Genomic DNA, 81,352 nt, shown 5'->3' on the forward strand with positions numbered 1-81,352 from the left:
GATGTAGGACGGATTTTGCGGACATTCAAAATAAAAAAGAATGTGGAGGTAACAGACAATGGCAAAATCATTATTTGAGGAACTGGGCGGCAAATACGAAAGGCAAGGGGATTATTTGATACCGTGCTTAACTGTACCCGCCGAAGAAGAACAGGCAATAGGCATCTGGGGGCAACGGCATTTAGATTATCTAAAACAGTACCGTAAAGTTACATACACCAATCTTCTTACAAGCGGCAGGCTAAACGCCTACCTTGCCGACATCAACAGACAGGCACAGGAACGCTTTGAAAGGCTCATAGAGGGTATGAAACAGGCACAGGGCATAACGGAACAGCTAAAGGCAGAAAACGCCTTAGAATGGACAGGATGCCTCAATAACATAAGGGCTTGTGCGAGGGAGATTGTGGAAAAGGAAATTATTTTTGCATAAACAGATGATTAGTGGCAGGGGGAAATCCTGCCGCTTTTTCTGCTTTAGTTTGTCAGCTTGACAAATAAAGGGTTAAGGAATATAATTAGATTCAGTATTATACAAGGAGTTAATAAATATGCGGCAAGGTATTCTTAAATAAACTGTCAATTTGATAGTGGGAACAAAAAGTAGCAGTCCCGTTTCACTTTTAATATGGGGCTTAGTTTTTTGTACCCAGTTTAAGAATACTTTTATCATGTAATTTTATATGCCCGAAAACATATAAGTGTTTTGGGGCTATTGGAGTTATTTACCCAGTGATAGGAGTATTTATCACTGGGTATTTTTATGCCCTTTTTTGGGTGTTGATAGGAGGAAAATCACATGAAAATAATTAACTTAGGCATTCTGGCTCACGTTGACGCAGGAAAGACAACATTAACGGAAAGTTTATTGTATACCAGTGGTGCAATTGCAGAACTAGGGAGCGTAGATGAAGGCACAACAAGGACAGATACAATGAATTTGGAGCGTCAAAGGGGAATCACTATCCAGACAGCAGTGACATCTTTTCAGTGGGAGGATGTAAAAGTCAACATTATAGATACGCCAGGCCATATGGATTTTTTGGCGGAAGTATACCGTTCTTTATCCGTATTAGACGGAGCAGTATTATTAGTTTCTGCAAAGGATGGCATACAGGCACAGACCCGTATACTGTTTCATGCACTACAGATAATGAAGATTCCGACAATTTTTTTCATCAATAAAATTGACCAAGAGGGGATTGATTTGCCAATGGTATATCGGGAAATGAAAGCAAAGCTTTCTTCGGAAATTATAGTGAAGCAAAAGGTTGGGCAGCATCCCCATATAAATGTAACGGACAATGACGATATGGAACAGTGGGATGCGGTAATTATGGGAAACGATGAACTATTAGAGAAATATATGTCAGGGAAACCGTTTAAAATGTCAGAACTGGAACAGGAAGAAAACAGGAGATTCCAAAACGGAACGTTATTTCCCGTTTATCACGGAAGCGCTAAAAACAATCTGGGGATTCGGCAGCTTATAGAAGTAATTGCCAGTAAATTTTATTCATCAACGCCTGAAGGTCAATCTGAACTATGCGGGCAGGTTTTTAAGATTGAATATTCAGAGAAAAGGCGGCGTTTTGTTTATGTGCGTATATATAGCGGAACATTGCATTTGAGGGATGTTATTAGAATATCTGAAAAAGAGAAAATAAAAATCACAGAGATGTGTGTTCCGACAAACGGTGAATTATATTCATCCGATACAGCCTGCTCTGGTGATATTGTAATTTTACCAAATGATGTTTTGCAGCTAAACAGTATTTTGGGGAACGAAATACTGTTGCCGCAGAGAAAATTTATTGAAAATCCTCTCCCTATGCTCCAAACAACGATTGCAGTAAAGAAATCTGAACAGCGGGAAATATTGCTTGGGGCACTTACAGAAATTTCAGATGGCGACCCTCTTTTAAAATATTATGTGGATACTACAACGCATGAGATTATACTTTCTTTTTTGGGGAATGTGCAGATGGAAGTCATTTGTGCCATCCTTGAGGAAAAATATCATGTGGAGGCAGAAATAAAAGAGCCTACTGTTATATATATGGAAAGACCGCTTAGAAAAGCAGAATATACCATCCACATAGAAGTCCCGCCAAATCCTTTCTGGGCTTCTGTCGGGTTGTCCATAGAGCCGCTCCCTATTGGAAGCGGAGTGCAGTATGAAAGCAGAGTTTCACTTGGATATTTAAATCAATCGTTCCAAAATGCGGTTATGGAGGGGGTTCTTTATGGCTGCGAGCAGGGGCTGTATGGATGGAAAGTGACAGACTGTAAAATCTGTTTTGAATATGGATTGTATTATAGTCCTGTAAGTACCCCCGCAGACTTTCGGCTGCTTTCCCCTATCGTATTGGAGCAGGCTTTAAAAAAAGCAGGGACAGAACTATTAGAGCCATATCTCCACTTTGAAATTTATGCACCGCAGGAATATCTCTCACGGGCGTATCATGATGCTCCAAGGTATTGTGCAGATATTGTAAGTACTCAGATAAAGAATGACGAGGTCATTCTGAAAGGAGAAATCCCTGCTAGATGTATTCAAGAATACAGGAACGATTTAACTTATTTCACAAATGGGCAGGGAGTCTGCTTGACAGAGTTAAAAGGATACCAGCCAGCTATTGGTAAATTTATTTGCCAACCCCGCCGCCCGAATAGCCGTATAGATAAGGTTCGGCATATGTTCCACAAGTTAGCTTAACAGCTTGCAAAAGTCATATAAAATGAGATTTGAAAGGATTAGAGACTAATTATGATGAAATGCGAATGGATATTGTGTCCTGTTTGTGGGAGCAAAACCCGTAATAAAATTAGGAAGGACACTGTTTTGGAGAATTATCCCCTTTATTGTCCAAAATGCAGACAAGAAAGATTGATTAAAGTTGACAACTTGAAGATAACTGTCATCAAAGAGCCAGACGCTTAAGACGCAGAGCCGATGAAATTGTGGAACAATTCACGAATCATCGGCTCTTTTTGTTTCGTATTTGAAAGAACAAACTCACCAAATAAAAAAAACGATATTCGGGTGGGTTATTTTGTTATACCCTAAATTACCCTCTGAATTTGTTTTTAAATTTGGAGGGATTTTTTTATGTCCTTTTTTCGGGCAGTTATCTATCTGCTCATACGAAGCAAAATTTATCAATACATAGCATATCAGAGAACGGCAGGAAACCAGTTAAAAAAATTTCTGCCAGTGCAACGGTACTTCTCACCTTGAAAGTAGAAGTACAATCTCCATACAATAGAATTACTATTTCCTATAACCGTAAAGGTCACAGAGCCTTTGCGGTTTTTCTTTTGTCGATTTTTGTTGGAAAGTGCCGTAGGGCTGTTTCTGATATGCGGTGTCGTTCTCCGCCTCTCCATCTGGATTTTTTACATTTCAAAAATTCAGATGGGAGGTATTTATGGTGAAATATGCACCAAGAAAGGTATATATCAGAGAAAGTGGCGGCTATGTGGAATTATCCTACACGGAGTTCTGCCGTTGCAGGGAATCCGACCAGACCTATATGGACAAGCTGTTTATCCCCATTCAAGGCTGTCTGCTTGAAGTCGTGAGGGAGCAATACACAGACTTCTACCGTGACAAGGAACGGTGGCGTTATCTGCAAAAATTAGATACAAAGAATAGACTGCTATCTCTCGACGGATTTACGGACAGCGAGGGGAATCCTCTGGACTTTATCACTGATGAAGCGGTGGACATTGCAGAAACCGTTGTCAATGCGGTCATGGTGGACAGGCTGAAAGCCGCCCTGCCTTTGCTGTCGGATAGTGAACAGGAGCTGATACAGGCAATCTTTTTTGACGGACTTTCCGAGCGTGAAGTCGGGGCGAGGTTGGGCATAACCCAGAGCGTTGTAAACAAACGCAAAGCCAGAATCCTAATAAAACTAAGAAAGATAATAGAAAATTAAAATTTAAAGCGTTCAGCCCCCTTGTTTTTTCCTTTGGGAAGATGAGGGGGCTTTTCTCTGCCCTCTCAATCAATTCTGATTGGAGGAAGTAAGAATGGCATACAACCACGGACGGGAGGACAGGAAATGGCGTATCTGGAAAGAAGCGGAGGAAAAGCTGCTGCGTGAGTGCGGCGTTGATGAAGCGACCATTGAGCAGATACGCATGGCGGACAGGGCAGACTTCAATTCCAACAGGCGGTTTTACCGATGGACGAATGACGTTGCGGAATATCTTGAGGACATGGCAGGCAGGGAGCGGCAGGCGGAAGTGGGTACGGTTGCGGAGTTACTGGAAGAGATTGAGAGCGAAAATCTCTATCAAGTATTAGTCACGGTGGACGGGCGTACCTTGAAAATCGTCCTGCTGAAAATGCAGGGGTATTCCACAAAGGAGATTGCCCCGCTTGTGCATTTGACGACTGGTGCCATCTATGCGAGGTTAGACCATCTGCGGAAGAAGCTGCGGAAAATTTTATAGCTTCTAAAACAGCCTGCCATCCTGCGGGCTACTGGGTGAGGGATGGAAATCCCCTCACTCATTTTTTGCAGGAGGACAACAGGATGGCATACAGGGTTAAGGCATACACGCTTCGGGAGGAATCCACGGAAAGCGGCACAAGGTATTTTATCAGCTTTAAGGACGGGCAGGGCAAATCCCACGAGTTGGAAGTGTCGGAACAGTTCTTTATGGAGTTTCGGCAGATGGAGCGCAGGAACAGGAATCTTTTCTAATGGGACGAGCGGCACAGGGAGTTTAACGAGGTATGGGACGAAACCCTTTACAGACGGGCGTTGCGTGTGCCTAAGAGCCTTGATGAACGCATGGTTGAGGAAGAACGGAATGAAACGCTCTATAAGGCGGTTGGGAGCCTTCCAGAGATACAAAGGCGGCGTTTCCTGCTCTACTACGAGTATGAGTTCAATTTTTACCAAATCGCCGCTATGGAGCATTGCACCGCTTCGGCAATACAGAAATCTGTTGCGATTGCAAAGGAGAAAGTAAAGGCGGAAATTGAAGAAATATCTCCAACCGTGACCGACACCGCCCGAAAAAGAAATCTGTTTTTTATTTGTGTGGGATTGGCGGCATTACATACTCTCACTTTTTTCCGTGGGAGTAAATCTATTTTTAAGGAGGTCAACGCCTATGTGCAACGAAAACAAAGACACCGCCCGAAAGGAGGAAAGCCATGCAGAAGTTACAGACAGTCAACGCCGAAACGCTCCTTTATGAACCGCTTGAGAAACCATCCTTTGTGGTGGACAGCCTTATCCCGACAGGCTTATCGCTGTTCTGCGGCTCACAGAAGATAGGCAAAAGCTGGCTCATGCTGAAGCTATGCTTATGCGTGTCGCAGGGAATCCCTTTATGGGATATGCCGACAATGGAGGGCGATGTGCTTTACCTCTGCCTTGAGGACACGTTCTGCCGCATACAGGACAGGTTATTTCGTTTGACGGACGAAGCAAGCGGGCGGCTCCACTTTGCCGTGGCAAGCTGCAAGCTGTCAGACGGTCTTATCGTGCAGCTTGAAGATTATCTGAAAGATTACCCAGACAGCAGGCTCATTGTCATTGATACCTTGCAGAAAGTCCGTACAGCTTCAAAAGACAATGCCTATGCAAGCGACTATGGGGACATCTCCCTCATCAAAGACTTTGCCGACAGGCACTCTCTGGCGGTCATTGTCGTACACCACATCCGAAAGCAGAATGACAGCGACGTGTTCAACAAGGTGTCTGGGACGACAGGATTAACGGGGAGTGCGGACGCTACCTTTGTTCTGGAAAAGGAGAAACGTGCGTCTGACACCGCCAAGCTGTATGTGACGGGCAGGGACACGCCTTATCAGGAATACACGCTGCGTTTCCGTGATTGCCGTTGGGAGCTTGTGGAGCGGAAAACGCAGGAGCAGCTTGCGAAAGAAACGATACCAGATGTCCTTTTTCGGTTGGTGGATTTTATGAGGGATAAGGAAGAATGGATAGGCACGGCAACGGAACTGTTAGCCGCTATGGGGGAAACGGAAACCATACCCACGGTGATTACGAAATGGCTGAATGAATACCGCACCACATTTTTAAGCGAGAACCGTATCTGCTACCAGTACAGCCGCAGGAAAGACGGCAGGCGGATTGCCCTTGCAAGGAGGGCGGGTGACAGCGGTGATGGTGGTGACAGCGATATTAGGATACCCCCCTGTTACTGTCATTGACGCTTAAAGCCATGTAAAGCTGGCGGCTCTGCCCTGCGGGTGACAGCAGTGACGGTGGTGACAGTGATTTTAGGATACCCTGCCGCTGTCATCCCTACGGGAGAACACCCCGTAAACGCAAAATGCAGGCGTGAGATTTACTCGCCCTTTTCGGTCGTGTAAAACCACCCCTGCGGTCAGAAAAATCATTCCGATTTTTCCGACTGCGTTTACAGGGTGTAACACACTACACTTTGCCCTGCAAAGTCGTGTGCCAGACGTTCCCTCTGGACTCCCTTAAGGCAGGGCTGTGCCCTGCTATCCTACGCCTTACGGCTTCGGATAAAAGAATGGCGGCATGACGGTGACGGCTCTTGCGAGGGGGGTATCCCAAAAACACCGTCATCATCGACATGACCGTCATGCAGGGGGTGAGGGTGACAGTTGCGGCAGTCGGCAGGGGGTATCCCAAAACTGCTGTCACCACCGTCACCGCTGTCACCCCAAAGGACGGTCACCCGCCGAAAGAAAGGAGGAATCCGCCTATGCCTTATGCAATCCTGCGTTTCCAGAAACGAAAAGCGGGCGGCGTTGCGGCTTGTGAACGCCACAACGAGCGGAAGAAAGAAGCCTACAAAAGCAACCCAGATATAGATATGGAACGCTCTAAAAACAATTACCATCTCATAGCACCACCAAAGTACACCTACAAGAAAGAGATTAACCGCATGGTAGCCGAAGCGGGGTGCAGGACAAGGAAAGACAGCGTGATGATGGTGGAAACGCTCATCACAGCTTCACCAGAATTTATGAACCAGTTACCGCCCGAAGAACAAAAAGCGTATTTCCAGACGGCTCTTGACTTCATTTCGGAGCGTGTTGGAAAGCAGAATATCCTCTCCGCTGTCGTCCATATGGACGAGAGAACGCCCCATATGCACCTCTGCTTTGTGCCGATTACGCCAGACAATAAGCTGTCAGCGAAAGCTATCTTAGGCAACCAGAAATCATTATCCGAGTGGCAGACCGCCTACCATGAGCGGATGTCCTCACGGTGGAATCAGCTTGAACGGGGGCAGTCCTCAATGGAAACCAAGCGGAAACACGTCCCCACATGGCTCTATAAATTAGGCGGCAGGCTTGATAAACAGTATGAAGAAATCGTGTCTGCCCTATCCGACATCAACGCCTTTAACGCAGGGAAGAAAAGGGATAAAGCGTTAGATTTACTCTCTGCATGGCTGCCAGACGTGGAGAAATTCTCTAAGGAAATCGGGAAACAGCAGGCGTATATCGACAGTTTGAAAGAGAGAATTGGGCAGGAATCAGACTATGCGGGGCGTATGCGTGATGAAAAGTACGAGCAGGAACTAAAGGTGCAGAAAGCGAATCAGAAGATATTTGAATTGCAGAGAACCAACGAGCAGATGGGGCGGCTGCTGTCAAAAATACCGCCCGAAGTGTTGGAAGAATTGCAGAAAAATCATAGAAGCAGAGCGAAAGAAAGGTAGATATGTGAATGAAGAAACAGGATTTTAAGGTGTTAAAGACCAAAGACTTGTACCCGTTCCCCGACAATCCGTTTCATGTGGCAGAAGATGAAACACTGTCAGAGTTAGCGGAAAGCATCAAGGAATTTGGCATTGTCACGCCGATAATCACACGCCCGAAAGAGGACGGGGACGGTTATGAAGTGATTGCAGGACAGCGGCGTGTCCGTGCTTCTGAACTTGCAGGGATAAATACCGTGCCTGCGTTTGTCCTGCCCTTAGACCGTGACCGAGCCATCATCACCCTTGTAGACAGCAATTTGCAGCGTGAGAATATCCTGCCATCGGAGCGGGCGTTTGCTTACAAGATGAAATCCGAAGCCATGAAGCGGCAGGGTTTCCGCACAGACTTAACCTCGTCACAAGTTGTGACGAAGTTGCGGACGGACGACAAGGTGGCACAGGGCTTCGGCGTGGGCAGGATGACCGTGCAGCGTTTTATCCGCCTGACGGAACTGATACCGCCGATTTTGCAGATGGTGGACGAGGGGAAAATCGCCCTCACGCCTGCGGTGGAACTGTCCTTCTTGAAGAAAGACGAGCAGGAAAACCTCTTTGCCACGATGGAGAGCGAAGAAGCAACGCCCTCACTCTCACAGGCACAGCGGATGAAACAGTTAAGCCAGAGCGGGCGGCTTGACATGGATACGATATTTGCGATTATGACGGAGGAAAAGGGCAACCAGAAAGAAACCTTGAAAATCAACACAAGCAAGCTGAAAAAATACTTTCCGAAGAACACAACGCCGAAGCAGATGGAGGAAACCATCATCAAACTTTTGGAGCGTGAGTTGCAGAGGAAACGCAACCGTGACAGCCGCTAATCTTCTTTTTTCGGGAAGTAAATACAGAGAGTTGAGGTATGGAGAATGAGAGAAATCCAGTATGAAATCGTAAAGGAAATCGCAGTATTGTCTACGGGCGACAGTGGCTACACAAAGGAAATCAATCTCATTTCATGGAATGGGAAAGAGCCGAAGTATGACATCCGCAGCTTTTCCCCGAACCGTGAAAAGTGCGGCAAGGGAATCACGCTGAACGCTGATGAAGCGGCGGCACTCCTTAAAGCATTACAGAAAGAATTAAACAGCGAGGATTAATGGTATCTGATTGGCAGGGCGGGGACATTTCCAAACTCTTCCCTGCCCTGTCTGGAAAGGAAGATTTAAGTATGGGCGAGGATAAGAAAGCAGATAAAAAGAGAAAGCGTATCGTGCCAAAAGCACCAGTGCAGATGATAATCAGCCGTGAATATGTCGGCACACAGACCGTTACAGAAGCGTTTGTCCCGATTATCTCCGAGGATATTCGGAAGAAGATTGCCGAGGGCGACACCTTCGACAATGAGGGGCTGTCCGCTTAGAATGTACGCAATGGGACATGAAAACAGATAGGACAGATACGGAGGTTTTACAGTATGGCAGGAATCAAAGAAGAAAAGAAAATCTATTTAGTCGGCATTTATTGCCGCTTATCTAAAGACGATGGTACGGATAACGAGAGTGCGAGCATTGCGACACAGAAATCCATCCTCACGGATTATGTGAAAAAGCAGGGATGGCACATAGCAAAAACGTATGTGGACGATGGTTATTCTGGTACAAATTTCCAAAGACCAAGTTTCCAGAATATGATAAAAGACATTGAAAGCGGTCTGATAAACTGCGTGATTACGAAAGATTTATCCCGTCTGGGGAGAAACTATCTTGATTGTGGGTTATATCTGGAAGTTTTCTTCCCAGAGCATAACGTGAGGTATATAGCGGTCAATGACGGCGTAGATACCTTGAATAAATCTGCTATGGACATCACGCCTTTCCGCAACATTTTAAACGAAATGTATGCCGCTGACATATCTGTTAAGATAAAATCGGCATATCGGGCGAGGTTTCAACAGGGGAAATTCATGGGAACTACCGCCCCTTATGGCTATATCAAAGACCCTGCCGACCACAACCATCTGCTGATAGATGATAAAGTGGCACATGTTGTAAAAGAGATATTCGACCTTGCATTAAAAGGGAATGGAGTTGCCAAAATTTGCAGACATCTTAATAAACAGCATATCCTACGCCCTGCCGCTTATGCGGCGGAGCGTGGCGAAACAGGCTTTGAACGTCATTTTGAGGGGAACGAGGACAAACGCTATATTTGGAGTGGGAACAGCGTGAGGAGCATTTTAAGAAGCCCGATATATGCGGGAAATCTTGTAGGCTACAAACGGATTGCCGCCAATATGAAAAGCAAGAAACGCCCCTCTAAGCTGCCCGAAGAATGGGAAGTGATACCCAATACCCATGAGGGAATAGTCACGCAGGAGGAATTTGATATTGTCCAACAGCTTATTACAAGTCGTAGGCTTCCACAGAACAAGGGAGGATTTGTAAATATTTTTGCAGGCGTTATCAAGTGTGTGGACTGCGGATGTGCTCTGCGGGCAATGAACGTACACAGGAGGAAACGCCCAGAGATTATCGACTGTGTACAGTATTCATGTAATAATTATGCAAGAAACGGAAGAAGCGAGTGTAGTGCCCACAATATAGAAGCAAGGGATTTATTCAATGCCGTTCTTGCCGACATCAACTGTTTTGCGGATATGGCAGTGAATGATGAAAAGGCGGTCAGGGCCATAGAAAAGCGGCTCACGGAAACAGACCAGAGCAGGGCGAAAGCATTAGAGAAAGAACGTAAGAAGCTGAACAAACGCCTTGCGGAACTGGACAGGCTGTTTTCCTCTCTCTACGAGGATAAGGTCATGGAGCGTATTACCGAGCGGAATTTTGAGATGATGTCGGGGAAATACCAGAAAGAGCAGCTTGAAATTGAAGCAAGGCTGAAAGAGGTGACGGAAACTCTTAATGAAAGCTACGAGAAATCACGGGGAATCCGTGACTTCCTCGCCCTTATCCGAAATTATCAAGGCTTAAAAGAACTGGATGCAACAGTTATAAACGCACTCATAGACAAGATACTTGTTTCGGAGCGTGAGAAGATGGCAGACGGAACAGTGAAGCAGGAAATCAAGATTTACTATAAATTCATCGGCTTTGTCGATGAATTACATATCATACCTACAAAACGGTGGGCAGCAATGCCCGCTAAAAATTGTACGGTGTGCGGCGTTGAATATGTCCCGGGCTCTGGTGCATCAAGGTATTGTCCTGCTTGTGCCAAGAAGATACGGAGGGAGAAATCAAACGAGAGCAAACGCAGGAGCAGAGAACAGAAAAGGATAGCATGTATGAACTGTCCGCAAAAAATGACCGACTGATTTGGAGCAGCGTTCCGGTAGAATTGTCCGTCAGGGCAATGAAAATCCGCAGGTAGATATTTACCGCTATGTAACAGAGCAGACCTTTGACGCATACCTCTATCAGCTTGTAGAAGGTAAGCAGAAGTTCGCAAGTCAGATTATGACGAGCAAATCTCCGGTCAGGTCGGCAGAGGATATTGATGAAACCGCATTGTCCTATGCAGAGATAAAAATGCTTGCAACAGGCAATCCGTATATCAAAGAGAAGATGGACTTAGACATTCAGGTGCAGAAGCTGAAGATGTTAAAATCCAATTTCTTATCAGAGAAATACGGACTGGAGGATAAGGTCATCAAGTTCTACCCACAACAGATTGCTTACTTAAAATCCCGTATGGAGGGACTTACAAAAGATGTTGAAACAGCAAAATTACACCCGAAACCGATAGACGAGCAGCCGCTTGGAATGATGGTATCGGGTGTTTCTTATTCCGAAAAAGCCGAAGCAGGTCAGGCAATCATCAATGCCTGCAAGTCAATGAACAGTCCTGATGCGATACCACTTGGCGAGTACCGTGGCTTTCAAATGGAACTGTATTTTGATACGGTGCAGCGTAATTATGTTGTGAAGCTGAAAGGCGAAACGAGCAGAGATGTACCGCTTGGTGATGACGCTCACGGTAATATCGTGAGAATAGATAACGGCATTGAACGCTTTGAGGAAACACTTGCTGATACGAAAAACAGTCTTGAAAATACGGAGAAGCAGTTTGAAACAGCGAAGCAGGAAATTGAAAAGCCGTTTGCGAAAGAGGAAGAACTGAGGGCAAAAACTGCCCGACTTGATGAGCTGAATATCCTGCTCAATATGGATAAAAAAGAAAATGAGATTGTCAGCGGAGAGCCTGACGAGGGCGAAGCAGTCGGCGGTAGAAAGGAGAAATCGTATGAGAGATAAACAGGAAGGCGGTGGTCGATATGCCTTTTATCGCACCTGAGTTAATCATTCAGGCGAAGCAGATGGACTTATTAACCTACCTGAAAAACTATGAACCGTATGAGTTGGTTAAGTTTTCGGGTAACACTTATTGTACCAGAACCCACGACAGTTTGAAGATTTCAAACGGGAAATGGATATGGTGGTCGAGAGGTATCGGCGGAAGGAGTGCCTTAGATTATCTCATCAAGGTCAAAGGTTACAGCTTCCTTGAAGCAGTGGAAACCATTATCGGACACACAGCAATTCAGGCTCCGGTCTATGAAAAGCCACAGCCAAAAGAGGAAAACAAACCGCTTCTTCTCCCTGAAAAATGTGCTTCCAACAGAGTGATTACAGAGTACCTTTTCGGGAGAGGAATAGATTTTGAAATCATCAATTACTGTATTGCCAATGACCTTATCTTTGAGAGTCTGCCATATCACAATGTTGTGTTCGTAGGCTATGACGAGAAGAAAGAACCGAAATATGCAGCCTACCGTTCCACGAATAAGCGTAGGATTATGGGCGATTGTAGTGGCAGTAAAAAAGATTATTCTTTTCGGCTTGGTAAGGAAAACTTGGAGGAAGTACACCTCTTTGAGTGTGCCATTGACTTGTTATCCTATGCCACCCTTGCGAAGTTGAACGGGCAGGACTGGAAAGAAATGAGCTTTGTTTCGCTGTCCGGTGTATATTCTCCGGCAAAGAAAATAGAGGACAGCAAAGTACCGATTGCACTGGAAAAATATCTTGGCAGCAACCCGTCTGTCAGGAAAATCCGTATCCATTTTGATAATGACATAGCGGGCAGAAAGGCAGCACAGACCTTAAAAATCATTCTGCCGGACAAGTATGAAATCGTTGATGAGCCACCCAAAGCAGGTAAGGACTTCAACGATTTTCTTTGTATGCAGATGGGAATTTACAATAAGAAAACATACGAAAGGAATGAAGAACGATGAATGATTCTAAGATTAAAGTTCTCTTGGTAGAACCGGAAAAGTATCCAAAAGAAATTGAAATTGACGACAGTCTGGAAGCAATGCAGGAGGTTGTCGGCGGGGATATTGAGGAATATATGCCCTTTGATGATGACGTTGCAATCATCTGTAATGAGGAAGGAAAGGTAAGAGGACTTCCGCTTAATCGTGCTGTTTATGTGCAGGACAACGATAAGAAAGAGATGGTTGATATTATCTGCGGCAAGTTCTTTATCTGTTATGCACCGCCTGAGAGTGAGAGCTTTCAGAGCTTGCCGGACGATATGATAAAGAAGTATAAGGAACAGTTCAAGTATCCTGAACGCTTTTCTAAGGAAGTGGGCGGCAATATCGTGGCTGAACCTTTTAAGCCGAAATCAAAGGATTATGAGAGATAGTAGCCTGAGAACGGGGCAACCCGGAGGAGATGTTTATTCTTAGCGAGCAGACCATTTGGATAAACACAGTTTCCCAAACGGTAAAAGGCTCGTTAGGGGTTGCCCCTAATACCCCGTGAGAAAGGAGAACTTGATTTGAGAGAGTTATTACTTATCGCCGCCGGAACACTGCTCGGCAGTTGTCTTGGCGTTACGATGATGTGCTTATTCCAGATTAACAAAGATTGCAGAGTAAAGAGAAAGGAAGATACCGATTATGAGAAAGAGAAACATTCAGAAGATTGTACGCTTTAACCGCAAGGAAGCACAGGACTTGGCAGCAAAGGCAAAGAAGGCTTGTCTTTCCGAAGCAGGACTTATCCGTTTGCTTATCAGAGGTTACGAACCGAAAGAGAAACCCGATGACCGCTTCTATGATGTGATGAGGGAACTTTCCTCTATCGGTAATAACATCAATCAGCTTGCGGCTAAAGCTAATACGCTTGGTTTCATTGACGCACCTATGCTGAAGAATGAAGCTGTGAAGTGGAATAAGTTCCAGTCAGAGATTGAGAGGACATATCTTCGTCCAAATCAGAGCGAAATGAAATGGCAGTAACAAAGTTGTGGTCGGTAACAGAAAGGCTCGGTCAGGTCATTGACTATGCGACCAATCCCGAAAAGACTTCTGCAAAAATCAAAAGGGAGTTTTCGCCGGAACAGTATCAGGCTCTTGCAGATGTTATTGCTTATGCAAAGGACGAAGAAAAAACAGAGCGAGAATTTTATGTTGAGGGTATCAACTGTAATGTGGCGATTGCCCGTGACCAGTTCATAACGGTTAAGGAACAGTACCAAAAGACAGACGGTATCCAAGCCTATCACGGATATTTGAGTTTCAAGGAAATAGATATATCTCCTGAGATGGCACAGAAAATCGGAATGGAGTTTGCAAATGAAGTGTGGGGCAAAAGATTTCAGGTCGTTGTGACAACCCACCTGAACACAAAGCACCTGCACTGTCATTTTGTCATCAATTCTATTTCTTTTGTCGATGGCAAACATTTGTGGGGAGAGGAAAAAGCGTGGTTCAAATTCCGAAAAGTTGCAGACAGGATTTGTGAGAAGTATGGACTTTACTATGACCCGAATCCGAACCGCAGTAAGCAGTCGGATTATCTGACGATGAAAGAAAAGGCAGGTATGCCGACACGTTACTCGGTTGCAAAAGAAGCGATTGATTATGCTATCGATCACAGCAAGACCCTGAAAGAATTTCAGTTTGCACTCAAGGAAATGGGATATGCCTATAACCTGAGTCCAAGCCGAAAATACTGGACGGTCATTCCAAAGGGATACGATAAGCCGATACGACTGAAAAATCTCGGAGCAGATTATACCAATGACCGGATTGTAGAGCGTATCAAAGAAAATCGTAACAGATGGGCAGAGATTGAGCCGTTCCAGAGGGCAACTTATAAACCAAGACAGTACCGTATGCAGACCAGAGGGCAGAAGCTGAAAAAGAAAGGCGGACTTTATGGGCTGTATCTGTATTACTGTTATAGACTCGGTTATCTGCCAAAGTATAAGAAACAGAATAACGCAAGGCTTCATTATCTCTTGAAAGATGATTTGATGAAGCTCGATAAGATTACTGATGAAGTAAGGCTGCTCGGACGAGAAAATATTTCCACGGACGAACAGCTTTTTTCATATAAGACTTCCTTAGAGGAGCAGATGAAAAATCTGATTGCCGGAAGAACACATCTCCGAAAAAAGATAAGAACAAATATTGATGATGGTCAGCTTCAGGCGGCAAAAGATGAAATCGCTTCTATCAATGGAGAATTGAAAAAACTCCGACGGGAAGTAAAACTCTGCGAGGATATTGCGGAGAGGTCAAAGGTTATGGAAGAAAACCTTGAGCATATCGAAACAGAGGAACAAAAACAGCAGAGAAAGGAGAAATCACGCTATGAACAACGGTGGTGACGCAGCAGAGCAGGTCGTCAGGCTTTCGCTTGAAGGATTTGAAGTTGCTGCAAGATTAAGCGGTTCGGCGGCGAAGAATATCGCATTGCTTTTGGTATCGGTTCTGAAGCAGGAGCAAAAGACGAAGGGCAAAGCAAGGCTTACCAATATGATTAAGTCAGGCAAGGAGCTGAAAGTCTTTTCCATTCCGCAAAAGGATTTGAAGAAGTTTACCGAACAGGCAAAACGCTATGGCGTTCTTTATTGTGTCCTCAGAGATAAGAACACAAAGGGAGAGAATGCTCCGGTAGATATTATCGCAAGAGCAGAGGACGCTTCTAAAATTCAGCGTATCGTTGAAAGATTTGAACTTGGCAAGGTGGATAAGGCTTCGATTGTCAGTGAAGCAGAGAAAGCTATCGCAGACCGTGAAGCGGTTGAAAAAGAAAAGCCGACTAAATCCAAGAGTGAAATCATTATGGAAGAAGCGGTCAGAAATCCAATGCAGAAAGAGGAGCGAGCAAACGCAAACCCCTCAGTCGCCAAAACAGACAAAAGCCCTCTGTCAAGGCAAAACTCAGAGCCGGTAGAAACGCAATCTGATAAGGGTGTTGCAAAGCCAGTGGAAAAGCCATCGGTCAAAGAGAAACTTGACCGCTACAAGGCACAGGCAAAACAGCAAAAAGAAGCAGAGCGTAAAGAGCCGGAGGTTAAGAAAGACGGCAAGAAGCCGCAGCAGAAAAACGGTCAGACGGTACACCGTCAGCCGAAGAAGAAAACCAAAACAAAAGAGAGGTAATTCACTATGACAAATGATTTCAAACCCGCAAAGGCTGGCGGTAATCAGCCGAGATTATCCAAAGAGGAGTATGCGGAAAAGAAGCGAGCAGAAAAAGAAAAGGTCTATCAGATGATTGACGACGCTGCCCGTGAGATTGTGAGTGACCCTGAGAAATTCAAGAGTTTTCTTGATACGCAGAGTCGAATGGACAGATATTCCGCAGCAAATGCTCTCCTTATTTACAGTCAGTATCCGCAGGCGACACAGCTTAAAGATTTTGATGATTGGGGTAAGGACAATGTGAAGATTACCAAAGGGGCAAAGAGTATTTCTATCCTTGAACCAGTGGAATACACAAGAGCAGATGGTTCTCCGGGTATTTCCTACAATGTCAAAAAGGTATTTGATGTTACGCAGACAAATGGAAGAAAAGCTCCGGCGGTATCAGCAAACCGTGACCCGAAAGCACTTATCACGACAATGCTTGATGTATCTCCGGTGGAGGTTGCGTCAACCGATGAACTTCCGTATCCGAATATGGCAGCTTTCTATAATAATGAAAAGCAGACCTTGTATGTGAAGCGTAATGTGGGCGACAGCGTAGCAGTTGCTCAGTGTGTGGCTCAGGAACTTGGACACGCACAGCTTTCCATCAACAGCGAAAGTTACAGCCGCAGGGATATGGGCTTTCAGGCAGTGTGTATCGGATATATGCTTTGCAAGAAGTATGGAGTAGATACACAGAATTTTGCAATTAACCGCATTCCGGAGGGATTGGCTTCCAAAGAGCCGAAAGAAATCCGTGCGGAGCTTTCCAAGACCCGAAATGCAATGGCAGAAATTCACAGTCATATCTCTGATGAAATGTTCCGCAAGAAGCAGGAGCGTTCAAAGGACTATGAGAGATAATGGAGGGCAGATATGGAAAAAGAAAAACTCTACCACATTGCTTTGGACGATTACGAACACGGTGTTGTCATTCGCTCCTTAAACGATGAGAAAACAAAGTTGATGGAGGAAGGCAAGTCCGCAGATGCAGTAGACGACCTGCTTGTAAAAGTCGGAAATGCCCCATTGAAAAAGTTCAAAGTAATTGAAAGGAAACGTTCAGATGAAGCGAGATAATGACAGGCAGACTGCCATTATTTTATCCATTGTCGGTATCGTTCCGGTCATATGGCTGGCACTTCTGATTGCACCTTCCATAAGCGGAGGGTTGCCGGAGATAGCAGCCAATCTTGCGACACTCTTTGATAATCCATTTTCCATAAAATTATGTGAGGACAGTCTGAAAACTGTCCTCATTTTGCTTTTGTGCTATGGAATGGGTATCGGGATTTACTTTTCGACAAGAAAGAATTACCGCAGGCGAGAGGAACACGGTTCTGCCAAATGGGGCAATGTCAGAGCCATTGATAAGAAATACCGACAAAAGCCGCTGTCAGAAAATAAGCTGATGACTCAGAATGTGTGCATTGGGCTTAATGCCAAGAAGCACAGACGAAATCTGAATACGCTTGTGTGCGGCGGCTCCGGTGCAGGTAAGACAAGATTTTATGCAAAGCCTAATATTATGAACGCTGCCAGAAACAGTTATGTGATATTAGACCCGAAAGGGGAAATCCTGCGAGATACGGGACATCTTCTTGAGAAGAAGGGTTACGAAGTGCGTGTGCTTGATTTGATTTCAATGGAGAAAAGCCATTGTTACAATCCGTTTGTCTATTTGCAGAATGACAATGATGTGCAGAAACTTGTGACAAATCTTTTCAAGAGTACCACTCCGAAAGGTTCACAGAGCAATGACCCGTTTTGGGATACGGCAGCGTCAATGCTTCTGCTTGCACTTGTATTTTATCTGCACTATGAAGCACCGCCAGAAGAACAGAATTTTGCAATGGTAATGGAAATGTTAAGAGCCGGGGCGATTGAGGACGAGGACGACCCAAGTCCTTCTCCGCTTGACAATCTGTTTTCGGATTTGATGATAGATAATCCTGACCACATTGCTTTGAAGTATTACCACTCTTATCATTCCGGTTCTTCCAAAACATTAAAATCCATACAGATAACCCTTGCAGCAAGGCTTGAAAAGTTTAACTTGGAAAGTCTTGCTGCTCTTACTTCTGCTGATGAACTGGATTTGCAGTCACTCGGAGAGAAAAAAGTGGCACTGTTTGCACTGATACCGGATAACGACTCCAGTTTCAACTTCTTGGTATCCATTCTTTACACACAGCTCTTTCAGCAGTTGTTTTATGCAGCCGACCATATCCACGGCGGTTGTCTGCCGATGCCCGTTCATTTTATGATGGACGAATTTGCCAATGTTTCACTGCCGGACGATTTCGACAAGATACTGTCGGTTATGCGTTCCCGTGGGGTATCGGTAAGTATCATCTTACAGAACTTGGCACAGCTTAAAGCCTTGTTTGAAAAACAGTGGGAGAGCATTGTGGGTAACTGCGATGAATTTCTTTACCTCGGTGGAAATGAGCAGTCAACCCATAAATATGTGTCGGAGCTGTTGGGTAAGGAAACCATAGATACTAATACGTTCGGAAAGAGTACCGGAAGAAGCGGTAACTATTCCACCAATTATCAGATTAGCGGCAGAGAGTTACTTACCCCTGATGAGGTGCGTATGCTTGATAATCAGTACGCTATTTTATTTATCCGTGGGGAAAGACCCATTATGGATTTCAAATATGACATTATGAAACACCCGAATGTGGCACTTACCACAGACGGAAAGGCAAGTCCTTATATGCACGGAGAAGTCACAAAAGATATTGCTTCGATTGCTATTTGGGACATTGACCCTGCAACACTTCCTGAAAAGGAAATGGAAGAAACGAACTGGGAACTTCTTTCCGATGAGGAGATGGAAGCTCTGTTCATAAACAATCAAACGAATTAAATTTTGGAGGTATTCAACTATGACTATTTTTAAGAAAAAAGCAACTGATACTCAGGAAACAAAGAAACTGCCTATGACCGGAAAGGTTAAGAAAGGCTTCCGTGCTTATTGCACAATGGTCATTGTCGGTGCGTTGGCACTTGGAATGACAACCACTGCATTTGCAGCAAATGACCCGCTTACCGTAGTCAACAATCTGTCCGACTTTATCTTCGGACTTATCCGTGCCATCGGTATGATTTTGCTTGGCTTTGGTATCGTGCAGGTCGGTCTTTCACTCAAATCTCACGACCCTTCTCAGAGAGCCAATGGTTTCCTGACTCTTGCGGGTGGTGTCATTATCACTTTTGCGAAAGAAATCCTTACTCTTATCACAGGCTAAGATAAGAGTTACACAGTTATCGAGGGGTGTGCCAAGTTAAGGTACACCCCTTAATTGTAAGGAGGTGCTTTGAATGAGTGATAACTGGGTAGTTCAAAATCTTGAAAATGCCCTTGAAACTTGGAATGAAAAACTGTCGGAAATATGGACGCTCATCACAACTACACCGCAGAACTTTAAGGGAGGGAATATCTGGAAGGTTATCGTTGACATCAACGGTGCAGTTCAGGCTATCGGGCTTGCATTGCTTGTATTGTTTTTTGTGATAGGTATGGTAAAGACCTGCGGAAGTTTTACAGATGTGAAGAAACCGGAACACGCTTTAAAGCTCTTTGTTCGTTTTGCACTGGCGAAAGGTGTTATCACATACGGAATGGAACTTATGCTTGCACTATTTAATATCGTGCAGGGTACGATTTCAACCATTATGAATGCTGCCGGATTTGGAACTCCGGAACAGACGACCTTGCCCGCAGAGATGGTAACGACCATAGAGGACTGCGGATTTTTCGAGAGCATTCCATTGTGGGCGGTAACGCTTATCGGAGGATTATTTATCACAGTGCTTTCGTTCATTTTGATAATGACGGTGTACGGACGATTTTTCAAACTGTATATGTACACAGCACTTGCACCGATACCACTTTCCACATTTGCAGGAGAACCGACACAGAATGTAGGGAAAAGTTTTATCAAGAGCTATTGTGCAGTTCTGCTTGAAGGAGCAGTCATCGTACTTGCTTGTATTATTTTCTCCGTATTTGCTTCATCGCCGCCAGTAGTGAATCCTGACGCAGCAGCAGTTACGCAAGTGTGGGCATATATCGGGGAACTGGTATTTAATATGCTTGTTCTTGTCGGTGCAGTGAAAATGTCTGACCGTATTATCCGAGAGATGATGGGACTTTAAGGAGAGATTTTGAGATGAACCAAAGAAATTGTAAGAAATGTGTTTACTATGGCGGTAAACGGAAAGGCAAAGTCTTTTGCCTGAATGATAAATGCGTGAGGGAGAAAGACCGAAACCGCAGGAAAGGAAACAGATATGGAAGTAAAAATTAACCGAGAAATCAGAAATTATACAGAGTCAATGTTTTTTGGACTGTCGCTCAGACAGTTTATTTTTTCTGTTCTCGCTTGTGGCGTTGCGGTAGGACTGTATTTCTTGCTTAGACCGTATGTTGGCACGGAAACCGTATCGTGGGTGTGCATTTTGGGTGCTGCCCCGTTTGCGGCACTTGGCTTTGTGAAGTACAACGGTATGACCGCAGAAAAAGCAATCTATGCGTGGATAAAATCGGAGTTTTTAATGCCGAAGAAGTTGGTATTTCATTCCACCAATGTGTATTACGAACTGATGAAGCCAAGCATTGAACAGAAGCAGAAGGAGGTATTGAAGTCAAATGATTAAGACTCTTATGAACCTGTTTAAGCAGGATAAAGAAAAATTTGTTGTACCGAAAGGTGTGCAGGACGTGATTCCCGTAGCAGCTATCTTTGATGATGGCATTTTCAAAGTGGGAAAGGATAAATATTCAAAGACTTATCGTTTTACAGATATTAACTATGCGGTGGCAAGCCGTGAGGATAAGGAAGCGATGTTCCTTGAATATTCCGAACTTCTGAACTCCCTTGACAGTGGTGCAACGACAAAAATTACAATCAATAACCGTCGGCTCAACAGACTGGATTTTGAGCAGACAATCCTTATTCCGACAACCGGAGATAATCTGGACGAGTATCGAGAGGAATACAACAAAATGCTTCTTGATAAGGCAACGGGTGCAAACTCCATTGTTCAGGATAAGTATATTACCATTTCCATCAACAAAAAGAGTGTGGAGGACGCAAGAACTTATTTTGCCCGTGTCGGTGCAGATTTGATTGCTCATTTTGGCAGGCTCGGAAGTAAATGCGTGGAACTGGAAACAGACGAAAGACTTCGTATTTTCCATGACTTTTATCGTGTGGGAGAGGAAAGTTCTTTTCATTTTGATATTAAGGAAACAAGAAAAAAAGGACACGATTTTAAGGATTATATCTGCCCTGACACAATGGAATTTGAAAAGGACTATTTCAAGATGGGAAACCGTTATGGAAGAGTCCTTTTTCTTCGTGAATATGCGTCCTATATCAAGGACAGTATGGTAGCGGAACTTACGGATATGAACAGAAATCTGATGATGTCCATTGATATTGTTCCCGTTCCGACTGATGAAGCAGTAAAGGAAGCAGAGAACCGTCTGCTTGGTGTGGAAACCAATATCACGAACTGGCAGCGTAGGCAGAATGCCAATAATAACTTCTCTGCAACTGTTCCGTATGATATGGAGCAGCAGAAGAAAGAAATGAAAGAGTTCCTCGATGACCTTACAACCCGTGACCAGAGAATGATGTTCGCTGTTATCACGATGGTTATTACAGCAGACAGCAAAGAACAGCTTGAGAATGATACGGAAGCATTGCTTACCACGGCAAGAAAACATCTTTGCCAGTTTGCAACACTGAGATTTCAGCAGGTAGATGGACTCAATACGGTAATGCCGTTTGGAACAAGAAAGATTGATGCGTTCAGAACACTTACAACAGAGAGCCTTTCAGTATTTATCCCATTCAGGGTGCAGGATATTTTCCACGAAAACGGTATCTATTACGGTCAGAATGTTATCAGCAAAAATATGATTATCGCAGACCGTAAGCAGCTTTTGAATGGTAATTCCTTTATTCTCGGTGTATCCGGTGGCGGTAAGTCATTTGCAGCAAAGGGAGAAATCATCAATCAGGTTCTTTCTTCGGATGCAGATGTTATCATCATCGACCCTGAACGAGAGTATTCACGACTTGTCAATGCGATGGGCGGAGAGGTCATCAATATTTCTGCTACTTCCGATAATCATATCAATGCAATGGATATGAATAAGGATTACGGCGACGGTGCAAACCCTGTCATTCTGAAATCTGAGTTCATTATGTCCCTTTGTGAACAGCTTATCGGAGGAACAAATCTTGGAGCAAAGCAGAAGTCTATCATTGACCGCTGTACGGCAAGCGTGTACCGCAGTTATCAGCAGAATGATTATCAGGGACATATACCGACCTTGCAGGATTTCAGGGCAGAACTTTTGCAGCAGGACGAACCGGAAGCAAAGGAACTGGCACTTGCTATTGAGCTTTTTACACACGGTTCTCTGAACACCTTTGCAAAGCAGACGAATGTGGATACTAACAATCGCCTTATCTGCTATGACATTCTTGATTTGGGTAAACAGCTTATGCCGATAGGTATGCTTGTTGTCCTTGACTCTATTTTGAATCGTATCACACAGAACCGTGCAAAGGGTAAGAATACCTTTATCTTTATTGATGAGATTTATCTTCTGTTCCAGCACGAATACTCTGCAAATTTCCTCTTTACCTTGTGGAAGCGTGTGAGGAAATACTCTGCATACGCAAGCGGAATTACCCAGAATGTCGATGACCTTTTGCAGAGTCACACAGCAAGAACAATGCTTGCAAACTCAGAGTTTATCATTATGCTGAATCAGGCTTCCACAGACAGGCTTGAGCTTGCAAAACTTCTGAATATTTCCGACCTTCAGATGTCCTATATCACGAATGTGGAAGCAGGACACGGACTTATCAAGGTGGGAAGTTCGCTTGTACCGTTTGCAAACAAATTCCCTAAGAACACGAAACTTTATAAACTGATGACGACCAAGCCGGGCGAAGCATAAGGAGGGATTTACAATGTCTAAGATTCAATTTCGCAATGCTGCACACAGAGATTTTGTTTTGGAAAATCTGGATAAGTGCAAAGTCAACGACTGCTATCACAGAGCATTTTTCTATGTGATGGGTATTTCAGAAGAAACGAGAATGAACATCGGAAAGATGTTTGATTTTAAGAGGGATTGCATCATACCGGAAGGTATGCACGGCGGTTGGCAGACAAGTGGAACAGTCAAGGTCTGCCACCTTGCCTTTAATCTCTGGAATGGATTTACGGAAGAAGGCAGGGAAAACCTCTATACACCGGAGGAACTGTTCTGTTGCGGATATGCTCCGTATTTTATGGAGGGTATCAAGTTGAGGTATCCGGAGTATTGCAGGGATTTGACCCCGCCTAAGAGAAACGATATGGAAAGGTAAGAGAAAATGAGCAGAAAAATCTATATTATTATTGCGGTGGTGCTTACGGTAGTGTTGTCTGTAAGCACCTTCTTTATTATCCGCAATCATATTGATTCTGCCAAGCAGAATGAAGTCTATGATAACCTTGCGGAGATTGTGGAGGACGAGCCGCCAAAGGAAAATGAGGGCGTGACGTTTTCGGAAGATAAGGATTATATTGCCGAATATCTTGAACTCTATCGGCAGAATGAGGATATGGTGGGGTGGATAAAGGTTGAGGATACCAATATCAACTATCCGGTCGTGCAGTCTGTAAATGAGCCGAACTTCTACCTGAAGCATAAGTTTGATAAAACCTATTCTGCTTATGGCTGTCCGTATGTGCAGGAAAATTGTGATGTGCAGAAACCTTCAGACAACATCATTATTTACGGACACCATATGAATGACGGTTCTATGTTTACGGGACTGATGAAGTACAGAAACAAGAGCTTTTGGGAAGGTCATAAGACTATTACCTTTGATACACTGACGGACAGACACCAGTATGAAGTGATTGCAGTCTTTAAGACGGTTGTTTATACAAACAGCTCCGACAGCTTTAAGTATTATGAGTTTACGGACGCAGAAAATGCGGCAGAGTTTGATGCGTATGTTGCTAAGTGCAAGGAACTTTCTCTGTATGATACCGGAGTATCGACAGAGTATGGCGACAAGCTGATTTCTCTTTCTACTTGTGAATATTCAAGAAACAATGGCAGGCTTGTTGTTGTCGCTAAGAGAGTGGATTAAACCCCACTCTCTATTATTTTTCGAGAAAGGAGGAAACCGATGGCTGATATAAAAACAAGAGATACAAGCAAAGGTACAATCAAGACCATAAATAAGGCAGCAGTTGCCACGGAGCGAATGAAGAAAGCCTATGTGATGACGAAAGATAAGGCAGAACATTCCACCAATGCTTCGGAAAATTCCGCAGAGGAATATGCTTCCGATAAAATCGAAGCGGCAACGGATAGGACTGTTCACGAAACAGCATACCGTGCGGATAAAGTCGGCAGATGGGGTGTGCGTGAAACAAGACAGAATTATCAGAAAGCTAAAACGGGAATTGAGAATTTCAAGACCAAGCGTGCAGAGAAGCAGCTTCAAAAACAATCGGTCAATCCTGTCGGAAAACAGAGCATCCGAACTCTGGAGCGTACAGAGAAAACAATTAAACAGTCTGCAAGGTCGGCAGGAAATACGACAGTCAAGACCGTATCGAAAGGTGCAACCAATACTGTTCAGAGGTCGGTCAAGACCGCAGAACAAACGGCAAAGACTTCTATTAAGACCACAAAAGAAGCTGCCATTATAGCACAGAAAACAGCAAAAACAACAGCCAAAGCAACACAGAAAGCGGCTCAGACGGCAAAGAAAGCGGCGAAAGCCACAGCAGATACCGTCAAAGCGACAGCGAAAGCTACTGTTGCGACAGTCAAAGCGATTATTGCAGGGACAAAAGCACTTGTAGCAGCAATCGCCGCAGGAGGTTGGATAGCGGTGTTGATTATTATGATTGTCGTGTTGTTCGGTGCTGCCGTAGCAATGTTCGGTGGAGGAAGTGACAGTAACTCCTATACTCCGGTAAGTGCAGAGGTAGAAGCCTATGAACCCATCATACAGAAGTATGCAAAAGAGTACGGCATTCCTGAGTATGTAGAACTTATCAAGGCGGTTATGATGCAGGAAAGCGGCGGCAGAGGACTTGACCCTATGCAGGCAGCAGAAGGAAGTTTCAATACGAAGTATCCGCACGAACCTAATGGAATTAAAGACCCTGAATATTCTATCCAGTGTGGTGTTCAGGAATTGAAAGCGGCTCTTACCTCGGCAGAGGTGGAAAGCCCGATAGATATGGAGCATATCAAACTTGCCCTGCAAGGCTACAACTTTGGTAATGGGTATATTTCTTGGGCAAAAACCAATTATGGTGGATATTCCTATGCCAATGCAGTAGAATTTTCGACAATGCAGGCTTCCAGACTTGGGTGGAGCAGTTATGGAGATACGCAGTATGTCGCTCACGTTCTGAGGTACTATCCGTATGGGCGAGCCTTTACTGCCGGAGGTAATCAGGCGATTGTTGAGGTTGCCTTGACGCAGGTAGGCAATCAGGGCGGACAACCTTACTGGAGCTGGTATGGCTTTAACAGCCGAGTGGAATGGTGTGCCTGCTTCGTATCTTGGTGTGCTGACCAATGCGGATATATTGAAAGTGGACTTGTTCCGAAATTTGCAGGTTGTGTGGACGGTGCAAACTGGTTTAAGTCAAATGGAAAATGGCAAGACCGCACTTATGAACCAAAGGCAGGAGATATTATCTTCTTCGATTGGGAAGGCGACGGTACAACAGACCACGTTGGTATCGTAGAGAAGTGTGAGAACGGCACAGTTTATACCGTAGAGGGTAACTCAGGCGACGCCTGCAAGCAAAGACAGTACGCAGTCGGAAGCAGCAATATCTATGGATACGGTATTCCGGCGTATTAAAAATTCCAGACGGTGTCTGGAAAATCGAAAAGATGGCTGCTCAGTTGAGTAGCCATCAGGTACATTATGAGAAATCGGTTGTTTCTCTGTTATTCAGGAAAATATGGTGTGTATGATAAGTGAAGCTGAAAAGCATATCGGCATTTTCTTTACTGCCGCCTAAAAAGGAAATATCATCGGCGAGGATAAAAAGAATTGCTAACAGCTTCTTGATATATCCAGTGTAGCAGGCATAATCTACATAGATGTTGGCGATATATCCCTCGGCAAATTCTATCAGGTCAGCATCAATTTCAAAGCTATTGGATAACTCGTAAACGGTCTTGATGAATTTGTCCTTGTCAGCAATTCGTTCTTTACTTGGAACACTTCTGCGGTTCTTCTGTATGAATTTCAAAAAATCATCAGCTTCCGTAAAGTCGGGAGTGATTGCGTTGCCAGTTCCCAAATCTGTTTTGTAATCCTCAAATTTCTCTTTTTCAAACCGATTACTGAATATTATCTTTTGTTCGTCCATTCCTTTTTACCCCTAAGTTTATTCTATGGAGATTGTTTAACTTGGCTCTTGGGTTGTGATTTGTCTTTCGCCATTAACAATCGTGAATTACTACTTTTATAGTATAACATAAAAATAGTTGGGAATCATCACTAATAGTTGGTTTGACTTCCTTTGGGTGCGTGTGATTTGAAATCAACTTAACCTATACTATTAGTTATGGAAACACACTAAGGGAGGTGATGTGATGAAGCTCGATACAATCGGCAAGAATATAAGAAAGTTCCGACTTGCGAGGAAATTACGCCAAGAAGATTTGGCTGAGAAAACAGATTTGACAACAAATTATATTGGTATGGTTGAGCGTGGAGAGAAAATTCCGTCACTCGAAACTTTCATAAAGATAGTAAATGCTTTAGGTGTATCATCGGATATGGTTCTTACAGATGTTCTGGAAACGGGATACACAGTCAAGAACTCTATGCTGAATGAGAAGCTTGAAAAACTTGCTCCTGAAGATAGAAACAGAATTTATGAAGTCATAGATACACTTGTAAAGCAATCAAAGCAAATACTTCCATAAAACACAGAAGTTCGTCCTAATCGGCGAGCTTTCTTTTTTTCAGCATAAAAAATTTCTGCTATCGACAAATTTTTCGGGACTTCGACAGAGAAAATATGCTATAACAACAACTGTCAGTGATAGACACATACTAATAGATATAGGAGGAAGTAGAAGTGAACGACATTTTCAGACAAATAGCAAAGGAAAATGGAACAACCGAAAAAGTAGTAAAAGAGGAAATGCAGTTTGCCATTCGGGAAGCAATGAAAAGTGCTGAACCGGAAGCAATAGCTTTTTGGAAAGCAGTTGCACCGGACGGAAAAGAGCCGCCGATAGAAAAAGTCATAGCAATGATTGCATTGAATGTTAATAATAGAATGTATAATTGAGGTGCTTCGGCATCTCTTTTTTATTATTCTTTAAAAGAGTCGTATTAGGTGTTTGTAAAAAGTGACACCTTGCTGGATAGGAGCTGCGAATAAACCCCTATATCTTGAAAAAATAGATTATTCATAGTATAATGTCAAATGAGTAACTGTAACCAAAAGGAACGGAGAATACGAAGGAGCGTTACAGATGAGAATAAGCTACAACAAACTTCAAAAACTTATGATTGATAATCAAATGAAAAGACAAGATTTAATGCGTGCTGCGGAGATTTCATCGTCTGTTGCAACAAAATTAAATAAGAATGAAACAGTATCCCTTGATGTGCTTATGAGAATTTGCAAAGTATTTCATTGTGATATTGGCGATGTATGTGAAGTCATATTAGACGAATGATATGAGGAGGTCTGAAGATGGCGGCAAGTGGTAAGAAAAATATGTTTAACGAAGCTACCCGTGTTCAAATGCCAGCAATGGTTCATTTGACACGCCTTGGTTATACCTATTTCGGGAAAATAACTGAAGATATGGCAGGCACAGTATATGACCCTGATACCAATATCTTAATTAACGTTTTCAAGGAGCAGTTCGCACGGCTTAATCCTACCCACGCAGGAGAAGCGGAACAGACATTGAAAACTATTAGGCAGGAATTAGATAATGATGATATAGGACGCAGTTTTTACGAGCGTTTATCGTCTGTTTCGCCTGTTAGATTGGTGGATTTTGAAAATCCAAAGAATAATACATATCATTTTACCGCCGAGTTCACTTGTAAGCGTGACCAAGATGAATTTAGACCTGATATTACATTGTTTGTAAATGGACTTCCACTTGTATTTGTTGAAGTAAAGAAGCCGAATAATCACGGCGGTATGGTTGCAGAAAGCAAGAGAATGAACCAAAAGAGATTTCCTAATAAAAAATTTAGGAGATTTTTGAATATTACACAGTTGATGATTTTCTCTAATAATATGGAATATGACACTATGGGTGGTATTGTTCCGGTTCAGGGGGCATTCTATTGTACGACGGCAAAACAGTCTGCACCGTTCAACTGTTTCAGAGAAGAAAATCCTACAAATTTGGATATTGCACCTTATAATGCAGATTTCCCATATAAGGATATTGACCCGATTGTTGAAAAGAAGATATTGACTGACTTTAATTGTCAGGTTATTCATACTTCTCCGGAATATCAAACAAATTTAGATACCTATACACCGACCAATCGAGTACTGACATCTATGTGCAGTCCTGAAAGATTGTTATTTATATTAAAATATGGAATTGCCTATGTTCGTTTTCATAAAGAAATAAATGGCAAGATAGAGTTTATTGAGCAGAAACATATAATGCGTTATCAACAGATGTTTGCTGCCTTAACAGTAAGAAGTAAGATTGATGAAGGTGTTAATTCAGGTGTTATATGGCATACTCAAGGTAGTGGAAAGACCGCCCTTTCGTATTATCTTACTTATGTTCTTTCTGACTATTTCAGCAAACAAAATAAAGTTGCAAAGTTTTATTTCATTGTTGACCGCCTTGATTTGCTGAAACAGGCTTCAGAAGAATTTGAAGCTCGTGGATTGGTTGTGAAAACGGCAAGTTCCCGTGCTGAACTTATGGAGCAGTTCCGTAACAATCAAGCACAAGAGGGAAATACGGGAAAACCTGAAATTACAGTAGTAAATATACAGCGTTTTGCTGAAGATAGGTCAAAAGTTGACCTTCCTGCGTATGCAACGAATTTGCAGAGGGTGTTTATTATTGATGAAGCACATAGAGGGTATAAACCAGAAGGCTCATTCTTGGCTAATCTTCTTGATGCAGATAAAAATGCAATAAAGATTGCGTTGACAGGAACACCGCTTTTGAAAGAAGAAAGAGAATCTTGGAGAGTTTTTGGTAATTATATTCATACATACTATTATGACAAATCAATTTTAGATGGATATACGCTGAAAATTATCCGTGAGGACATAGAAACTCAGTATAAAGAGCGACTTTCTGAGATTTACGAAAAACTTGAAACTTTGGTAGAAAAGAAAGACGTAAAGAAAAGTCAGATTGTTGAACACGATAACTATGTCAAAGAGTTGCTTAGATATATTATTTCTGACCTAAAGAGATTTAGACAAATTCAGGGAGATAATACGCTCGGCGGTATGGTCATTTGTGAAACAAGTGAGCAGGCAAGGAAGCTGTTTGCGTATTTTGATGAAATTCAAGCAGAACTTAATAAAGACGCTTCTATGAAAAGTCATTTGCGAGCAGGACTTATACTTCACGATAGTGATGACAAAGATACAAGAGATAAGATTATTGATGACTTCAAAAATAATATGACAGTTGATATTCTTATCGTTTTCAATATGCTTCTTACCGGATTTGATGCACCAAGATTGAAACGCCTGTATTTTGGTCGAAAATTGAAAGACCATAATTTGTTGCAGGCAATTACAAGAGTCAACAGACCGTATAAAGAAAACCATTATGGTTATGTCATTGATTTTGCAAATATAAAAAGGAATTTTGAGGAAACAAATGAAGCATACCTCAAAGAGCTGAACCGTTTTAATGACCCGAATGAAGTTGGTGCGGGAAATGAAACAGATACATTCAAACAGGTTATTGAAGACCCGGCAGAACTCATTAAACAAATGCAGGAAGTGCAGCAGGTTCTTTTTAACTACACCACAGATAATGCAGAAGAATTTAGTTCGGAAATATCTACGATTGAGGATAAGCAGGAATTGCTTAAACTTAAAAAAATTCTTATTGCTGCTCGTGACTGTTGTAATTTGGTAAGAACCTTTGGCGATGATGAATTGAAGGAAACATTTGCAAAAATGGAATTAACAAAGTTGCCTTCATTGATTTCAGAGGTGCAACATCATATTGATAACATAAATCAGAAAGAACTTTTTGCAAGTGATGATACCACGAAATTGCTTGTCAATGAAGCAATGGAGGATATTACATTTAATTTCAGCAAAATCAGTGAAGAAGAATTAAAAATCATCGGTGGTAAAGACGCAGTAACAGAAAAGTATAAAAAGACTGTTCGTGCCTTTACTCAGAATATCGACCCTGATGATCCTGAGTTTATTACTTTGCAGGAAGCATTTTTGCTTCGCTTCAAGCAACATGGTTTTGAACCTAAGAGTGTATCTGAGATTGAGGAGCAAGGAAAGGAATTGGAAGATATTCTGAAAAAGCTTGATGAATTGCAGAAGAAAAACACGGTTCTGCTGAGAAAATATAATGGCGATGCGAAATTCGCAAGGGTTCATAAAAGAATCAGGGAAGAAAATCTTGCTCGAAAAGCAGCAAATAAACAGCCGATTGTTTCAGAATATGATATGTCTATTATGAATGTTTTGCTTTCTATTAAGTCTGATATTGACCAGAAAGTGTATGACAGAAATGATATATTGAAGAAAGACGCATATTTTGAGAGAACGGTTATGACACAAATAAAAGCAGGCATTGATAAGTTGGGAATAGCGAGTGCTCGTGAGGATAGAGTATTTATACAGAGCAGGATTACAAAACAGTATCTTGACCAGTATAACCAGACTTATTCAGTGGCATAAAGGAGAACACAATGGAAGAAATAAAGACGATAAAAGAAAAAACCATAGAGTTGATAGATGCCTTAAAAGCAACTTGTCAGACCTATGGTATGGGAAACGATGGTAACGAATATAAAATTATCACACAGGTTTTCCTTTATAAGTTCCTTAATGATAAATTCGGATATGAAGTAAAAAAAGTAAGTCCGGTTCTTAAAAATGCTGAAAAATGGGAACTTGCTTATGCAGAAATGTCAGAAGATGACCGCTTGGATATTTTTGATAGTTTACCGTCAGATATTCCATTACTTAATCCGGAACATCTTATTGCCAACTTATGGAATCAGCAGGCAAAAGGCGATTTTGATTTAATCTTTGACAGCACTATGACAGATATAGCAGATAAGAATATTGATATATTTTCAACTCAGACTGCTCAGAATACAAAAATACCGCTTTTTGAAAAGCTGACACAGTATGTGACGGACGATACAGCAAGAGCACCTTTTGCTCGTGCGTTGGTTGACAAGTTAGTAAATTTCTCTTTTGAAGAAGCATTTGAAAAGCACTATGATTTCTTTGCGGATATATTTGAATATCTGATAAAAGATTACAATACCGCAGGCGGTGGTAAGTATGCAGAATATTATACTCCTCACGCTATTGCAACGATTATGGCAAGATTGCTTGTTGGTAATGCAACTGATTTACATAGCATTGAGTGTTATGACCCATCTGCTGGAACAGGAACACTTTTGATGGCTCTTGCTCACAAAATTGGAGAAGATAAGTGTACGATTTTTGCTCAGGATATTTCACAGCGAAGTAATAAAATGTTAAAACTTAATCTTATCCTAAACAGCTTGGTATCTTCTCTTGACCACGCAATTCAAGGAGATACGCTGATTGCTCCATATCATAAGAGTGATAATGGACAGGAATTAAGAACTTTTGATTATGTAGTTTCAAATCCGCCTTTTAAGATGGATTTCTCAGATACAAGAGAACGTATAGCAGCAATGCCTGTTCGTTTTTGGGCGGGAGTTCCGAAAGTACCAGCCAAGAAGAAAGAGAGTATGGCAATTTATACGTTGTTCATTCAGCACGTTCTTAATTCATTGAAATCAACCGGAAAAGGTGCGATTGTAGTTCCTACCGGATTTATAACTGCAAAATCGGGTGTAGAAAAGAAAATACTACAACATATTGTAGACGAACATATTGTTTATGGCTGTATTAGTATGCCGTCAAATGTATTTGCTAATACCGGAACTAATGTATCAGTATTATTTTTTGATAATTCAAGAAAAACAGACAAGGTTGTACTGATAGATGCTTCAAAACTGGGAGAAGAATATAAGGACGGTAATAATCAGAAACGCAGACTTCGTGATTTTGAGATTGATAAAATTGTTGATACATTCCTTAATAAAGAAGCCGTTGATGATTTTTCAGTTGCTGTTACATATGATGAAATCAAAGAAAAGAAGTATTCACTTGCGGCTGGACAATATTTTGATGTAAAAATCGAATATGTTGAATTGTCACAGGACGAGTTTAATGCTCGTATGAGTGCCTATGCAGAGAAACTGCAAGAATATTTTGCAGAGGGCGACAAACTGAAAACGGAAATCATGGAACAGTTAAAGAAGGTAAAGTATGAATAGAATGAAACTTGGAGAAATACTATCAGTAAAGCATGGGTGGGCTTTTAAGGGAGAGTATTTTGCGGAAGATGGAGAACAAAGTATTTTAACTCCGGGGAATTTTTTTGAAAAAGGGGGATTCAAGCCTAATAATGGGAAAGAACGTTACTATACAGGAACTTATCCAAAGGAATATTTGTGTCATAAAGGCGATTTGATAGTTGCCATGACACAACAGGCAGAGGGACTTTTAGGAAGTACAGCGTTAGTTCCTGAAAATAATAAATACTTGCATAATCAGCGAATAGGACTGATTACTTGTGATGAAAAACGTTTGAACAAATTATTTGCATATTATCTTTTTATGACAAAAAGTGTAAGAGAGCAGTTAGAACGAAGTTCATCAGGTACGAAGGTAAAGCATACATCGCCTGAAAAAATTTATGATGTTGAGGTTGAAATCCCCGATGTAATTTCTCAACAAAAAATTGCAAATTTGTTATGGGCTATTGATGAAAAAATTGCCAATAATAAAGCGATAAACGATAATTTATCAGCAATGGCTTATGACATTTATATGCATACTTTTTTCTCAAAAAAGCCTAATGCTAAACTGAAAGATATTTTGACCGAAGCAGAAAAGTCAGCCATTCAGGTCGGAGAAGCCAAAACATCAAATGGCGAATATCCATTCTTTACAAGTGGTGCAACTATTTTGAAATGGAACGAACCATTTGTTGATGGTAGAAATTGCTTTTTAAATACTGGTGGTAACGCTGATGTTAAATTTTATGTTGGTAAAGCAGCTTATTCAACAGATACTTGGAGCATTTCTGCAAAATCCGAAATGTCAGACTATCTCTACTTAATGTTATTTTCAATTAAGCCCGAACTTGACCAAAAATTCTTCCAAGGAACAGGGCTGAAGCATTTGCAAAAGCCTTTACTTAAAGACAGACCTATCTATATTCCTGAAAAAATGGAATTAGAAGGATTTAACCGTCAAGTAATGCCGATGTTTGATATTATTTCTGAAAATACAAGAGAAAATCAACAGCTAACATCTCTTAGAGATTGGCTTTTACCTATGTTAATGAACGGTCAGGCTACCATCAGTGATTGATACGGTAAATTATCGTTTAATATATCCCGTAACTCTTGTGAGTGGCAGGAGTTAAATCAGGGGACTACCGCTCCATAGTTGTTCTCTAAGTTAAATAAAAGGAGAATTGACTATGAAACAGAACTTAATCACAGATGTTATTCAAGGAATGTTACCTTTCTTGAATAACGCACAGACAGAAAGATTGCAAGAGGTGTTGCAACATACACTTTTTGATTATGAGGTAACAAAGGCAGAAAAAGATAAGGAACTTTCAGAACAGAATTTAGTAGAGTCTTTCTTATCGGCAAAGCGTATTGAAGGCTGTTCTGAGAAAACCTTGAAATACTATAATGCAACGATACGGGCAATGCTTGATGGCATTGGAAAAGGTATCAAATATATTGTGACCGACGATATTCGTTGTTATTTGACAGAGTATCAAGCTAAGAAAAAATCCAGTAAAGTTACGATAGATAATATAAGACGAATACTTTCCAGTTTTTTCTCTTGGCTTGAGGACGAGGATTATATTTTGAAAAGTCCGGTCAGGCGAATACATAAGGTTAAGACCGGAACGAACATTAAGGAAACCTATTCAGATGAAGCACTTGAATTGATGAGAGATAATTGCACAGAACTCAGGGACTTGGCAATGATTGATATGCTTGCTTCAACGGGTATGCGTGTCGGAGAAATGGTGTTACTAAATCGTGAGGATATAGATTTTAATGAAAGAGAATGTGTTGTTTTCGGCAAAGGCGATAAGGAGCGAATAGTATATTTTGATGCAAGAACAAAAATACATTTGCAGAATTACTTGAACAGTCGCAAGGACGATAATCCGGCATTGTTTGTGTCATTAAAAGTCCCTTATGAGAGATTAAAAATCGGTGGTATTGAAGTGCGATTGCGAAATTTTGGAAAACAATTAGGTCTTAGTAAGGTACATCCACATAAATTTAGGCGTACTCTTGCGACTATGGCAATAGATAAAGGAATGCCCATTGAACAGTTACAGCAGCTTTTGGGACATAGAAAAATAGATACGACTTTACAGTATGCAATGGTTAAACAGAGCAATGTTAAATTGGCTCATAGAAAATATATTGGATAATGGAGATTGTTTATGAAATATAGAATGGACGAGATTACCGAATCGTGTTTGGGGAAAATGCTTGATAGTAAAAAAAATAAAGGGGAGTATCAGCCATATCTTGCAAACATAAATGTTAGATGGGGGTCATTTGATTTGAACAATTTATCTTTGATGAGATTTGAGCCAAATGAAAATGACAGATATGGCATAAAATATGGCGACTTAATTATGTGTGAAGGTGGCGAGCCGGGTAGATGTGCTATTTGGAGAGATGAACTTCCAAATATGAAAATTCAAAAGGCATTGCACAGAATAAGACCTAATACAAATTTGGTAGATGTTGAATATTTATACTATTGGTTTTTATTATCTGGGAAAAATGATTTACTTAGAAGACACTTCACAGAAACAACAATCAAACACTTGCCGGGGGAAACATTAAAACAGTTAGTTATTGATTTACCAGATATGAAAATACAAAAAAATATATCCACGGTTTTAAGAAGCATAGATAAAAAAATAACTGTAAATGAAAAGATAAACGATAATTTACCACATCAATCACTGATGGTAGCCTGACCGTTCATTAACATAGGCAGCAACCAGTCACGAAGTTTAACAAGTTCTTGATTTTCGCAAATATTTTTACTTATTTGTGCATATATAGCCTGAGTAGCTTCGTGATAAGCACGTAAAACTGTATCTTCAGGAATAATAATGTGAACGCCTGCCAAATCATCATTGTTTACAGCTTCTTGAGTCGCTCCGTGAGCAAGCATATCTTTATGAATTTCAAAATATGCATTTGAAACATAAGAAGCAATATATTCAAAACTGATTTCGTTGCATTGTAATCCGCAAAATCCTGTTGAAAGAATACAACTTGAAATAATAGGTTGCATTTCTTTGTTTAGGTAAAGATGTTTAATACTATTTTTCATTTTAGCAAACCATACAGAATTTATACTTGGTTGCATATTAGCACGACTTTCTCTACCGTCGTAATCAACAATAGTTCCTGTTGAGATAGAAGTACCTTTAACATCGGCTGTTGCTAGGTATGTTTTTGTATTAAAGATTTCGACTCCGGGTTTTATTATGGAAGATAAACAGTTTGAAATTACAGATTGAACTTTCCAATTTTCAGGAATATTACGTTTCAAAGTATCATTCCAAACCATTTTTCCACCGGAAGTCTGATAAGGATTGCCGTCGTTATCAGGAAAATCAAATTGGGTAAACCAATAATCATATAAAAGCATAAGTTGCTGCTCTAAATTATCGTTTAGCATAAGGAGAAATATATTGAAATTATTTTTTGATGAGTCTGGATATTCCGGTTGTATTATGCCAAACAAAAATGGACAATTGTTTAATGATGGACAACGACATTTTGTATTGGGAAGTGTTTTTGTTGCTGATAAAGAAGATGAAATAGAGATACTGAACAAGTATAGACAGTTTAAGAATCGTTTCGGATTTACAGGAGAAATAAAAGGTTCTGAGCTTATGACTCAGCGTAATAATGAAGCCCTAAAATATTTTATAACAAATGTGCTTGATGATAAGCATTTCTTTATTTGTAATTATGATAAGATATTTTACTTGGCAACATTGATTTCAGTATATATTTTTGGAGTGCCATTTCAACAGCAAGAAACATTAACTTTTTATATGATGGCAAGTGCTTTGGCGGGAGAAAAAGAAGAACTGTTTTTACATTATTGTTCCGCAGTATGTGAAAACACCGATAATTCTAAAAAAGAATTTTTGGAATATCTTATTTCCTTTTCTTATGAAAAACTGGATAGAAATGATTATAATTTGTATATAGCATTTGCTAAGCTTATGTTAGAAAATAAGGATTATGGAGAATTCCCGTTGACTTACGAAGCGTATAGCTGCAAAAATACTGTAAATTTTGTGAATATGACGGCATTAGGAGAAACGCTTTTGAGCTTAAAACATCTACACGGAGTTGATATGAGCAAGACAGAAATATATCACGATAACTTAATGGGGTACGAAGAAGAATATAATCAGTCGTTTGAAGATAATAAAATACATATCAATTTTGTTGATAGCAAAGAAAATGAATTGGTTCAGTTAGCAGATAATATAAGCAGTATTTATCGTAAGTGTTTTGAAAAGTCGTTTGAAGCATTTAGATGCAATAAGCAATGGACAGAGAATATTTGGTTTACTGAAAATTATTCGAGAATTATAAATACTATTGGAATGGAACATATAAAAATGGATACCCAGATTTCAGATTATGTGTTACCTTTTGTAATTCGTGATATTTTTGGAAATGAATATGGACAATTTGAGAAAAACAAGGAAAAATTTTGGGGACTATTTTATTTCTACAAAGAAAAAATTATGGAAGATATAGATGCAATGAAAGTGGATTTACCACTTTGATTAAAATGAGAATGGTTATATTTCATATAAAGTATTGTGAAAATTTAGAAAGGACGGGCTATGGAAACAAAGCCAAGAATTTTATATTTACAAAAGATTTTACTGGAAAGAACCGATGAAGAAAATCCTCTTTCCACAACACAGTTAATCAATATATTGAATGAGGAATACGGAATATCTGCACATAGAACGACGGTCACAAAAGACATTGCAGCACTTCAGGAGTTTGGAATGGACATTGTTACTATCCATTCTACTCAGAGCAAATACTTTGTAGCCAGTCGTAAGTTTGAATTGCCGGAACTGAAATTGCTGATAGACGCAGTAGAGTCATCAAAGTTCATTACAAAGAAGAAAAGCGAAACTTTGATTGAGAAGATACATACGATGACCAGTCCAGGGCAGGCATCGAAGCTGAAGCGTAATAACTATGTGGTCAATCGTATTAAGCCGGATAATGAACAGATATATTATATCATCGACGCTATAAATGACGCCATCAATGCAGGTAAGCAGATTTCTTTTCAGTATTATGATTATACCGGATTAAAGAAAAAGGTTCTGAAGAATAAGGGCGAAGTGTATAAGTTCAGTCCGTATAAACTTCTCTGGTGTGGGGACTATTATTATGTTCTCGGATATTCTGAGAAGAAAAGCAAGGTTATCAATTTCAGGGTAGACCGTATTGCTTCTAAGCCGGAGATACTGGATAAGGACACTATTCCTATGCCTGATGATTTTGATATTGAGAATTACACAAAGGAAGTTTTCTTTATGTTCTCAGGCGAGAAAGTTTTGGTGGATTTACGGTGTGATAACAGCCTGATGAAAACAATGGTTGACCGCTTCGGAGAAGATGTGACAACCCTTGCGTATGATATGACGTCTTTCAGAGTACAGACCGAAGTATCAGCCAGTCCTACCTTTTTCGGTTGGGTGTTTGGCTTTAATGGCAAGGTACAGATACTTGCACCGGAAAGTGTGAAGGAACAGTACAGACAGATGATTGCAAAATCTGATGAGGATATGCAGGAAAGCGAATAATTTGAAAATGAAATCCAAAGGAGCGATGGCTATGGAGAATAAATTAGAAAAAATCGGTCAAAATAATTTTATGGATAATTTTGTTAAAACCGATGACATCTTAAAGGATATGTGTGAGATTATTGAATCTTCACAAAAGGCTGCATATCGGGCGGTCAATACAACGCTGATACAGAGAAATTGGCTCCTTGGTTATAGAATTGCAAGTGAAGAATTGCAGGGCGAGGATAGGGCAAAATATGGAGCTGAAATTATAAAAAAGTTAGCAAAAGAATTATCGGCTGAATATGGAAAAGGTTATACAAAGTCGAATCTATATAGCTTTTATTCTTTCTATAAGACCTATCCTGAAATTTTCCAGACACCGTCTGGAAAATCTGTTGGACTATTGTCTTGGTCACATTATGCAGCGTTATTACAGGTTAAAGATGAGGAAGCTCGTGACTGGTATGAGAAAGAAGCCGTAGAACAAACTTGGAGTGTCCGTACTTTGCAGAGGAACATTTCTTCTCAGTATTATTACCGTATGCTGGGGACTCAGAAAAAAGAGCTTGTAGAAAGTGAAATGAAAGAACTGACAGCACCGTATCAGAATGATAAGTTGGAGTTCATCAAAAATCCGGTAGTTGCAGAGTTCTTAGGTTTTTCTCAGAATACAGATTTTACAGAGAGTGACCTTGAGAAAAGTATTCTTTCCAATTTGCAGAAATTTTTGATGGAGCTTGGAAAGGGATATGCTTTTGTGGCAAGGCAACAGCACATTCATACGGAGAAGCAGGATTATTATATCGACCTTGTATTTTACAATTACATACTGAAATGCTTTGTCCTCATTGACCTAAAAACTGAGAAGATAACACATCAAGATGTAGGACAGATGGATATGTATATCCGTATGTATGATGAACTGAAACGCAGCGAGGGCGATAACCCAACAATCGGTATTGTTCTTTGCTCCGATACAGACGATGATATTGCCCGTTATTCTGTTATGCACGGCAATGAACAATTATTTGCTTCCAAGTACAAATTATACCTGCCGACAAAAGAAGAACTGAAAGCGGAGATTGAAACTCAAAAGGCAATGTTTTATCTTCAGCAGCAGGATAATGAAGACAGAAACAAAAACTATACTTTTAACATTGAATGAGTTAAAAAGAAATAAAATAAGAGCATTTGATCAGAATGAATTCCTTCATGATGGGAATCGATTCCGAGGGTATGCTGATCTCAGCAGTACCTGAGGAAGATGGTCATGAAGGACTGAACCTTCTGATGGTAGATGACAGAATCCCGGCAGGTGCAAAGCTGTACTAAAATTAGATATAAAACAAGAGCACTTCTCAGAGTTAATAATCAGAAAACCGAGAGGTGCTTTTTTCGTGCTAAAAAATATATCCTGGCAGTCAACTACTGCAAAACAGTATATAACAGTTGACAACAGTATTACACTGTTATATACTGTTTACAACAGGAGGGAACATATGAAGATTATAATCAATAATACATCGATGGTACCAATTTATGAACAGATTATGGAGCAGATCAAGGCGCAGATCATCTCCGGAGAATTAAAAGAAAATGATATATTGCCGTCCGTGAGAACAATGGCAAAGGAACTGAAGATCAGTGCACTTACTGTGAAGAAAGCATATGACAATCTGGAAGCAGAGGGCATGACAGTCACAGTTCATGGGAAAGGAACGTATGTAGCGGCTTCGAATACACAGCTGATGGAAGAAGAGCGCAGGAAAGAGGTTGAGGCGGATCTGGAAGCAGCAATTCAGAAGGGAAGGCGCTGCGGAATGAAGGAGGAAGAGATCCGTTCGTTGTTTGAACTCATCATGGAGGATGAATGATTATGTTGGAGATTAAAGGAGTAAAGAAAAGCTACGGTGAATTTCAGTTAGACTGTTCGTTAAATGTAGAAAAAGGAAGAATCACCGGTCTGGTTGGAGAGAACGGAGCCGGTAAGAGTACTTTGTTCAAGGCAGTGCTCGGACTCATTTCTTATGATGCCGGTGAGATAAAGATCCTGGGAAAAATACCGGAAGAGTTAAGTGAAAAAGAGAAAGAAGAGCTGGGAGTTGTCCTGGCAGAAGCCGGATTCAGTGTATACTTGAAAGGGAAAGATGTTGAGGCAGTCCTTGCCAAATTGTATCCAAAGTTTGAAGCAGAAAAATTTCATCAGATGTGTGAAGAATATCAGATTCCGTTGGATAAATTTATAAAAGAGTACTCAACAGGAATGAAAGCAAAGCTGAATCTGATCATTGCATTGACACATCAGGCAGAATTCCTGATGCTGGATGAGCCGACAGCAGGGCTTGATGTCGGAGCGAGAGAAAGGATGCTGGATATTTTAAGAGAGTATATGGAAGAAGAACCGGAGAGAAGTATCCTGATCAGTTCACATATTTCTTCGGACTTAGAACATCTGTGTGATGACATTTATGTGATACATAAAGGAAAGATTGTACTTCATGAAGCGATGGATACGATTCTTGAAAAATATGCAGTGTTGAAGGTCAGTGAGGAACAATATCAGGCAGTGGATAAAAGGTATCTTTTGAAAGAGAAAAAAGAGTTTTTTGGAGTTGCCTGTCTGACGAACGAGAAGCAGTATTATATAGAAAATTATCCGGAAATCGTAGTAGAGAGCGGATCACTCGATCAGGTGATCCTGATGTTGACAGGGGGCGAAAGATGATGAAAGGAATCAGAGGGCTTTTGGAAAAGGATTTTCGATTGTTTTTTCGACAGGGTGGTAATCTTTTTTTGGTGTTAGTGTTTGTAGCATTGTTTTTTATACTTACAGGAAAAACGGCAGCTGCTTTCATTGCAATGTATATCCCATCTGTTCTGGCGATATATTCAGGTAATACGATCAGTTATGATGAAAATGGCCATGGTTACACATATTTATTTTCTTTACCCGTAAATAAAAAAATATATGTCAGAGAAAAATATATTTTTTCCTTTATCATGACAGCATGTGGATGGTGCATTGGAATGATCTGTGCAGGAATTATGGTACTCATAAATCCTGAAGAGGTGTTTGATCTGGAAATGCTGGCAATGGAGTTGATCACATTTTTTGTGTTTCAGGCAATTGCGGGAATTATGATCGCGATCAGGATAAGGTTCGAAGGAGAGAAAGGGCGAATTGTGCTGCCAATCGCAATTTTAATTATTTTTGCGATTTGTTATACAATTAGATCTTTTGTGAAGACTAACTTGGGATTAAAAGAAAGTATTCTGCATATGATAGGGGGAATAGGGGATTTTGAAATCGGGATTGCCCTTATTGTGCTAAGTCTGCTTATATGGTTTGCTTCGTATAAGTATAGTATGAGCGCCATGAAGAAGAAAGAGTTTTAATATAGGCGTGGCAAAAATGATCCATTAAAAATAATGATCATAAAGATGTAATAGCTACCAAAAATATGAGAAAAACTTTGTGAAAAAATAGTCTTGTGTTTCGTAAGAGTCCCTTGTAAAATAACGGACAAGGATGAAAAGAAAAGGAGATTCTTATGGGAACTAATGAAAAAGATATGACTGCCGGATCTCCCGGAAAACTGATCATAACTTTTGCCATACCAATGATGCTTGGAAATATTTTTCAGCAGTTTTATACAATGGCAGACACCATGATTGTCGGACAAGTGGTAGGAGTTAAAGCACTGGCGGCAGTAGGTGCCGGAGATTGGCTGGTATGGCTGGTGTTGGGGATCATGACAGGTATCACACAGGGTTTTTCTATTCTTGTATCTCAGTATTATGGAGCAAGGGAAAAGGAAAATCTGAAATGTGCAGTAGCGAAAAGCTATATCATGACAGCATTACTGTCTGTGGTCGTACTCGCAGTAAGTGAAGGTACAGTTTATCATGTTCTTTTATTTTTACAGACACCGGATAATGTCATTAATCTGACAATGCTATATTTGCGGCTGATCTTTGCGGGAATCCCGATCATAGCTGCTTATAATATATTTGCAGCGATCCTTCGGGCACTTGGAAACAGCAGATCTCCGTTGATCGCAATGACAGTGGCAGCAGTGATCAATGTGGGACTGGATCTGTTATTTGTGGCGGTTTTTGGCTGGGGTATTGCCGGAGCAGCAGTGGCAACCGTTATCGCACAGGGATTTTCAGCCTTGTACTGTTTGATCGTATTACGTAAAATCCCGGATATCCGCCTGGAAAAGAAGGACTTTTACAGGCAGCCCTCTATGAGCCTGCGGCTTTTGGAACTGGCGGTTCCTCTTGCGATACAGAATGTGATCATCTCCGTGGGAGGACTTGTGGTACAGTATGTGATCAATGGATTTGGTTTTCTGTTTGTGGCGGGATTTACGGCATCGAACAAGCTGTATGGGGTTTTGGAGATGGCTGCCATTTCATATGGATATGCTATTACAACCTATGTGGGCCAGAATCTTGGTGCAAAAAAATACCAGAGGATTCGAAAAGGCGTGCGCAGCGGCACTTATATGGCAGTGCTCACTTCGGCTTTCATTTCCGGCATGATGGTACTGTTTGGACGTAATGTACTGTCCCTGTTTGTATCCGGTGAACCGGATCAGACCCGACAGGTATTGGATATAGCATATAAGTATTTGTTTATTATGGCTGTCTTTTTGTGGGTGCTGTATCTGCTGTATGTGTATCGTTCCGCTATCCAGGGCCTGGGTAATACTTTGATTCCGCTTGCCAGCGGCATTGCAGAATTTATAATGCGTGTCAGTGTTGCGCTGCTGCTGCCAAAACTGATCGGTGAAGATGGAATATACTATGCAGAGATCTGTGCATGGAGCAGCGCAGCTGTTTTATTATTCGTAAGTTATATGATCATTATACGGAAATATAAAGAAGTCACCGTTCATACATAATGTTATTTACTTAAGAGATTTATAATAATACAGGCAGAAAATATCCGGGTTTCACTATGAAATGTTCAGATATTTTATATTTGACAAAAAACTATTTATATAAAAAGAAAAGTATGATATTATAATATTTATTCATTGCAACTATGAAAATTGAATAGTCAGAAGGGTGTACAAAGTACTTAATAAGGAATCTGGTGAAATGCCAGAACAGCCACCGCTACTGTGACAGGGACGAAAACCAAAATATCACTGGAGAGATCCGGGAAGATGGTAAGTAGGAAGAACTGGAGTCAGGAGACTTGCCTTTTTGACAGAAGAATTCTGATTCGGATGGGATACAGAAGGAATAAGCTCTGCCTGAGGTAGAGGTTTGTTTTTTGTGCTGATATGATGCTGGATCATATCAGCTTTTTTTATTTTAACCGAATAAACAGATGAAAAATGAGGAGAGATGAAGATGGGAAAAGTAATTGCAAAGCGTTTTATATTTATGATTCCGGTAGTGCTGGCGGTTACATTTATTATTTTTATGCTGAGTTTTATATCGGCAGGTGATGCTGCCAGAGTGCTGGCGGAGAAAAAATATGAGCATCCGTCACCGGAGCAGGTAGAAGAAGTACGGCATGAGGAAGGACTGGATCAGCCGGTGCTGGTACAATACGGGAAATGGCTGGATCAGGCACTTCATGGCGATTTTGGAAAATCATATTCTACCAGAAAACCGGCTTTTGAGGAATTAAAAAGATATTTTCCACAGACATTTAAACTGGCAGTTACTTCGTTTTTATTGTTGATGATCGTATCAGTCCCTCTTGGAATTTTGTCGGCAATTTATGAAAACAGAGTTCTGGATAAAGTCATTCGCATTTTGTCGTCCCTCAGTGTATCTATGCCGTCTTTCTGGATCGGTCTGATGCTGCTCTATATATTTGGAGTAAAGCTAAAAGTGATTTCCGTGATCGGAGGAGATGCCGGAGGCATCCCGATTCTTGCGGCATTTGCCATGGATATCAGTTTCTTTGGAATTATGACGAGATTGATCCGTACCAATATGATACAGGTGCTGAAGCAGGATTACATACGTGCCAGCAGAGCTAAGGGATTGTCATCTGTAAATGTAATTTTGCGTCATGGTCTGAAAAATATCCTGATTCCTGTGCTGACACGTCTGGTATCAATTGTGATCGGTTTTTTCTGTGGCTCAGCTGTGATAGAAAGTATTTTTTCAATTCAGGGAATCGGAAATCTGGCATTGAAATCCGTGATCTCAAAAGACACTCCGGTGCTGCAATGTTTTATCTTTATTCTGGCTGTTGGCATTGTAGTATTAAATTTTCTTGTGGATATCGCCTATTCTGCGATTGACCGGCGAATCCAGTTAAAGTAAAGGAGAGATCATAGAATGGGAAGCAGAAGAAAGCAGAAAACAGAAAAAAGCATGATCCAGAATCTGTACTGGAAACAGGTATTCCGGTCACCGAAAACAAAAATAGGATTGATGGTGGTCATAATTTTTGCATTGGCAGCTATTTTTGCACCTGTACTGGCGCCGCATGATCCGCTGCTTGTGGATGTTTCGATAAAATTAAAGAATCCGTCGGCGGCATATCCTTTAGGTACTGATCAGCTGGGACGATGTATTTTATCAAGACTTCTCTGGGGCAGCCGATATTCACTGAGCTACAGCTTTACGGTGCTTCTGATCACCGTATGTGTCGGGGTGCCAATCGGACTGTTTGCCGGATATGTAGGTGGAAAAATCGATTCCATAATTATGAGGATCATTGATGTATTTATGGCTATGCCGGTCTTTATTGTGGCACTTGCCATTGCAGGAACCGTAGGAGCCAGCGGCGCTCATCTGATTCTGTCCTTATCGGTCGTATCCTGGGCAGAATATGCAAGGCTTGCCCGAGCATTGACACTTCAGGAAAAAAATAAAAATTATATGACCGCACTAAAAGCCGGCGGCTGCGGCCACGCAAGGATCATATTTAGGCATGTATTGAGAAATATCCTGCCATCTGTGATCGCACTGGCAACAATGGAAATCGGTTCGATCATTCTGTCAATTGCCGGTTTTTCCTTTATCGGACTTGGTGTGCAGGCACCGACACCGGAATGGGGGATCATGCTCAGTGACAGTAGAAGTTATATCCAGACTTATCCAAGACTGATGTTTTATCCGGGCATACTGATCATGATCATTGTTCTGGCATTTAATTATCTGGGGGAGGGAATACAGAATGGAACAGCCCAAAAATGATGTTCTAAAGGTAAAAAGACTACATGTGGAGTTTCAGACATCTCACGGAATGGTTCATGCAGTAAAAGATGTCAGCCTGGAAGTAAAACGCGGAAGGATCCATGCTCTGGTGGGAGAAAGTGGAAGCGGCAAGTCAGTTACCTCTCTGACGATCATGAATCTGCTTGCAGGAAATGGAAAGGTGATATCCGGAGATGTGACACTGAACGAAAAGAGTCTTCTGAAGTTATCAGGAAAAGAAAAACGACAGTTATACGGAGACAGGATCGGAATGATCTTTCAGGATCCGACTGCTGCTCTTGATCCGCTTTTTACAGTTGAACAACTGCTTCTGGAAGGACTGAGAAAACATCGCAAAATGAGCAAAAAACAGGCAAGGGAAGTAGCGTTGGAAAGTCTGCGGATGATGAATCTGCGTGATCCGGAAGAACTGATGAAGAAAAAACCTTACGAATTGTCTGGTGGTATGTGCCAACGTGTTATGATCGCCATTGCCATGTCCATGAAACCGGATTATCTGATCGCAGATGAGCCGACGACAGCCTTGGATGTAACCGTACAGAAGCAGATCCTGGAAGAAATCTATCAGCTATCCAGGAAAGAAAATCTGGGCGTGTTATTTATTACGCATGATCTGGGTGTGGTGGCAGAGATCGCAGATGATGTTTCGATCATGAAAGACGGCGAAATAGTGGAAAACGGAACGGTTGAAGAGATCTTTTATCATCCGCAGCATTCATATACAAAAAAACTGTTGGATGCAGTTTTATAGGGGAAAAGTATGAGTACGTTACTAAAGACAGAACATTTAAAAAAATATTATGGCAAGAAAAAAATTGTGAAGGCAGTGGATGATGTAAGTCTGGAAATCCATGCAGGATCATCCATGGCCCTGATCGGTGAAAGTGGAAGTGGTAAAACTACATTCGGAAAGCTGATCGCCGGCCTGGAGAAACCTACAGATGGAAAATTCTGGTTTCAGGGACAGGAAATGCAGGATTTGTCTGAAAAGCAGTTTCGTCCATATCGCAAGAATCTTCAGATGGTCTTTCAAAGCAGCAGCGGGGTATTTGATCCCGGTTATACCATTGGAGAAAATATTCTGGAAATTTTGAAATTACATGAAAAACTGCAAGAGGGTGAGTATGAAGAGCGAGTAAAGGAGGCTTTGATCCAGACGGGGCTTGATCCGGATATCCGCAACCGTTATGTTGGACAGATTTCAGGAGGTCAGTGTCAGAGAGCTAATATTGCGAGAGCATTGGTATTAAGACCGGAACTTGTGATCTGTGATGAACCGGTATCCAGTCTGGATTATTCCATACGAAAGCAGATCCTGCATCTGTTAAATGAGCTGCAGGAAAAATATGAGATGACCTATTTACTGATCACTCACGATCTGTCCAACGTTCCATATCTCTGCAAAGAGGTGGCTATTATGTATCAGGGACGCGTGGTCGAGTTTATTGATCATACGGACAGCTTAAAGGAGACTGCCGTACATCCTTATACAAAAGATCTGTTTGATTCTATTCCGGTAAAAGAACCGAAAATGCGAAGAATCGGATCGCAGGAAAAGAAAATATTTTCAGATACCATTCCGGAACAGGGCTGCCCATATCAGAACCGGTGCAGAAGATGTACAAATATATGCAGAGAGCATATACCGGAATTGACAGAAATTGAAACAGGACATTTTGCGGCATGTCATATGCTGTAAAATATAAAACAAACAAAGGAGAGGAAGAAATGAAGAAAAGACGTGTAGCAAAATTGATAGCATTGAGCATGGTGGCGGCAACTTTACTGACAGGTGTCAATGTACAGGCAAAAGAGGAAAAAGTAGTTACGGCAATGACATCCATTGATCTGACTCCTGAACTTTGTGACCCTATAAAAAGTGGTCCGGACTTTCGTCTTTATGAAATGATCTATGATCCTCTGGTACGTTACGGAGAAAATGGAGAAATCAAACCGGCATTGGCAGAATCCTGGGATATCAGCGAAGATGGCACAACCTATACGTTCCATTTAAGAAAAGATGTGAAATTCTCGGACGGCACAGAGTTTAATGCAGACAATGTGATGTGGAATTATAACAGATGGGTGGAACAGGATGTGATCGGTAACTTTTCAGCCAAACTGGAAAATGTTACAAAGGTAGATGATTATACTGTAGAATTTAAGTTCGCAGAACCATGTTATACTCTGCTGATCGAATTCAGCTATCCAAGACCGTTCCGTTTTACCTGTGAAAGTGCACTGGATGAAGATGGAGAATTTTGTCAGGAAGTGGGTACCGGAATGTGGATGATCGACAGTTATGAAAGCGGTCAGGAGGTTGTCCTGGTACCAAATCCTAATTATTACGGTGAGAAACCAAATATTGATAAAGTAGTTCTGAAACAGGTGGTAGACGGTGATGCCAGAGTGATGGCACTTCAGAGTGGAGAGGCAGATCTGAATCTTCAGGATATTCCATCCGAAAGCTTCAGTATTATCCAGGCAGATAAAAATTTATCGACAGAACAGCAGGTTTCCACACTTTCTTACTATCTGATCGAAAATTATGATACACCGGCGCTTCAGGATGTAAACGTACGTCAGGCACTGAATTATGCAACAAATAAAGAAAGCATTGTAAATGATCTGCTGGATGGTTACGGCAATCCTGCAACCGGACTTATGTCTCCGACAGTTCCTTATGTAACAGAAGAAAACAGCAAGGGCTATCCATATGATCCGGATAAAGCAAAGGAACTGTTAAAGGAAGCAGGATATGAGGATACAGATGGAGATGGTATTGTAGAAAAAGACGGAGAACCACTGAGCCTCAGACTGGTATTCCAGACTGAAGAATATGCTTCATGGAAATCTCTTTGTGAATTCCTGAAATCTGAATATGAGAAGGTCGGTGTAGGTATTGAACTGGTAGAAAAAGAATCCGCAGCTTACTATGATGAGATCTGGAACACCAGAGATTACGATCTGTGCATTTACCGCAGCTATGAAGATTCCTGGATGCCTCATGGATTCCTGAAATCAATGTTCTATGCGGAAGATGGAGCAAAGGCAGTAAACTGGTACGATGAGGAGCTGAACAAAGATCTCGGAGAAGTATTAAAGACACAGGATGAAGAAAAGCGGACGGAATTATACGATAAGATCCTCACACGTATCAATGATCAGGCAGTAACAGTACCGCTGTATTATCCGAACCGTGATTATATCTATAACAATACCAGACTGACCAATGTAGAGCTTGCACCGACTGCCTATGAAGGCATTAACTGGGCAACACTGGATGTAGTGGAGTAAAAAAATGTTTGAAAAGATCGAGAATAAATGGACAGAAGATTCCGGTGATTATGATGATATGATCCAAAAACAATTGAGTAACAAAAGAACGGTATCTTACTGGACAAAAGAATTGAAAAGACTTCTTGGACCTGAGCCCCTTCGTATTTTAGAAGTGGGCTGCGGCCCGGGTTTTATGAGCATCATAGCAGCGCGTCTGGGACATGATGTAAAAGCGATCGATGGTTCATCAGGAATGGTAGAAAAAGCCAGAAGGAATATGCGACAGTATCATCAGCAGGTGGAAATCTGTGAGGAAGATGGTGTAACTTTGCCATTGGAACAGGAACAAAGCTATGATGTGATACTTTCCAGAGATGCGGTGTGGACATTATATGATCCGGAAAAAGCTTTCAGACGCTGGAAGGCTGTATTAAAACCAGGTGGAAGGATCATTTATTTTGATGGGGACTATCGGACCGTCGAACCCACATTAAAAAATAAGATCCATATGAAAATTGCTGATTTTCTTATTTATGTTACAGAAAGAAAAACATATGGATCTGACGTGAAGGAAAACAGCGGAATTTATGAAAAGCTGCCATTTACATCGCAGAAGCGTCCGGAAGCGGACTTTCAGATATTAAAAAAGGTACGCTTTGCCAGGATCCAGATCAGAGAGAATCGATGGCTGAACAGGCCATGGACGATGGATTTCTGGAAATACGGATATCAGGGAAAAAAATTTATTGTAGTAGCCACAAAGAAGGAGAAGTGACATGCAAAACGATAAGATCAAAGAGTACTGGGAAGGAGAAGCTGGCATTTACAGCGAAGGGATCAAGGCAGAATTGAAAAGTGAAACAGCAGAAAACTGGAAGAATCTGATTCTGGAGTATGCGCCGGAAAAAGAACATCTGGAAGTACTGGACGTAGGCTGCGGCCCGGGATTTTTTGAAATTATGCTGGGAAAAGAAGGACATCATGTGACCGGGATCGATATTACTGAAAATATGATCCATGAAGCAAAGGAAAATGTAAAGGCAGCAGGTTTATCCGCAGATCTGATGACTATGGACTGCCACAATCTGAATTTCCCGGATGAGACATTTGATATGGTTATCTGCAGAAATATCACATGGACGCTGGACGATCCACAGAAGGCTTACAAGGAGTGGCTGCGTGTACTGAAAAAAGGCGGACGTCTTTTGGTATCGGACGCCTGCTGGTATCTGCATCTTTATGATGAAGAAAAGAAAAAGATTTACGAGGCACATGATGCTGCTATGTGGGAAAAATATGGAAGAGGTATCCATGCTCATGAAGATGCGGAAACAGGGAAAGAGCTCAGCAGTAAGCTGTTTATGAGTGATAAAAAGCGTCCGGTATGGGATCTGGATTACATGATGGAGATCGGCTTTTCCAAAGTGTTTGCCCTGAAGGACATCAGTGATATTTCCAGAACTTCCATGGAACGTGAGCTGAACAAGCTGACACCTCAGTTTTTAGTGGGTGGAGAAAAATAAGAGGACCGGCGTTAAATAAAACGCTGGACCCGCTCCATTGTGGTTTTTAGAATAAAGATATCCGTCAGTACATCACTGGTTTCCAGAGAATGGTTGGCGTTTTGGGTGAGAAAGAGAGGGACATCTTTCTGCGCTGCCAGTTCCCGGATGGAATCGGTTTCGGCCCAGGGATCTGCGGTGCCGTGGAAGGCGATGCTTCCGGCAAGAGGGAAGGAAAAGGTCTCTGCAAGAGGCGTGAACAGGATGCTTTTTACAGTCAGATCGTGTCGGGAAGCATAGGCAGAGGAGATGACTGTACCAATGCTTTTGGAAATAAACAGAATGTTGCCATAGGAATTCCAGTCGATGCTGCCTAAGGAGCGTTCTGTTTGTTCCAGGGCAAGGTCAAAGGCCTGTTTCATTTTTTCAGGATCTCCTTTGACATTTTCCGGGAGGTTGTCATAGGATACCGTGCGGATCTGGTAGCCTTGTTTGCTGGCAAGGCGGCTGGTATAGTACAGAAGCGGCTTGTCGGCAGTGTATCCGATGCCCGGAAAAACAACTGCTAATTTCGGGGCATTTTTATCTGCTCCGGCTGTATGAGCGGAAACTTTTGCATAGAGCATCTGCAGCTGAAGCTTTTCCTGAAGTTCCTTTAAGGTAATGGAGATCGTACAGGAATCGGATGGAAGATAATCATAATCGGTAACAATGTCGTCCTCTTCCATGGAATAAACAATGTGTGAGGAACCCATGAGTTCCATGTCTTCTTCAATATCTGAAAGTAATTCTTCGTATGATTTCATTTTAGTTCAAACCTTCTTATTCAAAAAATCTTTTATTTTTACAGATGCCTCTATTATACTGGATTCATTGAATGACAGCAAGAGCCGGCAGAGAGAAGTTAAACCTTGCTTTTATCCTGCCTGCACGATATACTAATATAATACATATCTGACTAATGGAGGGTTTTACAAATGAAAATTGCAGCAACATACGATAATGGAAACATTTTTCAGCACTTTGGAAAAACGGAGTTTTTCAAGGTATATGAGGTGGAGGATAACAAGGTTGTTTCCAGTGAAGTGATCAGCTCCAATGGCACCGGACATGGTGCACTTGCCGGACTTCTTGCAGATCAGGGAATCAGCGTTCTGATCTGTGGCGGAATCGGCGGCGGCGCTCAGACAGCACTTGCTGAGGCTGGTGTTGAGTTATGTTCCGGAGCACAGGGTGACGTAGATGCAGCTGTGGATGCTTATCTGAAGGGCGAGCTGGTATCCACAGGTGTGAATTGTGATCATCACCATCATGAGGATGGACATTCCTGCGGCGGTCATGAAGACGGACATTCCTGCGGAGGCTGTGGCGGAGGATGTGGTTCCCAGCCATCTATCACAGGTCCTAATGTCGGAAAAACCTGCCGTACACATTACAGAGGAACCTTTAATGACGGAACACAGTTCGATTCTTCCTATGACCGTGGCGAGCCACTGGAATTCATCTGCGGAGCAGGCCAGATGATCAAAGGCTTTGATGCGGCAGTTGCAAACATGGAGGTTGGCCAGGTGGTAGATGTTCATCTGATGCCTGAGGAAGCTTACGGTATGCCGAATCCGGATGCGATTTTTACACTTGAGATCGAACAGCTTCCGGGTGCTGAGGATCTTACTGTAGGACAGCAGGTATACCTCTCCAATCAGTATGGTCAGCCGTTCCCGGTTAAAGTTAACGCAAAAGATGAAAAAACCATTACTTTCGATGCTAATCATGAGATGGCAGGTAAAGAGCTGAATTTCAGAATTGAATTAGTAGAAGTGAAATAAGAAGGAACAGTGGGAGGTGCTGTATGGGAGCATATGGCATCTCCTTTTTTGCCTGAAGGGAGGAAGCTTTCCTGATGAGGATTTCTATGATACCATTTGGATTACTGTCCGGTTTTATGGATAGCAAAGAAATCCGGATCACAGAGCTGGGTGAAGATGGATTTCGATTTCGGCTGTCAGAGGAATGCCCGGAACCGGAGCAGTTTCTGATCTGTTTTTATGATATGAAAAAAGCCGGGTACAGGAGAGTGGAGATCCGGAGGTTTGGGATGAGTGTAGCAGAGGAGCAATGCCTGCAGGATCAACAGCCAGTTGAAAAGAAAACCGGAAAATATTTTTACAGGGAATATTCTGTGAGAGTGGAACAGAAGGATTATGTACAGGAGGTTCGGCGTCTGGCCGGAGAGTACAACAGATATATCCGTCTGAAGCTGGATGGAGACGATGGAGAGCTGGCGAAATCACTGACCGGTTATCCTGCGGAGCTGGATGAGATGCACTGCAGGAGTCTGGAGGAACAGAAGAAGCAGTGGTTTCTCAGAGAAAGTGAAAAGGCTTCCGGAAATCCACAGGATACAATGGGTACAGAAGAATTAAGGCTTTTGGATAATACAGAGTTTGCCCTGGAATTAAACTGCACTTCCCTGTATGAAGAATATCTGTGCCAGCCGCTGCAGGCTTTTCTGGCGTCTTACTGGCAGAAGAATTATCTCACTCACAGTTATTTTGCAGGCCGGACACCGGACAGATTTTATATTGGAAATCAGTTCTGCCATAACCTGTTTCCGATAGAAGAGCAGCTTTTTTCTATTATGGATAAAATGTATTCGGAGGGATCGGAGATCACACTGGTATTTTCTTATATCCGGGAATTTATGCTTTCGTCTGTGGGAAAGCTTCTGGAAAAGGTGGATAACTGGTGCTGTATTCATGGGGTGAATGTGGAAATCGTAGTCAATGACTGGGCCATGGTGGAAATGCTCTGTGGAAAAACATCCCGCCTGCATCCTGTTCTGGGCACATTGCTTAATAAACGAAAAAAGGATCCGCGAATGAAATATAAATCCGGTGATACCTTATTATTTCAGCAAAACAGCCTGAATGCGGGGTTTTATCGGGATTTTTTGGCTGAAGAATTTCATATCCACAGATACGAATGGGAGTCCTGCGGATATCCACAGGAGCTTCCGCCGGGAAAAAACAGTCTGCATCTGCCTTTTTATCAGACAAACACTTCGCAGTACTGTCCATTGTATGCTTTGTGCACCACCGGAGATTGCGGTACACAGCAGCTTGCGGAGCACTGTCCGAAATTCTGTGAAAAATACGCACTGCTTTATCCGGAACATTTACACATGGCAGGGCGGTATAACTCCCTGTTTGGTGTGGATAAAACACTTCCGGAGTCAACGGAAATGTGGAAAAATATAAAAGGCACAAAGCCGGATCGCATTGTTGTTAATATATGACAGGTGATGAGCAGGCTTCGAAGGTGGATCGCGAATATCCGTTTGACAAGAATACATTGCGGAAAAAAGGAACAGGACATGGAGAACAGTATGAAAATAACAGCCGGGTTAGGCTCCATAGAGGAATATGAACGTTTTGTGCAGGCAGGAGCAGATGAATTTTTCTGTGGCTATGTACCCTTTTCCTGGGCGGAAAAATACGGCACAGTAATGCCGTTAAATCGCAGGGAGGTTCTCTGCTGTAATGTTCAGCTTGGAGCATACAGTGAGCTGGAAATTCTTTCCCGGATGGTGAAAAAATATAAAAAGCCGGTGCATCTCACCTTCAATTCCCTGTATTATCTTCCGGAACAGTATCCGGAGATCGGAGATATCATAGAAAAGTGCATGGGAATTGGATTTCGAAGCTATATCATTGCAGATCCGGCGCTTCTTGTTTATCTGAAAAACAGGGGGATTTCCTGTGAGATCCATCTCAGCGGAGAGACGGGGGAAGTGAACAGTGAAATGCTGAAGATGTTCCGGCGCTTTCCTCTGAAGAGATTGATCTTTCATCGGAAAAACACGTTCCGGGATATGCAGTCTGTTATTGCATCTCAGAGAGAAGTGGAAAAACAGGCCGGGATCCGACCGGAGGCGGGAATGGAGTTCGAGGCCTTTGTGCTGAATGAGATGTGCCAGTTTACGGGAGCATTCTGTAATTCTCTTCACTGTGATGAGATGGGATATCTTTGCAGGGTGTCCTATTGGCTTGGAACTGTACGGAATGGTGATGCTGTTCCGGAAAAAATAATGGCTCTTCAGGAGCAGGCGTGGGATCAGGAACCGGATCTGAAAGCATATGATGAATCCGGATATCTTTGTGGTGAGACAGGCTGTGGACTGTGTGCACTGTATCAGCTGAAGCAGGCAGGGATCACGCATCTGAAGCTGGTTGGCCGGGGAAACTATGTGGATCACATGGAAAAAGATATCCGGAATTTGCGAAAAGCGTTGGAAATCCTGGACGCTGCAGAAAATGAGAGGGAATTTAAATGTACGTTAAAACGGATAGTGTTTCCGGCGGGGTGTAGCGAAAGATGTTATTATCAGTAACAAAAAGAGAAGCTTTTTGGGGTTAGGATAAATGATAAATGGGATGAAACCAGAATCAGGAAAGGACATGGTGCATATATGCTGAGGCAGTTTTTTAAATATATTTTTCAAAGCATTGCAGGTATGATCGGAATATCGGTTTATATTCTGGCGGATACATTTTTTATATCAGTTCATTCAGGTGCAGATGGCCTGGCAGTTCTGAATCTGATCCTTCCGGTGTATGGATTGGTATATGCTATCGGGGCAATGATCGGTATCGGTTCTGCTACCCGATTCGGGATCAACAGAGCTAAGGGTGAGAATACGGATCACTATTTTCTGCAGTCTGTTTTCTGGAGCGTTCTGTGCAGTGTGCCATTTATTATCACAGGTATTGTTGCACCGGAGAAATTTCTTCACCTTCTTGGTGCAGATGCAGGTCTGACTGCCCTTGGAAAAAGCTATCTCCGCATCATGCTGATCACTACGCCGCTGTTTATGGTCAATTATACGTTTACTGCTTTTGCAAGAAATGACCAGGGAACCTCCACTGCCATGGCAGGGGCGATTTCCGCAAGTCTTTTCAATATTGTGTTTGACTATATTTTTATGTTTCCAATGAAACTGGGGCTTGCCGGAGCAGCGCTGGCAACTGCCATCAGTCCTGCCATTACAATGGCGATCTGCACAACCCATTATCTTGGGAAAAAGAATCACGTAGGTTTCCGGTGGGTACGGCCTTCCATCCGCCATCTGATCTCATGCTGTCAGCTTGGGATTTCGGCCTTTGTCGGAGAGCTTTCCTCAGCGATCATTACGATCATTTTTAACATGCTTCTTCTTGGGATCGCAGGAAATGTAAGCGTGGCAGCCTACGGAGTAGTGGCTAATCTTTCCCTTGTGGCAATGTCTATTTTTAACGGACTGGCGCAAGGTGCACAGCCGCTTATCAGCAAAAGCTACGGAGAAGGACAGCGTGACCATGTAAAAAGCCTGCTTCGCTGGAGTCTGGTTTCCTGTGCAGTGCTGGAAGCGGTGACGATCCTGGTGGTGTGGGGCTTTACAGACAATCTGGTCGCTGTTTTTAACAGTGAAAATAACCAGCAGCTTCTGGATTATGCGCATGTGGGCCTGCGGATTTACTTCCTGGGATTCCTGTTTGCGGGGATCAATATTATGCTGGTGGCGTATTTTTCGGCGGTGGATCGTGCAGTTCCGGCGATCGTGGGATCGCTTATGCGTGGTGTTATCGCTATTGCTGCAAGTGCGGTGATCTTGTCCGGATTATTTGGGATCAATGGCGTGTGGAGCTCTTTTCTGAGTTCAGAGATCATTACATTTGCTGTAATCCTGATACTGGCGAGATCCGGGCGGAAAAAGAATGTATTTTCAGGAGAAAGGATATAAAATGAATTTCGAGCGTGTAAAAAGAGAAGAAGCAGATACAGTTCTGAAGCTGTACCGTTCATTGCTGGGGACGCCCTATTGTGTGTGGACAGAGGAGTATCCTTCAGAAAAAGAAGTGGAATTTGATCTTTCCAGAGATGCGCTGTTCTGTATGCGGGACGATACGGGAAATATCGCAGGTGTGATCTCCATTGATGATGATCCAAATGTGGAATGTCTCACATGCTGGTCAGAAACCATGGTGCCGTCAGTGGAGGTCTCCCGGGTGGGAGTATGTCAGGAATTCCAGAATCAGGGGATTGCCGGGAAACTTCTTAAGGGTGTGATGGAAGAGCTGAAGAAGCGGGGCTATAAAGCTGTACATCTTCTTGTTGCGAAGGACAATGTAAAAGCACTCCGTTCTTATGATAAGCTGAATTTTGAGAACGTGGGAGAGTGTGAACTCTGGGGACATATGTACTGGTGTTATGAGAAAGCATTATAAAAAATGAAAAACAGGTATCTTTTTGCCGGGTGGTAGATCGACCACCAATGTCAGATCGATAAGTGGTGGTCAATACACAGTCAGCGGAGAAGATACCTGTTTTTTGTTTGAAAGCAGATCAGATCCTCCGGCAGCTGTCCCTTTCGATCAGCTGGTGAGGTACAATGATCTTTGTGGCCGGAAGGCTCGGATTTTCGATATGACTGATCATCTGCGTGGCTGCTTCCATTCCAAGCTGCCCGGAGTTAATATCAATGGAGGTCAGCTGAGGCGAAGTCAGTCTGGCAAAAAGTGAGTTGTTAAAGGAAAGAATGGACAGATCCTCCGGTATGGAGATATCTGCTTCCATACAGATCCTTTCCAGAGAAAGCGCCAGAATATCATCACTGACAAGCACAGCTGTAGGACGATCCTCGCTTAAAAGCAGCTTTCGAAGCTCCTGAAACTCATCCTGGGAAGCTGCCGAAACCTCTATACAGTATTCAGGCTGTACGGTTAATCCGTGACTGATCAGCGCAGTCATGTAGCCGGTTTTGCGGTCTGCGGAAAAGACCAGGGAATTATCTACACCCAGATAAGCGATCTTCCGGTGGCCCAGAGCATAAAGATACTCCGTTGCCTCCTGTCCGGCCAGAAGGTTGTCATTATCGATATAGATCGTATGATTGGTGTATTGTGCCGGTTTTCCGATCAGGATATAGAGAAGTCCTTCACTGAAAAGAAAATCAATAACAGGATCATTCACACGGGAATAAAGAACAATAAATCCGTCAACCTTACCGCTTCTGGACATGGAACGTACTGCGTTAAGGATCTCTTCTTCATTCTGACCGGTAACAATGGTGCTGATATACTGATGTGCGTTACAGTAGTGGCTGATCCCCCGGATCGTCTCAAGGTAAAAGGAATTCTCGTATGTCTCCTTTGGGGATGGAGGCAGGATGATACCGATGGAGCGGGAAATCTGTGCTGCCAGGTTGCTGGCCTGGAAATTCGGCTCATAGCCAAGCTCCACCATGGCTCTGCGTACACGTTCCTTGGTTTCTTCACTGATAGATGGATTATTTTTGCAGGTTCTGGAAACGGTGGACGGGGACACCCCGGCCAGAGCTGCCACATCTTTGATGGTTACTGCCATAAATTTGCCTCCTCACGGATATGCCGGATCAAAGCGGAAGTATGCCTCTGATCCGGCTTTTTTTATCTCAGTCTGATAGAGATATTGTAGTTCATAACAAGGATACTGTCAAACATATTGCACGGAAAATTGCATGAAATTGCGTAAAAACAGATGCACAGAAAATCAGGTAGTGAGATGCAGACAGATTCTGTTTGACATAATAAAAAACTGCACAAAATCAGGATGTAAAAATTGTAAGAAAGGTAGAAAAGACAAAAACGCATTGCACTTCATGCAAAACGGACGTATAATTTACGCAAACGGTTGCGTAGATTATATGAATATGCATCCGTGAGAGGATAATAGATAAGATGCTCTGAGATGCAGGGCTCAACATAAGGAGAGAAAAGATATGGATAAAAGAGCAGCCGGCATTCTGATGCCGATCACAAGCCTGCCGTCAGAGTACGGCATCGGATGTTTTTCAAAGAGTGCCTATGATTTTGTGGACTGGCTGAAGGAAGCGGGACAGAGCTACTGGCAGATCCTTCCGCTGGGACCTACCAGTTACGGAGATTCTCCGTACCAGTCCTTCTCCACTTTTGCGGGAAATCCGTATTTTATCAGCCTGAAGGCACTGGTGGAGGAAGGCGTCCTTACAAAGGAGGACTGTGATAAGGTCAGCTGGGGAAGAAGAGCAGACAGCGTAGACTATGAAAAAATCTACAAAGGCCGTTACAAGCTTCTCCGCAAAGCTTACGAAAACAGCAACATTAGCGAGAATCCGGATTATCAGAAATTTGTTGCAGAAAACAGCTGGTGGCTTTCCGACTATGCACTTTTTATGGCAGTAAAGGATCAGTTCGGCGGTGTTGAGTGGACAAAATGGGCAGAGGATATCCGCCTTCGCTGGGCAAATGCCATGGATTACTATCGCAGAGAATTATATTTTGATATTGAATTCCAGCAGTATATACAGTTCAAATTCTATGAGCAGTGGATGAAACTGAAAAAATATGCCAACGAAAAAGGCATTCAGATCATCGGAGATATCCCGATCTATGTAGCTATGGACAGTGCAGATACCTGGGCTCATCCGGAACTTTTCCAGCTGGATGAGGAGAATGTGCCGGTGGCTGTAGCCGGATGCCCGCCGGACGGTTTTTCCGCAACAGGACAGCTTTGGGGAAATCCACTGTACCGCTGGGATTACCACAGAAATACAGGATATCAGTGGTGGATCTCCAGACTGAGCTACGTATTCCGCCTTTATGACGTGGTAAGGATCGATCATTTCCGTGGCTTTGACGAGTATTTTTCCATTCCGTACGGTGCAGAAAATGCCATTGGCGGTCATTGGGAAAAAGGTCCCGGGATCGATCTGTTCCGCAAAGTGGAGCAGGCCCTTGGCTGGAAGCAGGTCATTGCGGAGGATCTTGGCTATGTGACAGATTCTGTGCGTCAGCTTGTCCATGACAGTGGATTCCCGGGAATGAAGGTCCTGGAGTTTGCGTTTGATTCCAGAGATTCCGGCTGTGCCAACGATTATCTTCCGCACAACTATCCGGAGAACAGTGTGGCATACACAGGAACCCATGATAATGAGACCATCGCCGGATGGTGGAAGAGCATTATGGCAAAAGAGCGTAAGCTTGCCAGGGATTATCTCTGTGATAACTATACACCGGATAAAGAGCTGCATAAATGCTTTATCAGCCTGGTTATGAGAAGCAGTGCAAAGCTCTGTGTGATCCCTATGCAGGATTATATGGGACTGGATAACAGCTGCAGAATGAACCAGCCTTCCACAGTAGGAAAGAACTGGAAGTGGAGGATCCGCAAAAGGGAGCTGACTGTGAAGCTTCAGAAAGAGATCCAAGGTATTGCACTTCGCTACGGACGTATGAACTGGTCTGATTAAAAGAGAGATCCAAGAGACATATTCCATTTAAACGGGACGTGAAAGAAAGTAGAAAGATTTTAGATAGAATCGTAATTTTTTATGTGATATAATGCTGTTTCGTGGAGGCAGCTGTCAGTAAAAGGTAAGGCTGACAGCTGCCTTATTGTATTTTTAGATCTGCGGTAAATGATAAAGTGATACATTTATATATGCAGAAGATCAGAAGAGAGTGTCTGATCTGTAGCAGTGGATAATCCTGAATAACGGAAGATTTTTTACAATAAGGGGAGAATTATGACAGGAAAAACACACGCGGCAGTCGGACTCGGAACAGTGCTGGCAGTTACACAGCCCTCTACGGTTTCCGGTCTGGTACTTGCGGCAGGAACAGGAATGCTTGGAGCATTGATCAGCGACATTGATGTAGGAACCTCCAAATCCCATAAGGATGCGGACCGGATCACACTGATCGCGGTACTGCTTGTGGCAGCAGAGATCGCATTGAATTATTTTTATGATTTTTCTATCTGGGAAAAGATCCGCAATAACCAGTCTATGGCGCCGGTTGCCATGGGAGTTATTATTTTTATCGCAGTCTGCGCCTTTGGAAAAAATCAGCCGCACCGGTCATTTATGCATTCGATCATGGCTATGGCCATTTTAAGTGCAGCCATATCCATGGTGTCCGTGAAGCTGGTCCTTTATTTTGTGGTTGGATTCGCATCACATCTGGTGCTGGACTGCTTTAACCGGAAACGGGTACGGATCCTGTATCCGCTGCCGGGCGGCATTGCGCTGGATTTCTGTAAGGCAGGAGGCTTTGTGGATTCCCTGCTTTTTAAGCTTGGATCTGTAGCTGTGATCTTTGAGATCGTATATCTGGCTGTGCAGATGGGAGAGAACTGGAAGCTTTTTCGAATGTAGAGGATGTTTTATTTACCGATTACGGATAATTTTATATGGGGCAGATATTGCAGGAACTGAAGGTTAGAGCGTGTTTGAAAAATCATTCCCGTAATCTGCACGCCCCACTTTGCGGTATATTTTACCCGAATTCAGTTGCCGTAGCCCGCTACGGCGCCCTCATCCGGACAAAATCTCCCACAAATTGTGACGCACATCTTGCAGAAAGCCTTTTTCAAACACGCTCTAAGCCAAAAAAGGAGCAGATTTTCCAAATACGGAAGATCTGCTCCTTTTAACCGAATCAAGGGAGTCCCCTGTTTCAATTATGAATATCCGCCTGACGGTTTATAAGTGTGATCATTTATTCTTTCTGATCCTGCAGGCGCATGCTGTGTAAAGTACGTCTGTGGAAGAGTTCAGTGCTGTCTCACAGGAATCCTGGATCACGCCTACGATGAAACCGACACCAACTACCTGCATGGCAACATCATTGGGGATTCCGAAAAGGCTGCAGGCCATCGGGATCAGAAGAAGAGAACCGCCGGCAACTCCGGAAGCACCAGCCGCGCTTGCAGCAGCCAGGATGCAGAGGATCAGAGCGGTCGGGAAGTCTACGCTGATACCGAGTGTATGTGCAGCTGCCAGAGCCATGATGGAAATGGTGATCGCTGCACCACCCATGTTGATGGTCGCACCAAGAGGGATGGAGATGGAGTAGGTATCCTCATCAAGTCCGAGATCCTTGCACAGCTCCATGTTTACCGGAATGTTGGCGGCAGAGCTTCTTGTGAAGAATGCTGTGATACCACTGTCCTTCAGGCAGCGCAGAACCAGCGGATACGGATTCTGGCGTGTGCAGATGAAAGTAATGATCGGGTTGATCACCAGTGCAACAAAGAGCATGGTTCCCACCAGTATACAGATCAGACGGCCATAGCTTAACAGTACGCCAAGCCCCTGCTCGGAGATGGTTGTGAAGATCAGGCTCATGATACCAAATGGAGCAAGGCTGATGATCCATCTTACGGCTGTGGAGGTTGCATCGGAAATGTTTTCGATGACAGTCTTGGTAGTTTCACTTGCGGCCTTCAGTGCGATACCGAAGATGATGGCCCATGCAAGGATACCGATATAGTTGGCGTTGACAAGTGCGTCAACCGGGTTGGAAACAATGTTCATCAGAAGGTTTTTGAGGACCTCTGCAACACCGCTTGGCGGAGTGACGTCGGAAGTATTTGTATTTTCGGAAAAAGTCAGCATGATCGGGAACAGGCGGCTGGAGATCACAGCTGCCAGTGCTGAGAGTATATTTCCCAGAAGATAAAGTACAACAACGAATTTCATGTTTGTTTTCTGGCCTTTTCCCATGTGGCACAGAGAGCTCATTACCAGGAAGAACACCAGAAGCGGAGCAATTCCACGAAGAGCACCGACGAACAGATCACCGAGAATGGAGATCACAGATGCCTGAGGGATTGCAAGTCCGAGAATGATACCAACGATCAGACCACAGATGATACGCTTGATCAGGTTGATGCTGTTCCATTTTTGAATCAGGTTTTTCATAACTAGTTTCCTCTTTCCTATTGTGTGAGTGTGCTAAAAAAATGCTGAGCCGCAAAGCAACGATCCAGTGTAAAGGGCGGATTGTTCTAAGCCGGTATTACTGCATCGCGTAAAAGCACAACAGGATAATTATATACAATTATGTCCGCCTTGTAAAGACAAATGTACATAAAACGCAAAAAGATATAAAAAAGCGCCAGATCAATGCTTCGTCTGGCGCTATATATTTGAAGTTTCAGGTCCGAATTTTCCGGAAGCTTACAGCAAAGAACAGAACCTCCGCAAAGCCTGTAATTCCCCATGAGAAAATATACAGGAGATAAAGTGAGGAAATGGTCTGGAAGTGTGCGAACACCGTATAGAACCAGATGACACGGAATACACAGGATCCCAGAATGATGATGATGGTCGGTGGGATACTTTTTCCGATGCCACGGGAAGCGGCGATACTGCAATCCATAAAACAGCTGAAGGCATAGCTGAAGCCCATGATCCGGATCCTCTCCATGCCGGCATCGATGACTGCCGGTTCTGTGGCAAACAGTGACAGAAACTGCGGACCGAAAACAAGAAGCAGTCCACCAAGGATCGCACCTGCGATGAAGGCATAGGTAAGGCTGATTCCATAAGTTTTCAGCATACGTTTTTTATTTCCGGCACCCCAGTTCTGACCGATGAAGCTTGCGCATGCAGTATAGAAAGCAAACATGACGTTGTAGATCAGAGAGTCTGCATTTGCGGCAGCGGCATTTCCGGAAACCGTGACTGCATCGAAGGAGTTGACACCGGTCTGTACGAACAGATTTGCAATGGCAAAAATCCCGTTCTGCAGACCTGTGGGAATACCAAGAAGCAGTACTGCTTTACAGGCCTTCGGGTGAAGACGGAGCTTACGCAGGGATACCCTGCATTCGTCTTTTCTCCGAAGGAGGTGGATCATTACCAGCGCTGCGGAGATATACAGTGCGATCGCGCTGGCAGTTGCCACACCTGCGGCGGCCATATGACAGACGATAACGAAAAACAGGTTCAGAAGAACGTTGATCACTCCGGCAATGGAAAGATAGATCAGCGGTCTCTTCGTATCGCCGCGGGCACTTAATACGCCGTTACCGAAATTGTATACAGCCATGGCCGGCATACCCAGAGCATAAATCTTCATATATAAAACAGCCTGGTCCATCAGCTCCGGTTTCGTATTCATCATGGACAGCATCTGTCCGGAAAACAGAAGACAGACGACACAGACCAGAAGTCCTGCGATGGCACAGAGAAGAAGAGATGTATGAATCGTTTCTTCGGTACCTTTTCTGTTTTCGGCACCAAGCTCGTGTGCTACACGAACATTGACTCCGGCGCCCATGCCAATCAGGATTCCGGTAAATAAAGTGACCAGCAGAGTTGTGGAACCCACAGCTCCAAGTGCCATGTAATCTGCAAATCGCCCCACAACCGCAACATCACTTAAATTAAAAAGAACCTCCAACACCTGGGACCCCATCAGGGGAAGGCTGAAGAGGAGGATATTTTTCCAGAGAGAGCCGGAGGTCATCTCAATGGAAGACGTTTTCTTTTTTTTATTTTCACACATAGTTTACCTCATAAAAATTATAAAAAATTCCTTCATCCAAGGTATACAATACTATGTTGGAATAGGTTTGTAAAGAGGGGAAAATAGCTCTTTTACCAGGCGCAGAGGTTTGTTTTTATTTATAGATTCTACATTGATTTCAGTACGAACAATGATATAATAAATGAGAGCAATAAGAAAGTATTTTCAGAAATATTGGAAATATAAAATACAGCAGACTAAGGAGGAACTCTATACAATGAAAATCGGAAATGATATTTATTATGTAGGAGTAAACGATCATCAGGTAGACCTGTTTGAGGGACAGTATGTAGTGCCAAACGGAATGTCCTACAATTCCTATGTGATCAAAGATGAGAAGATCGCAGTTATGGACACTGTAGATGCCGGCTTCACAGAAGAGTGGCTGGGAAAAGTTGCAGAGGTTCTGGATGGTGCGAAACCGGATTATCTTGTAGTCCAGCATATGGAGCCGGACCATGCAGCAAACATTGAGAATTTCATGAAAGCATACCCGGATACAACTGTTGTTGCCAACACAAAGACCTTTACCATGATGGAGAATTTCTTCCGTGGAATGGATCTGGAAGGAAAGAAACATATTGTAGCCAACGGTGATACCCTGACACTTGGAAAACACGTCCTTACCTTTGTATTTGCACCGATGGTTCACTGGCCGGAGGTTATGGTTACATATGACAGCACAGACAAAGTTCTGTTTTCCGCAGACGGCTTTGGCAAATTCGGAGCTCTTGATGTAGAAGAGGACTGGGACTGCGAAGCACGTCGCTACTATATCGGAATCGTCGGAAAATACGGTCCGCAGGTACAGAAGCTTCTCAAGGCAGCAGCAACTCTTGATATCCAGACCATCTGCCCGCTCCACGGACCGGTCCTTACCGAGAATCTTGGACATTATCTGGAGAAATATGATATCTGGTCTTCTTATAAAGTAGAGAGTGAAGGCGTAATGATCGCCTACACATCTGTATACGGACATACAAAGAAAGCAGCAGAGCTTCTTGCACAGAAGCTGGAGGAAAAGGGCTGCCCGAAGGTTGTTGTCTGCGATCTTGCAAGAGAAGACATGGCAGAGGCAGTGGAGGATGCTTTCCGCTACGGCAAGCTGGTACTGGCCAGCATTACATACAACGGAGAAGCATTCCCGTTTATGCGTACATTCATCGAGAACCTGACAGAGCGTAATTACCAGAACCGCACCATCGGCCTCATTGAGAACGGAAGCTGGGCACCGACTGCAGCTAAAGTCATGAAAGGAATGTTCGAGAAGAGTAAAAATATCACATGGCTTGAGAACAATGTAAAGATCATGTCCTCCCTCAGCGATGAGAATGTGGCAGAGATCGATGCAATGGCAGAGGAGCTCTGCAAGTAATTTCTGAATACCAGAACAGCTTATAAAAAATAAAGATATAACATAATAAAAAGACGTGGATCCGTAAGTCCACGTCTTTTTTATTTACCAAGTAACAGTTACATCCTCTTACACCACATAAATCCATAAGCCGGAAGCTCCACGTCCTTAAGCTCCAGTGTCTGGTCAGTGATCAGATCGCGGAAGGTTCCTTCCTCCTGCATCCAGGCAGTTTTTTTGCTGTCACTGAAATTGAAGATTCCGATGAAACGTTCGTTTCCTTTCTGGCGGAGGATGCAGAGAATGCTGTCATCATGAACATCGTATGTATACACGTCACAGTCCTTATCAAAAACAGATTCCTGGCTGCGGATCTGCTCCATGCGGCTAAGAGTCTGGAAGATCTGTCCCTCAACGGAGGATTTGGAGTTTCTTTTTCCGGCAAGCTCCCACTGGAAAGCACCACGGTGGATATAGCGGGAATCTGCAGCCTTATCCGGATCCTCTTTATAGGAATAATCATTGAGACGTCCGATTTCATCGGAGCTGTAAAGCATCGGGATCCCGGACTGGGTAAGCATATATGCGTGAAGCATCAGATCCTCGCGGATACCCCTTTTCAGCTTCTCGTCATCTTTTTCAAAAAGAGCAGCCTCGATCCCGCACATGGAAGCAGTAGTTCCGCAGAAGCGGGCATCCTGAGTTACCGGGTCATCATTATAGAGCTCTCCGCGGCTATCGCTTCCCGGATGCTTTCCTGTAAAGAAATCATTCAGGTAACGCTTATGGGATGGCTCATCCATGCCCCATTCCTTCAGGGTGGCGAAATCAAGTCCCCAGCCGATATCGTCATGGCAGCGGAGATAATTCAGGAAGGTGTACTGTTTCGGAAGGCTGTTTACAATATCCATCTGTTTTTTCAGAAGGCGGATATCACGAGTGGCAATGCTGTTCCAGGTTGTAGCCATGGTTGTTACATTGTAAAGCATATGGCATTCCGGCTTCTCTACAGTTCCGAAATAAGGAACAACCTTCTCCGGCTCCATAACGACCTCACCCAGAAGTACAACACTTGGGCAGACGATCTCGGCGATCATACGCATCATACGAACGATCGTATGCACCTGCTTCAGGTTACGGCAGGGAGTTCCCAGTTCCTTCCAGATATACGGAACCGCATCGATACGGATCACGTCCATTCCCTGGTTTGCAAGGAAGAGGAAGTTGTACATCATCTCATTGAAAACACGGGGATTGCCGTAGTTCAGATCCCACTGGTACGGATAAAAGGTAGTCATGACATAGTGACCGATATCCGGAAGCCAGGTAAAGTTCCCCGGAGCAGTGGTTGGGAATACCTGTGGTACGGTTTTTTCGTACTCGTCCGGGATTTCACGGTTGTTGTAGAAGAAGTAACGGCTCATATATTCGCCGTCACCCTGGCGTGCTTTTTTGGCCCACTCATGATCCTCGGAGGTGTGGTTCATAACAAAATCCATACACAGGTTCATTCCGTTTTTGTGGCATTTATCTGCAAGGGCAGCCAGGTCCTTCATAGTACCAAGGTCCGGGCGGACTTTGCGGAAGTCGGCTACTGCGTAACCACCGTCGGAACGGCCCTTCGGAGTGTCCAGAAACGGCATCAGATGCAGGCAGTTCACGTTGCATTCCTTAAGATATGGAAGCTTGGCAGAAACTCCCTTGATGTTGCCGGCAAAATTGTCAATATAGAGCATCATGCCAAGCATATCCTTCTGGCGGAACCAGTCCGGATTTTTTTCTCTTTCCAGGTCGCGGTTTTTGAGCGCGCGGCGGCGTGCTGTAAAATACTGGTACATCTGGTCGCAGAGCTCTGCAAACATATCGTCATTGTGATAAAGCTCTGTGTACAGCCATCGAAGCTCGTCGTGATGATGGTTTAAACGTTCCTGAAAAATTTCCTGATCTTTTTTCATGATTTCCTCCCTGAATAGATATTTATAGATGTCGGGAAACCTGTAAAATATTTCCCGGCGGTAATGGTTATCTGACATTTTTCCACAGAATTATAGCATGAAGTTTCCGGTACATGAATATACGGGTTGTTATGGAATATGGAAAAATGTTGTAAGTATTTTCAGTCTCCTGTTGTCTGCCGTCGTATCAGAACAGGAGTGATCTTTTTGTGGATCGGTTTTTGAAGCGGTGACGGTTTTCTTTTCTTCATTTCGTTCATCTGTTCCACAAGCAGTTCCATGGTAGTCTGTGCGATCACATCAATCTGCTGTCCAATAGTAGTGATCGGAATGATGGACTCCGCAGCAATGGGTGAATTATCGAATCCGATGATCTGATATTCATCCGGCAGACAGTTGTATTTCTGGAAGATCAGATTGAGAAATATATTTGCGTAAGTATCATTGGATAAAAATATGCCTTTTTTCTGACCGGAATATTTACTGTCAATATCCTGAAAGATCACACGCATCTGTTCAAAAAGCGCCTGATAGGAATCACCGGAAACATTAAGGTTCAGTTCATAAGGAACATGATATTCCCGGCATGTTTCCTCAAAGGCACGGATACGGTCATAAGCCGGAATATTCTCAGGTACATGGACATTGATGTGGATCAGTACATCACACTGATTGCGTATCAGCAGAGAAGTAGCCTGCATGCTGCCCATGTAATTGTCTGTTGTAACGCTGCATATATGTTCTGCTTCACGTTCAATGGCGATCACAGGAATATTATAGGAAGCCAGTTTTTCAGAGGAAAGAGTATGGCTGAGAACAATAAGTCCTTCAATCTTATAAGCCATCAGCTCGTCCAGATACTGCATTTCTTTCTCCGGACCGCCATCACTGACAAAAACCAGAAATTTGTAATGATAATCGGAGTAACTTCGAAGAAGCTGTGTCAGCATTTCGGAATAATAATGAAGATAAAGGTTCGGGACAATGATCCCTACAAATTCGCTTTTTCCATTGGCAAGAACCCTGGCAAGCTTGTTTTTTCTGTAGCCGAGCTCATCAAGGGCTTTTGCGATCTTTTCCTGATTTTCCAGGGTCAGAGAATCCGGATGATTGAAATATCTGGAGATCGTAGTCTTGGAAAAACCAGTGTATTCTGCAATATCGGCAAATGTTACCTGTTTTTTAGCCATAAAAAAATAGTCTCCTTTTAACAGCAGAAAGTTATGATACGGAATGCAGATGTGATCATATAAGAGAAATCTGCAGACCGTACAAGATAATTGGATTGATGTAATTAAGTATAACAATACAGACGTTAAATAGCAATAAAAAAATAACCAGTTAAGTTACCGGTAACTTTTCTTGAATAAATTAACAAAAAAGGTTGACAGAAGCTATGTCATATAGTAGTATCAAATTATAAAGTAACCGGTTACTTTACCGGTTACTAAACAAGAACGAAAGAACAAAAACGGGAGGAAAAGAGAATGAAAAAAGGTTCTGCGAAAGCTGTTCCGGCAGGAAAAAGAACTGCTGCAGAAAAGCTTCAGTATGTGAAAAAGAACTGGCAGCTGTATGTGTTTTTTCTGCTGCCTGCACTTCTTCTGACGATCATCTTCAAATACGTGCCCATGGGTGGCGTACTGATCGCTTTTGAGGATTACAATGTCATTGATGGTGTATTTGGAAGCAAATGGGTAGGACTGGAATACTTCCGGAGATTTCTGGCATCACCGGATTTTATGAATTATCTTGTGAACACTTTGAAACTGAGTATTTACGGACTGCTGTGGGGATTTCCGATTCCGATCATCCTGGCACTTCTTCTGAATCAGATCCGGAGAGCCGGGATCAGGAAAAAAATTCAGCTTCTGATCTATGCGCCGAATTTTATTTCCGTTATCGTACTCTGTGGTATGGTTCGTATGTTTCTTTCACCGGTAGGTCCGCTGAATAAACTGATCGGTTCCGATGCCAACTGGATGACTATGCCGGCAGCATTTCGTACCATTTACATAGCCAGCGGAATCTGGCAGACAGCCGGATGGGCATCCATTATGTATACTGCAGCACTTGCCAATGCAAGTAAGGATCTGGAAGAGGCAGCAGTGGTGGATGGAGCAAATATCCTGCAGCAGATCTGGTATGTACAGCTTCCGGCTATTAAAAACATCATTGTGATCCAGTTTATCCTTCAGGCCGGAAATATTATGAGCATTGGTTTTGAAAAAGCATATGCACTGCAGACAGATATGAACCTTCCTGCATCTGAGATTCTTTCTACTTATGTATACAGAATCGGTCTTCTGAATGGAGACTATGGATATTCTACAGCAGTGGGGCTGTTTAATTCAGTGATCAATGTAATTCTTTTGATCTTTGTAAACTGGGTAGTCAAGAAACTGAATGACGGAGAGGGATTATAGGAGGTGCTGTTATGGCAAAAGCAAAGAAAAAGAAATATTCGGCATCTGACAAAGCCATTTTAGGAATCGGATACGTACTTCTGGGTGCATTTGTACTTTCCATTCTGGTTCCGCTTTTATATGTTGTGATCGCATCCTTTATGGATCCGAATGTGCTGAACAGCCAGGGGATCAGCTTTGATGTGCGGAAGTGGACGATCGATGCGTACCGCAGAGTTCTTGAAAATAATATGATCTGGAGAGGCTTTGCAAACTCATTTTTTTATTCCCTGGTGTTTACCATTATTTCAGTTCTGGTAACTCTGCTGGCAGCATATCCAATGTCCAAGAAAGAATTTGTGGGAAGAAATTTCTTCAATGTTATTTTTCTCATTACCATGTTTTTCGGTGGAGGAATGATCCCGACTTTTATCCTGATCAATCAGCTGCATCTGGTAAATACAATCTGGGCAATCCTGCTTCCGGGTGCGTTTAATGTCTGGAACATGATCCTTGCCAGAACCTATTATCAGTCTATCCCCAAGGAACTCAGAGAGGCATCTGCCATTGACGGTGCCACGGAAATCGAGCATTTTTTCAAGATTATGATGCCGGTATGCAAACCGATCATCGCAGTGCTTGCACTGTGGTCCTTTGTAGGAATGTGGAACAGTTATTTTGACGCTATGATTTATTTGAATGATGCGAAACTGCAGCCATTGCAGCTGGTACTTCGTTCCATCCTTGTACAGAATACACCGCAGCCCGGAATGATCGCAGATATCCAGAGTACTGCACAGATGGCAAAGGTAGCGGAGCTTCTGAAATATGCTACGATCATTGTATCAAGTTTACCGCTTCTGATCATGTATCCATTCTTCCAGAAATATTTTGACCAGGGCATTATGGTTGGTTCTGTAAAAGGCTGATGACAGGAGGTTGATAATGATGAAAAAAAGAATGAAGGCATTATTGGCAATCGGGCTTTCTGCAATTATAATGGTATGCAGTGCCGGATGTGGAAATGGAAAAGAACACATGAAAGCAGAAACAGATCCGGATACCCCGGTGGAAGATGTGTCCTTTCCTCTGAAAGAAAAAGCAGAGCTGTCTTTTATTACCAGTGCACCTGCAACATCTACACAGGAACCTAATGAAAGAACGATTTTTAAAAGACTGGAAAAGCAGACCAATGTCCACATTGACTGGACCTGTTTTGTGTCGGATCAGTTTGATGACAAAAAAAATCTGGCGCTGGCACAGTTCGGAAATCTTCCGGATGGACTTTTTAACGCAGGGATGAGTGATTATGATCTTCTTCGTTATGCCAAACAGGGAATCATTATTCCGGTAGAAAATCTCATTGATAAATACATGCCGAATCTTAAGGCTGTATTTGAAAAATACCCGGAATACAGAACAATGTGTACAGCACCGGACGGACATATTTATTCTTTCCCATGGATCGAGCAGCTTGGTGCGGGGAAAGAAGCCATTCAGGCAATTGGAGATATTCCCTACATTAATAAAAAATGGCTGGATTATCTGAAGCTGGACGTTCCGACTACAACTGAGGAACTGGAACAGGTTCTGGTCGCTTTCCGCGACAATGCAGATAAACTGGAAAAGAAATTCAACATTGAGGGTGGTGTGATCCCGATGTCCTTTATCATCAATAATGGTGATCAGGATCCTGCAATTCTCATCAACGGATTCGGAGAAGGATATGGTGACACCGGTGATCATTTTGCAGTAAAAGATGATGGAACCGTTATTTATACAACTGTACAGGAAGGTTATAAAGAAGGTATTCAGTGGCTCCATCAGCTAGTAGAAGAAAAGCTGGTGGATCCGGAGGCTTTTACCCAGGAATGGTCAACTTATGTTGCAAAAGGTAAGAACCACAGATATGGTCTGTGTTTCACCTGGGATATTGCAAATATTGATAACAATGAAGATTATGTAATGCTCCCGGCGCTGGCCGGTCCGGATGGTCTTGTAAATATCACAAGACAGAATAACAGTGAAACCAGTGGCTTTGACAGAGGACGCTGCGTTCTGACTACAAGCTGTCGGAATACGGCACTGGCAGCAGCATGGATCGATCAGATGTATGTACCGATCCAGTCTCCGCAGAATAACTGGGGTACTTACGGGGAAAAAGATTCATTTAATATCTTTGAGATGTCCGAGAATGCAGAAGGTGGTCAGATGCTGAAACATATGGATCTGGGAGATGCATCTCCGGTAGAGGTTCGTGAAGCACAGTCTGTAAACGGACCGTTGGCAATACTTAACGAGTATTACGATGTATATGTAACAGAGCCGGCAGATGCAAAATGGCGTCTCGACAATATGCACGAAACATATCTTAAGGATATGAACAGTAAATATATGTATCCGAATGTATTTATGAGTATTGATGATACCAATAAAGTATCTCAGTATGACACGGATATCAAGAAGTATGCGGAACAGAAAAAAGCAGACTGGATCCTGAATGGCGGCATCGATAAAGAATGGGATTCCTATCTGAAAAAGATGGAGCAGTATGGACTGTCTGATTATCTGGCGATCAAACAGAAATATTTTGACCAGTATCAGAAGTCTCTTAGTGAGACAGAGAAATAAAAACAGAAAAAGATACCGGTCAGAAACATAAAAAAGAAAGAGAGAGCAGAGTATGAGTGAAAAACTTGAAAAAGCACGTCTTTATGAAATAGAGGAAGCAAAAAATATCCCGCAGGAAGAGAAACCGGCCTTTCATGTATCTGCACCGGTTGGCTGGATCAATGATCCCAATGGATTTTCTGTTTTTAAAGGAAAGGTACATCTTTTTTATCAGTATCATCCTTACAGCCGTGACTGGGGCCCTATGCACTGGGGCCACAGTGTGACGGAGGATATGATCAGATGGGAGCAGCTTCCTACAGCGCTTGCACCGGATCAGGAATATGATCGAGAGGGATGCTTTTCCGGAAGTGCTATTGAAGCGGATGGAAAACAGGCTTTGATCTACACAGGAGTTACAACAGAAAAGCTGCCGGATGGAAAAGAAGAAGTCCGGCAGAATCAGTGCCTTGCCTGGGGTGACGGAAAAGATTATGTAAAGGCAGAGAAAAATCCGATAGTCACCGGGGATATGCTTCCGGAGAAATGCAGCAGAGTTGATTTCCGTGATCCGAAGGTATGGGAAGATAACGGAACATACCATATGCTCGTAGGATGCCGCAGCGAAGAAATTCCTGGACAGGTAGTTCTGTTTTCCAGTAAAGATCTGAAAGAATGGAAATTTGAAACAATTCTTGCGGAGAACTCCACAGGAGAAATCGGTGTTATGTGGGAATGCCCCGATTTCTTTCCGCTCGGGGATAAACATGTGCTGATCTGTTCTCCGCAGCATATGCGGGCAAAAGGGTATGAGTTTCATAATGGACATAATTCCCTGTATTTTACGGGAGATTATGACAGCGAAAAACATACATTTGAAAAAGACGCACCGGTAAGTCTGGACTACGGACTTGATTTTTATGCGCCGCAGACAACCCTTCTTCCAGATGGAAGAAGAGTGATGATCGCCTGGATGAAATCCTGGGATAGCTGTGTGATCAAGGAAAAGCAGAGATGGCAGGGAATGATGACTCTTCCGAGAGAGCTGGAATATCGTGACGGAAAGATCTGGCAGAAGCCGGTCCGAGAAATTGAGAATTATCGGAAAAACCGTTGCTGTTATGAGAATGTAAAAGTGGGTGAGAGCTTAAGCCTTGAAGGCGTCCGTGGCCGAATGATCGATCTGACTGTGGAACTGCAGAACGCAGATGACATCATGGATGGAAGCAGGAACTCCGGAAATCCAAATCAGGAAGCATTGGATGTGTACAATGAGTTCCGGATCGAGCTTGCACGCAATGAAGAATATACAACGGTCTTTACCTATGATCGAAAAAGACAGATACTGGAAATCGACAGAACCTGGAGCGGGGTGCAGCGTGATGTTGTATGTACAAGAAAGCTCCAGATCACAGATGACAGACAAAATCTGAAGCTACGTTTTATCCTGGATCGAAGCTCCATAGAGCTTTTTATCAATGATGGAAGCAAAACTGCGACTACCGTGATCCCAACACCAGTGGAAGCAGATGAGATCCTGTTTCACAGTGACGGAAATGCTGTGATCCAGGTTGAGAAATATGATATTGTGTTGTAGAAGCCTCTCAAATATTGACAATTTCTCTATTTTTGTATAACATAGGGGAAGTTGCTTACGCCGGATCAGGAGTTATTCGTATCTCCTGATCCGGCATATATTTACAGGAGAGGAACACAGGAATGTTTTATCAGTTAAAAATCACAAGAAAAGGAACGAAACCGCCGGTATGGAGACGTTGTACTGTTGCGGCTGACGTTACATTTGCAAATATGGCAGCCATGCTTGAAAAACTGGTTCAGTATCCGGCAGGCAGCCTATATGAGATTGAATTTTTTCAGAAAAAAGTACAGATCCGTGAGAACGGTGACGGAGAAGCGAAGAATAATTTCACATTATTAAATGCAGGCGAGACAGAGACTGCAGAGCTTATGGATTCCGAGAAATGGTTTACCTTCCGTCAGTATGGTGCGGATAAGGAAGCTCCGGAATACAGAGTTGATATTGAGAAGAAAGACGAGGGAACAGCAGAAGCTCCTTCTATTATAAAAGAAGTAAAGGGTGAGGATGATCCGTACTGGACAGAGGCACCAGAGCTGGGATGCACTGCAGCAGTTGAAACTGAGGTGGAAACAGCCAAAGCATCGGAAGACATTGCTGCAACAGTAGCGGCAGTAGAGGCAGCAGCCAGAGCTGCAAAAGCAGATGAGGCAGCCACAGGCAGCAGAAGAAATCCTACAGTAAAAGATTTCCTCATGTCCTATCGTAAAGAAGACCTTCTCAGCATTGCAGGTGAGCTTGGACTTCACTGCAAGGGAATGGATCAGGAAGAGATCGCCGCAAAGGTTGCCGCAGAGGTTCTTAAACCGGAGGTTATGAAAGCAAGCTTCCTCGTAGCAGACGATCAGGAGGTACTGGCTTTTGAGGCGGCTATTCAGAGAAAATGCTTCCATGTTACAGAGGATGAGTGGAATACATTAGAATGGCTGAACGATATGGGCTACCTTGTTTCCTACAGTGATGATTACGCAGAAGTTCCGGCAGAGGTTGTAGCTGTTTACGATCAGATCAATACACCGGAGTTCCAGACACTTCGCAGCCAGGTAAACTGGCTGAAGGATTGCCTTATTATGGTAAGCTATCTGTATGTATCTGCACCGGCAAAGACCGTATATGAGATGTTTAAGCAGAGAAAAGGCTTTGACATCGGATATGACAGCTTCATCGAGCTGTATCATACCATTCCGGAGAAGGCCTGTATCTGTGAGCTTGCGGAGGATCAGCTGATCCTGAAATCCGCACTGGTCAATAACATCTACAAGGATATCGAGAGACGTCAGGGTGGACGGAAATTCTATATTCCGTCTGTAGATGAGATCCTGGATTATTCCGAAAACGGGTATCCAACAAAATCTGCTTCTTACCAGAGACTGGGCAGATTCCTGCTGGATGAGATGAAGGTTTCCGATGCAGTGAAGGATCAGGTACTGTTCTTTATTTACAAAGAATGCTCCATGGATGGCAGAATGTCAGCGATCATGGAAAACCTGAACCAGAAGGGGATCCAGTTTAACGATGAGCAGCTTGAGAAATTTACAAAGCTGATCATGGAGGCAAACAATAACACAAGAATGCTGGAATTCCGCGGTTACACACCGAATGAGATCTCAGGAGCAGTATGGCCGTTTGCCACAGGCAAGCCGCACACTGCAATGCCGAACAGCTTTGTGCCGACAGCAATGCCGATGCAGCCGGCATCTGCAAGAAAAATCTATCCCAACGATCCGTGTCCGTGCGGAAGTGGTAAGAAATATAAGAAGTGCTGCGGAAGAAGATAATTCTGCAGAAAATTTACCGTAATTCCGGAGTTGAAAGTTCCCATAGATCGTTGCGGAGCGACTGCGCTCATGAGTGAGCAGCGAACGCGGATATCTGGTCCGATTTATCGTTTGATGCAGTATCTCCGGAAATACCATACAAATTAATATAAGACAGTTCGTTTGTACCATCCTGTCTATAAATAAAACCAGGGCTGAAGAAGATGTGAGAATCAGGGCAGACTCGTGGCGGGTCTGCCCTTTTTTTACTTTAACTGGATCAGGGCCGGGAATCCCGGCTTTTTTTATTTATGGAAATATTCGGGTGGTGTGACAGATCCAGAAGGAGGAAAAATTTATGTATCAGTTAAAAACAGAAGCAGATTTCGATTCGGCACACTTTTTGTCCGGTTACACCGGCAAATGTTCCAATATCCATGGCCATCGCTGGCATGTGGAGATTGAGATCGAAAGCCAGAAGCTGGAGAAAAACGGTCAGGAGCGCGGGATGCTGGTAGACTTCGGAGATCTGAAAAAGGATCTTCGGGAGCTGGCAGATTCCATGGATCACACGCTGATCTATGAAGAAAATACATTACGTCCGAAAACGCTGGAAGCACTGGATGAGGAAGGCTTTCATCTGGTGAAGGTTCCCTTTCGCCCTACAGCAGAGAATTTTTCAGAGTATTTTTTCAGGAAAATGGAAGAAAAGGGCTATCCTGTAAAAAGAGCTGTTGTTTACGAAACACCAAATAACTGTGCAGCTTACCGGGAAACGGAAGAAGAAACGGAGGCGGTATGGCTATGAGTACCTATCAGGTTGTAGAGAAATTTGTCAGCATCAACGGAGAGGGCAGACGGGCAGGAGAGCTTGCCGCTTTTATCCGGTTTAAGGGCTGCAATCTTCAGTGCAGCTATTGTGATACCAGCTGGGCAAATGAGCCGGGATGTGAGAGTGAAAGGCTGACAGAAGAAGAGATCCTTTCCTGGATCCGTGAAACAGGCGTAAAAAATGTGACACTTACAGGCGGGGAACCACTTTTACGGAAAGGCATGGAGGAGCTGATCGAGGCAATCCTGGAGGATCCATCCCAGCGGGTGGAGATTGAGACCAATGGAAGCGTAGATCTGAAGCCTTATCATATATTAAAAAAACGTCCGTCCTTTACCATGGATTATAAAGCACCGGACAGCGGCATGGAAAAAGAGATGCTCCTTTCCAATCTGGAGCTTCTGGGCAGTGAGGATACGCTGAAATTCGTGGTCAGCAGCCGCAGAGATATGGAAAAAGCCCTGGAAATCCTGGAAAAGTACAGGCTGGTCGGAAAAACGGCAGTTTATTTCAGCCCTGTATTTGGCAGGATCCAGCCGGTGGAGATCGTGGATTTCCTTATGGAAAAAAAGCTCAACGATGTAAAGCTTCAGATCCAGCTTCATAAGGTGATCTGGGACCCGCAGAAACGGGGAGTATGACAGGAAAACATATCACAATATAACAAGAAATACCGCAGAAAAGGAGAACGCTATGAAAGCACTTGTACTTGCAAGCGGCGGTGTGGATTCCACCACCTGCCTGGGGCTTGCCGTAAACAAATATGGAAAAGAGAATGTAATTGCATTAACAGTAGCTTACGGACAGAAGCACACAAAAGAAATCGAGGCTGCCAGAAAAACAGCAGAATATTACGGAGTGGAGCATCTTTATCTGGATCTGGAGCCGATCTTCCGGTACAGTGACTGTTCGCTTCTGAAGCATTCAGACAGAGAGATCCCGCACGAAAGCTATGCAGAGCAGCTGAAGGAAACCGATGGTTCACCGGTTTCAACCTATGTGCCGTTCCGGAACGGATTATTTCTTTCCTCGGCAGCAAGTATTGCGCTGTCAAAAAACTGCAGTGTGATCTATTACGGAGCACATGCGGATGATGCAGCCGGAAATGCATATCCGGACTGCAGCAGTGCGTTTCACAATGCGATCAACGAGGCGATCTATCAGGGAAGCGGCGGCCAGCTGAAGGTTGAGGCGCCTTTTGTCAGCTGCACAAAGGCAGAGATCGTAAAAACCGGCCTGGAGCTGAATGTTCCTTATGAACTGACCTGGAGCTGTTACGAAGGCGGCGAAAAGCCCTGCGGTGTGTGTGGAACCTGTATTGACAGAGCAGAGGCATTCCGTCTCAATGGAGTGAAGGACCCGGCACTTGACAGATAGATCGGATCAAAAATATCCGTTTGACCATAGAAAGGAAAAAAATATGAGCAGAGAAAACCTGGAAAAAGAAGGGATCACCCTTCTCGGAAATCAGAAAGTAAAATATCCGGACAATTATGCTCCGGAGGTACTGGAAACATTTTTGAACAAGCACCCGGACAACGATTACTTTGTAAAATTTAACTGCCCGGAATTTACAAGCCTTTGTCCCATTACCGGACAGCCGGATTTCGCGACGATCACGATATCCTACGTACCCGGTGAAAAAATGGTGGAGAGCAAATCTCTGAAGCTGTATCTTTTCAGCTTCCGCAATCACGGAGATTTTCATGAGGATTGCGTGAACATCATTATGAAGGATCTGATCCGTCTCATGGATCCGAAATACATTGAGGTCTGGGGAAAATTTACGCCGAGAGGCGGCATTTCCATTGATCCATACTGCAATTACGGAAAAGCCGGAACCAGATGGGAGGAGATTGCCTGGAAACGTCTGACAGAGCATGACATGTACCCGGAAAAGATCGATAACCGGTAGAAAAACAAAAAGTCCCTGTTTTCACTGCGAAAAGCAATGAAAGCAGGGGCTTTTGTTTAGGTGCGCCTAGCGGCGCAGATTTATCTTTATGACAGCCGGATGCACTCCGATTCTGTGTCAAACAGATCAGCGATCACATCGTGCACGGTTTCGATCTTATCTGCCATATAGGCCTTTGCTCCGCAGAACAGCAGGCCGTTTTCCACGTCGCCCTTTACGGCGGCGATCAGCTTGTCTGTAATGCAGTAAGGGATCTCGCCGGGGGAACATTTGGCAAGGCAGCGGTGGCAGGGACTGTGCGGGATTTTTTCACCGGCCATGACGTGCTGCATGAAGGGATTCATAATGGCACGTCCCGGCATACCTACCGGACTTTTTACAATGGCAATGTCGTCCTTTGCGGCGTGGATCAGGGATTCTTTCAGCCGGATGTCTGCGTCACATTCTTCCGTTGGTATAAAACGGGTGGCGACCTGAACGCCGTCCACACCAAGATCAAGGACATGCTTTACATCCTCGTGCGTGGCGATGCCGCCGGCAGCTACTACAGGGATTTCCGTGCCGAATTTTGCGGCATAGCTTTTTACAGTCTGGACGATCTTTCGGATCTCATTGTCGTAGGCTTCCGGTGTATAGGAATCCAGCTCTTCCTTGTGGAAGCCCAGATGACCGCCTGCCTGGGGACCTTCGATCACCACAAGGTCTGCAGTGCGCTTGTACTTCCTTTCCCAGTATTTCAGGATAACCTTTGCAGATTTGTCCGTTGAGACGATGGGGGCAATCTTTGTTTTGCTTCCGCTGACAAGAGCAGGGAGCTCTGTAGGAAGTCCTGCGCCGGAGATGATCAGGTCAGCGCCGGCATGGACAGCGGCTTTTACATGAGATGCGTACTCCTTCAGTGCAACCATGATGTTGTAGCCGATGATACCGTCAGGAGAAATCCTGCGTGCTTTTTTCATCTCGGACAGGATAGCCCGCTGGTTGGCTTCTTCGGTATTCCGGTCGAAATCCTTTTCCCGGTAGCCGATCTGAGCGGTGGAAATGATTCCAATCCCGCCTTCCTTTGCAACGGTGCCTGCCAGACGGCCAAGGCTGATACCAACGCCCATTCCACCCTGGATCAGGGGAAATCTCGTAAGTTTATTACCGATTTTAAAATTCTTCATAATGATCAGATCCTCACATTCATTTGCTTTCATTAAATAATTTTAGTATAAAATAGTTTTATCATCAAAGTATATCATAACAGGGGAATTTGTCAATGTAAATGTCGGTGAATCAGGGAAGTCCTCTGCTTCAATTGCGAATAGCTGTTTGACCAGATTTTGTTAAAATCCACTTTGTTGACAGAACAGAAAATATCAGGCAAATTCACAGTGATATCAGCTTTACAGAAAACTGTAAAGTGAATTAGAGGAAAAGGGAGAACAGGTATGCGAAAAAAGATGAGTACCATCATGGCCTGGCTGCTTGCGGCGTCCGTGACAGTCACATCTCTGTCAGCAGGAGCAGGAACAGTGACGGCTTATGCACAAGAGGAAATGCCGCTGGCGGAAGCCGGAACCGTGACAGAGAGTGCGGAAGAGTTTGGCGACAGCAGTGACAGCATTGCAGATATTGCGGAAGAGGGCAATATTGAAGCTAAAGAAAAGGGTGAGCTGACAGCATTATGCTGTGTAGTTTCACCCTTTTTATGTGTGATGAAATTTTTAAACTGTAAAGCAGTAGACTGTGTCCGGAATCCCTCTGGCAAAATCAGAATTTAAACAGATTCAGACCGATCTCCTGGCTGAACTCACGGCCGATCTCTCCGTCGATCACCTGGATCTGGATCTCGGCAGTAGCGCTGATGATGGCACGGTTCAGATGACCGCCGTGTACATGGCCTTCCTCGTCACCGGCTGCGATATGGAGATGAAGATAAACATCACCGTCTTTGCGGGTAACGGTACCGGTAAGTGACACGATCTCAAACGCTCCCTGGAACTGAATAGAGTGGTATTCCTTTGTCACTGTGTTGTATACGCCTGCAGTGAAATCATTGATGGCGCCAAGGCCTGTGACCTGTGCAAGGCGGATATTCTCTTTTTTTGCAACCTTGCCGATCTCCTCCAGGATCTCTTCCTTCGGATCAAGACGAAGATAGATCGTGTTTCCAAAACGTCTGTATTCCATGATAAAAACCTCCCTTTGTGTGATGCTTGTTATAAACAGAGGCGGATGTTTTTATCCGCTTGTCAATAAGTATAATATATTTTATTTTTTTTCGGAAGACCTGAGAAAGAGAATATCGGAGTCTCATGCCTGTGCGAGAGATTTTTTTTGACGTCTGCTTTTAGCATTGGAGGCAGGCGGGGATACGTTTGAGGTTTCGTTAGGGGGGATGTGGTCGAGGGACGCCAGAGGAAGGTGGCATTGCTCCGGGAGTGGATGTAGTTGGGGGTGTTTTTGAGGTTTTGTTAGGTGGATGTGGTTGAGGGATGCCAGAGAAAGGTGGCATCGCTCCGGGAGTGGATGCAGTCGGGGATGTTTTTGAGGTTTTGAGAGGTGGATGTGGTTGAGGGACGCCAGAGGAAGGTGGCATCGCTCCGGGCAGGGATTCCGTCGGGGGATACTACTAGGGCTCCGTGAGACGGCTAAAAGCATTGCGGCAGGGCCAGAACTCGCCTGCGGCTCAGACAGCAGACCCTGCCGCAATAACGCCGTCTCCCGCAGCCCAAGTAGTAATCACCCCTCCTCCGCAGCAGCCCGGCCCGATGCCACCTTCCTCTGGCTGACGCTTCCAACCGACAGGAAAAAACATGCGGGGGATGGAAGCGGACTGGGCGTCCTGTCCTGAAATATCAGACTGGTATAGAATATTCCTATAAGTATCGAAGAATACAGGGACCAGATCGGCACAGCGTACCACTATAAGTACCGAAGAATACAGAAACCAGATCGGCACAACGTTCCATTCTGAGTACCGCAGCATACAGACAAAAGTCAACAACGCAGCACACACAACAACGCAGAACTCCTTCCGTGCCCAAGAGGGTGGGGGTGCAGGGGGAGGCCTTCGGGCTACGGAACTCTGAGATGGCCTTCCCCCTGCATATTCCCGCATTGAAAATGCGACCGGCGTAGCGCCATCCAGCGAAGAGTCTTATTATAAAAAACAACACATATAAAATAATAAACAGGAAGATAATAGCATAATGGATGAAT

76 protein-coding genes, 6 pseudogenes and 1 riboswitch are annotated in these 81,352 nt (G+C 43.2%); of the genes and pseudogenes, 71 read left to right on the forward strand and 11 right to left on the reverse strand.

What is annotated here, in order from left to right; genetic code table 11:
* The first annotated feature begins 58 nt into the window (after positions 1 to 58).
* The 29 genes and pseudogenes from BLP57_RS10385 to BLP57_RS10535 all read left to right on the forward strand — a co-directional run bounded on the left by BLP57_RS10385 (position 59) and on the right by BLP57_RS10535 (position 26,046).
* On the forward strand, positions 59 to 433 hold the full coding sequence (locus tag BLP57_RS10385; RefSeq protein ID WP_001129922.1) for a TnpV protein: 375 nt from the start codon (positions 59 to 61) through the stop codon (positions 431 to 433).
* 366 nt (positions 434 to 799) lie between these two features.
* The gene (gene tet(O), locus BLP57_RS10390; RefSeq protein WP_000691758.1) at positions 800 to 2,719 is read left to right on the forward strand and encodes a tetracycline resistance ribosomal protection protein Tet(O); all 1,920 of its coding nucleotides are present in this window, start codon (positions 800 to 802) and stop codon (positions 2,717 to 2,719) included.
* Positions 2,720 to 2,773: 54 nt separating this feature from the next.
* Positions 2,774 to 2,944, forward strand: a complete 171-nt coding sequence (locus BLP57_RS10395) for a cysteine-rich KTR domain-containing protein (protein WP_004614788.1) — start codon at positions 2,774 to 2,776, stop codon at positions 2,942 to 2,944.
* A 490-nt stretch (positions 2,945 to 3,434) separates the two neighbouring features.
* Positions 3,435 to 3,944 carry a sigma-70 family RNA polymerase sigma factor gene (locus tag BLP57_RS10410; RefSeq protein WP_105116765.1) on the forward strand — a complete coding sequence of 170 codons (510 nt, stop codon included), beginning with the start codon at positions 3,435 to 3,437 and terminating at the stop codon, positions 3,942 to 3,944.
* 94 nt (positions 3,945 to 4,038) lie between these two features.
* Positions 4,039 to 4,464 (forward strand): sigma-70 family RNA polymerase sigma factor, encoded by a 426-nt coding sequence (locus BLP57_RS10415; protein WP_000323895.1) that lies wholly within the window; start codon positions 4,039 to 4,041, stop codon positions 4,462 to 4,464.
* Positions 4,465 to 4,547: 83 nt separating this feature from the next.
* Positions 4,548 to 5,022 (forward strand): annotated as a pseudogene (locus BLP57_RS17655) (RNA polymerase sigma factor).
* Between the two features lie 154 nt (positions 5,023 to 5,176).
* Positions 5,177 to 6,209, forward strand: a pseudogene (locus BLP57_RS10425) (AAA family ATPase).
* A gap of 517 nt (positions 6,210 to 6,726) precedes the next feature.
* Entirely contained in the window at positions 6,727 to 7,692 is a 966-nt protein-coding gene (gene mobV / locus BLP57_RS10430; protein WP_001820668.1) for a MobV family relaxase, read from the forward strand.
* An 8-nt stretch (positions 7,693 to 7,700) separates the two neighbouring features.
* A complete protein-coding gene (locus BLP57_RS10435; protein WP_000743700.1) occupies positions 7,701 to 8,555 on the forward strand; it encodes a ParB/RepB/Spo0J family partition protein in 855 nt (284 codons plus the stop codon).
* 45 nt (positions 8,556 to 8,600) lie between these two features.
* Positions 8,601 to 8,831: a YdbC family protein gene (locus tag BLP57_RS10440; RefSeq protein WP_001206986.1), complete on the forward strand. Its 231-nt coding sequence runs from the start codon at positions 8,601 to 8,603 to the stop codon at positions 8,829 to 8,831.
* A 71-nt stretch (positions 8,832 to 8,902) separates the two neighbouring features.
* Positions 8,903 to 9,094 (forward strand): hypothetical protein, encoded by a 192-nt coding sequence (locus tag BLP57_RS10445; protein ID WP_001820669.1) that lies wholly within the window; start codon positions 8,903 to 8,905, stop codon positions 9,092 to 9,094.
* 54 nt (positions 9,095 to 9,148) lie between these two features.
* Positions 9,149 to 11,005, forward strand: coding sequence for a recombinase family protein (locus tag BLP57_RS10450; RefSeq protein WP_001820670.1), 1,857 nt, complete (start codon positions 9,149 to 9,151; stop codon positions 11,003 to 11,005).
* A gap of 1 nt (position 11,006) precedes the next feature.
* Positions 11,007 to 11,945: a hypothetical protein gene (locus BLP57_RS10455; protein ID WP_242872609.1), complete on the forward strand. Its 939-nt coding sequence runs from the start codon at positions 11,007 to 11,009 to the stop codon at positions 11,943 to 11,945.
* 20 nt (positions 11,946 to 11,965) lie between these two features.
* A complete protein-coding gene (locus BLP57_RS10460) occupies positions 11,966 to 12,928 on the forward strand; it encodes a DUF3991 and toprim domain-containing protein (RefSeq protein WP_092071529.1) in 963 nt (320 codons plus the stop codon).
* Positions 12,925 to 13,344 (forward strand): DUF3846 domain-containing protein, encoded by a 420-nt coding sequence (locus BLP57_RS10465; protein WP_015530020.1) that lies wholly within the window; start codon positions 12,925 to 12,927, stop codon positions 13,342 to 13,344. The genes BLP57_RS10460 and BLP57_RS10465 overlap by 4 nt, the downstream gene beginning before the upstream one ends.
* 135 nt (positions 13,345 to 13,479) lie before the next feature.
* A complete protein-coding gene (locus BLP57_RS10470) occupies positions 13,480 to 13,638 on the forward strand; it encodes a DUF3789 domain-containing protein (protein ID WP_087203228.1) in 159 nt (52 codons plus the stop codon).
* Positions 13,601 to 13,942, forward strand: a complete 342-nt coding sequence (locus BLP57_RS10475) for a plasmid mobilization protein (protein WP_092071532.1) — start codon at positions 13,601 to 13,603, stop codon at positions 13,940 to 13,942. Before BLP57_RS10470 ends, BLP57_RS10475 begins: the two co-directional genes overlap by 38 nt.
* Positions 13,933 to 15,318 (forward strand): relaxase/mobilization nuclease domain-containing protein, encoded by a 1,386-nt coding sequence (locus BLP57_RS10480; RefSeq protein WP_092071535.1) that lies wholly within the window; start codon positions 13,933 to 13,935, stop codon positions 15,316 to 15,318. The genes BLP57_RS10475 and BLP57_RS10480 overlap by 10 nt, the downstream gene beginning before the upstream one ends.
* Positions 15,302 to 16,096, forward strand: coding sequence for a PcfB family protein (locus BLP57_RS10485; RefSeq protein WP_092071539.1), 795 nt, complete (start codon positions 15,302 to 15,304; stop codon positions 16,094 to 16,096). The genes BLP57_RS10480 and BLP57_RS10485 overlap by 17 nt, the downstream gene beginning before the upstream one ends.
* Positions 16,097 to 16,102: 6 nt before the next feature.
* Positions 16,103 to 16,987, forward strand: a complete 885-nt coding sequence (locus BLP57_RS10490; protein ID WP_008789326.1) for a hypothetical protein — start codon at positions 16,103 to 16,105, stop codon at positions 16,985 to 16,987.
* A gap of 12 nt (positions 16,988 to 16,999) precedes the next feature.
* Positions 17,000 to 17,203: a hypothetical protein gene (locus BLP57_RS10495; protein WP_008789327.1), complete on the forward strand. Its 204-nt coding sequence runs from the start codon at positions 17,000 to 17,002 to the stop codon at positions 17,201 to 17,203.
* Positions 17,190 to 18,998 (forward strand): VirD4-like conjugal transfer protein, CD1115 family, encoded by a 1,809-nt coding sequence (locus BLP57_RS10500; RefSeq protein WP_092071542.1) that lies wholly within the window; start codon positions 17,190 to 17,192, stop codon positions 18,996 to 18,998. The genes BLP57_RS10495 and BLP57_RS10500 overlap by 14 nt, the downstream gene beginning before the upstream one ends.
* A 19-nt stretch (positions 18,999 to 19,017) precedes the next feature.
* On the forward strand, positions 19,018 to 19,380 hold the full coding sequence (locus BLP57_RS10505; RefSeq protein WP_015530024.1) for a hypothetical protein: 363 nt from the start codon (positions 19,018 to 19,020) through the stop codon (positions 19,378 to 19,380).
* A 73-nt stretch (positions 19,381 to 19,453) separates the two neighbouring features.
* Positions 19,454 to 20,290: a hypothetical protein gene (locus BLP57_RS10510; protein ID WP_002594677.1), complete on the forward strand. Its 837-nt coding sequence runs from the start codon at positions 19,454 to 19,456 to the stop codon at positions 20,288 to 20,290.
* Positions 20,291 to 20,425: 135 nt separating this feature from the next.
* Positions 20,426 to 20,791: a PrgI family protein gene (locus BLP57_RS10515; RefSeq protein WP_023920514.1), complete on the forward strand. Its 366-nt coding sequence runs from the start codon at positions 20,426 to 20,428 to the stop codon at positions 20,789 to 20,791.
* Positions 20,784 to 23,114 carry a VirB4-like conjugal transfer ATPase, CD1110 family gene (locus BLP57_RS10520; RefSeq protein ID WP_092071546.1) on the forward strand — a complete coding sequence of 777 codons (2,331 nt, stop codon included), beginning with the start codon at positions 20,784 to 20,786 and terminating at the stop codon, positions 23,112 to 23,114. Before BLP57_RS10515 ends, BLP57_RS10520 begins: the two co-directional genes overlap by 8 nt.
* A gap of 13 nt (positions 23,115 to 23,127) precedes the next feature.
* Positions 23,128 to 23,529, forward strand: coding sequence for a DUF6075 family protein (locus BLP57_RS10525; protein WP_002594682.1), 402 nt, complete (start codon positions 23,128 to 23,130; stop codon positions 23,527 to 23,529).
* Positions 23,530 to 23,535: 6 nt separating this feature from the next.
* Positions 23,536 to 24,303 carry a class B sortase gene (gene srtB / locus BLP57_RS10530; RefSeq protein ID WP_092071549.1) on the forward strand — a complete coding sequence of 256 codons (768 nt, stop codon included), beginning with the start codon at positions 23,536 to 23,538 and terminating at the stop codon, positions 24,301 to 24,303.
* Positions 24,304 to 24,342: 39 nt separating this feature from the next.
* Positions 24,343 to 26,046, forward strand: a complete 1,704-nt coding sequence (locus BLP57_RS10535; protein ID WP_002594684.1) for a lysozyme family protein — start codon at positions 24,343 to 24,345, stop codon at positions 26,044 to 26,046.
* Between the two features lie 64 nt (positions 26,047 to 26,110).
* Here the strand turns inward: BLP57_RS10535 and BLP57_RS10540 are convergent, their stop codons facing one another.
* Positions 26,111 to 26,563 (reverse strand): hypothetical protein, encoded by a 453-nt coding sequence (locus BLP57_RS10540; protein WP_092071551.1) that lies wholly within the window; start codon positions 26,561 to 26,563, stop codon positions 26,111 to 26,113.
* A 226-nt stretch (positions 26,564 to 26,789) separates the two neighbouring features.
* Here BLP57_RS10540 and BLP57_RS10545 point away from each other — a divergent pair, with 226 nt between their 5' ends.
* The 8 genes from BLP57_RS10545 (at position 26,790) to BLP57_RS10580 (ending at position 35,498) form a co-directional block, all read left to right on the forward strand.
* A complete protein-coding gene (locus tag BLP57_RS10545; protein WP_002594686.1) occupies positions 26,790 to 27,125 on the forward strand; it encodes a helix-turn-helix domain-containing protein in 336 nt (111 codons plus the stop codon).
* Positions 27,126 to 27,280: 155 nt separating this feature from the next.
* Positions 27,281 to 27,496 carry a hypothetical protein gene (locus BLP57_RS10550; protein WP_092071555.1) on the forward strand — a complete coding sequence of 72 codons (216 nt, stop codon included), beginning with the start codon at positions 27,281 to 27,283 and terminating at the stop codon, positions 27,494 to 27,496.
* Between the two features lie 187 nt (positions 27,497 to 27,683).
* Positions 27,684 to 27,890, forward strand: a complete 207-nt coding sequence (locus BLP57_RS10555) for a helix-turn-helix domain-containing protein (RefSeq protein ID WP_008789334.1) — start codon at positions 27,684 to 27,686, stop codon at positions 27,888 to 27,890.
* Positions 27,891 to 27,907: 17 nt separating this feature from the next.
* Positions 27,908 to 31,093 carry a type I restriction endonuclease subunit R gene (locus BLP57_RS10560; protein WP_175442975.1) on the forward strand — a complete coding sequence of 1,062 codons (3,186 nt, stop codon included), beginning with the start codon at positions 27,908 to 27,910 and terminating at the stop codon, positions 31,091 to 31,093.
* Positions 31,094 to 31,104: 11 nt separating this feature from the next.
* Complete coding sequence (locus BLP57_RS10565; protein WP_207646705.1) at positions 31,105 to 32,739, forward strand: HsdM family class I SAM-dependent methyltransferase; 1,635 nt, start codon at positions 31,105 to 31,107, stop codon at positions 32,737 to 32,739.
* Positions 32,732 to 33,841: a restriction endonuclease subunit S gene (locus BLP57_RS17845; protein ID WP_175442976.1), complete on the forward strand. Its 1,110-nt coding sequence runs from the start codon at positions 32,732 to 32,734 to the stop codon at positions 33,839 to 33,841. The genes BLP57_RS10565 and BLP57_RS17845 overlap by 8 nt, the downstream gene beginning before the upstream one ends.
* 112 nt (positions 33,842 to 33,953) lie before the next feature.
* Entirely contained in the window at positions 33,954 to 34,937 is a 984-nt protein-coding gene (xerA, locus tag BLP57_RS10575; protein ID WP_092071559.1) for a site-specific tyrosine recombinase/integron integrase, read from the forward strand.
* Between the two features lie 12 nt (positions 34,938 to 34,949).
* Positions 34,950 to 35,498 (forward strand): restriction endonuclease subunit S, encoded by a 549-nt coding sequence (locus BLP57_RS10580; RefSeq protein WP_092071562.1) that lies wholly within the window; start codon positions 34,950 to 34,952, stop codon positions 35,496 to 35,498.
* On the opposite strand, the gene BLP57_RS18285 is transcribed toward BLP57_RS10580, so the two are convergent.
* Complete coding sequence (locus tag BLP57_RS18285) at positions 35,477 to 36,211, reverse strand: hypothetical protein (RefSeq protein WP_242872610.1); 735 nt, start codon at positions 36,209 to 36,211, stop codon at positions 35,477 to 35,479. The two genes, BLP57_RS10580 and BLP57_RS18285, sit on opposite strands and share 22 nt — an antisense overlap.
* A gap of 13 nt (positions 36,212 to 36,224) precedes the next feature.
* On the opposite strand from BLP57_RS18285, the gene BLP57_RS10590 reads away from it, so the two are divergent.
* From BLP57_RS10590 to BLP57_RS10660, 15 genes and pseudogenes are all read left to right on the forward strand, one after another.
* Positions 36,225 to 37,343: a DUF3800 domain-containing protein gene (locus BLP57_RS10590; protein ID WP_092071565.1), complete on the forward strand. Its 1,119-nt coding sequence runs from the start codon at positions 36,225 to 36,227 to the stop codon at positions 37,341 to 37,343.
* A gap of 60 nt (positions 37,344 to 37,403) precedes the next feature.
* The gene (locus BLP57_RS10595) at positions 37,404 to 38,387 is read left to right on the forward strand and encodes a helix-turn-helix transcriptional regulator (RefSeq protein WP_092071568.1); all 984 of its coding nucleotides are present in this window, start codon (positions 37,404 to 37,406) and stop codon (positions 38,385 to 38,387) included.
* Positions 38,388 to 38,394: 7 nt separating this feature from the next.
* Positions 38,395 to 39,537 (forward strand): PDDEXK nuclease domain-containing protein, encoded by a 1,143-nt coding sequence (locus tag BLP57_RS10600; RefSeq protein ID WP_242872611.1) that lies wholly within the window; start codon positions 38,395 to 38,397, stop codon positions 39,535 to 39,537.
* A gap of 47 nt (positions 39,538 to 39,584) precedes the next feature.
* Positions 39,585 to 39,704: pseudogene (locus tag BLP57_RS10605) on the forward strand (methionine--tRNA ligase subunit beta); the annotation flags it as partial.
* A gap of 167 nt (positions 39,705 to 39,871) precedes the next feature.
* Positions 39,872 to 40,246 carry a GntR family transcriptional regulator gene (locus BLP57_RS10610; RefSeq protein WP_015526677.1) on the forward strand — a complete coding sequence of 125 codons (375 nt, stop codon included), beginning with the start codon at positions 39,872 to 39,874 and terminating at the stop codon, positions 40,244 to 40,246.
* Between the two features lie 2 nt (positions 40,247 to 40,248).
* Positions 40,249 to 41,097 carry an ATP-binding cassette domain-containing protein gene (locus tag BLP57_RS10615; protein WP_092071572.1) on the forward strand — a complete coding sequence of 283 codons (849 nt, stop codon included), beginning with the start codon at positions 40,249 to 40,251 and terminating at the stop codon, positions 41,095 to 41,097.
* On the forward strand, positions 41,094 to 41,768 hold the full coding sequence (locus tag BLP57_RS10620; RefSeq protein WP_092071575.1) for an ABC-2 transporter permease: 675 nt from the start codon (positions 41,094 to 41,096) through the stop codon (positions 41,766 to 41,768). The genes BLP57_RS10615 and BLP57_RS10620 overlap by 4 nt, the downstream gene beginning before the upstream one ends.
* Positions 41,769 to 41,923: 155 nt before the next feature.
* Positions 41,924 to 43,282: an MATE family efflux transporter gene (locus BLP57_RS10625; protein ID WP_092071578.1), complete on the forward strand. Its 1,359-nt coding sequence runs from the start codon at positions 41,924 to 41,926 to the stop codon at positions 43,280 to 43,282.
* A gap of 147 nt (positions 43,283 to 43,429) precedes the next feature.
* A riboswitch (cobalamin riboswitch) is annotated at positions 43,430 to 43,603 on the forward strand.
* Positions 43,604 to 43,739: 136 nt separating this feature from the next.
* A complete protein-coding gene (locus tag BLP57_RS10630) occupies positions 43,740 to 44,669 on the forward strand; it encodes an ABC transporter permease (RefSeq protein ID WP_015526672.1) in 930 nt (309 codons plus the stop codon).
* 15 nt (positions 44,670 to 44,684) lie between these two features.
* Positions 44,685 to 45,548, forward strand: coding sequence for a nickel transporter permease (nikC, locus tag BLP57_RS10635; protein ID WP_021650926.1), 864 nt, complete (start codon positions 44,685 to 44,687; stop codon positions 45,546 to 45,548).
* On the forward strand, positions 45,529 to 46,320 hold the full coding sequence (locus BLP57_RS10640; RefSeq protein WP_092071580.1) for an ABC transporter ATP-binding protein: 792 nt from the start codon (positions 45,529 to 45,531) through the stop codon (positions 46,318 to 46,320). Before nikC ends, BLP57_RS10640 begins: the two co-directional genes overlap by 20 nt.
* Before the next feature lie 9 nt (positions 46,321 to 46,329).
* Positions 46,330 to 47,268 (forward strand): oligopeptide/dipeptide ABC transporter ATP-binding protein, encoded by a 939-nt coding sequence (locus tag BLP57_RS10645; RefSeq protein WP_059086421.1) that lies wholly within the window; start codon positions 46,330 to 46,332, stop codon positions 47,266 to 47,268.
* 29 nt (positions 47,269 to 47,297) lie between these two features.
* Positions 47,298 to 48,866, forward strand: coding sequence for a nickel ABC transporter substrate-binding protein (locus BLP57_RS10650; protein ID WP_227588809.1), 1,569 nt, complete (start codon positions 47,298 to 47,300; stop codon positions 48,864 to 48,866).
* Between the two features lie 4 nt (positions 48,867 to 48,870).
* On the forward strand, positions 48,871 to 49,623 hold the full coding sequence (locus tag BLP57_RS10655; RefSeq protein WP_022426108.1) for a class I SAM-dependent methyltransferase: 753 nt from the start codon (positions 48,871 to 48,873) through the stop codon (positions 49,621 to 49,623).
* Between the two features lies 1 nt (position 49,624).
* On the forward strand, positions 49,625 to 50,371 hold the full coding sequence (locus tag BLP57_RS10660; RefSeq protein WP_015526666.1) for a class I SAM-dependent methyltransferase: 747 nt from the start codon (positions 49,625 to 49,627) through the stop codon (positions 50,369 to 50,371).
* 11 nt (positions 50,372 to 50,382) lie between these two features.
* Here the strand turns inward: BLP57_RS10660 and BLP57_RS10665 are convergent, their stop codons facing one another.
* Positions 50,383 to 51,156: an alpha/beta hydrolase gene (locus tag BLP57_RS10665; protein ID WP_092071587.1), complete on the reverse strand. Its 774-nt coding sequence runs from the start codon at positions 51,154 to 51,156 to the stop codon at positions 50,383 to 50,385.
* Positions 51,157 to 51,327: 171 nt separating this feature from the next.
* Between BLP57_RS10665 and BLP57_RS10670 the strand changes: the two genes are divergently transcribed.
* The 5 genes from BLP57_RS10670 to BLP57_RS10690 all read left to right on the forward strand — a co-directional run bounded on the left by BLP57_RS10670 (position 51,328) and on the right by BLP57_RS10690 (position 56,613).
* The gene (locus BLP57_RS10670) at positions 51,328 to 52,176 is read left to right on the forward strand and encodes a NifB/NifX family molybdenum-iron cluster-binding protein (RefSeq protein ID WP_092071590.1); all 849 of its coding nucleotides are present in this window, start codon (positions 51,328 to 51,330) and stop codon (positions 52,174 to 52,176) included.
* A gap of 74 nt (positions 52,177 to 52,250) precedes the next feature.
* Positions 52,251 to 53,645 carry a hypothetical protein gene (locus tag BLP57_RS10675; RefSeq protein ID WP_092071593.1) on the forward strand — a complete coding sequence of 465 codons (1,395 nt, stop codon included), beginning with the start codon at positions 52,251 to 52,253 and terminating at the stop codon, positions 53,643 to 53,645.
* A gap of 90 nt (positions 53,646 to 53,735) precedes the next feature.
* Positions 53,736 to 54,740 (forward strand): U32 family peptidase, encoded by a 1,005-nt coding sequence (locus BLP57_RS10680; RefSeq protein ID WP_092071645.1) that lies wholly within the window; start codon positions 53,736 to 53,738, stop codon positions 54,738 to 54,740.
* A 123-nt stretch (positions 54,741 to 54,863) separates the two neighbouring features.
* Entirely contained in the window at positions 54,864 to 56,129 is a 1,266-nt protein-coding gene (locus tag BLP57_RS10685) for an MATE family efflux transporter (RefSeq protein ID WP_330389427.1), read from the forward strand.
* A 1-nt stretch (position 56,130) separates the two neighbouring features.
* Positions 56,131 to 56,613: a GNAT family N-acetyltransferase gene (locus BLP57_RS10690; protein ID WP_015526660.1), complete on the forward strand. Its 483-nt coding sequence runs from the start codon at positions 56,131 to 56,133 to the stop codon at positions 56,611 to 56,613.
* A gap of 118 nt (positions 56,614 to 56,731) precedes the next feature.
* Here the strand turns inward: BLP57_RS10690 and BLP57_RS10695 are convergent, their stop codons facing one another.
* The gene (locus BLP57_RS10695) at positions 56,732 to 57,751 is read right to left on the reverse strand and encodes a LacI family DNA-binding transcriptional regulator (protein ID WP_015526659.1); all 1,020 of its coding nucleotides are present in this window, start codon (positions 57,749 to 57,751) and stop codon (positions 56,732 to 56,734) included.
* A 394-nt stretch (positions 57,752 to 58,145) separates the two neighbouring features.
* Between BLP57_RS10695 and malQ the strand changes: the two genes are divergently transcribed.
* Entirely contained in the window at positions 58,146 to 59,654 is a 1,509-nt protein-coding gene (gene malQ / locus BLP57_RS10700; protein WP_092071599.1) for a 4-alpha-glucanotransferase, read from the forward strand.
* A 276-nt stretch (positions 59,655 to 59,930) separates the two neighbouring features.
* Positions 59,931 to 60,560, forward strand: coding sequence for a metal-dependent hydrolase (locus BLP57_RS10705; RefSeq protein ID WP_092071602.1), 630 nt, complete (start codon positions 59,931 to 59,933; stop codon positions 60,558 to 60,560).
* Between the two features lie 8 nt (positions 60,561 to 60,568).
* On the opposite strand, the pseudogene BLP57_RS18730 reads toward BLP57_RS10705, so the two are convergent.
* A pseudogene (locus BLP57_RS18730) lies at positions 60,569 to 60,757 on the reverse strand (DUF6783 domain-containing protein).
* Between BLP57_RS18730 and BLP57_RS18735 the strand changes: the two are divergent.
* Positions 60,695 to 60,838: pseudogene (locus BLP57_RS18735) on the forward strand (DUF6783 domain-containing protein); the annotation flags it as partial. The pseudogenes BLP57_RS18730 and BLP57_RS18735 overlap by 63 nt on opposite strands.
* A 61-nt stretch (positions 60,839 to 60,899) precedes the next feature.
* On the opposite strand, the gene sstT reads toward BLP57_RS18735, so the two are convergent.
* On the reverse strand, positions 60,900 to 62,108 hold the full coding sequence (gene sstT / locus BLP57_RS10715; protein ID WP_092071605.1) for a serine/threonine transporter SstT: 1,209 nt from the start codon (positions 62,106 to 62,108) through the stop codon (positions 60,900 to 60,902).
* Between the two features lie 235 nt (positions 62,109 to 62,343).
* Positions 62,344 to 63,699: an MATE family efflux transporter gene (locus BLP57_RS10720; protein ID WP_092071608.1), complete on the reverse strand. Its 1,356-nt coding sequence runs from the start codon at positions 63,697 to 63,699 to the stop codon at positions 62,344 to 62,346.
* Between the two features lie 238 nt (positions 63,700 to 63,937).
* On the opposite strand from BLP57_RS10720, the pseudogene BLP57_RS10725 reads away from it, so the two are divergent.
* Positions 63,938 to 65,092 (forward strand): annotated as a pseudogene (locus tag BLP57_RS10725) (FprA family A-type flavoprotein); the annotation flags it as partial.
* A 101-nt stretch (positions 65,093 to 65,193) separates the two neighbouring features.
* Here the strand turns inward: BLP57_RS10725 and BLP57_RS10730 are convergent.
* Positions 65,194 to 67,029 carry an amylosucrase gene (locus BLP57_RS10730; RefSeq protein WP_175442978.1) on the reverse strand — a complete coding sequence of 612 codons (1,836 nt, stop codon included), beginning with the start codon at positions 67,027 to 67,029 and terminating at the stop codon, positions 65,194 to 65,196.
* A gap of 161 nt (positions 67,030 to 67,190) precedes the next feature.
* Positions 67,191 to 68,219 (reverse strand): LacI family DNA-binding transcriptional regulator, encoded by a 1,029-nt coding sequence (locus tag BLP57_RS10735; protein WP_092071614.1) that lies wholly within the window; start codon positions 68,217 to 68,219, stop codon positions 67,191 to 67,193.
* 297 nt (positions 68,220 to 68,516) lie between these two features.
* Between BLP57_RS10735 and BLP57_RS10740 the strand changes: the two genes are divergently transcribed.
* From BLP57_RS10740 to queF, 9 genes are all read left to right on the forward strand, one after another.
* Positions 68,517 to 69,455 carry an ABC transporter permease gene (locus BLP57_RS10740; protein ID WP_015526649.1) on the forward strand — a complete coding sequence of 313 codons (939 nt, stop codon included), beginning with the start codon at positions 68,517 to 68,519 and terminating at the stop codon, positions 69,453 to 69,455.
* An 11-nt stretch (positions 69,456 to 69,466) separates the two neighbouring features.
* The gene (locus BLP57_RS10745; RefSeq protein ID WP_015526648.1) at positions 69,467 to 70,363 is read left to right on the forward strand and encodes a carbohydrate ABC transporter permease; all 897 of its coding nucleotides are present in this window, start codon (positions 69,467 to 69,469) and stop codon (positions 70,361 to 70,363) included.
* A gap of 70 nt (positions 70,364 to 70,433) precedes the next feature.
* Positions 70,434 to 72,065, forward strand: a complete 1,632-nt coding sequence (locus BLP57_RS10750) for an ABC transporter substrate-binding protein (protein WP_442855620.1) — start codon at positions 70,434 to 70,436, stop codon at positions 72,063 to 72,065.
* A gap of 52 nt (positions 72,066 to 72,117) precedes the next feature.
* Positions 72,118 to 73,641: a glycoside hydrolase family 32 protein gene (locus BLP57_RS10755; RefSeq protein WP_092071617.1), complete on the forward strand. Its 1,524-nt coding sequence runs from the start codon at positions 72,118 to 72,120 to the stop codon at positions 73,639 to 73,641.
* A 122-nt stretch (positions 73,642 to 73,763) separates the two neighbouring features.
* Positions 73,764 to 75,419, forward strand: a complete 1,656-nt coding sequence (locus BLP57_RS10760; protein WP_092071620.1) for a YecA family protein — start codon at positions 73,764 to 73,766, stop codon at positions 75,417 to 75,419.
* 337 nt (positions 75,420 to 75,756) lie between these two features.
* Positions 75,757 to 76,206: a 6-carboxytetrahydropterin synthase QueD gene (gene queD / locus BLP57_RS10765; RefSeq protein WP_092071623.1), complete on the forward strand. Its 450-nt coding sequence runs from the start codon at positions 75,757 to 75,759 to the stop codon at positions 76,204 to 76,206.
* On the forward strand, positions 76,203 to 76,871 hold the full coding sequence (gene queE, locus BLP57_RS10770; RefSeq protein ID WP_059086406.1) for a putative 7-carboxy-7-deazaguanine synthase QueE: 669 nt from the start codon (positions 76,203 to 76,205) through the stop codon (positions 76,869 to 76,871). The genes queD and queE overlap by 4 nt, the downstream gene beginning before the upstream one ends.
* A 19-nt stretch (positions 76,872 to 76,890) precedes the next feature.
* Positions 76,891 to 77,607: a 7-cyano-7-deazaguanine synthase QueC gene (gene queC, locus BLP57_RS10775; protein ID WP_255363774.1), complete on the forward strand. Its 717-nt coding sequence runs from the start codon at positions 76,891 to 76,893 to the stop codon at positions 77,605 to 77,607.
* A 43-nt stretch (positions 77,608 to 77,650) separates the two neighbouring features.
* Positions 77,651 to 78,145 carry a preQ(1) synthase gene (queF, locus tag BLP57_RS10780; RefSeq protein ID WP_015526640.1) on the forward strand — a complete coding sequence of 165 codons (495 nt, stop codon included), beginning with the start codon at positions 77,651 to 77,653 and terminating at the stop codon, positions 78,143 to 78,145.
* 86 nt (positions 78,146 to 78,231) lie between these two features.
* Here queF and BLP57_RS10785 read toward each other — a convergent pair whose 3' ends face one another.
* Complete coding sequence (locus BLP57_RS10785) at positions 78,232 to 79,311, reverse strand: NAD(P)H-dependent flavin oxidoreductase (protein ID WP_092071658.1); 1,080 nt, start codon at positions 79,309 to 79,311, stop codon at positions 78,232 to 78,234.
* Positions 79,312 to 79,578: 267 nt separating this feature from the next.
* Here BLP57_RS10785 and BLP57_RS10790 point away from each other — a divergent pair, with 267 nt between their 5' ends.
* Entirely contained in the window at positions 79,579 to 79,911 is a 333-nt protein-coding gene (locus BLP57_RS10790) for a hypothetical protein (protein WP_092071631.1), read from the forward strand.
* On the opposite strand, the gene BLP57_RS10795 is transcribed toward BLP57_RS10790, so the two are convergent.
* Positions 79,901 to 80,320 carry a PPC domain-containing DNA-binding protein gene (locus BLP57_RS10795; RefSeq protein ID WP_044962367.1) on the reverse strand — a complete coding sequence of 140 codons (420 nt, stop codon included), beginning with the start codon at positions 80,318 to 80,320 and terminating at the stop codon, positions 79,901 to 79,903. The genes BLP57_RS10790 and BLP57_RS10795 overlap by 11 nt on opposite strands.
* Positions 80,321 to 81,352 lie beyond the last annotated feature (1,032 nt).

The sequence above is a fragment of the Blautia sp. SF-50 genome, from assembly GCF_900101315.1.
GTDB lineage: Bacteria > Bacillota > Clostridia > Lachnospirales > Lachnospiraceae > Blautia_A > Blautia_A fusiformis.

Bases quoted from the DNA above. Each gene is read 5' to 3' on its own strand.
- BLP57_RS10510 (WP_002594677.1), top strand. From the start codon at position 19,454: ATGAGTGATAACTGGGTAGTTCAAAATCTTGAAAATGCCCTTGAAACT.
- BLP57_RS10445 (WP_001820669.1), top strand. From the start codon at position 8,903: ATGGGCGAGGATAAGAAAGCAGATAAAAAGAGAAAGCGTATCGTGCCA.
- BLP57_RS10465 (WP_015530020.1), top strand. From the start codon at position 12,925: ATGAATGATTCTAAGATTAAAGTTCTCTTGGTAGAACCGGAAAAGTAT.
- BLP57_RS10665 (WP_092071587.1), bottom strand. From the start codon at position 51,156: ATGAAATCATACGAAGAATTACTTTCAGATATTGAAGAAGACATGGAA.
- malQ (WP_092071599.1), top strand. From the start codon at position 58,146: ATGGATAAAAGAGCAGCCGGCATTCTGATGCCGATCACAAGCCTGCCG.
- BLP57_RS10790 (WP_092071631.1), top strand. From the start codon at position 79,579: ATGCGAAAAAAGATGAGTACCATCATGGCCTGGCTGCTTGCGGCGTCC.
- BLP57_RS10650 (WP_227588809.1), top strand. From the start codon at position 47,298: ATGAAGAAAAGACGTGTAGCAAAATTGATAGCATTGAGCATGGTGGCG.
- BLP57_RS10785 (WP_092071658.1), bottom strand. From the start codon at position 79,311: ATGAAGAATTTTAAAATCGGTAATAAACTTACGAGATTTCCCCTGATC.
- BLP57_RS10385 (WP_001129922.1), top strand. From the start codon at position 59: ATGGCAAAATCATTATTTGAGGAACTGGGCGGCAAATACGAAAGGCAA.
- BLP57_RS10505 (WP_015530024.1), top strand. From the start codon at position 19,018: ATGACTATTTTTAAGAAAAAAGCAACTGATACTCAGGAAACAAAGAAA.
- BLP57_RS10630 (WP_015526672.1), top strand. From the start codon at position 43,740: ATGGGAAAAGTAATTGCAAAGCGTTTTATATTTATGATTCCGGTAGTG.
- BLP57_RS10495 (WP_008789327.1), top strand. From the start codon at position 17,000: ATGGAAAAAGAAAAACTCTACCACATTGCTTTGGACGATTACGAACAC.
- BLP57_RS10565 (WP_207646705.1), top strand. From the start codon at position 31,105: ATGGAAGAAATAAAGACGATAAAAGAAAAAACCATAGAGTTGATAGAT.
- BLP57_RS17845 (WP_175442976.1), top strand. From the start codon at position 32,732: ATGAATAGAATGAAACTTGGAGAAATACTATCAGTAAAGCATGGGTGG.
- mobV (WP_001820668.1), top strand. From the start codon at position 6,727: ATGCCTTATGCAATCCTGCGTTTCCAGAAACGAAAAGCGGGCGGCGTT.
- BLP57_RS10580 (WP_092071562.1), top strand. From the start codon at position 34,950: ATGAAATATAGAATGGACGAGATTACCGAATCGTGTTTGGGGAAAATG.
- BLP57_RS10745 (WP_015526648.1), top strand. From the start codon at position 69,467: ATGGCAAAAGCAAAGAAAAAGAAATATTCGGCATCTGACAAAGCCATT.
- queF (WP_015526640.1), top strand. From the start codon at position 77,651: ATGAGCAGAGAAAACCTGGAAAAAGAAGGGATCACCCTTCTCGGAAAT.
- BLP57_RS10655 (WP_022426108.1), top strand. From the start codon at position 48,871: ATGTTTGAAAAGATCGAGAATAAATGGACAGAAGATTCCGGTGATTAT.
- BLP57_RS10520 (WP_092071546.1), top strand. From the start codon at position 20,784: ATGATTAAGACTCTTATGAACCTGTTTAAGCAGGATAAAGAAAAATTT.
- BLP57_RS10720 (WP_092071608.1), bottom strand. From the start codon at position 63,699: ATGTGTGAAAATAAAAAAAAGAAAACGTCTTCCATTGAGATGACCTCC.
- BLP57_RS10555 (WP_008789334.1), top strand. From the start codon at position 27,684: ATGAGAATAAGCTACAACAAACTTCAAAAACTTATGATTGATAATCAA.
- BLP57_RS10640 (WP_092071580.1), top strand. From the start codon at position 45,529: ATGGAACAGCCCAAAAATGATGTTCTAAAGGTAAAAAGACTACATGTG.
- BLP57_RS10740 (WP_015526649.1), top strand. From the start codon at position 68,517: ATGAAAAAAGGTTCTGCGAAAGCTGTTCCGGCAGGAAAAAGAACTGCT.
- BLP57_RS10730 (WP_175442978.1), bottom strand. From the start codon at position 67,029: ATGAAAAAAGATCAGGAAATTTTTCAGGAACGTTTAAACCATCATCAC.
- BLP57_RS10625 (WP_092071578.1), top strand. From the start codon at position 41,924: ATGGGAACTAATGAAAAAGATATGACTGCCGGATCTCCCGGAAAACTG.
- BLP57_RS10540 (WP_092071551.1), bottom strand. From the start codon at position 26,563: ATGGACGAACAAAAGATAATATTCAGTAATCGGTTTGAAAAAGAGAAA.
- queD (WP_092071623.1), top strand. From the start codon at position 75,757: ATGTATCAGTTAAAAACAGAAGCAGATTTCGATTCGGCACACTTTTTG.
- BLP57_RS10525 (WP_002594682.1), top strand. From the start codon at position 23,128: ATGTCTAAGATTCAATTTCGCAATGCTGCACACAGAGATTTTGTTTTG.
- BLP57_RS10680 (WP_092071645.1), top strand. From the start codon at position 53,736: ATGAAAATAACAGCCGGGTTAGGCTCCATAGAGGAATATGAACGTTTT.
- BLP57_RS10490 (WP_008789326.1), top strand. From the start codon at position 16,103: ATGACAAATGATTTCAAACCCGCAAAGGCTGGCGGTAATCAGCCGAGA.
- BLP57_RS10695 (WP_015526659.1), bottom strand. From the start codon at position 57,751: ATGGCAGTAACCATCAAAGATGTGGCAGCTCTGGCCGGGGTGTCCCCG.
- srtB (WP_092071549.1), top strand. From the start codon at position 23,536: ATGAGCAGAAAAATCTATATTATTATTGCGGTGGTGCTTACGGTAGTG.
- BLP57_RS10685 (WP_330389427.1), top strand. From the start codon at position 54,864: ATGATCGGAATATCGGTTTATATTCTGGCGGATACATTTTTTATATCA.
- BLP57_RS10610 (WP_015526677.1), top strand. From the start codon at position 39,872: ATGAAGATTATAATCAATAATACATCGATGGTACCAATTTATGAACAG.
- BLP57_RS10795 (WP_044962367.1), bottom strand. From the start codon at position 80,320: ATGGAATACAGACGTTTTGGAAACACGATCTATCTTCGTCTTGATCCG.
- BLP57_RS10675 (WP_092071593.1), top strand. From the start codon at position 52,251: ATGAGGATTTCTATGATACCATTTGGATTACTGTCCGGTTTTATGGAT.
- BLP57_RS10560 (WP_175442975.1), top strand. From the start codon at position 27,908: ATGGCGGCAAGTGGTAAGAAAAATATGTTTAACGAAGCTACCCGTGTT.
- BLP57_RS10690 (WP_015526660.1), top strand. From the start codon at position 56,131: ATGAATTTCGAGCGTGTAAAAAGAGAAGAAGCAGATACAGTTCTGAAG.
- nikC (WP_021650926.1), top strand. From the start codon at position 44,685: ATGGGAAGCAGAAGAAAGCAGAAAACAGAAAAAAGCATGATCCAGAAT.
- BLP57_RS10545 (WP_002594686.1), top strand. From the start codon at position 26,790: ATGAAGCTCGATACAATCGGCAAGAATATAAGAAAGTTCCGACTTGCG.
- BLP57_RS10480 (WP_092071535.1), top strand. From the start codon at position 13,933: ATGGCAGTAACAAAGTTGTGGTCGGTAACAGAAAGGCTCGGTCAGGTC.
- BLP57_RS10615 (WP_092071572.1), top strand. From the start codon at position 40,249: ATGTTGGAGATTAAAGGAGTAAAGAAAAGCTACGGTGAATTTCAGTTA.
- BLP57_RS10595 (WP_092071568.1), top strand. From the start codon at position 37,404: ATGGAAACAAAGCCAAGAATTTTATATTTACAAAAGATTTTACTGGAA.
- BLP57_RS10415 (WP_000323895.1), top strand. From the start codon at position 4,039: ATGGCATACAACCACGGACGGGAGGACAGGAAATGGCGTATCTGGAAA.
- BLP57_RS10670 (WP_092071590.1), top strand. From the start codon at position 51,328: ATGAAAATTGCAGCAACATACGATAATGGAAACATTTTTCAGCACTTT.
- BLP57_RS10500 (WP_092071542.1), top strand. From the start codon at position 17,190: ATGAAGCGAGATAATGACAGGCAGACTGCCATTATTTTATCCATTGTC.
- BLP57_RS10600 (WP_242872611.1), top strand. From the start codon at position 38,395: ATGAAATCCAAAGGAGCGATGGCTATGGAGAATAAATTAGAAAAAATC.
- BLP57_RS10755 (WP_092071617.1), top strand. From the start codon at position 72,118: ATGAGTGAAAAACTTGAAAAAGCACGTCTTTATGAAATAGAGGAAGCA.
- xerA (WP_092071559.1), top strand. From the start codon at position 33,954: ATGAAACAGAACTTAATCACAGATGTTATTCAAGGAATGTTACCTTTC.
- queE (WP_059086406.1), top strand. From the start codon at position 76,203: ATGAGTACCTATCAGGTTGTAGAGAAATTTGTCAGCATCAACGGAGAG.
- sstT (WP_092071605.1), bottom strand. From the start codon at position 62,108: ATGAAAAACCTGATTCAAAAATGGAACAGCATCAACCTGATCAAGCGT.
- BLP57_RS10395 (WP_004614788.1), top strand. From the start codon at position 2,774: ATGAAATGCGAATGGATATTGTGTCCTGTTTGTGGGAGCAAAACCCGT.
- BLP57_RS10535 (WP_002594684.1), top strand. From the start codon at position 24,343: ATGGCTGATATAAAAACAAGAGATACAAGCAAAGGTACAATCAAGACC.
- BLP57_RS10750 (WP_442855620.1), top strand. From the start codon at position 70,434: ATGGTATGCAGTGCCGGATGTGGAAATGGAAAAGAACACATGAAAGCA.
- BLP57_RS10485 (WP_092071539.1), top strand. From the start codon at position 15,302: ATGAACAACGGTGGTGACGCAGCAGAGCAGGTCGTCAGGCTTTCGCTT.
- BLP57_RS10735 (WP_092071614.1), bottom strand. From the start codon at position 68,219: ATGGCTAAAAAACAGGTAACATTTGCCGATATTGCAGAATACACTGGT.
- BLP57_RS10440 (WP_001206986.1), top strand. From the start codon at position 8,601: ATGAGAGAAATCCAGTATGAAATCGTAAAGGAAATCGCAGTATTGTCT.
- BLP57_RS10515 (WP_023920514.1), top strand. From the start codon at position 20,426: ATGGAAGTAAAAATTAACCGAGAAATCAGAAATTATACAGAGTCAATG.
- BLP57_RS10450 (WP_001820670.1), top strand. From the start codon at position 9,149: ATGGCAGGAATCAAAGAAGAAAAGAAAATCTATTTAGTCGGCATTTAT.
- BLP57_RS18285 (WP_242872610.1), bottom strand. From the start codon at position 36,211: ATGCTAAACGATAATTTAGAGCAGCAACTTATGCTTTTATATGATTAT.
- BLP57_RS10760 (WP_092071620.1), top strand. From the start codon at position 73,764: ATGTTTTATCAGTTAAAAATCACAAGAAAAGGAACGAAACCGCCGGTA.
- BLP57_RS10705 (WP_092071602.1), top strand. From the start codon at position 59,931: ATGACAGGAAAAACACACGCGGCAGTCGGACTCGGAACAGTGCTGGCA.
- BLP57_RS10660 (WP_015526666.1), top strand. From the start codon at position 49,625: ATGCAAAACGATAAGATCAAAGAGTACTGGGAAGGAGAAGCTGGCATT.
- BLP57_RS10435 (WP_000743700.1), top strand. From the start codon at position 7,701: ATGAAGAAACAGGATTTTAAGGTGTTAAAGACCAAAGACTTGTACCCG.
- BLP57_RS10475 (WP_092071532.1), top strand. From the start codon at position 13,601: ATGAGAAAGAGAAACATTCAGAAGATTGTACGCTTTAACCGCAAGGAA.
- BLP57_RS10620 (WP_092071575.1), top strand. From the start codon at position 41,094: ATGATGAAAGGAATCAGAGGGCTTTTGGAAAAGGATTTTCGATTGTTT.
- BLP57_RS10460 (WP_092071529.1), top strand. From the start codon at position 11,966: ATGCCTTTTATCGCACCTGAGTTAATCATTCAGGCGAAGCAGATGGAC.
- BLP57_RS10645 (WP_059086421.1), top strand. From the start codon at position 46,330: ATGAGTACGTTACTAAAGACAGAACATTTAAAAAAATATTATGGCAAG.